The organism is Thiobacillus sp. SCN 63-57 (genome assembly GCF_001725555.1).
Lineage (GTDB): Bacteria > Pseudomonadota > Gammaproteobacteria > Burkholderiales > Thiobacillaceae > Thiobacillus.
Window position 1 is genome coordinate 1 of record NZ_MEGP01000003.1, and the last position, 84,495, is coordinate 84,495.

78 protein-coding genes and 2 pseudogenes are annotated in these 84,495 nt (G+C 63.7%); 38 read left to right on the top strand and 42 right to left on the bottom strand.

What is annotated here, in order from left to right:
- Together ABT23_RS01365 and ABT23_RS01370 are read left to right on the top strand one after the other, a co-directional pair.
- Window positions 1-240 (top strand): annotated as a pseudogene (locus ABT23_RS01365) (twitching motility protein PilT); the annotation flags it as partial.
- A gap of 10 nt (window positions 241-250) precedes the next feature.
- Complete coding sequence (locus tag ABT23_RS01370) at window positions 251-1,378, top strand: PilT/PilU family type 4a pilus ATPase (RefSeq protein WP_296630068.1); 1,128 nt, start codon at window positions 251-253, stop codon at window positions 1,376-1,378.
- Window positions 1,379-1,437: 59 nt separating this feature from the next.
- Here the strand turns inward: ABT23_RS01370 and ABT23_RS01375 are convergent, their stop codons facing one another.
- The 4 genes from ABT23_RS01375 to ABT23_RS01390 all read right to left on the bottom strand — a co-directional run bounded on the left by ABT23_RS01375 (window position 1,438) and on the right by ABT23_RS01390 (window position 15,187).
- Window positions 1,438-5,655: an OmpA family protein gene (locus ABT23_RS01375; RefSeq protein WP_296630071.1), complete on the bottom strand. Its 4,218-nt coding sequence runs from the start codon at window positions 5,653-5,655 to the stop codon at window positions 1,438-1,440.
- 2 nt (window positions 5,656-5,657) lie between these two features.
- On the bottom strand, window positions 5,658-13,301 hold the full coding sequence (locus ABT23_RS01380; RefSeq protein WP_296630074.1) for an SdrD B-like domain-containing protein: 7,644 nt from the start codon (window positions 13,299-13,301) through the stop codon (window positions 5,658-5,660).
- Between the two features lie 188 nt (window positions 13,302-13,489).
- Window positions 13,490-14,716, bottom strand: a complete 1,227-nt coding sequence (locus tag ABT23_RS01385; RefSeq protein WP_296630077.1) for a THUMP domain-containing protein — start codon at window positions 14,714-14,716, stop codon at window positions 13,490-13,492.
- 57 nt (window positions 14,717-14,773) lie between these two features.
- Entirely contained in the window at window positions 14,774-15,187 is a 414-nt protein-coding gene (locus ABT23_RS01390) for a CopD family protein (RefSeq protein WP_296630081.1), read from the bottom strand.
- On the opposite strand from ABT23_RS01390, the gene ABT23_RS01395 reads away from it, so the two are divergent.
- Window positions 15,186-15,731 carry a TlpA disulfide reductase family protein gene (locus ABT23_RS01395; protein ID WP_296630083.1) on the top strand — a complete coding sequence of 182 codons (546 nt, stop codon included), beginning with the start codon at window positions 15,186-15,188 and terminating at the stop codon, window positions 15,729-15,731. The two genes, ABT23_RS01390 and ABT23_RS01395, sit on opposite strands and share 2 nt — an antisense overlap.
- Window positions 15,728-15,931, top strand: coding sequence for a SlyX family protein (locus tag ABT23_RS01400; RefSeq protein ID WP_296630085.1), 204 nt, complete (start codon window positions 15,728-15,730; stop codon window positions 15,929-15,931). The genes ABT23_RS01395 and ABT23_RS01400 overlap by 4 nt, the downstream gene beginning before the upstream one ends.
- Window positions 15,932-15,933: 2 nt before the next feature.
- Here the strand turns inward: ABT23_RS01400 and ABT23_RS01405 are convergent, their stop codons facing one another.
- The 5 genes from ABT23_RS01405 to ABT23_RS01425 are packed head-to-tail and all read right to left on the bottom strand — an operon-like array spanning window position 15,934 to window position 19,409.
- Window positions 15,934-16,380, bottom strand: a complete 447-nt coding sequence (locus tag ABT23_RS01405; protein WP_296630088.1) for a YhcH/YjgK/YiaL family protein — start codon at window positions 16,378-16,380, stop codon at window positions 15,934-15,936.
- Window positions 16,381-16,387: 7 nt separating this feature from the next.
- Window positions 16,388-18,052, bottom strand: a complete 1,665-nt coding sequence (gene ettA, locus ABT23_RS01410) for an energy-dependent translational throttle protein EttA (RefSeq protein ID WP_296630093.1) — start codon at window positions 18,050-18,052, stop codon at window positions 16,388-16,390.
- Between the two features lie 18 nt (window positions 18,053-18,070).
- Window positions 18,071-18,328: a hypothetical protein gene (locus ABT23_RS01415; protein ID WP_296630096.1), complete on the bottom strand. Its 258-nt coding sequence runs from the start codon at window positions 18,326-18,328 to the stop codon at window positions 18,071-18,073.
- Window positions 18,328-18,822 carry a TlpA disulfide reductase family protein gene (locus tag ABT23_RS01420; RefSeq protein ID WP_296630100.1) on the bottom strand — a complete coding sequence of 165 codons (495 nt, stop codon included), beginning with the start codon at window positions 18,820-18,822 and terminating at the stop codon, window positions 18,328-18,330. The genes ABT23_RS01415 and ABT23_RS01420 overlap by 1 nt, the downstream gene beginning before the upstream one ends.
- Before the next feature lie 14 nt (window positions 18,823-18,836).
- Window positions 18,837-19,409, bottom strand: coding sequence for a gamma carbonic anhydrase family protein (locus ABT23_RS01425; protein WP_296630102.1), 573 nt, complete (start codon window positions 19,407-19,409; stop codon window positions 18,837-18,839).
- Between the two features lie 78 nt (window positions 19,410-19,487).
- Here ABT23_RS01425 and ABT23_RS01430 point away from each other — a divergent pair, with 78 nt between their 5' ends.
- The 8 genes from ABT23_RS01430 to ABT23_RS01465 all read left to right on the top strand — a co-directional run bounded on the left by ABT23_RS01430 (window position 19,488) and on the right by ABT23_RS01465 (window position 28,945).
- Window positions 19,488-21,548, top strand: coding sequence for a M3 family metallopeptidase (locus ABT23_RS01430; RefSeq protein ID WP_296630104.1), 2,061 nt, complete (start codon window positions 19,488-19,490; stop codon window positions 21,546-21,548).
- Window positions 21,549-21,679: 131 nt separating this feature from the next.
- On the top strand, window positions 21,680-22,225 hold the full coding sequence (locus ABT23_RS01435) for a glutaredoxin family protein (RefSeq protein ID WP_296630106.1): 546 nt from the start codon (window positions 21,680-21,682) through the stop codon (window positions 22,223-22,225).
- A gap of 177 nt (window positions 22,226-22,402) precedes the next feature.
- Entirely contained in the window at window positions 22,403-23,176 is a 774-nt protein-coding gene (gene xth, locus ABT23_RS01440; protein WP_296630108.1) for an exodeoxyribonuclease III, read from the top strand.
- A 100-nt stretch (window positions 23,177-23,276) separates the two neighbouring features.
- Window positions 23,277-24,500, top strand: a complete 1,224-nt coding sequence (locus tag ABT23_RS01445; protein ID WP_296630110.1) for an ABC transporter substrate-binding protein — start codon at window positions 23,277-23,279, stop codon at window positions 24,498-24,500.
- Between the two features lie 65 nt (window positions 24,501-24,565).
- Complete coding sequence (locus tag ABT23_RS01450) at window positions 24,566-25,444, top strand: branched-chain amino acid ABC transporter permease (RefSeq protein ID WP_296630114.1); 879 nt, start codon at window positions 24,566-24,568, stop codon at window positions 25,442-25,444.
- A 5-nt stretch (window positions 25,445-25,449) separates the two neighbouring features.
- On the top strand, window positions 25,450-27,405 hold the full coding sequence (locus tag ABT23_RS01455) for a branched-chain amino acid ABC transporter ATP-binding protein/permease (RefSeq protein WP_296630116.1): 1,956 nt from the start codon (window positions 25,450-25,452) through the stop codon (window positions 27,403-27,405).
- Window positions 27,406-27,421: 16 nt separating this feature from the next.
- On the top strand, window positions 27,422-28,138 hold the full coding sequence (locus ABT23_RS01460) for an ABC transporter ATP-binding protein (RefSeq protein ID WP_296630120.1): 717 nt from the start codon (window positions 27,422-27,424) through the stop codon (window positions 28,136-28,138).
- A 42-nt stretch (window positions 28,139-28,180) separates the two neighbouring features.
- Window positions 28,181-28,945 carry a sulfite exporter TauE/SafE family protein gene (locus ABT23_RS01465; protein WP_296630123.1) on the top strand — a complete coding sequence of 255 codons (765 nt, stop codon included), beginning with the start codon at window positions 28,181-28,183 and terminating at the stop codon, window positions 28,943-28,945.
- Between the two features lie 20 nt (window positions 28,946-28,965).
- On the opposite strand, the gene ABT23_RS01470 is transcribed toward ABT23_RS01465, so the two are convergent.
- The 10 genes from ABT23_RS01470 to leuS all read right to left on the bottom strand — a co-directional run bounded on the left by ABT23_RS01470 (window position 28,966) and on the right by leuS (window position 38,937).
- The gene (locus ABT23_RS01470; protein ID WP_296630125.1) at window positions 28,966-29,583 is read right to left on the bottom strand and encodes a DNA-3-methyladenine glycosylase; all 618 of its coding nucleotides are present in this window, start codon (window positions 29,581-29,583) and stop codon (window positions 28,966-28,968) included.
- Between the two features lie 8 nt (window positions 29,584-29,591).
- Complete coding sequence (gene rng / locus ABT23_RS01475) at window positions 29,592-31,043, bottom strand: ribonuclease G (RefSeq protein ID WP_296630128.1); 1,452 nt, start codon at window positions 31,041-31,043, stop codon at window positions 29,592-29,594.
- A gap of 117 nt (window positions 31,044-31,160) precedes the next feature.
- Window positions 31,161-31,772: a nucleoside triphosphate pyrophosphatase gene (locus ABT23_RS01480; protein ID WP_296630132.1), complete on the bottom strand. Its 612-nt coding sequence runs from the start codon at window positions 31,770-31,772 to the stop codon at window positions 31,161-31,163.
- Between the two features lie 284 nt (window positions 31,773-32,056).
- A complete protein-coding gene (rlmH, locus tag ABT23_RS01485) occupies window positions 32,057-32,527 on the bottom strand; it encodes a 23S rRNA (pseudouridine(1915)-N(3))-methyltransferase RlmH (RefSeq protein WP_296630134.1) in 471 nt (156 codons plus the stop codon).
- A 15-nt stretch (window positions 32,528-32,542) separates the two neighbouring features.
- On the bottom strand, window positions 32,543-32,902 hold the full coding sequence (rsfS, locus tag ABT23_RS01490) for a ribosome silencing factor (protein WP_296630137.1): 360 nt from the start codon (window positions 32,900-32,902) through the stop codon (window positions 32,543-32,545).
- Window positions 32,899-33,549: a nicotinate-nucleotide adenylyltransferase gene (gene nadD, locus ABT23_RS01495; protein WP_296630140.1), complete on the bottom strand. Its 651-nt coding sequence runs from the start codon at window positions 33,547-33,549 to the stop codon at window positions 32,899-32,901. The genes rsfS and nadD overlap by 4 nt, the downstream gene beginning before the upstream one ends.
- A 4-nt stretch (window positions 33,550-33,553) precedes the next feature.
- A complete protein-coding gene (locus ABT23_RS01500) occupies window positions 33,554-34,834 on the bottom strand; it encodes a glutamate-5-semialdehyde dehydrogenase (protein WP_296630145.1) in 1,281 nt (426 codons plus the stop codon).
- Window positions 34,831-35,871 (bottom strand): DNA polymerase III subunit delta, encoded by a 1,041-nt coding sequence (gene holA, locus ABT23_RS01505; protein ID WP_296630147.1) that lies wholly within the window; start codon window positions 35,869-35,871, stop codon window positions 34,831-34,833. Before holA ends, ABT23_RS01500 begins: the two co-directional genes overlap by 4 nt.
- Window positions 35,855-36,367 (bottom strand): LPS assembly lipoprotein LptE, encoded by a 513-nt coding sequence (lptE, locus tag ABT23_RS01510; RefSeq protein WP_296630150.1) that lies wholly within the window; start codon window positions 36,365-36,367, stop codon window positions 35,855-35,857. Before lptE ends, holA begins: the two co-directional genes overlap by 17 nt.
- The gene (leuS, locus tag ABT23_RS01515; protein WP_296630153.1) at window positions 36,364-38,937 is read right to left on the bottom strand and encodes a leucine--tRNA ligase; all 2,574 of its coding nucleotides are present in this window, start codon (window positions 38,935-38,937) and stop codon (window positions 36,364-36,366) included. The genes lptE and leuS overlap by 4 nt, the downstream gene beginning before the upstream one ends.
- A 110-nt stretch (window positions 38,938-39,047) precedes the next feature.
- On the opposite strand from leuS, the gene ABT23_RS01520 reads away from it, so the two are divergent.
- The 3 genes from ABT23_RS01520 (at window position 39,048) to ABT23_RS01530 (ending at window position 41,553) form a co-directional block, all read left to right on the top strand.
- The gene (locus tag ABT23_RS01520) at window positions 39,048-40,001 is read left to right on the top strand and encodes a TraB/GumN family protein (RefSeq protein WP_296630156.1); all 954 of its coding nucleotides are present in this window, start codon (window positions 39,048-39,050) and stop codon (window positions 39,999-40,001) included.
- A gap of 9 nt (window positions 40,002-40,010) precedes the next feature.
- Window positions 40,011-40,502: a heme-binding protein gene (locus ABT23_RS01525; RefSeq protein ID WP_296630161.1), complete on the top strand. Its 492-nt coding sequence runs from the start codon at window positions 40,011-40,013 to the stop codon at window positions 40,500-40,502.
- A 163-nt stretch (window positions 40,503-40,665) separates the two neighbouring features.
- Window positions 40,666-41,553 carry a phosphoribulokinase gene (locus ABT23_RS01530; RefSeq protein WP_296630164.1) on the top strand — a complete coding sequence of 296 codons (888 nt, stop codon included), beginning with the start codon at window positions 40,666-40,668 and terminating at the stop codon, window positions 41,551-41,553.
- A gap of 83 nt (window positions 41,554-41,636) precedes the next feature.
- Here ABT23_RS01530 and ABT23_RS01535 read toward each other — a convergent pair whose 3' ends face one another.
- Complete coding sequence (locus ABT23_RS01535; protein WP_296630166.1) at window positions 41,637-45,374, bottom strand: PAS domain S-box protein; 3,738 nt, start codon at window positions 45,372-45,374, stop codon at window positions 41,637-41,639.
- A 117-nt stretch (window positions 45,375-45,491) separates the two neighbouring features.
- Window positions 45,492-45,743 carry a MoaD/ThiS family protein gene (locus ABT23_RS01540; protein WP_296630169.1) on the bottom strand — a complete coding sequence of 84 codons (252 nt, stop codon included), beginning with the start codon at window positions 45,741-45,743 and terminating at the stop codon, window positions 45,492-45,494.
- A 47-nt stretch (window positions 45,744-45,790) separates the two neighbouring features.
- On the opposite strand from ABT23_RS01540, the gene ABT23_RS01545 reads away from it, so the two are divergent.
- On the top strand, window positions 45,791-47,980 hold the full coding sequence (locus ABT23_RS01545) for a UvrD-helicase domain-containing protein (RefSeq protein ID WP_296630172.1): 2,190 nt from the start codon (window positions 45,791-45,793) through the stop codon (window positions 47,978-47,980).
- Here ABT23_RS01545 and ABT23_RS01550 read toward each other — a convergent pair.
- The 3 genes from ABT23_RS01550 to ABT23_RS01560 are packed head-to-tail and all read right to left on the bottom strand — an operon-like array spanning window position 47,956 to window position 49,895.
- Window positions 47,956-48,735 carry a BPSS1780 family membrane protein gene (locus ABT23_RS01550; protein WP_296630176.1) on the bottom strand — a complete coding sequence of 260 codons (780 nt, stop codon included), beginning with the start codon at window positions 48,733-48,735 and terminating at the stop codon, window positions 47,956-47,958. The two genes, ABT23_RS01545 and ABT23_RS01550, sit on opposite strands and share 25 nt — an antisense overlap.
- A gap of 48 nt (window positions 48,736-48,783) precedes the next feature.
- Window positions 48,784-49,110 carry a DUF2782 domain-containing protein gene (locus tag ABT23_RS01555; protein ID WP_296630179.1) on the bottom strand — a complete coding sequence of 109 codons (327 nt, stop codon included), beginning with the start codon at window positions 49,108-49,110 and terminating at the stop codon, window positions 48,784-48,786.
- Between the two features lie 56 nt (window positions 49,111-49,166).
- Window positions 49,167-49,895 (bottom strand): TIGR00730 family Rossman fold protein, encoded by a 729-nt coding sequence (locus tag ABT23_RS01560; RefSeq protein WP_296630182.1) that lies wholly within the window; start codon window positions 49,893-49,895, stop codon window positions 49,167-49,169.
- Between the two features lie 13 nt (window positions 49,896-49,908).
- Between ABT23_RS01560 and polA the strand changes: the two genes are divergently transcribed.
- The 15 genes from polA to ABT23_RS01635 all read left to right on the top strand — a co-directional run bounded on the left by polA (window position 49,909) and on the right by ABT23_RS01635 (window position 62,023).
- Complete coding sequence (gene polA / locus ABT23_RS01565) at window positions 49,909-52,635, top strand: DNA polymerase I (protein ID WP_296630184.1); 2,727 nt, start codon at window positions 49,909-49,911, stop codon at window positions 52,633-52,635.
- A 154-nt stretch (window positions 52,636-52,789) separates the two neighbouring features.
- The gene (locus tag ABT23_RS01570) at window positions 52,790-53,584 is read left to right on the top strand and encodes a phosphate/phosphite/phosphonate ABC transporter substrate-binding protein (protein WP_296630187.1); all 795 of its coding nucleotides are present in this window, start codon (window positions 52,790-52,792) and stop codon (window positions 53,582-53,584) included.
- Window positions 53,581-55,041, top strand: a complete 1,461-nt coding sequence (locus ABT23_RS01575; RefSeq protein WP_296630190.1) for an ATP-binding protein — start codon at window positions 53,581-53,583, stop codon at window positions 55,039-55,041. The genes ABT23_RS01570 and ABT23_RS01575 overlap by 4 nt, the downstream gene beginning before the upstream one ends.
- A 2-nt stretch (window positions 55,042-55,043) precedes the next feature.
- Entirely contained in the window at window positions 55,044-56,402 is a 1,359-nt protein-coding gene (locus ABT23_RS01580) for a sigma-54 dependent transcriptional regulator (protein ID WP_296630192.1), read from the top strand.
- A gap of 151 nt (window positions 56,403-56,553) precedes the next feature.
- The gene (locus tag ABT23_RS01585; RefSeq protein ID WP_296630195.1) at window positions 56,554-57,045 is read left to right on the top strand and encodes a YeeE/YedE thiosulfate transporter family protein; all 492 of its coding nucleotides are present in this window, start codon (window positions 56,554-56,556) and stop codon (window positions 57,043-57,045) included.
- Window positions 57,046-57,049: 4 nt separating this feature from the next.
- A complete protein-coding gene (locus tag ABT23_RS01590) occupies window positions 57,050-57,736 on the top strand; it encodes a YeeE/YedE thiosulfate transporter family protein (protein WP_296630197.1) in 687 nt (228 codons plus the stop codon).
- A gap of 27 nt (window positions 57,737-57,763) precedes the next feature.
- The gene (locus ABT23_RS01595; RefSeq protein WP_296630201.1) at window positions 57,764-58,072 is read left to right on the top strand and encodes a sulfurtransferase TusA family protein; all 309 of its coding nucleotides are present in this window, start codon (window positions 57,764-57,766) and stop codon (window positions 58,070-58,072) included.
- An 11-nt stretch (window positions 58,073-58,083) separates the two neighbouring features.
- On the top strand, window positions 58,084-58,317 hold the full coding sequence (locus ABT23_RS01600) for a hypothetical protein (protein ID WP_296630204.1): 234 nt from the start codon (window positions 58,084-58,086) through the stop codon (window positions 58,315-58,317).
- 86 nt (window positions 58,318-58,403) lie between these two features.
- Window positions 58,404-58,676: a hypothetical protein gene (locus tag ABT23_RS01605; protein WP_296630206.1), complete on the top strand. Its 273-nt coding sequence runs from the start codon at window positions 58,404-58,406 to the stop codon at window positions 58,674-58,676.
- Between the two features lie 11 nt (window positions 58,677-58,687).
- Window positions 58,688-59,659 carry a rhodanese-like domain-containing protein gene (locus ABT23_RS01610; RefSeq protein WP_296630208.1) on the top strand — a complete coding sequence of 324 codons (972 nt, stop codon included), beginning with the start codon at window positions 58,688-58,690 and terminating at the stop codon, window positions 59,657-59,659.
- Entirely contained in the window at window positions 59,656-59,946 is a 291-nt protein-coding gene (locus ABT23_RS01615) for a hypothetical protein (RefSeq protein WP_296630211.1), read from the top strand. The genes ABT23_RS01610 and ABT23_RS01615 overlap by 4 nt, the downstream gene beginning before the upstream one ends.
- Window positions 59,947-59,954: 8 nt before the next feature.
- Window positions 59,955-60,233, top strand: coding sequence for a hypothetical protein (locus ABT23_RS01620; protein ID WP_296630214.1), 279 nt, complete (start codon window positions 59,955-59,957; stop codon window positions 60,231-60,233).
- 13 nt (window positions 60,234-60,246) lie between these two features.
- Entirely contained in the window at window positions 60,247-60,432 is a 186-nt protein-coding gene (locus tag ABT23_RS01625) for a hypothetical protein (RefSeq protein ID WP_296630217.1), read from the top strand.
- Between the two features lie 24 nt (window positions 60,433-60,456).
- A complete protein-coding gene (locus tag ABT23_RS01630; RefSeq protein ID WP_296630219.1) occupies window positions 60,457-61,392 on the top strand; it encodes a sulfurtransferase in 936 nt (311 codons plus the stop codon).
- A gap of 7 nt (window positions 61,393-61,399) precedes the next feature.
- A complete protein-coding gene (locus tag ABT23_RS01635) occupies window positions 61,400-62,023 on the top strand; it encodes a hypothetical protein (RefSeq protein ID WP_296630221.1) in 624 nt (207 codons plus the stop codon).
- 77 nt (window positions 62,024-62,100) lie between these two features.
- Here ABT23_RS01635 and ABT23_RS01640 read toward each other — a convergent pair whose 3' ends face one another.
- The gene (locus tag ABT23_RS01640) at window positions 62,101-63,333 is read right to left on the bottom strand and encodes an OmpA family protein (RefSeq protein ID WP_296630224.1); all 1,233 of its coding nucleotides are present in this window, start codon (window positions 63,331-63,333) and stop codon (window positions 62,101-62,103) included.
- A gap of 147 nt (window positions 63,334-63,480) precedes the next feature.
- A complete protein-coding gene (gene mscL / locus ABT23_RS01645) occupies window positions 63,481-63,909 on the bottom strand; it encodes a large conductance mechanosensitive channel protein MscL (RefSeq protein ID WP_296630225.1) in 429 nt (142 codons plus the stop codon).
- Between the two features lie 131 nt (window positions 63,910-64,040).
- On the opposite strand from mscL, the gene dusB reads away from it, so the two are divergent.
- From dusB to ABT23_RS01680, 7 genes are all read left to right on the top strand, one after another.
- Window positions 64,041-65,093 carry a tRNA dihydrouridine synthase DusB gene (gene dusB / locus ABT23_RS01650; RefSeq protein WP_296630283.1) on the top strand — a complete coding sequence of 351 codons (1,053 nt, stop codon included), beginning with the start codon at window positions 64,041-64,043 and terminating at the stop codon, window positions 65,091-65,093.
- 14 nt (window positions 65,094-65,107) lie between these two features.
- Window positions 65,108-65,347, top strand: coding sequence for a helix-turn-helix domain-containing protein (locus ABT23_RS01655; RefSeq protein WP_296630229.1), 240 nt, complete (start codon window positions 65,108-65,110; stop codon window positions 65,345-65,347).
- Window positions 65,348-65,354: 7 nt separating this feature from the next.
- Entirely contained in the window at window positions 65,355-66,914 is a 1,560-nt protein-coding gene (gene purH, locus ABT23_RS01660) for a bifunctional phosphoribosylaminoimidazolecarboxamide formyltransferase/IMP cyclohydrolase (RefSeq protein WP_296630231.1), read from the top strand.
- 90 nt (window positions 66,915-67,004) lie between these two features.
- Window positions 67,005-68,282, top strand: a complete 1,278-nt coding sequence (purD, locus tag ABT23_RS01665) for a phosphoribosylamine--glycine ligase (RefSeq protein ID WP_296630285.1) — start codon at window positions 67,005-67,007, stop codon at window positions 68,280-68,282.
- A gap of 18 nt (window positions 68,283-68,300) precedes the next feature.
- Window positions 68,301-68,849 (top strand): L-threonylcarbamoyladenylate synthase, encoded by a 549-nt coding sequence (locus ABT23_RS01670; protein ID WP_296630234.1) that lies wholly within the window; start codon window positions 68,301-68,303, stop codon window positions 68,847-68,849.
- Complete coding sequence (gene hemF / locus ABT23_RS01675; protein WP_296630236.1) at window positions 68,849-69,763, top strand: oxygen-dependent coproporphyrinogen oxidase; 915 nt, start codon at window positions 68,849-68,851, stop codon at window positions 69,761-69,763. Before ABT23_RS01670 ends, hemF begins: the two co-directional genes overlap by 1 nt.
- Window positions 69,756-72,986: a transglycosylase domain-containing protein gene (locus ABT23_RS01680; protein WP_296630239.1), complete on the top strand. Its 3,231-nt coding sequence runs from the start codon at window positions 69,756-69,758 to the stop codon at window positions 72,984-72,986. Before hemF ends, ABT23_RS01680 begins: the two co-directional genes overlap by 8 nt.
- 235 nt (window positions 72,987-73,221) lie before the next feature.
- On the opposite strand, the gene ABT23_RS01685 is transcribed toward ABT23_RS01680, so the two are convergent.
- From ABT23_RS01685 to ABT23_RS14785, 16 genes and pseudogenes are all read right to left on the bottom strand, one after another.
- On the bottom strand, window positions 73,222-74,397 hold the full coding sequence (locus ABT23_RS01685) for an MFS transporter (RefSeq protein ID WP_296630243.1): 1,176 nt from the start codon (window positions 74,395-74,397) through the stop codon (window positions 73,222-73,224).
- 41 nt (window positions 74,398-74,438) lie between these two features.
- Window positions 74,439-74,765 (bottom strand): YnfA family protein, encoded by a 327-nt coding sequence (locus ABT23_RS01690; RefSeq protein WP_296630287.1) that lies wholly within the window; start codon window positions 74,763-74,765, stop codon window positions 74,439-74,441.
- Window positions 74,753-75,724 (bottom strand): CDF family Co(II)/Ni(II) efflux transporter DmeF, encoded by a 972-nt coding sequence (gene dmeF / locus ABT23_RS01695; RefSeq protein ID WP_296630246.1) that lies wholly within the window; start codon window positions 75,722-75,724, stop codon window positions 74,753-74,755. Before dmeF ends, ABT23_RS01690 begins: the two co-directional genes overlap by 13 nt.
- A gap of 8 nt (window positions 75,725-75,732) precedes the next feature.
- Window positions 75,733-76,011 (bottom strand): metal/formaldehyde-sensitive transcriptional repressor, encoded by a 279-nt coding sequence (locus ABT23_RS01700; RefSeq protein WP_296630248.1) that lies wholly within the window; start codon window positions 76,009-76,011, stop codon window positions 75,733-75,735.
- Window positions 76,012-76,560: 549 nt separating this feature from the next.
- Window positions 76,561-76,980, bottom strand: a complete 420-nt coding sequence (locus ABT23_RS01705; RefSeq protein ID WP_296630251.1) for a hypothetical protein — start codon at window positions 76,978-76,980, stop codon at window positions 76,561-76,563.
- Between the two features lie 12 nt (window positions 76,981-76,992).
- Window positions 76,993-78,042, bottom strand: coding sequence for an FAD/NAD(P)-binding oxidoreductase (locus ABT23_RS01710; protein ID WP_296630254.1), 1,050 nt, complete (start codon window positions 78,040-78,042; stop codon window positions 76,993-76,995).
- Between the two features lie 76 nt (window positions 78,043-78,118).
- Window positions 78,119-78,349 (bottom strand): sulfurtransferase TusA family protein, encoded by a 231-nt coding sequence (locus tag ABT23_RS01715; RefSeq protein ID WP_296630258.1) that lies wholly within the window; start codon window positions 78,347-78,349, stop codon window positions 78,119-78,121.
- A gap of 41 nt (window positions 78,350-78,390) precedes the next feature.
- Window positions 78,391-78,783, bottom strand: a complete 393-nt coding sequence (locus ABT23_RS01720) for a DsrE/DsrF/DrsH-like family protein (protein WP_296630260.1) — start codon at window positions 78,781-78,783, stop codon at window positions 78,391-78,393.
- A 63-nt stretch (window positions 78,784-78,846) separates the two neighbouring features.
- Window positions 78,847-79,689 (bottom strand): ABC transporter permease, encoded by an 843-nt coding sequence (locus tag ABT23_RS01725; protein WP_296630262.1) that lies wholly within the window; start codon window positions 79,687-79,689, stop codon window positions 78,847-78,849.
- The gene (locus tag ABT23_RS01730; protein ID WP_296630264.1) at window positions 79,686-79,886 is read right to left on the bottom strand and encodes a hypothetical protein; all 201 of its coding nucleotides are present in this window, start codon (window positions 79,884-79,886) and stop codon (window positions 79,686-79,688) included. Before ABT23_RS01730 ends, ABT23_RS01725 begins: the two co-directional genes overlap by 4 nt.
- On the bottom strand, window positions 79,886-80,338 hold the full coding sequence (locus tag ABT23_RS01735; protein ID WP_296630267.1) for an ABC transporter permease subunit: 453 nt from the start codon (window positions 80,336-80,338) through the stop codon (window positions 79,886-79,888). Before ABT23_RS01735 ends, ABT23_RS01730 begins: the two co-directional genes overlap by 1 nt.
- A gap of 345 nt (window positions 80,339-80,683) precedes the next feature.
- Window positions 80,684-82,110: pseudogene (locus ABT23_RS14780) on the bottom strand (ABC transporter substrate-binding protein).
- Between the two features lie 88 nt (window positions 82,111-82,198).
- Window positions 82,199-82,990 (bottom strand): ABC transporter ATP-binding protein, encoded by a 792-nt coding sequence (locus ABT23_RS01750; RefSeq protein ID WP_296630275.1) that lies wholly within the window; start codon window positions 82,988-82,990, stop codon window positions 82,199-82,201.
- A 118-nt stretch (window positions 82,991-83,108) separates the two neighbouring features.
- Window positions 83,109-83,531 (bottom strand): hypothetical protein, encoded by a 423-nt coding sequence (locus ABT23_RS01755; protein ID WP_296630278.1) that lies wholly within the window; start codon window positions 83,529-83,531, stop codon window positions 83,109-83,111.
- A 27-nt stretch (window positions 83,532-83,558) separates the two neighbouring features.
- Window positions 83,559-84,284, bottom strand: coding sequence for a thiocyanate hydrolase subunit gamma (scnC, locus tag ABT23_RS01760; protein ID WP_296630280.1), 726 nt, complete (start codon window positions 84,282-84,284; stop codon window positions 83,559-83,561).
- 34 nt (window positions 84,285-84,318) lie between these two features.
- Window positions 84,319-84,492 (bottom strand): SH3-like domain-containing protein, encoded by a 174-nt coding sequence (locus tag ABT23_RS14785; protein WP_366366011.1) that lies wholly within the window; start codon window positions 84,490-84,492, stop codon window positions 84,319-84,321.
- Between the last annotated feature and the right edge of the window lie 3 nt (window positions 84,493-84,495).

Consider the following 84,495-nt stretch of genomic DNA (forward strand, 5'->3'; position numbering starts at 1 on the left):
TTGAAAACCAAGGACGGCAACGGCCGCGTCGCCGCGCACGAGATCATGATCGGCACCCCGGCGATCCGCAACCTGATCCGCGAGAACAAGGTCGCGCAGATGTATTCGTCGATCCAGACCGGCGGCAACCTCGGCATGCAGACGCTCGACCAGAACCTGCAGGATCTGGTCAAGCGCAATGTCATTTCCGCCGGCGTGGCGCGCAACGCGGCGCAGAACAAAGACGCATTTTTGGGTTGAGGGCTGAACGATGAACGCCGAAAAAACCGTCCACGACCTGCTGCGCCTGATGCTGACGAAGAATGCATCCGACCTCTTCATCACTGCCGGCTTTCCGCCCGCCATCAAGATCGACGGCAAGATCACCCCGGTGTCGAACCAAAGCCTGACCCCCGCGCACACCAGCGAACTGGCGCGCGCCATCATGAACGAGAAGCAGTGGAAGGATTTCGAGGCCACCAACGAATCCAACTTCGCCATCAGCCCGCCCGAGATCGGCCGTTTCCGCGTCAACGTCTTCGTGCAGCAGGGGCGCATCGGCGTCGTGATGCGGACCATCAACACCAGGATTCCGAAGATGGAGGACCTCAACCTGCCGCCGATCCTGCGCGACGTCGCGATGATCAAGCGCGGCCTGGTGATCTTCGTCGGCGGCACCGGCACCGGCAAATCGACCTCGCTGGCGGCGATGGTGGGCTACCGCAACGAGAACGCCGCCGACCACATCATCACGGTCGAAGACCCGATCGAATACGTGCACGAGCACCGGAAATCCATCATCACCCAGCGCGAAGTCGGCATCGACACCGACAACTGGTTCTCGGCGCTGAAGAACACCCTGCGGCAGGCGCCCGACGTCATCCTGATCGGCGAAATCCGCGACCGCGACACCATGGAGTACGCCATCGCCTTCGCCGAAACCGGCCACCTGTGCCTGTCGACCCTGCACGCCAACAGCGCCAACCAGGCGCTCGACCGCATCATCAACTTCTTCCCCGAGGAAAAGCGCGACCAGCTGCTGATGGATTTGTCGCTGAACCTCAAGTCCTTCATCTCGCAGCGCCTGATCCCCAGGAAGGGCAACACCGGCCGCGTCGCCGCGGTGGAAATCCTGCTGAACTCACCGCTGATCGCCGACCTGATCTTCAAGGGCCATGTCCACGAGATCAAGGAAATCATGGCGAAGTCGCGCGAACTGGGGATGCAGACCTTCGACCAGGCGCTGTTCGACCTCTACGAAGCGGGGATGATTTCCTACGAGGATGCGCTCAGGAACGCCGACAGCCTCAACGACCTGCGCCTGAAGATCAAACTGCACGGCCAGGAATCGAAGGGGCGGGACATGATGGCGGGGCTGGATCACCTGGATATTGTCTGACCGACACGCACCATGCAAAACGGGGTGCCTAGGCACCCCGTTTTTGTTTGACACACAGGCTATAGCTTGCCGAGCAGATTCACGAACCACCCCTGGCTGCGGTAATCCAGGTTGGTGAGATCGTCCGAAAAATCAGTGAAGTTGTAGCCCACGCCCACCTTGACGTGTTGATTGATGTGGCGATACACCCCGACCAATGCGCCGGAGCGGGCGTCGCCCGCCGCCTCGGCGTCGAGATAGCGCAGTTCGCCGATGGCGTCCCATTCGTGCACCACGTGCCAGTCGAGCCGCACGATGCCGAGCCAGGCGCGGCTGTCGAACCACGGGCTGCCGGCGACGCTGGTGTCGCGCAGTTCACCGAAGCGGTAGCCGAGTTTGCCGCCCACCGAGAGCTTGGGCACCAGATCGTAGATCGCGTCCACCGACAGCACATGGCTGCGCTGCTCGAAGGTGCTGGCACCGCCGGAGGCGGAGAGCTGGCCGGGGCTCGGCAGGTCGGCAAGGTAGGTGTACTTGAACAACGCATTTAACTTGTCGTTCAGCACCGGACGATAGCCCAGGCCCAGCACCACCTCGGTGAAATCGGCGTCGGTGGTGCTGCCTGTGCCGGCGTCGCTGACGGCGAAGTTGAACTTGCCCAGCACGCGCCAGTCGGGCGTGGTCTGGTAGCCCAGCGTGTTCTTCATCAGCCAGCTGTCGCGCTCGCCGGTGAGGTTGCCGTCTTCGGTGCGGTATTCGATTACGCCGGCGTACTTGATGCGCTCGAACTGATAGCCCGCCGAGAGCGACACCGCCGTGCGGTCGAGGTCGCCGGTCGCGGGATCGGAGGTGATGCCTTTTTCAAAGCGCGCGCCCCAGTTCCAGCGGTCGTTGGCGGCGAGATCCAGGCCGAAGGCGTGGATGAGGCCGGACGGGCCGTTGTCCGCCGTTTGATAGCGTTCTTCGGCGTACACCGAAAGGCTGTCGCTAACCCGCGATTTCATGCCGGCGGTGAGGTTGCCGACGCGGCCACGATAGCCGGTGTCGCTGCGGTCAGGGTCGAGCAGATAGTTGAGGTAGACGCTGTTGCGGTCACTCAGACGAACATCCGCACCCACTTTGCCGCCCACGCCGCCGTCGCCGTCGCTGACTTCACCGATGAGCTTGACGCGGTCGTTGATCTGCACGTGGCCGCCGACGCCGAGCCGGTCGTTGTCGCGGCGGGTGCCGTCGTGCTGCGCCGTGCCCTGCACCAGGCCATACACTTCCCAGCGGCCCGGGTCGCCTTGTTCGGTGACCGGATGCCAGGCCAGCTTGGCGGCGACGTCGGTGCGTGCGCCGGTTTCCGCCAGGATCGCGGACGCGCCCGCCGCCAGCGCGGTGTCGCGGTCGTCGTGACGCACGCCTACGCTGGCCGACAGGCTGGGCGTCAGCGCGTAAGTGGCGTCGATTTCCGCCGACTGCGACGCGCCCGACAGGCTGCCGTCCTTGAAGTCGGCGCGGGCCAGGAGTTCGAGCTTGTCGGTTGCCTGTACCTTCATCTGCACGCCGGTCTGATCGATGCCTTCATTGGTGAGCTGGCCCGGTGCCGAATAGCCGTCGTCGCGCTTCAACCAGTAGGCGCTGACGCTGCCCGGGCGCGTGGCACCGAGTTCGGCGAGATCGAGCACGCCTTCGACGCGATGCGCCTGCGCGTCGATGCCGGCGGTGGTGGTTTGCGCCACCGTGCCAAAATCAAAGCCGCCGTTTTGCGAGCTGAGCGCGCCGTTGCCGGGGCCGTCGGAACGGGCGGTTTCGAGTTTGAGCCAGGTGCCCGGCGCATAGCGCAGGGTGAGATCGCCGCCCAGGAGTTTCTGCTCGGTGCCGGTGCCGTCCTGTTTGTAGCCGGTAACACCCACTTTCACCTGATCGGTGATCCAGTGGCTGGCGCGGCCGCCCAGGGTGAGGTTGTCCGCCGCCGACACGCCGGGGGTGTATTCGTAGCCCGCCACCAGATAGACGGGGTGGCCGCTCAGGCTGCCGCTCATCACCAGCGTGCCGGCGCTTGCCGTGGCTGGCAGCGGCGTGCGCAAGACCACCCGGCCCTGAATGCTGTTGAGCTCGTAATCCTGCCCGGCGACCAGCGTGGTCGACTGGAGCACGATGCCGGAATCCTTGTCACGGATTTCCACCCGCAGGCGCTCGGAGCCCGCCAGGATGTCCTGATGACGCAGGTAGTAGAGCGAGCCGCCGGTGCCCCGGAATTCCTCGATCGACGCCAGCGTGCCGGGGTCGGCCGCGAACAGCTCGGCCTCGGTACGCCGCTCGCCGAAAGCGGTGGCCACCGGTGCCTGATAACGCGCCTGCGCGCCGTACAGGCCACGACTGTAGTTCACCAGATCGGTGCCGGTGAGTCTGGTCTGGAAGCTGCCCCACAGCACGTGCGAATCGCCGCGCTGCAACTTGACGTAAAACTTGCCCTGCGTGGGCGCGTCTTCCACCAGCGTCGAGTCGTCGCCGTATACCGGGTAGTAGGCGTTGGGGTCGAGCCGGCGCAAGAGATAACGCGGATCCTTGCTGTTGAAATGAGAAAACAGGTCTTCGAGGGGCTGCTCGCGCGTGTCGGCGCTGGCGGTCAAAAGCGTTTCGCCCTTGATCTTGCCCTTGAGGTAAAACGCCAGCCGGCCATCGACGTAGACCTCTTCGTCGTAGCGTTTGCTGTCGTCGCCGGTGACGAGTTTGGCCGGGCCCTTGACGTTGTTCTGCCCCAGGGTGAGGTCGGCCAGCGCAACGTAAAACCAGTCGTTGTGCGGAATATAGAGATGGCGGTTGAACTCGGCACGCTGGCCGGACGGCGCTTCGGTCGCCACCTCGACCACATGATTGCCTGCGGGCAGAATCTGCCGCACCGCAAATTTGCCGTGGGCGTCCACCGGCACGCTGCGACCCAGCACGGTGACATGGCTGCCGGGTGCGAGCTTCTCGCCGTTGACCGTGACCGCACCCCCTGAAACCGGGATGGTGTGCAAACCACGATGGTTTTCGCCGTAGCCGATCAGGTCTTCGCGCGCGGGTTTGTCCTCGTCGCCGAGCGGGCGTTTCGCGTCGAGTAGCTTGAGCAGTTTGGGATAGGTTTCATCAAACCGCCCCTGCGTGTCGTACACGCGAATCAGGTATTGCACGGCATCGCGATCTTTGGGCACCTGCCACTCGACCGGCGTATCGACGTGCGGGTCGAGCGCAATCACCGCCAGCGGCGTTTTCTGTGTCGAAGCGTCGGCGGCAAAAATACGCACCTCGGCTTTTTTGATGAACGCGGCATAGTTGCTGTAAGGCGTGAAGCGCACGGTTTCGCCGCGCACTGCGCCGTCGGGATGCACGGTGAGATTCAGCACCGGCGTGGTTTCCAGTCCGTCGAAACGCACCTGGATGTCCGCTTTTTCCAGCGCAATATCGGTGCAGCGCGTGGTGTCGGCGGTGTTGGGCACGTCGCCGGCGTCCAGCGGTTCGCCGTCGACCGAGATGCGGAACGGCAGGCCAGCGTCACCGCCCGACTGATCCTTGCACGGCAGCGCGGGCGCGGGCGTGGGGGCCGCCACGGGGACGGTTTCGGTTTTTGTGCCTGCCGGCTGGTCGTACCAGATTTCGATTTCGACGCGGCGGTTGGGCGCAAGGCAGGCCTTGTAGTCGGCCATGTCCTGCGTGTTGCCCGCGTAGGCGCGGCGGGGCTCGCACGACTTCACCGGCTGGGTATCGCCCCGGCCGCGCGTGTCCATGGAGACGCTCGCCATGCCGGCTTGCGTTTTGAGAAACGCGGCCACTTCGGCTGCACGCGCTTCGGACAGGCCCTGGTTGTTGCCGTAGCGCTGCTTTGCTTCCGGCGTCATGCGCTGCACGTCAGCGTGGCCGGTGAGGCGCATCCGCAGCCCGGGTTTGCCGGCCAGACGCTGCGCCAGGGTGACCAGAATCTGGCGTTCCGCGCCGCTCAGGAGATCGCGCCCGGAGGGAAACTGCGGCAGCGTGGTGGGCGCGTCTTCGGCACGGGTCTCGAATACCGTCACCTCGCGGGTTTCGGCTTTGGCTACCGGCGCGCTCAGCACCACCACTTCGTCTGGCCGGCGGTATTCGACGCTGGGCGGGGTGTGGCCTGCTTCCCGTGTGAAGACGAGGCTGTTTTGCCAGGTTTTGCCGGGTTGCGCCGGTGCCGGGCAACCCGATTCCGACTCGCAGCGTGTGCGGTCTTCCGCGCCGGCAGGCGTGCCGCACAGGGCGGCGATGAGGCTGGCCAGTACGGTATGTTTCACGGGCAGTTTATTCATGATTATTTGCCCTCCTTGTTGGCCTTGGCGGCAGGCAAGAAGAGTTCTTCCTCGATCAACAGCGTGTGGCAACAGGCCTTGTCTTTCCACGTGCGCTGGAGTTGCTGGCTGACGGCGGCGAGACGCTCGCGCGCAAGTGCCTCACCGTCGGCACCGGCCTTGTAGCCGAGGCGCAGGACTGACGGACGGGCTTTCAGCTTGTCCGGCAACGCAGCGAGTTGCTTCGTCCAGGCGGGTTTCAGCGTGGTTTTGCCCGCTTCGAACGCGGCATCGCTCATGTCCACCCGCACCACCTTGTGGATCGTCGCGCCGAAGTTCAGCTTGCTCAGCTTGCCGCGCGTGATCCGCACGTCACGCGGGTTTTCGGTGGTGACGCGATAGCCGGTCGGCAAGGTACGCTCGTCCAGCTTCATGATGAAATTGCTGCCGCGATCGGCATCGGGAATCGCCGCGCACGCCACGTGGAAGCGGCCTTCGGCGTCGGTGGTCACCAGCCAGCCGCGCGCGGTGGCAAGGCGCACGTTGGCAATGCCGGGCTCGCCGTCGTCCTGGTAGCCGTTGGCGTTCCGGTCGTCGAACACCTTCCCGATGAGGTCGGAACAGTCGAACACGGCATCCGGAATCACGCGTACGGTGGCGGTGGCCACGCTCGACACTGCGGCATTGGCCAGGTTGTTGAAGGCTTGCGCCGAGTTGACGTATTCGCCCGGCTGCACGCCCGCCCCCACCACCAGCAGGAGCTTGATGGTGCGCGTGGCGTTGGCCGCCAGCGTCTGGTTGGTCCAGGTGAGTTCGCGGCCATTGATCGCGGGCTCGGTCGGCACGCCGTTGATCGTTGCGCTACCCGGTTTGTACTTGAAGCCCGGCGGCACGGTGTCGCGGATGTCGATGTTGGTGAGAGTGGCCGCCAGCGTGTTGCGCGCGGTGATCGTGTACGGCACCAGCTGGCCGACGCTCACATTCACCAGCGGCGTGGTTTTGGTGAGCGCAATGGCCCCGCCCAGAATCGGGTCGAGCGGAATGTGGTTGTTGACCACGTTGCTCGAACTGGTGCCGGGCACGCCGGTGAGCGTCAGCGCAAAACTGGTGTAGTACACCGTGGGGTCGGCACCATTCGGCGCGCCGGGCTGGGCCTGGATTGCATCGGTGCCGCCGTTGCCCGGCACGTAGGGGCCGGCAGTCGGTGGAATGATCGTCGAGTCTGGCGGCAAGTAACCGCCCGGCTGCCCCACTTGCAGCGTGTAGGTACCGGTGCCGGGGCAGCCCGGGGGGGCGGGGTTCAGCAGCAGGAACTGGTACATGCCGGACGGGCCGGTCGTCTGCGTGTTCACGCCGCCGACCAGACACGATCCCGGCACCGCCGCGCCGCCACTTAACAGCGTGACCTGCGCGCCGGAAATCGGCGTGCGCGTGATCGAGTCGTACACCACGCCGGACGGATCGAGCGGCAGGTTCTGCGCCAGCGTCGTGACGCCCGGTGCCAGTTGCAGTCCGGTGATGATGCCGTTCTGGATGGTGCCGTTGCGCGCGGGTGTGGGGTCGCTCGACTGCGCGAGACCGTAGATGGCCCCGCTAACGGGTTCGCGGAAACGCAGGCTGTATTCGGTCGCCGCATTGCCCGGGGTGGAGGGGAAAAGCCCACCGAGGGTGTAGTTGCCGCTGGCGTCGGTCACCGCGCTGCCCACCACGGTGCCGGCGCTGTTCAGCACTTCGACGATAAAGCCCTGCACCTGGGTGGTGGCCAGCGGATCGTCGTTGACCCGGTTGTGGTTGGCATCCAGATACACAGTGCCACTCACCGACGACAGGCTGCCGGCGGCAAAGCTCACCGGCGTCGGGTCGTTTTCACCTGGCTCGCTGGCGTCGCCGTTGGCGTTGGGGTCGGGGTTGACGCCGTTGTCCGACAGATCCGTGGCGATCACCGTGCCGCCGGGCGTCTGCGCCGTGGTGGCCGTAGCCTGGTTGTTCTGCGTCGCGGCGGGCAGCGGATTGCTGCCAAAGTCGATCTGCACCGTGAACGTGAGCGTGCACTGCTCGCCGGGTTGCAGGTTCTGGTTGCCCGCGAGCAAAGTGTTGACGCCGCTGCCGGTAAACGCCGGATTGGCGTTGAGCACGGTGCCGGTACACGCGGACACGGCGACCGGGGGGGCGATCGTCCGCGTCACCGCCGTGGGGAAGGTGGCCACCACATCGTCCGTCACCTGCACATTGGTCGCCGTTACGCTGGCGCTGACGTTGCGCACGATGATCGTGTAGGGGACGCGATACTGCTTCGCGCCGGTCTGCACGATGCCGGATACCGACTTGGCCACGCCGATGGCCTGCGCTGCCAGACTCACCGGAGTGGGTGAGCTGTCGTCGTTGGGCGTGCCGTTGCCATTGGGGTCGGGGTTGCTGCCGTCCACACTGTCGTCCTGCACCGTGCCGCCGCCGGGCGGTGAGGCGGTGGACACCGCGCTGTTTTCAAACGGGCCGGGGGTGGTCGGGAAGAAACGCACGGTGAAGCTGATTTGCGCGCTGGACGCCGACGCGCCGAAGTTGGGCAGGCTGCTCGACGCGGGATTCAGCAGGTTCGTACCCGAACCGTTGCCGGTAAACACACCGGGGGCCACGGCGGCGAGCGACGCGCCGTTGGTTTGTGCGCCCACGGTGGGCCCGCTGGTGATCGTATAGTGTCCGGCGGCAGGAATCGCGCTGGCGGTGTAGGTGCCGAACTGCGGCAGGGCACCGGCCAGCGTGTCGCTGACCTGCACGCTGGCGAGCGGCGTCTGGCCGGCGTTGCGTACCGTCAGGGTAAACGGCACGGTGTAGGTGCCGTCGCCGTTATTGACCACCGCGCCGGCGGATTTGGCCAGACCGATGCGCGGCACCGGTACCGGTGTGGGATCGTTCTCGCCCGCCTCGCCCGCGTTGCCGTTGCTGTTGGGGTCGGGGCTTGTCCCGTCGTCCGACAGGTCGTTGACGGGTGAGCCGCTGTAGTCGCCGGTGCCGCTGGCCTGCGCCTGATTGGTGTAGGTGAGCGCCGCACCGGGGTTGAAGCGGTAGACGAAATCGAGGGTGCAGACGGCGGCGGGTGCCATGGCCGAGATCGTCGCCACGGCGAGATTGCCGCTGTGGCCGGTGAACCCGCCCACGGTGGCACCGTTGGCGCAGGCTCCCGAGAAGGCCGGCGCGGTTTGCACGGTGTACTGGCCGCTGGCGAGCACTGCTGCCGCGCCGCCGGGCACGAAACCGCCGAACTGGCCGCCCGCCGCCGTGGAGAGCGGATCGGTCACCGACACGGTATTGAGCGGTTCGTTGCCGACGTTGCTGACGACGAGGCGCACCGGCACCAGCAGACTACCGTCCGGCTGCACCGAAACTTGGGTGTTCACGCGCTTGGCAATGCCGATAGCCGCGTTGAATGCGGGCAGAACCGGTGTGGGGTCGTTTTCGCCGGCCTCGTTGGCCTGGTTGTCGTTATCGGGATCGGGGTTGCTGCCGTTGTCCGACAGATCCTGGAGTTGCGGGTTGGTCGCCGAGGTCTGGCCGGACAACGCGCCCGTGCCATTCACAACGGCCTGGTTATCGTAGCGGCCGCCCGACGGCAACAGCGGCGGCAGCGGATTGGTCGGCCGCACGCGCAGCGCCAGGTCCACCGTACACGTTCCCCCGGCGGCGAGGCTAAATCCGCTGGCGACTGTGGTGCTGGCACTGCCGTTGTACGTGGCATTGAGTCCGGAACACGACCCCGCCGGCGCAGCCAGCAGGGTGTATTCGCCCGGATTGAGCGCGTCAGCAGCCGGGTTGCCCAGCGTAACCTGCGTGCCAAAGCGCGGCGTGCCCCCCGCCAGCGTGTCGGTAATGACGATGCTGTTCAGCGCTTCCAGGCTGAAATTTTCGACCAGCAGGCGGAAGGTGACGTTGAAGCTGCCATCCGGATTGACCGTCGGCCCGGCGTTCACGGCCTTGGCGATACCGATGCGCGCCTGCGGCACCTCGGCGAAGGTGTAGCCGGTGGCGGCGGTGTTCGCCGGCAGGGCAATCGCGGAAATCACATCATTGACCGAAGCATTGCCGCCCACCGTGCCGGCGGTGTCGATGCCATCCACGAGATACGCTTCGCTGACCGCACCTTCGCTGAGGGTGTACGTACCTTCGGGCAAATTGGCAAAGCTGTAGTTGCCGCTGGCGTCGGTGGTGGCGGTCCGGCTGATGGCTGCGCCGTCAAAGCTCGTACCTGTGAGCGTCAGCGTGATGCCGGCGATGCCGGTATCCCCCGCCGTGACCAGACCATCGTTGTTGAAATCGCGGAACACGCGACCGGCCAGCGACGACGCATTGACCGACACGCTGCCGCTGTTGCTGTTGTTGCCGGCATTGATGTCCAGCGACGAAGTCGCCACCGAGGCCGTGTTGTTGAAATTCTGCGGGGTGCTGCTGACGGCGACGATCTGTACCGGCACCGTGATGTCCACCTCGCCACCGCTGCTCACCGTGCCCAGGGTACAGGTGAAGGCGACGCTGCCCGCGTTGCCGCTGCACGTGGTGGACGTGGTGGTGCCGGCAATGATGGCCACCGTAGGGGTGCCCGTCAGCTGCATGTTGGTGGGCAGCGTGTCGGAGACGACAACGTTGTCGGCCTCGGCAAGCCCTGCGCCCACGTTGTTGCGCACCTTGACGACAAAATTGAAATCGTCACGCAGGTTGACCGGGTTGGCCGACGCAATCTTGCTCACCACCTGCATGTCCGCCTTGGTGCGCACCGTGGTGGTTTCGTTGACGGTGTTGTTGGCCGCGTTGGTGTCGAACCCCAGGGCGGCTTCGTCAGAGGTGAGGCTCACCGAGTTGGTGTCCACGCCCTTGATTTCGCCGCGCAGGGTGACAGTGAAACTCGCCGTCTGTCCCGACGCCAGGCGCGGCACCTGGCACACCAGCGTGCCGCCGGTGCTGTTCACCGCCGGCACGGTGCCGCAACTGCCGCCCGCCGGCACGGTGTGGGACTGGTAGCTCAGGCGGGTGGGCGGCAGGCTCTCGGTGATCTGCACGTTTTCCGCCACCGACGGGCCCTGGTTGCGCGCGGTGACGGTGTAAACCGTGTTGTCGCCGGCGGCAACGGGATCAACGCTGTCAGTCTTGTTGATGAGGAGATCGAGCGCAGGATTCAGCACCGCAGTATTGACGCTGGCGCTGTTGTTGCCGGCGTCGGTTTCTGTCGTGCTGGTGGCCACGCTCACGTTGTTGGTCAGCGTGCTGCCCCGGGTGGCGGTGTTGGGTTGCACCACGATGGTGAGCGTGCGCTGCGCGCCGTTGTTGATCGTGCCGAAGTTACAGACGATCTGGTCGTTGCCCGGGCCAGTGGTACTGTTGGCCGTTGGTGTCGTGCTGCACGACCCCGCCGACGGCGTGGCGGACACGAACGTGACATTGGCCGGCAGGGTGTCGGTGACGGTGACGTTGCCCGCATCCGACAAGCCATTGGCGATATTTGTCGCCGTCACCACGTAGGTGACGTTCTGCCCGGCCGGTACCGAGGCGGGATTGGCGTTTTTGCTGACGGTGACGTCTGCACGCGGGGTCACGGTGCTGGTCACGCTCGCGGTGCGGTCGGCGGCGTCCGGATCGGCGGTGTTGGCCGACACCACGCTGACGGTGTTGGTGCGGCTGCCGCCGTTGCCGCCGGGGCGCACCTGCACCGTCACCACCGGGCAATCGACGCCGGCGGTACACACCGGCAGGCTGGCAAAGGCGCAATTCAGGTTGCGCGTGGTGCCGCCGCTGGCCGACGACGTGCAGCTTGCCCCCGTGGCCACCCCCGCGTTGAGGCTTTCGCCCACGTAACCCGCGCCGGTCGGCCCGGTGCTGCTGTTGATGAGGCTGGTGAGGCTGTCGGCCAGTGACACCGTGGTGGCAGCCTGCGGGCCCGCGTTGACGATTTCGAGCGTGTAGGTCAGCACGTCGCCAGCCGCCACAGTGCCGGGCGACACCGATTTCAGTACCGACAGATCGGCCGAATCGCCGGGCACGCTGCTGGTCACCGGCGCAGTCGTCGTGTCGTTGCCAGGGTTGTTGTCGGGCAGGTTCGCATCGGGCGAACTCACGCTCATGCTGTTCACAAGGCTGCCGGTACCCGATGCGGTGGCGTTGAGCGTAACGACAGGGGTAGTGGCGTTGGCCGCCAGCGGGGCACCCGCCGTGTATACGCGGGTGCAGGTAATGCTCGCCGGCCCGGCGACGGGTGCAGCAGGCAGGCAGCTCCAGCCGTTAAGCGTGTAGCTGTTGGCGGTGACACCGGCCGGCAGGCTGTCGGTCATCGTCAGCGTGCCGAAGAACGCAGCAGTACCAATATTGGTAGCGCTGATCGTGTAGTCGTACGGCACACCGGTCACCACCAGCGCGGGGCTGGGTGCAGACTTGTTGGCGCGCAAATCGACGGTGGCGGCCTGAATGGTGGCGGCCGTGTCGCTCGCGCTGTTGTTGGCCGGGTTGGGGTCAGACGGGCCCGCCGCGCTGATCGTGGCTGTGTTGACGACGCCTGCACCCGCGCCGCTTGCGGTGGCCGGAATAACGACGTTGCCTAGCGACACAGCGTTGCCCGCACCGCTGCCCGCAGGCTTGGTGCAGGTGACGGTCTGCCCCGACACACCGCAAGTCCAGCCGTTCTGCGGGCTGGCCACGGCACCCACCGTGTAGTTGGCGGGCAGGGTATCGGTGATCGTAAGCGTGTTGGGTGAATCGCCGCTGTAGCTCGGCGTGAGGGTGAAATTCACCGCCTGCCCGACGATGAGCGTGCCCGCAGGCGCACGCGATTTGGTCAGGCGCACGTCGCTGCCGGCCGTTACCGTGGTGTTGAACACCGCCGTGTTGTTGGTGCTGACCGGGTCGGCAGGCGTGCCCGCCGCCGCAATGCTGCCAGCCGGCGTGAGCGTGGAACCTGACGCCGCTGCAATCTGGCCGGTGAACACCCGCGTGGTCGAACCGCCGTTGGCCAGCGCCGCCACCGTGCAGGAATAGGTTGAACCCGCCAGTGTGCAACCACCGGGCGGCGTCACCCCGACGAGGCCGGTGGGCACGGGAAACGACAGGGTCTGGCCGGGCGAGGTGTCCGGGCCGTTGTTCAACACCGTGAAGGTGTACGACACCGTGCTGCCGGATTGCGCGCTGGCCGGGCCCGCCAGGCTCAAGGCAATGTCCGCGCCCGCGTTCACCGTGGTCGATTCGTTATCGACGTTATTGTTCACGTCGTCGTCGCCCGCTGCCGGTACGCTTGCCCCCAGGATCACCGAACCCGACACGCTGGTACGCAGGGTGACGTTCACCGTGGCGCTATCGCTGCCACCGCCGGCTTCGCTCAGTGCCGGTACCGTGCAAGTTACCGGGCCGCTGCCACTGCAACTCATGCCAGTGGCGCTGATAAAGCTCGTCGTCGCCGGAATCGACAAGATGAGGGAAGTCGATGCTGCGGCGCTGTTGCCGTTGTTGCTGACAGAGACCACGTAGACCACGTTGCCGCCGGCTATCACCGGGTCGAAACCTGTGTCGCTGTTGTTCACCACCCAGTCCACGCCGGCCCAGGCGGCAGGGGCCATCAACAGGCTGGCTGCGGCTACGAGGCGCACGCACCCGCTACGCACGGCACGAAGGCTCGGCAAAGTCATGAATCGCATACGGTAATCCCTTAGCAAGATCTTATTGTTGGGTGCTGCCGACCTGCCACGCGGGCACGTCGGCAGCCGCCCGCACCGGAGTATAAGGTCGCTGGGCGGCGCGCAGTTGATAAAGAATTGTTAAGTTTGGGGAATAACGGTAGTGGCGGGTGGCACTGTGGGGCCGCCGCAACACAGGAAGCGCAGGATCAGGCCGGGGCAGGCCGGGGCTTTGCCCGCATCGACCCCGCAATCAGCCTGTACTGCAAAAACCGCGTCTCGATCTGGCCGTTGAAGAGCGGAATGCGGCGGCTGGCCTTCAGGCCCATCAACTTGGGCAGTAGCGGATCGCCGGAGATGATCCACGCGTCCCAGCCGGCGAAGTTCTGTTTCAGCCAGTCACCCAGCAACGGGTACCAGTCGGCGAGATCGTCGGCGTCGCCGATGCGTTCGCCGTAGGGCGGGTTGGTGATGAGGGTGCCGACGGGGGTGGGCGGCTTGAGGTCGAGCGCGTCGGAGACCCTGAGCTCGATGGCGTCGGCGTAGCCGGCGGCCGCGAGGTTGTTGCGCGCCTTGTCGAGCACCCAGCGGTCCTGGTCGGCGCCGAAGAGCGGCAGGGATTTCAGCGGTTTTTCCTTCGCTTTTTCCTCGGCCCGGATGCGCTGCCACAGCGCGGCGTCAAAGTTGCGGTAGTGCTCGAAGGCAAAGTGACGGGCGCGACCGGGCGCGCGGTTGAGCGCCATGTCCGCCGCTTCGAGCAGGATGGTGCCGGCGCCGCACATCGGATCGAGCAGCGGCGTGCCGGGCTCCCAGCCGGACAGCAGCAGCAGTCCGGCGGCGAGGTTTTCCTTGATCGACGCCGCGCTCGCCTCGCGCTTGAAGCCGCGCTTGAAGAGGGGCTCGCCCGAGGTGTCGAGGTAGAAAGTGACCGCGTCCGGGGTGAAGAAGGCATACACCGGCACGTCGGGCGCTTCGGTGTCGACGCTCGGGCGTTCGCGGGTTTCCTCGCGGAAGCGGTCGCAGATGGCGTCCTTGATCTTCAGCGTGATGAAGTTGAGGCTTTTCAGCGGCGCGTTCTGCGCGCCGACCTTCACCGCGATGGTCTTCTTGACGTCGAACCAGGCGGGCCAGTCGAGGTCGAGCGCGGCGCGGTAGATGTGCTCTTCCTTGCGGTAGCGGGTGTAGCCGACCTTGCGCAGGATGCGGGTGGCGATGCGCGAAGTGAGGTTGGCGCGCATTTCGGCCGCCGCGTCGGCCATGAACAGCACGCCGGCGGGCACCTGGCGCACCACCTGCGCGCCGGCGGCCGCGAGTTCGGCTTCCAGCAGGGCCTCCAGCCCGCGCGGGCAGGTGGCGAAGTGGCTGGCTGGCGGCAGCGCCTCGCGTTCCGGACGGACGGGATGCGGCGTTTTGTTACGGCGGGATTCGGGCTTCAAAAAACACTTTCAGAAAATTTTATCCGCGCGCGACGGCGAATCTTCGCGGACAATGATTTAAAACGGCTTCAGCACCACCAGCAGCACCACGGCCAGCAGCGCAATCACCGGAATTTCATTGAACCAGCGGAACCAGGTGTGCGATTTCCGGTTCTGTCTGGCTTCAAACTGCCGCAGCAGGTTTTTGCATACATGGTGATAGCCGACCAGTCCGGCGACCAGCGCGAGCTTCGCCCACAGCCAGCCCATCGTCGGCAGCCAGTACGCCAGCCACAGCCAGATGCCGGTGGCGAGCGCGAGCCACATGATGGGGGTGACAAACCGATACAATTTGCGCGCCATCAGCAGCAGGCGGTCGTAGGCGGCGTCGTTGGATTCCATCGCCAGATTGACGAAGATGCGCGGCAGGTAGAACAACCCGGCGAACCAGCTCACCACCATCACGATATGAAACGACTTCAGCCACAGCATGGATAGACAAGCCTTTTTGAAGAAATGGACGCCAAGTCCGCTGACCCTGATTTTACTGGGTTTGATCGCGTACCTGTGGTTTCGCCCGCCGGCCGACGTCAGCGAGGAGAACCGCCCCGCCCCGCCCTGGCAGGTCACCCTGCCCGATGGCCGGGCGCTGGACAGCGATTCCCTCCGGGGCAAGGTCGTGCTGGTGAACTTCTGGGCGACCTGGTGCCCGTATTGCCGCAAGGAAAAGCCGGTGATCGACCGTTTCTGGCGGGACTACCGGGAAAGGGGCTTCGAGGTCGTCTCGATCAGCGTCGACGACCCGCCGGAAAAAATCGCCGTCTGGATGCGGGACAAGGAATACGCCTTCATGGCTGCGCCGACCAATGCCTCGGTCGCCCACGCATTCGGCAGCGTGAAAAGCGTGCCGACCTCGTTCATCGTCGACACCGAGGGCCGCATACGCCACAAGATTGCCGGACAGGTGCATTATCCTCGGCTGGAAAAACTGGTCACCCCGCTGCTGAACCCGGCCACGCAACCCGGAAACCGATGATGGACGCCCGCCTCAACGAACTTGAAGCCAAGCTTGCGTTTGCCGAAGACATGATCGAGACGCTCAACCAGACGGTGATTCGCCAGCAGGGGCAGCTCGATTTGCTGCAGCAACAGCTTCGCCTGCTGCACCAGCAATTGCAGGCTGCGCTGCCGGACGAGGCGCGCAACCTGCGCGACGAAATCCCGCCGCACTATTGAGGCTAAACCGCGATCTTCACCACCACCTTGCGGATCGAGCCCGTGCCGACCAGCGGCGCGTGGGCATCGTCGGGGAAAAACAGGCAGAACGCGCCCGGCGGCGTGGCAATCCAGCTGGCGGGCGCGTCGTTGAAAAAACGGATGTCGCGCCCGGCATCGTAATCCGTTGCCGGGTCCAGGCACTCGGCGACCGGCTTCCAGCCCATCTCGTCGACGCCTTCCAGCACCAGCTGGATATCGATGTAGCGGCGATGGCACTCCAGTTTCGCCTCCGCCCGCGTGCGACCGGCACACGCCTCGACGATGGCGAAAAGCTGTTCACCCTGTATGCCGTGCTTGCCGGGCGCGAGCGTTGCGAGATCGGTATTGCGCAGAAAATCAAAGGCGCGCGCAAACAGCGGATGCAAAGTGAGGTAGCGGTCAGCCTCGGCCAGATTTGCCAGAATCATTGCGTGCTCAGCGGCTGATCGGCTTGTAGCGGATGCGTTTCGGCTTGGCCCCTTCTTCGCCTAGCCGCTTCTTCTTGTCGGCCTCGTATTCCTGGTAGTTGCCGGGGAAGAACGTCACCTGCGAGTCGCCTTCGAAGGCGAGGATGTGGGTGGCGATGCGGTCGAGGAACCAGCGGTCATGCGAGATCACCAGCACGCAGCCGGCGAATTCGAGCAGCGCGTCTTCCAGCGCACGCAGGGTTTCCACGTCGAGGTCGTTCGAGGGTTCGTCGAGCAGCAGCACGTTGCCGCCGGCGATCAGCGTCTTGGCCAGGTGCAGGCGCCCGCGTTCACCGCCGGACAGATTGCCGACCCGCTTCTGCTGGTCGCCGCCCTTGAAGTTGAAGCGGCCGAGGTAGGCACGCGACGGCGTTTCGTAACGGCCGACTGTGAGGATGTCGCGGCCCTCGGCGACTTCGTCGAACACGGTCTTGTCGGCGGCGAGCGCGTCGCGGCTCTGGTCGACGTAGGCGAGCTTCACCGTCTGGCCGATCTCGACTTCGCCCGAGTCGGGTTTTTCCTGGCCGGTGATCATCTTGAAGAAGGTCGACTTGCCGGCGCCGTTGGGGCCGATGATGCCGACGATGGCGCCGGGCGGCACGCTGAACGACAGGTTGTCGATCAGCAGGCGGTCGCCGAAGGATTTCGACACGTTGTGGAAGTCGGTCACCTTGTCGCCCAGCCGCTCGCCGACCGGGATGAAGATTTCCTGCGTCTCGTTGCGCTTCTGGTATTCGACCGAGTTGAGTTCCTCGAAGCGCGCCAGGCGCGCCTTCGACTTGGCCTGGCGCGCCTTGGGGTTCTGCCGCACCCATTCGAGTTCCTGCTTCATGGTCTTGATGCGGCCGGCTTCCTGCCTGGATTCGGTCTCCAGCCGCGCCTCCTTCTGTTCGAGCCAGCTGGTGTAGTTGCCCTTCCACGGGATGCCGTGGCCGCGGTCGAGTTCGAGGATCCACTCGGCGGCATTGTCGAGGAAGTAGCGGTCGTGCGTCACCGCGACCACCGTTCCCGGATAGCGCACCAGGAACTGCTCCAGCCAGTCGACTGACTCGGCGTCGAGGTGGTTGGTCGGCTCGTCGAGCAGCAGCATGTCGGGGTTGGACAGCAACAGCTGGCACAGCGCGACGCGGCGCTTCTCGCCGCCGGAGAGCTTGCCGATCACCGCGTCCCACGGCGGCAGGCGCAGCGCATCGGCGGCGATTTCCATCTGCGTGTCGAGGTCGGCACCGGCGGTGGCGAGGATCGCTTCGCACTTCGCCTGCTCCTCGGCGAGCTTGTCGAAGTCGGCGTCGGGCTCGGCGTAGGCGGCGTAGATTTCATCCAGCCGGGCCTTGGCCGAGACGATCTCGCCCAGCCCCGCTTCCACGGCCTGCCGCACCGTGTGCGCGGGGTCGAGCTGCGGCTCCTGCGGCAGGTAGCCGATGCGGATGCCCGGCATCGGGACCGCCTCGCCTTCGATGTCCTTGTCGACGCCGGCCATGATGCGGATCAGCGAGGACTTGCCGGAACCGTTGAGGCCCAGGAGGCCGATTTTCGCGCCGGGGAAAAACGAGAGCGAAATGTCCTTCAGGATCTGTCGCTTGGGCGGCACGATCTTGCCGACCCGATTGAGGGAATACACGTATTGCGCCATGAATGAATCCAGAAAAAGTTAGTTGTTGTTTGCGCCCGGGCACGCGTCAAACGCGCAGCCGTTGTCCGGGTTGCGGCTGACATAACTGCCGTCGGCACACTGCTTGACGTCCGCGGCACAGGCACCGCCTTGGTCCGGCAGCGGCGGTGGCGGCGGCGCAGGCGGCAAAGGCTTGTCCGCAGCGGGCGGCGGTGCCGGCCTGGCTGCCGGGTCTGTGCCGGCCAGGCCACATCCGCTCAGCGTGAACAGCAGCACGGCAGCAGCGAGTGCCCTCATCAAGACAGCTCCCTGTCGAGCAAGGCCTTCAGCTTGACGAAATCGAGTTCGCCCAGCTTCTGTTCGAGGATGTGACCGTTCTTGCCGATGATGAAGCTGGTCGGGGTGAGTTGCACGTTGCCGAAGGCACGCGCGTGCTCGCCGTCGACGTCGAGCGCGACCGGAAACGGCAGTTGCCGCGTCTGGACGAAATTGGTGACGTAGTTGGGCGGATCGTAGCTCATCGCCACCGCGACGATCTCGAAGCCGCGGCCCTTGTACTGGTTGTAGGTCTCGATCATGCCCGGCATTTCCTTGATGCAGCCGGGGCAGGAGGTCGCCCAGAAATTGACCAGCACCACCTTGCCACGCAGTTCATCGAGCACGATGGACTTGCCCTCCAGCGTGGTAAAGGTGGCGGCCGGCGCGCTGGATTTGTCCATCAGGGCATAGACCAGTGCGCCAGCGATGGCGAGCACGACAACGGCGACGAGAAGCGGTTTGGTGTATTTCATGGGCTTTTACCTTGTTAACGGGCAACTTGATCCTGCACCCGGGATTGATACGACCGCGCCAGCGCGACATAGTGCTCGGCCGAATAGCTGAAGTAGGCGATTTCTTCCGTGGTCAGCGCGCGTACCAGCTTGGCCGGACGGCCCAGATACAGATGGCCGGATTCGAGCACCTTGCCTTCCGGTACCAGCGAACCGGCACCCAGCAGCACGTGTTTCTGTACCACCGCACGGTCGAGAATGATGCTGCCCATGCCGATCAGGCATTCGTCCGCTATGGTGCAGGCATGCAGGATGACTGTGTGCCCCACCGTCACGCGCGCGCCGATGACGAGCGGCCCGCCCGCCGGGTTGGCCGGCGTCCTGTGCGATACGTGCAGCACGCTGTTGTCCTGGATGTTGCTCGCCTCGCCGATGCTGATCGAGTTGACGTCGCCGCGGATCACCGCGCCCGGCCACACCGAAGCATCGGCCCCGAGGCTGACCTCACCGACCACCGTGGCGCGCGGATGTACCCAGGCGCCGGTGGCAAGCGCCGGGGCAACGCCGTGATGCGGCGCCAGCGGTTGAGCATAAACCTTGTCTGTCATGGGGTTGAAAATCCGTCTACGAGCCGAAAGTATAATTCCCTTCCCCCCTCACTGCTGGTTGCCGCCATGAATACCCCGATGGGCATAAACCCCCTGCTCGACTTTTCCGGTCTGCCCCGTTTCGCCGAATTCAAACCCGAATTCGTCACTCCCGCCATCGACCAGCTGCTGGGTGAGTGCCGCGCCGCGGTGGCACGTGCCGAGTCGCCCGACACGCCGGCCGAGTGGGACGCCTTCGTCGCCCCGCTCGACGACGCCAACGAGAAACTGGGCCGCGCCTGGGGCCAGGTGTCGCATTTGCATTCGGTGATGGACTCGCCCGAACTGCGCGAGGTCTACAACGCCAACCTGCCCAAGATCACCGTGTATTACGCCGAACTGGGGCAGAACGAGGCGCTGTTCGCCAAATTCAAGGCGCTCAAGGCCAGCCCCGGCTACGCCGCACTGTCGGCACCGCGCAAGAAGATCGTCGAGAATGAGCTGCGCGACTTCCGCCTCGGCGGCGCCGAGCTGCCCGCCGACAAGAAGGTCCGCTTCATGCAGGTCCAGGAAGAGCTGGCGCAGCTGTCGGCCAAGTTCGAGGAAAACCTGCTCGACGCCACCAACGACTACCACCTCGTCATCGACGAGGCGTCCGAACTCGCCGGCATCCCCGACGACGTGCTGGCGATGATGAAGGCGGCCGCCGAAGCGGACGGCGGCCAGCTTGACCAAAATCCCGGCTGGAAGATCACGCTGCACATGCCGTCCTACCTGCCGGTGATGCAGTACGCCGACAGCCGCGAACTGCGGCAGATCCTGTACCGCGCCTATGTCACCCGTGCCTCTGAATTCGGCAAGCCCGAGCTCGACAACACCGCGCTCATCGCCAGCATTCTCAGGCTGCGGCGCGAGGCCGCGGAACTGCTCGGCTTCGCGAGCTACGCGCAGGTGTCGCTGGCCGCCAAGATGGCCGACACCCCGGCCGACGTGCTGAAGTTCCTCGACGAACTGGCCGCCCGCGCCCGCCCCTATGCGGAAAAGGATTTCGACGAGCTGAAAGCCTTCGCACGCGACGAACTGGGATACGACACGCTCGAAGCCTGGGACACTTCCTATGTCTCGGAAAAACTGAGTGTGGCGCGCTATAGTTTTTCCGACCAGGAGGTGAAGCAGTACTTCCCCGAACCGCGCGTGCTGGCCGGCCTGTTCAAACTGGTCGAAACGCTCTATGGCCTGCATATCCGCGAAGACAGCGCACCCGTGTGGCACCCGGATGTGAAGTTCTATACGCTCACCGACCATGCCGGCCAGCGCGTCGGCCAGTTCTACCTCGACCTCTACGCGCGCGCCTCCAAGCGCGGCGGCGCCTGGATGGACGACGTCATCACCCGCCGCAAGACGGCGGACGGCATCCAGACGCCGGTGGCCTACCTCAACTGCAATTTTTCCGGACCGGTCGGCGGCAAGCCTGCACTGTTCACCCACGACGAAGTCATCACCCTGTTCCACGAGACCGGCCACGGCCTGCACCATCTGCTGACGCAGATCGAGGAACTCGGCGTCTCCGGCATCAACGGCGTCGAATGGGACGCGGTCGAACTGCCGAGCCAGTTCATGGAAAATTTCTGCTGGGAATGGGACGTGCTGAAGCACATGACGGCCCACGTCGACACCGGCGAACCGCTGCCGCGCGCCCTGTTCGACAGGATGCTGGCCGCGAAGAACTTCCAGTCCGGCCTGCAGACGCTGCGCCAGATCGAGTTCGCCAGCTTCGACATGAACCTGCACGATGACTTCGATCCCAACGGCAAGCGCACTGCCCAGGACCTGATCGACGACATCCGCAAGAAGGTCGCGGTCATCGTGCCCCCGGCCTACAACCGCTTCCCCAACAACTTCTCGCACATCTTCGCGGGCGGCTACGCGGCGGGCTACTACAGCTACAAATGGGCGGAGGTGCTGTCCGCCGACGCCTATGCGCTGTTCGAGGACGAGGCCGAGGGCTACGGCGGCGTACTGAATCCCGAGGTCGGCCATCGCTTCTGGAGCGAGATTCTCGCCCAGGGCGGTGCGCGCCCGGCGCTCGAATCGTTCAAGGCCTTCCGCGGCCGTGAACCGACCATCGACGCCCTGCTGCGCCATAACGGCATGGCGTGAACGGGGGGTGAAAGCCGTGCAAGCGGCCTTCGTTTCCCCGGCCGCCCTTGGATTCCCTTCTGGATGTACGGGTAAAGCTCGGCGCCCTGATGTCCGTTAAGTCGGTTGATTACGTCTTAAGGGAGCACGGCATGAAAGCAGGATCCATCTTGATGGCGATGTGGCTGGCGGCGGCAAGTTTGTCGGCGGGCGCCACCCAGCTTTATCAATGGAAAGACGCGCAGGGCCGCACGGTATATAGCGACCAGCCGCCTCCGCCCAGCATCAAAAACGCCCAGCAAAAGGCCTTCAAGGGCAACGTCATCGAGATCGGCGAGTCCTACGACGCCAAGACTGCACGCGAGAAATACCCCGTCACGCTGTATGCCAGCGCCTGCGGCATTCCCTGCGACCAGGCACGCCAACTGCTCACCCAGCGCGGTGTCCCGTTCAGCGGCAAGGATCCGCAAGCCAGCCCCGAAGCCCAGGCCGAACTGAAAAAGCTCACCGGCCGCCTGAGCGTGCCGGTGCTCGTCGTCGGCAGCGAGCGAATCGACGGTTTCGAAGCCGGGCAGTGGCAGGCCGCGCTCGATCGCGCGGGCTATCCCAAGGCGCCCTCGGGCGGCAAACCGGAGACCGCCGCCGCACCCGCACCCGCACCGACGCCACAGCCCGCACCTGCCGCACCCCATCCCTGAGCTGTCTTGCGTCCAGGGCGCCGCCGCCCTGGCGGCTGCCCTACAGGACGCCGATCCACTATGGGTTCTTGTGCCCTTTAGGGTAGAAGCCCATGTGGAATCGTATGCCCCACAAGGGGACTCCGACTTTCTATGGGCTAAAGCCCATGAAAGATCGTATGCGCTACACTCGGCGATATGAAAATAGCCGCCTGGAATGTCAACTCCCTCAAGGTCCGCCTGCCCCAGTTGCTGGACTTTCTCGCCACCCGCCAGCCCGACGCGGTGTGTCTGCAGGAAACCAAGCTCACCGACGATGCCTTCCCCGTCGCCGACCTCGCCGCGGCGGGCTATCGCGTCGTGTTTTCCGGACAAAAGACCTACAACGGCGTCGCCATTCTCAGCCGCACCGAACCGGTCGACATGCAGGCCGGCATCCCCGGGTTCGACGACGAACAAAAGCGCGTGATCGCAGCCACGGTCGACGGCGTCCGCCTGGTGTGCGTGTACTGCCCCAACGGCCAAAGCCTCGATTCCGACAAATACCCCTACAAACTCGCCTGGTTCGATGCGCTGGCCGCCTGGCTGAAGGATGAACTGGTGCGCCATCCCCGGCTCGCCGTGCTCGGCGACTACAATGTCGCCCCGGAAGACCGTGACGTGCACGACCCCGAAGTCTGGAAAGACTGCGTGCTGGTATCGGAACCCGAGCGTGCACGCTTCCGCGCCCTGCTGGAACTGGGTCTCAAGGACAGCTACCGCCTGTTCGAGCAGCCCGAAAAAAGTTTTTCCTGGTGGGACTACCGCATGATGGGCTTCCGCCGCAATCACGGCCTGCGCATCGACCACATCCTGCTCTCCGCCCCGCTCGCGTCCGCCTGCACGTCGAGCACCATCGACCGCGACATGCGCAAGCTGGAACGTCCGTCGGATCACGCGCCGGTACTGGCGGAGATCGGCCTGGATGCCTGAATCCCGGTTTTCCCTTTGCGTTCGACCTATAATTCCCACAGCCACGGCGCAGACCGGGGGGCCTGACAAGTATGTTCAACTTTCGACGGAGATTGTGATCATGAAAAAAACGATATTGGCTGTTCTCACGACGGGTTTGTTCAGCCTCCAGGCGTACGCTGCGGACACGGTCAAGATTGCCCTGACCGGCCCCTATACCGGTGGCTCGGCCCCGATGGGCGTGTCCATGCGGGACGGCGCCAAACTGGCGATCGAGGAAATCAACCGCGCCGGCGGCATCCAGGTAGGCGGCCAAAAGATGAAGATCGAAGTGGTCGAGCGGGACGACGAAGGCAAGAACGAGCGCGGCGCCCTGATTGCCCAGGAACTGTCTTCCATGGGCGACCTCGCGGGTGTCATCGGAACGGTGAATACCGGTGTCGTCCTCGCGGGCGACAAGTATTTCCAGGAAAAAGGTATCACCAAGATCATCACGCCGGCGGCAGGCTCCGCCTCCATGACCCAGTGGAGCAAGGCCGGTGTGAAGGACCTGTCCATCTTCCGCTTCTCCGCCGATGACGGCATCCAGGCCGCCATGGTGGTGGAGGAAGCCATCAACCGCAAGCTCACCAAGGTGGCGATCCTCCATGACTCGACCAACTACGGGGTATCCGGACGTGACGACCTGCTCGACCAGATCAAGAAGCAGGGCAACAAGCTGCAGGTGGTGGCCACCGAGAAATTCAACATCGGCGACAAGGACATGACCGCCCAGTTGCTGAAAGCCAAGTTCGGCGGCGCCCAGGGCATCCTGATCTGGGGCATCGGGCCGGAACTGGCAGCCGTGTCCAACGGCATGGCAAAGCTGCGGATGAAGCAGCCCCTGATCGGCGGCTGGACCCTGTCGATGTCCAACTACATCGACAACGCGGGCAAGAACGGCAATGGCACCCTGATGCCGCAGACCTTCATCGAGGATCCGATCACACCCAAGGTCAAGAGCTTCATTGACAGCTACCACAAGGCCTACGGCGTATCCCGCATTCCTTCGCCGATGTCCGCCGCCCAGGGCTATGACGCCGTCTATGTCTTCGCCGCCGCCGTCAAGCAGGCACAAAGCACCGATACCCACAAGATCAAGGATGCCCTGGAGGATCTTCGCGATCCGGTCAAAGGCGTGATCGCCACCTGGAAGCAGCCTTACGGCAAATGGGATCCGGCCAACGAGCAGACCCACGAGGCATTTCGCCGCGCTCAGGTGGTGATGGGGATGGTCCAGGATGGCCGGGTGGTGTTCGCCAACAAGGCCGATCGCCAGCGCCTGATCAAGGAAGCGGGCAAATAAGATAAACAAGAAGGGGAGGGGCATCATTCCCTCCCCGGCTGCCGACAGCCAATACGACACACGCTATGTATACCCTTTTGATCGTCCAGCTGGCCGTGAGTGGCGCGCTGATGGGCATGGTCTACGCGCTGATCGCCTACGGCTTCCAGTTGACCTTCGCCACCAGCAAGAGCATCAACTTCGGCCAGGGCGAACTGGTCATGCTGTCCGCCTTCTTCAGCCTGACCCTCATCGACAGCGGCCTGCCTTACTGGCTGGTGGTCCCGGGAGGCATGCTGTTCGGCGCGGTGCTGGGCCTGTTCGTCGAACGGGCGGCGGTACGCCTGTCGCTGGAGCAGAAGGGCGAGGGCTGGATCCTGCTCACCATCATCCTGGGCCTGCTGGGTTTCTCGGCAGCCGAAAACATCTGGGGCCGGGATGACCGGCCCTTCCCCACCCCGATTTCATCCGATCCCCTGCATTTCTTCGGCATCGACGTCACCCCGCTGGAACTGTCGGTAGCCATCGGCGTGCTGGCGGTCATGGGACTGGTGGAGTTGTTCAAGCGCAAGACCTTGCTGGGCAAGGCGTTCGAAGCGGTGTCGGCGGATCGTGATGCCGCCCAGTTGATGGGGATCTCGGCCACCCGCACGATCCAGCTCTCCTACGGCCTGTCGGGTCTGGTCGCGGCGCTGGCGGGCATCCTGGTGGCGCCGATCACCACGGTGGGACCGACCATGGCCTCGGTACTGATCCTCAAGGCCTTCTCGGTGGCCGTGGTGGCGGGGCTCGATTCCGGATTCGGGATCGTGCTGGTCGGCCTGTTCCTCGGCGCGCTGGAAAGCCTGACCAGTTTCTATCTCGGCAGCGGCTGGCGTGAGGCGCCCGGTCTGGTTCTGCTCATTCTTGCGCTGGCCGTGCGCCCCAACGGGGTGTTCGGCAAAGCCAGCATCCGGAAGGTGTAAGGGATATGTGGAAACGCCTGCTTCTGATCCGTGGCGCCGAACTGGCCGTCCTGGCGCTGCTTGCCGCGATTCCCCTGATGGTGGACAACAGCTATGTCCTGGGCTTGCTGACGCTGCTCGCCATCTACGGCATCCTGTTGATCGGTCTCGACGTCACGGTGGGCTATCTCGGCCAGGTGAACCTCGCCCAGGCCGCTTTTCTCGGCCTGGGCGCATATGCGGCCGGCCTCTGCGTGGCCAATTTCGACTTCGGCATGCTGGCGGCGCTGGCGGCGGCGCTCGTCGTGGGGCTCATCTTCGGCACCTTGCTGGCCTTCCCCGCGCTGCGCCTGGAAGGCCCGCAGTTCGCCCTGGCGACCCTGAGCTTCTCGGCACTTAGCGCGACCGTCTTGAATGAGTGGGAAGGCCTGACCTTGGGCGCTCAGGGCCTGCAGGTCAGCCGGCCGCCCTTCCTGGGGATGACGCTCGATGCGCCAGGCTTTTTCTGGCTGTGCCTGCTGCTGCTCGCCCTGGTCTGGATGGCGATGCGCAACCTGCTGTCTTCGCAATGGGGGCGCGCCTTCGAGGCCCTGCGCGACAGTCCCATCGCCACCGATGCCATGGGCGTCGGGACCTACCGCCACAAGGTCGCCGGCTTCGCCCTCGCGTCCGGGCTGGGCGGTCTGGCGGGCGGACTGTATGCCTTCAACTTCCAGTATCTGCAGCCGCAGAGTTTCGGTTGGGATCTGATGGTGATCCTGCTCCTCGGCGTGGTGCTGGGCGGGCGCAAGAGCCTGTGGGGCGCGCTGGTGGGCGCTTCCCTGATCGCCCTGCTGCCCAATCTGCTATCCAACCGGGGGCTGTTCCAGATATTTTCCGCGATCGGGCTGCTGATCGCCCTGGCGGCAGGCGGACAAGGCCTGCTGAAAAAGACCACCCGCCCGTTCCAAGCCCTTGCGCCTGTTGCGGCCATGGGCATTCTGATGGTGGGCAGCCTGATCGTGGAGAACACCGAGGACTGGCGCAAGGCGATTTTCGCGCTGATGCTGTTTTCCGTAGTGGTGGGTTTGCCGGAGGGCCTGATGGGTTTCGCCGCCCGTTTCCTGACCAAGCTGTTCCACATCGAGCCGCCTCGCCTGCCGGCGCCGGCCTCGCTGGATACCGTCCTGCCCAAACGGACCGCGAACGGCGGCGCGCTTCTGGAATTGCGCGGCCTGGAACGGTACTTCGGCGGTGTCAAGGCCGTGGACGGGGTGTCCATGACCGTACAGGCCGGAGAAATCCACGGCCTGATCGGCCCCAACGGTTCCGGCAAGAGCACTGCAGTGAACGTCATTTCCGGTCTCTACGTCCCGACCGGCGGCGACATGCTGCTGCGAGGCAAGCTCCTGCCCGTCGGCAGCCTGTTCAAGGTGGCGCGGACAGGCGTGGCACGCACTTTCCAGAACCTTCAGCTGTTCGGCGAACTCAGCGCCCTGGACAACGTCATGGTCGCGCTCAAGGACGTTTACCGCAGTCCGCTGCCGCTTGTCCTGTTGGGGCTGGCCCGGGCCGAAGAAAAACGCGCCAGTGCCGCCGCTCTGGCCTTGCTGGAGCTGGTGGGACTCGGAGACCAGGCCCGCAGCCTGGCCAAGGACCTTACCTACGGTGACCAGCGCTTCCTGGAAATCGCCCGCGCGCTGGCACGCAAACCTGAACTGCTGATCCTAGACGAGCCGGCGGCAGGGCTCGCCCATCCCGATGTGAACAAGCTGATGGACATCATCAAGCGCATTCATGAACGCGGCATCAGCATCATCCTGATCGAGCATCACATGGACGTGATCAGCGAATTGTGCGGGGTCGTGACGGTACTCGATGGCGGCAAGATCATCGCCGCCGGAACGGCGGAGCAGGTCAAACGCGATCCCAAGGTGATCGAGGCCTATCTGGGTGTAGTGGACGATCCGGCAGGCGCCGCCGTGCCCGCGCAGGCTGGATGAAGGGAAGGACGGAGCTGTGCTGACGGTCGAGAATCTGCATGCAGGATACGGGACGAGCGAAGTGCTCGTCGGCGTGTCGCTTGAAGTGAAAGCGGGCACGGTGGTGGCCCTAATCGGGGCGAACGGCGCGGGCAAGACCACCACCATGCGGGCGATATCCGGGATGATCCGGCCGAATCGCGGACGCGTGCTGCTGGACGGACGGCCGGTCCAGGATCAGGATGCCGCCCACATCGCCCGCCTCGGGTTGGCGCATTCGCCGGAAGGACGGAAGGTGTTCGGCCCCCTGACGGTGGAGGACAACCTGCTGCTGGGTGCCTATGGCCGCCTGCCCCGGTTCTTCGGCTTCCGCGCCCGAGCCGCCGCCGACCTGAAAAACATCTATGCACTGTTTCCGCGCCTCGAGGAACGGCGCTTGCAGACGGCCGGCACCTTGTCGGGCGGAGAACAGCAGATGCTCGCGATCGGCCGCGCCCTGATGTCCAAGCCCAAGGTCATGCTGCTGGACGAGCCCTCCATGGGGCTTGCCCCCATCATCGTGCAGGAGGTGTTCCACACCATCCGCCGTCTCAAGGAAACCGGCATCACCTTGTTGCTGGTGGAACAGTTCGCCAAGAGCGCCCTCGAAGTGGCGGACTACGCCTACGTGATGGACCGCGGTCACATCGCCATCGAAGGAACCCCCGCCCACCTGCGCGAGGACGAGCGCGTGCTCGCCGCCTACCTGGGCTGATCGTCTGGACGCCGCGCCCGATTCCCAGCGCGACCCGGCCTGATGGATATCTGGCAGGGTCTCCTGCTGGTCGGCGCGGGCGTGCTCGGTGGCGCGGCCAACGCCATTGCAGGAGGCGGAACCTTCTTTACCTTCCCGGCCTTGCTTGCGGTGGGCGTTCCTCCCGTAGCGGCCAATGCGTCCAACTCCTTCGCCATCTGGCCGGGCCATGCCCTGGCCTTGCTGAGCTATGGCAAGGAACTCGGGCAGCGGCGCAAGGAATTGCCTCGTCTGATGGCGGCGGCCGTGTGTGGTGGCGCGTTTGGCGGTTGGTTGATGGTTCACAGCACGGACCGCTATTTTATGCAGGCCGTCCCCTGGCTCCTCTTGTCTGCCACCCTCGCCTTCGCCTTCAAGGGGCCAATGCTGGCCTTCAGCCATCAGCTCTTTTCCACACACCACGGAGGAAAGGGTGCACTCGCCGCGTTTCTCACGTTCACACTCGGCGTCTACGGAGGCTATTTCAATGCCGGGCTCGGCATCATGCTGCTTGCCACCCTGACACTGTCCGGCATTGAGGATACGCACGAGCTGAACGGCGTGAAGAATCTGCTCGCCACGGGCATCACCACCGTATCCCTGGTTTTGCTGGTGGCCAGTAGCGTGATCGTCTGGATTCCCGCTTTGGTCACCCTGACGGGCGCGATAGTCGGAGGCGTGTTGGGAGGACGCCTGGCACGCCGCATTCCCCGGAGATGGCTGGAGGGCACTGTGATCGGACTGGGCAGCCTGCTCACCGCGGTCTATGGCTTCAAGGTTTACGCCTGAGTCCGACGAGCCAGGCAATCTCAGTACTGCACCACCGCCGGATCGAGACTTCGCCACAGATACCAGGTAGCGACGGTACGCCAGGGCGCGAAGCGCACGCCATGCTCACGCAAGGCCTGGGGCGTGGGACGCGCATCATCCAGATAATGCACCGCGACGGCTTTCTGCAGGCCGATGTCGTCGACCGGCCACACATCCGGGCGGCGCAGGCTGAAGATCAGGAACATCTCCGCCGTCCAGCGGCCGATGCCACGTACGTCGACGAGCTCGGCGATCACCGCCTCATCATCCATTTTTTTCCAGCGCGCTGGCTCGACGCGGCCATCGACGAAATGCCCGGCCAGGTCGCGCAGGTACTCGGCCTTGCGGCGCGACAGGCCGCACGCGGCCAGACCGTCCAATTCGAGCGTGGCGACATGCCCAGGCGTCACATGCCGGGCGAATTCGGCAAAACGCGCCCATACGCTGTCGGCAGCCTTGACCGAAATCTGCTGGCCGACGATGGCGCGCGCGAGCGTCTGGAAAGGGTCGCCGCGGTTGCCCAGCACCGCATCGGGATAACGCGCGATCAGCCCTGCCATCACCGGATCGCCTGCGCCGAGTTCGGTGCAGGCCTGGTGCCAGTAGGTCGGTTGCACCCGGGTTTTCACAGCAGGATGATGTCGTACTGCTCCTGCGGATAGGTCGTCTCGACCTGCAGCGACACCGGCTTGCCGATGAAGTCGATGAGTTGGGCGAGGCTGCCGGATTCCTCGTCGAGAAACAGGTCGATCACGCTTTGCGCGGCGACGATGCGGTATTCACGCGCACCGAACTGGCGCGCCTCGCGCAGGATTTCGCGCAGCACGTCGTAGCATACGGTCTGCGCGGTCTTGATTTCACCCCGTCCGGCGCAGGTGGGGCAGGGTTCGCACAGCACATGCGCCAGCGACTCCCGCGTCCGTTTGCGGGTCATCTCGACCAGACCCAGCGTGGAGAATCCGCTGACGGTAGTCCGGGTGGGATCGCGCGCCAGGGTTTTCTTCAGCTCGGTCAGCACCGCGTCCTGATGCTCCGCGTTGTCCATGTCGATGAAGTCGATGATGATGATGCCGCCGAGGTTGCGCAGACGCAGTTGGCGTGCGATGGCTTGCGCGGCCTCGAGATTGGTCTTGAAGATGGTGTCGTCGAAATTGCGCGCGCCGACGAAGCCGCCGGTGTTGACGTCGACCGTGGTCAACGCCTCGGTCTGGTCGATGATGAGATAGCCGCCCGACTTCAGGTCGACGCGCCGCCCCAGTGCCTTAGCAATTTCATCCTCGATGGCATACAGGTCGAACAGCGGCCGGTCGGCACCATAGTGCTGCAGCTTGTCGTGCACCGCATGCGTATAGTTTTTCGCGAACTCCGCCATGCGCTGATAGGTTTCGCGCGAGTCGATCAGGATGCGGCTGGTGTCGCGATTGACGAAATCGCGCAGCACGCGCAGCGACAGATCGAGATCCTGGTACAGCAGGCAGGGCACCGCGCAGTTGCCGCGAGACTGGATGCTGCTCCACAGCCGCCGCAGATAGTCGATGTCCGCCTGCATCTCGATGTCTTGCGCAGTTTCGGCCATGGTGCGCACGATGAAGCCACCGGTGGCGTCTTCCGGCATCAATTGATGCAGTTTCTGGCGCAGGTGCTCGCGCTCTTCCTCGCCTTCGATCTTCTGCGAGATGCCGATGTGGGTTTCCTGCGGCAGGTAGACCAGGTAACGGCCGGCGAAGCTGATCTGGGTGGACAGGCGCGCACCCTTGGTTCCGATCGGGTCCTTGATCACCTGCACCATCAGGCTCTGCCCTTCGTGCAGGATCTGCTCGATCGGGCGTTCCGCTTCGCCGTTGTGACGTTCTTCCCATATATCAGCCACGTGAAGAAAGGCGGCGCGCTCCAGCCCGATGTCGATGAAGGCCGACTGCATGCCCGGCAGCACGCGCACCACGCGTCCCATATAGATGTTGCTCACCAGGCCGCGACACTGGGCGCGTTCGATATGCAGTTCCTGTACCGCGCCCAGGTGCAGCACGGCAACACGGATTTCCTGCGGCGTGACGTTGACGAGGATTTCTTCGCTCATGGCAAATGCTGGATCCATTGCTAAATCAAAACCGACGCAAACATCCACGGCAACCGCGTGGCGCGCCCGGAAAGCGGGCCTCGGTTTTGATTTAGGAAAGGTTTGGTTAAATATCGCTCAGACAGCGAGACCGAAGGTCCTCAATAAAATGGCTGTGTCATATAACGGCAGGCCCATGATGCCGCTGTAGCTGCCGTCGATATGCTCGACGAACGCGCCGGCGCGCCCTTGGATGCCGTACGCGCCCGCCTTGCCGAGGTATTCACCGGTTTCCAGGTAGCGGCCGATGGCCGCCGCATCGAGCTCGGCCAGTCTGACCTGGCTGGAAGACAGGCGCATTTCCATCCGGTCTTCGTGCTGTACCGCCACAGCGGTGTGTACTTGATGCGTACGCCCCGACAAGCGCATCAGCATGGCTTCAGCGCCGGCGCGATCGGCCGGCTTGCCCAGAATGGCGCCGTCAAGCTCGACCACCGTGTCCGCACCCAGCACGGGAAAACGCAACAGACGGCGGGCGTCCACTGCGCGCCAGCCGCAGGCAGCCTTTTCGATTGCCATGCGCTGTGCGAAATCGGACGCCACCTCATTTGCGCGCGGAACCTCGACGACGTCCATGCGACCCGCCACCGCACGCAGCGCCAGCACGTCGAAGGCCACCCCGATCTGTTTCAGAAGCTCGCGCCGCCGCGGCGACTGGGACGCCAGATAGATTCGTTTGTCGACCAGCATGATTCTCGTTATTCCCCCTAGGGCGTGGTAACACTAATTTCGCACCCGCGTTGCCGCGAGAAAGCGATGGATGCAAGGCGCGTTGCGCTGGCAAGGGCCATCCCTTGCCAAGCGGCGCAACGCCGCAGACGCGCTTTCTCGCGGCAACCCGGAGGGACGGGCTGATTCGGGCGCATCCCTTTGTCGCGAGCCGCTTGCAGTAAATGACACTGCGGCCCGTCTCGCTTCGTGGGCTGCATCCCGAATCGGCCTCGTCGCGGGCGTGAAATTAGTGTTACCACGCCCTAATCCCGATGGTAGGGATGGCCCTTGATGATGCATACGGCACGATACAACTGCTCGGCCAGCAGCACCCGCGCCAGCGCATGCGGCAAGGTCAGTTTTGACAGGCCCAGCAGCTTGCCGGCACGCGTCTTCACGCTGGCGTCAAGACCGTCCGCCCCGCCGATGACAAATGCCGGCGACAGTCCCTCCGCCATCCAGCCTTGCAGCCATGCCGCGAGTTCGCGCGTGGTCGCCTGCGTGCCGCGCTCGTCGAGCACTACCGGCACACAGCCCGCAGGCAACCCGGCCAGGATACGCTCGGCCTCCAGCTGACGCGCACGTGACCCATCCTCTCCTGCCACCCGATGCCCGGGCTTGATCGCATTCAGGAGCAGCGGCATGTCCGGCGGCATACGCCGCGCGTAATCATCGTAGCCCGCATCGATCCAGCCAGGCATCTTGTGGCCGACGGCGATCACATGGAGTTTCATCGGGCCACGCCAATCCTAGTGGTCGGCTTGGATGTGCCGCGCGCGCGCTGCTTCGCCCGCGCCCCACAGTTCTTCCAGATTGTAATGGGCACGTGCGGCGGGCTGCATGACATGGACGATCACTTCGCCCAGGTCCAGCAGCACCCAGTCGCCCGTGTCCTCGCCTTCCGTGTTGCCCACGTATTCGCCCGCCTCTTTCATCTTGACGCGCACATTGTCGGCAAGCGCGCGTGTTTGACGGTTGGACGTGCCGCTGGCAATCACCATGCGTTCGAACAGCGAGGTGAGCTTGCTGGTATCGAGCACGGCGACGTCCTGGCCCTTGATGTCTTCAAGGGCGGCGACGATCAGTTTAACTTTCTCTTCAATATTCATGTGCATGCGTAAAGTTGGTATTCGTGAATGTAATCCAGCACGGCGTCGGGAAGCAGGTAACGCGCACTGTCGTGTCGGGCGAGCATGCCGCGGATCGCGGTAGCCGAAATGTCCAGCAGCGGGGTTGCGCGCAGCAGTATCGCACCGGCCGGCTGGGCGGCCGGATTGCGGCTGGCGACCTGACGTTGCGTCACTTCGCTTTTCAAGGGCTCCATTATGGCGCCCGGCTGCAGCAACTGTGCACCGGGCCGGGTCGCCACGGCAATATTCGCCAGTTCGAATAGCCCCCGCCAGTCGTGCCAGCCGGGCAGGCCGAGAAACGCATCCGCCCCCAGCAGCAGCCAGAGCGGCTGCTGCTGGCCCAGCTCGGCACGCAAGGCCATGAGTGTGTCGACCGTGTAGCTTGGCTGTGGGCGCTGCACCTCGCGCGCATCTGCCACAAAGCGCGGATTGCCATCGATCGCGCGACGCACCATTTCCAGCCGATGGCCGGCCGCCGTACGCGGCGCATCGCGGTGCGGCGGCTGCCCGGCAGGGATGAACAGGACGCGCTCAAGGGCCAGGGCATCGGCCATGTCCTCCGCCAGGCGCAGGTGGCCGAAATGGATGGGGTCGAAGGTGCCGCCCATCACGCCGATGGGCGACATGGCCTTATCCGCGGACGTGCCCATCTCCCAATACCACCCACTTCTGGCTGGTCAGGCCTTCCAGGCCGACCGGGCCGCGTGCGTGGATCTTGTCGGTGGAAATGCCGATCTCCGCGCCCAGGCCGTATTCGAAGCCGTCGGCAAAACGGGTGGAGGCGTTGACCACCACGCTGGCCGAATCGACCTCGCGCAGGAAACGCCGCGCCCGGCCATAGTCCTCGGTGACAATGGCATCGGTATGGTGCGAACCGTGGGTGTTGATGTGGGTCATCGCAGCGTCGACATCGTCAACCATTTTCACTGCAATGATGGGGCCGAGATATTCCTCGTCCCAGTCGGTGTCCACCGCAGCCTTCAGCTTGTCCGCCGCGACACCTGCACCCATCAGGATGCCCAGCGCCTCGGGACAGCAGCGCATTTCCACCCCTTTGCCCGTCAGCATTTTCCCGATCTCGGGCAGCACCGTCGCGGCGACTCCGCGCGCCACCAGCAATGATTCCGCGGTGTTGCAGGTGCCGTAGCGCTGCGTCTTGGCGTTCTCGACGATTTTCACGGCTTTCGCCAGATCGGCGCGGTCGTCGACGTACACATGGCAGTTACCGTGCAGATGCTTGATCACCGGCACCCGCGCTTCGCCGGTGATGCGCTCGATCAGGCCCTTGCCGCCGCGCGGCACGATGACGTCGACGTAATCCTTCATGGTGATGAGTTCGCCCACCGCGGCGCGGTCGGTGGTCTCGATCACCTGTACCACGGTCGCGGGCAACCCGGCGGCTTCCAGCCCTTCGCGCACGCAGGCGGCGATCGCCTGGTTGGAGTGCAGTGCTTCGGAACCGCCGCGCAGGATCGCCGCGTTGCCGGATTTGAGGCACAGCCCGGCGGCGTCCGCCGTCACGTTGGGGCGCGCTTCGTAGATGATGCCGATGACACCGAGCGGCACCCGCATCTTGCCAACCTGGATGCCGGAAGGGCGGTACTTGAGGCCGTCGATCTCGCCGATCGGGTCGGGCAGTGCGGCAATCTGTTCCAGGCCATCGGCCATGCCCGCTATGGTCCTGTCGGTCAGCTGCAGACGGTCGAGCAGCGCCGTATCGTAGCCCGAACTGCGTGCATGCTCCATGTCGCGCATATTGGCCTCGAGCAATTTTGCGGCATCGCGCCGGATCGCCATCGCCATGGCCTGCAGGGCACGGTTCTTCTGGTTGGTGTCGGCACGGGCAATCATGCGCGAAGCTTCGCGCGCCTGTTTGCCCACCGTCTGCATATAGCTTTTCACATCCATCATCTTGTCCTGTTCCCTGGCTGCCCGGAATCAGGTCCAGCCAGTGTCATACCCACGCGCAGCAGCGTATCCCAGGGGTCGCCCACGCGTTCCAGTCCCTTCGCCTGGCGGTCGATCAGCGCCAGATCGGCCAGTGCGGTTTCGACCTGCGCCAGGCTCAGGCGTTTCAGCGCCCGCTCGATCTGCGGTGCACGCTGCTTGTCGCGCCCCCAGAGCGTGCGCATCAAACCGGACAGGCTGTCGCCCTGTGCCAGCGCCAATTTTAGCCTGAGGAGCAACTGCACTGCCGATGACACCTGCCACAGGATGGCCGGTACCGCTTCGCCAGCATCCCTGAGATCGATGACCACCTGCGCAAATCGTACGCCGTCACCCGCATACAGCGCATCCTGCAGCGCATCGGCTTCGAGCCGGCTGACATCGACCACCGCATGTTCGACATCGGCCAGCGTCACCGTTCCTGGCGGCAGCAACAGCGCGAGTTTGTCGATTTCCTGCTGGGCGGCCAACAGATTACCCTCGACCTGGTCGGCCAGAAAATCCAGCGCAGCGCGTTCGGCGCGCAGGCCCTGCCGGGCCAACCGCCGATCGATCCAGTTAGGCAAGGCGGCGCGATCGACGGGTCGCGCCTCGACGACCACACCGCTTTTGGCGAGCGCCGCGAACCAGCGGCTTTGCATGGTCTTCCAGTCCAGTCCCGGCAGGCTGATGAGCGTAAGCGTATCGGCCGGCAGGCGGCCGGCGTAGGTCTCCAATGCCTTGGCGCCGTCGACGCCGGGCTTGCCGGAGGGAATGCGGATTTCGGTCAGGCGGCGTTCGCCGAACAACGAGAAATTATCGCCGCTGGCAAAAATGCCCTGCCAGTTGGTGCGCCCCTGCGCCGTAAACACGTTGCGTTCGCTGTGTCCCGCTGCGCGGGCCGCCGCACGAATGGCGTCGCCCGCCTCCTGTGCCGCCAGGGGCTCGTCGCCCACCACCACGTAAAGCGCGGCCAAGCCGCGCGCAAGCTGCTCGGGCAGGCGTTCAGCCGGGATGTTCATCGGCTGCTGGACTGGGCTTGATCGCCTGCAGACGGCGCACGATCCGCTGGGCGGCGTTGTCGTCCATATCGCGATACAGCAACTGCTCTTCCGCGCCCTTGGCCAGCACCTTGGTGTCGTCGTAAGTGATATCGCGCGTGAGTTCGAGAACCTCGGGCGCCGCCAGACGTTTCCCCGCCTTGTCGTTGACTGAATACGTCAGCCGCAGACCCAGGCGATATTCGGTAACGCGTCCCGCCCCGGACAAGGAAAGAATGATCTTGGTGCGTTCTTCCTGGCTGATCTTGAGCACCGCCTCGGCTTCGCCCGCACTCGCCGCCAGCCGGGTTTTCTTGTTCGAGGTCAGGCTGTTCCGGATGCGCTGCGCGACCAGGCTGCCGGCCGGCGCGTCGACATACAGGGTGGCAAACGGGATACCGTCATAGCGGCGCAGCTGGAAGCCGCACCCGGTCGCGAGGAGCGCCGGCACGGCCGCAAGGAAGAGTCGTCGGTTCATAGCACGATATTAACCAAACGCCCGGGCACCACCACCACTTTTTTCGGCGGCTGGCCTTCCAGGTATTTCTGGGCCGCGTCGCTCGCCAGCGCGGCGGCCTCGATCGCCGTCTTGTCGGCCGCCGCCGCCACGCGGATCTGCCCGCGCAGCTTACCGTTGACCTGCAGCATCAGTTCGATTTCGTCCTGTACGAGTGCAGATTCGTCGAACGCCGGCCACGCCAGCACGGCGCCCGGCTTGAGTTCGGCATAGAGGGATTCAGCGATATGCGGCACGATCGGCGCCAGCAGGGCAACAGCGGCTTCGAGCACTTCCTGGCGCACGCTGCGGGTGACGGCGTCGTCGCCCTCCAGCTTCGCCAGCGCATTCATCAATTCCATCACCGCGGCGATCGCCGTGTTGAACTGCTTGCGGCGTTCAATATCGTCGCTGACTTTCTGGATGGTCTGGTGCAGTTGGCGACGCAGGGTTTTGGCTGCGTCGGACAGCTCACCGCCGGCGAATGCCGCGACCACACCACCCTGCACGTGCTCGTAGGCCATCTTCCACAGGCGCTTGAGGAAGCGGTGCGCGCCCTCTACGCCTGCATCCGACCATTCCAGGCTCTGTTCCGGTGGCGCCGCGAACATGGTGAACAGGCGCGCGGTGTCGGCGCCATACTGGTCGATCAGCGCCTGCGGGTCGACGCCGTTGTTCTTCGACTTCGACATCTTCTCGGTGCCGCCGACGACCACCGGCTGGCCGTCGGATTTCAGGATCGCCACGCCATCCTTCGTTTCGACGTCGGCCGGGTTGAACCAGGTCTTCTTGCCGTCGGCCGCCTCGCGGTAATAGGTGTCGGCGACGACCATGCCCTGCGTCAAGAGATTGGCGAACGGCTCGTCGCTCGCCACCAGCCCCTCGTCGCGCATCAGCTTGTGGAAGAAGCGCGCGTACAGCAGGTGCAGGATCGCGTGCTCGATGCCGCCGATGTACTGATCGACCGGCAGCCACTGGTTGGCCCGCGCATCGAGCATGCCGCCGGCGAAATCAGGGCAGGCATAGCGCGCGTAGTACCACGACGACTCGACGAAGGTATCCATGGTGTCGGTCTCGCGCCGCGCCGCGCCGCCGCACTTCGGGCATGTGCAATTAACAAAGTCGGCGCGCTTGTTGAGCGGGTTGCCGGAACCGTCGGGCACCACGTCCTCGGGCAGCACCACCGGCAGCTGCTCGGCCGGCACCGGCACGTCGCCGCAGGCGTCGCAGTGGATGATGGGGATGGGGCAGCCCCAGTAGCGCTGGCGCGAAATACCCCAGTCGCGCAGGCGGAACTGGGTTTTCTTCTCGCCGAGGTTCAGCGCGGCGAGGTCGGCGGCGATGGCGTCGACCGCGGCCTCGTAGCCGAGGCCGTCGTATTTAGCGGAATTGACACAGCGACCGCGCGCCTTGTCGCCATACCATTCCTGCCAGGCGTCGAGCGAGAAGGTTTCGCCTTCGACCCCAACCACCTGCTTGATCGGCAAGCCGTATTTCTGCGCGAAGCCAAAATCGCGCTCGTCGTGCGCCGGCACGGCCATCACCGCGCCTTCGCCGTAGCTCATCAGCACGTAGTTGCCGACCCAGACGGGCACCTGTTCGCCGGTGAGCGGATGCGTCACCTTAAGGCCGGTGTCCATGCCCTTCTTTTCCATCGTCGCCATGTCGGCCTCGGCGACGCTGCCCTGCTTGCACTCATTGATGAACGCAGCGAGCGCGGGGTTGTCGGCAGCGGCGCGAGTGGCGAGCGGATGCTCGGCGGCGACGGCGCAGAAGGTCACGCCCATGATGGTGTCGGCGCGGGTGGTGAACACCCACAGCTGCTCGTCCTTGCCGTCCATCTGATAGGGGAAGGCGAAGCGCACGCCGACGCTCTTGCCGATCCAGTTGGCCTGCATGGTCTTGACGCGCTCGGGCCAGCCCGGCAGATGGTCCAGACCGCTCAGCAGCTCGTCGGCATATTGGGTAATCCGGAAGAAATACATCGGGATGTCGCGCTTCTCGACCAGCGCGCCAGAGCGCCAGCCTCGGCCCTCGATCACCTGCTCGTTGGCCAGCACGGTCTGGTCGACCGGGTCCCAGTTGACGGTGGCCATCTTCTTGTAGATCACGCCCTTCTCGAACAGGCGGGTGAACAGCCACTGCTCCCAGCGGTAGTAGTCGGGCTTGCAGGTGGCCAGTTCGCGCGACCAGTCGATCGCGAAGCCCAGCGCCTGCAGCTGCGTGCGCATGTGGTCGATGTTGGCGTAGGTCCAGGCGGCGGGCGGCACGTTGTTGGCGATGGCGGCGTTCTCCGCCGGCAGGCCGAAGGCGTCCCAGCCCATCGGTTGCATCACGTTGAAACCGCGCAGGGCGTGGTAGCGCGCCAGCACGTCGCCGATGGTGTAGTTGCGCACGTGGCCCATGTGCAGCTTGCCCGACGGATAGGGGAACATCGACAGGCAATAGTATTTGGGGCGATCGGACGCGTCGCGGGCGCGGTAGACCTGGTTGGCCGCCCATTGCGCTTGCGCGGCGCGCTCGATTTCCGAGGGAAGGTATTTTTCTTGCATCAAAACCGCTCAAAATAGTGAAAATGCTGGTGGGCGATTATACCTATCGCCTTCATGCGGCCGCCGCATGGCAGGATGACGCTATTTTCGGTGCACCCGGGAGAAACCGCATGCCCTGTCGAACGCTTCGCCTGATTCTGCTGTGGCTGCTGGCCGGGTGGCAATTCGCCTGGGCGGATCCGCCGCCGGCAGAAGCCCCGGCCGCTTCAACCGATGTCCTGCAGCAGCTCAAGTCTGCGCCCAGCCGGGGACTGCTTTACGAAGTCAGCCGGGACGGGAAGACCGCCTATCTTTTCGGCACGATACACGTCGGCAGGCCGAATTTCTTTCCGCTCGACCTCGTCGTCACCCAGGCCCTGGCGCAATCCAGCGAACTGGTGGTCGAACTCGACGCCACCCAGGGCGACAAGATGCAAGCCGCCGTGCAGCGTCATGCCGTCCTGCCCGATTCCCAACGTCTCGATTCCCTGCTGTCCCCCTCCCTCCGGAAACGGCTGCAAACCCAGCTCGACACCCTGGGGATCCCTCGCGACTCGCTTCAGGCATACAAACCCTGGATGGCCGCGTTATCGATCATGATGGGCGCCATGCAGGCATCGGGCTTCGAGCCGGCCTATGCCACCGATCTGTACCTGATCGCACTGGCGAAGGGGCTCAACAAGCCGATCGATGAACTGGAAAGCATCGACTATCAGCTCGAGCTTTTCGACAGCACCACGCGCCAGGAACAACTCGCCTTTCTCGATGAAACACTCCGAATGCTGGAGCAGGGCCGGCTACGTGGCGACACCCAGGCACTCGTCGATGCCTGGCTCGATAGCGATGCGCAGGCCCTGCAGCAGCAATCGCTGGCATCGATGCGCGAGAACCCGCGTTCGGCACGCTGGATGCAGCAAAAACTGTTTACCGAACGCAACCGTCACATGGCGGCGAGCATCGACCGCATGCTCGCCGCAGGCCGCCAGCCCTTTGTCGCCATCGGCGCCCTGCACCTGACCGGCGCGGACGGCGTGCCTGCGTTGCTGGCAATGCGCGGTTATCGCATCAAGAACCTTTACCCCTGAGGAGGCCCCATGAAAAACCTGCTTTTGCCCACGTTGATCGCTCTCGCCTTCCCGGCTGCCGCCGCCCAGCCCGACGTCCTGCCGGTCAAGCAGATCAGTCTCGAACTCGCGCGCGACATCGCCATGGGCGCTGTCGAAGCCTGCCGGGGGCAGGGATATAACGTATCCGCCGTCGTACTCGATCGCGCCGGCAACGTTCAGGCCGCACTGCGCGACACACTGGCGGCGCGCCACACCCTCGAAATCGCCGAACGCAAGGCCGGCATGAGCATCATGTCCGGCATCGATTCCGGCGAATTCCGCGCCGCTCGCGGCGACATCCGTCCTGAACTCAACCATATCGACGGCCTCATCGTGATGGAAGGCGGCCTGCCGATCCGGGCTGCCGGCAGCCTGATCGGCGCGGTCGGGGTGTCGGGCGCACCCGGCGGCGACAAGGACGCCGCCTGCGCCGCCGCCGCCCTGCAGAAAGTCGAGGAACGCCTGGAATTCGCCTCGTAGCGCATTACGGCGAGACGCCCGCGCTGGCTGCGCGTTTGTTGCCACCCACGACTCCTTAACGCGCCCGCGAGCGCATGCGCCGTCGCTACTACCACGGCCTACGCCTTGCGGTTAAAATGGCGCGTTTCGCTTTCATTCTCATACCTCTTCAGGGAGTCCCAGCATGTCCAAGAAGCATCCCGTCATTGCGGTCACGGGTTCATCCGGCGCCGGCACCACCACCGTCAAGCGCGCGTTCGAGCACATCTTCTTCCGCGAAAAAATCAATGCCGCCGTCATCGAAGGCGACAGCTTCCACGCCCTGTCGCGGGTGGAATTCAAGGAAGCCGTGAAAAAAGCCGAAGCCGAAGGCAACATGTCGTTCAGCCACTTCGGCCCGGAGGCCAACCACTTCGCCAAGCTGGCCGAACTGTTCGAAACCTACGGCAAGACCGGCGGCGGCAAGAAGCGCTACTACATTCACAGCGACGAAGAAGCCGCCGAGCACAACAAGCGCCTCAACACCAGTCTCAACCCGGGCGAGTTCACCCCGTGGGAAGACGTGCCCGCCGGCTCCGACGTGCTGTTCTATGAAGGCCTGCACGGCCTGGTGAAGACCGACGACGTCGACGTTGCCAGGCACGTCGACCTCGGCATCGGCGTGGTACCCATCGTCAACCTCGAGTGGATCCAGAAGATCCATCGCGACGGCGCCGAGCGCGGCTATTCGGCCGACGTCATCGTCGACACCATACTGCGCCGCATGCCGGACTACGTGAACTACATCACGCCGCAGTTCTCGCGCACCGACATCAACTTCCAGCGTGTCTCCACCGTCGACACCTCCAACCCTTTCATCACACGCGACATCCCGACGCCGGACGAGAGCTTCATCGTGATCCGCTTCCGCGAACCGAAGGGCGTCGATTTCCCCTACCTGCTGAACATGATCCCGAACTCCTTCATGTCGCGCCGCAACACCATCGTGGTGCCGGGCGCCAAAATGGGCTTCGCCATGGAACTGATCCTGGCGCCGCTGATCCAGGACATGATCGCGAACAAGAACAAGTAAACACAGTGGGGCCGGTTGTGACCGGTCTCGCCCCAAACGAAAACGGAGCCAGGCGGCTCCGTTTTCATTTGGCATCGAGAAATTCATCCTTGCCAAGCCGTAGGATACGCTGTGCGCGCAAACGCTTCGAACCGGCTAGCCTCAAGCGGTTTGCTGAAGTAATACCCCTGCACCTCGCGGCATCCCTGTTCGTGCAGGAAAGTCAACTGACCGTCCGTCTCGACGCCTTCTGCGATGGTGAGCAATCCCAGGCTGTCTGCCAGACGGATGATGGCGCTGACGATGGCACGATCTTCCGGGTCCTCGGCGATCCCCCTGACGAAGGACTGGTCGATCTTAAGGCGATGGACCTTGAAACGTTTCAGATAGCTCAGGGAGGAATACCCGGTTCCGAAGTCGTCGATCGACATGCGAATACCGCGTTCATACAGGTTGTCCATGATCGCGATGGCTGCCGGCGCGTCATCCATCGCCACGCTTTCGGTCAGCTCCAGTTCCAGGTACTGCGGCGGCAGCCCGACTTCTTCAAGGATCTGGCTGACCCGTTCAGGCAGATGGGGATGGCGGAACTGCACGGCCGACAGATTGACCGCCATGGCCATGGGCGCCAGCCCCCCATCCACCCAGGCTTTCATCTGCTGCACGGCACTGCGCATGGCCCATTCGCCGATCGGCAGAATCTGTCCGCTTTCTTCCGCAATCGGGATGAACTCGGCTGGCGCGATCGTGCCGATCTCGGGATGCTCCCAGCGTAGCAGTGCCTCCACGCCGATGAGCCCTCCGTCATGCAATGAAAACTGGGGCTGGTAGTGCAGGCTCAGCTGGTTGCGTTCCAGTGCGCGGCGCAAGGCGTTTTCCATCTGCAGATTGCGTGCCGAGCGCGCCTGCATTTCCGCAGTGAAAAAACGGTAGGTATTGCGCCCGTCGTGCTTGGCGCGATACATGGCGGCATCGGCACATTTGGAGAGCGCCTCGAAGTCCTCGCCATCACTGGGATACATGGCAATGCCGATGGACAGCGTCACGCCCAGTTCAAACCCCTCGATCTGGTAAGGCTGTGCCACGGCTTCCAGCAGTTTTTCGGCCACATGTGCCGCGCCGCCGCTATCGGTGGTGGGCAGGATCAGGATGAATTCGTCGCCACCCTGGCGTGAAACCGTGTCCACGTCGCGTATGGCGTCTTTCAGGCGGCCGGCGACGGTGATCAGCAATTCGTCGCCAATGCGGTGGCCCAACGTGTCGTTGACATTCTTGAAGTGGTCGAGATCGGCGAACAGGATGGCAACCTGCGTGCCATTACGCTGGGCTGCACTGAGTTCATGGCTGATGCGGTCGCCAAGCAGTGCGCGGTTCGGTAGCCCGGTAAGGGGGTCGAAATGCGCAAGACGCTGGATGTGCGCCTGTGCCGCCTTGCGCTGGGTGATATCGCTTGCAATACCGATGTAGTGGCTTACTTCGCCCTTCTCGTCGCGCACCTGGATGATCGAGAGCAGCTCCGGGTACAGGCTGCCGTCCTTGCGGCGATTCCAGACCTCGCCCTGCCAGCGGCCGTGTGCGGCGATGTCGGCCCACATCGCCGCGTAGAACGCCTTGTCGTGACGTCCCGAGGACAGCATGCGCGGATTTCGCCCCAGCACGTCGGCCTCGCTATAGCCGCTGATCGCAGTGAATGCCTGGTTGACCATCACGAGGTTGTGCTGGGCGTCGGTGATCATGATGCCCTCGCCGCTTTGCTCGTATACCTTGGCCGCGAGACTGACTTGCGCCTCGGCCTGCTTGCGTTTGCTGATGTCGACGAACGTCGCGATCGCACCTACCGTCACACCGTCGACGACGATGGGATTGGACCAGTATTCGACCGGAATCGGCGTGCCATCCTTGCGCCAGAACACCTCGTCGGACACATTGACCGCCTGGTTGGACAGGTAGGCGCGATGCATCTTGCATTCGCTTTCCGGATAAGCGCGCCCATCATGATAGGAATGATGAATCAGGTCGTGGGTGGACTTGCCCAGCACTTCCCGCTCATCCTGGTAGCCCAGTATGTGCAGGAAAGCGCGGTTGGCAAACGTACACTTTCCCTCGAAATCCACACCGTAGGCGGCCTCCGCCATCGAATCGAGCAGCAGTTGAAGACGCTCCCGCGAGTCGCGCAACGCCTGTTCCGCCCGCTTGCGCTCGGTAATATCCTCCCCGGAAGAAAGCACGCTCTTCACTCTGCCCGCTGCGTCCCGCAGGACCGCGTTATGCCAGGCCACGATGCGCTCCTCTCCGCCCTGGGCCAGGATCGCATTCTCCGTGTATTCGACCGGTGTGACATTCCCTTCCAGCATCTGGGCGAACCTGGCCCTGACCTCGTTTCGTATGCGTTCAGGCAGGAAATGCTCAAACCAGTCCTTGCCGAGAATGTCCGTCTCCGGCACGCCCAGCATTTCACAGCCCTTGCGATTGACGAGCTCGACGCACCCCGCGATGTTCAGCGCAACCAGCATCACGCCGGCGACATTCAGGTATTGCTGGGTGCGCTCCTGCGAATCGCGCAGGGCCCGTTCCGCCTCGACCCGGGCGGTGATGTCTCGGGCGATGCCCAGCACGCCGACCAGCCGCCCCGCCGTATCGAACATGGGCGTCTTGACCGTCTCGAACAATCCGCCACCACCGTCGGCGAAGTTCAGCCATTCCTCGTTGACGCTCGGCTTTCCGGCCTCCATGGCCGTGCGATCGTGCGCGCGAAAAAAATCCGCCTGTTCCTTGTCGACGAAATCGTAGTCGGTCTTGCCGACGATATCAGCTTCGCTGGCGCCGACGAAGTGCGCGAACATCGGATTGCAATCCAGAAAGACCCCTTCCGAATCCTTCAGCCAGACCAGGTCGGGAATGGCATCGAGCGTGGCCCGCAGCTTGCGCTGCGTCATCAGGATTTCGGCGGTGCGCTGCTCGACACGCGCCTCGAGCAGTTGTTTGTGCGCTTTCAACACAAACAGAAGCCAGACCAGGTAGCCCAGCATCAGACTGAACACCAGCGCCAGCACGGTCATGCCCGAGAGCCTGAACGGCTGCGCCCATCCTGCGGCCGGTGCCACGCTCAGCATCCAGGTGGCATTGGGGACCTGTACAGCCTGCACGACAGGATTGACGAGCGACATGCTCGAGGAACGAAGGATGACCTGCTTTTTCCCGCTGCCCGGCTGGACGCGCCACAGTTCATAGGCCAGGCCCTCGTCGTCGAGATGGCTCAGATGGGCCTGATCGAGCGCCCCCGGCAGGCGCATCACGACCATGGTGAATCCCCAGAATAACGGATGTCCCGTCCTGTCTTCAAGGAACACCGGCAAACGTCCTACGATCCCCGTTCCGCCGATCGCCAGTTCAAGCGGCCCGGCGAGGGTCAGCTTGCCGCTGTCGCGGGCGCGCAAGGCGTCGTCGCGAAGCGCCGGGGCATTCAGCAGATCCAGGCCGATGCCGGCCCGGTTGCCGGGCGCCATGTCCCGGACAATTCCGTCAGGCGCCAGTGCCAGCGCGGATACGCCGGGATATAACGGCAGGATCGTCGCAGCCAGGGACGCGAAATCGGGGACGCGCCCCTGTCCCTGGCGCACCAGGGCCGCCAGGGTCTGGCTGGCAGACAGCGCGTGCTCGATGGCGTATTCGATCGAATGCACATGGTCGGCGGCAAGACGGGCCACGCGCGCACGTTCGGATTCCCGGGAATTCTGTTCAAACTGCCAGACGAGCGCACCCGACACGATGGCGGAGAGGAGAAAAACAATCACGCCCACAAGCAGCGGACGGTTGAGATGGTGCGTGTCTGGAACCGCCATTGCGCTCGACCCCATCGTCATGAACAAGGATCCTCGGTAATCGTGGTGTAACGCCATCCAACTGCCACATCATAGTCGGTCTTTCCGCACAGGCGACGGCAAACCGGGGCCGCGCATTCAGATCATCGCGAACCCGACCAGGGCGACCTCGTCTCCGTCCTTGACGGGCGACGATTTTTCAACGAACTGCTTGTTGATCGTGACGTTCAGCTTGGGATTGCCGAGCAGCATTTTTTTCCATATTTCGCCGCGCTGGGACAACACGAACAACAGGCGCTCGACGTCGGTCACGTCGGGCGGCAGGGCGATCTCGTCTGACACCATGCCAAGCGTGTCCACGAGATCGCCAAAAAACAAAATTTTCACCATCTGTAGACCTTTATAATCTGCGATTGACTGTCTGATTTTACCCCCGTATGTCCGCCTCCCCTGAAGGGCACAAGCATCTGCTGGAAAGCCTCAATCCCGAACAGCGCGCTGCGGTGACACTGCCGCACGAATCTGCGCTGATTCTGGCAGGCGCCGGCTCGGGCAAGACGCGGGTGTTGACCACACGCATCGTGTGGCTGATCCAGACCGGCCAGGTGTCGCCGCACGGCATCCTCGCGGTGACCTTCACCAACAAGGCGGCGAAGGAAATGCTCACCCGCATCTCGGCCATGCTGCCGATCAATACACGCGGCATGTGGGTCGGCACCTTCCACGGGCTGGCCAACCGGCTGCTGCGCACGCACTGGCGCGAGGCGGGGCTGCCGCAGTCGTTCCAGATCCTGGACAGTTCGGACCAGCTGTCGGCGATCAAGCGATTGATGAAGGCGATGAACGTCGACACCGAGAAATACGAGCCGAAAAAAGTGCAGTGGTTCATCAACAGCCACAAGGAAGCCGGCCGGCGCGCACGCGACGCCGAGGCCTTCGACGAATACTCGATACGGATGGCCGAGCTGTTCGAGGCCTACGACGCGCAATGCCAGCGCGAGGGCGTGGCGGATTTTCCCGAGCTGCTGCTGCGTTCCTATGAGCTCCTGTACCGCAACGAGCCGCTGCGCCAGCATTACCGCGACCGTTTCAAGCACATCCTGATCGACGAATTCCAGGACACCAACACGCTGCAGTACCGCTGGCTGAAGCTGTTCGCCGGCCCGCACACCGCCTTGTTCGCGGTCGGTGACGACGACCAGTCGATCTACGCCTTTCGCGGCGCCAACACCGCCAACATGGCCGAGTTCGAGCGTGAGTTCGCGCACGGCAACGTCATCAAGCTGGAGCAGAACTACCGCAGCCACGGCCACATCCTCACCGCCGCCAACACACTGATCTCGCAGAACGCCCACCGCCTCGGCAAGAACCTGTGGACCGCGGAAGGCGAGGGTGAGCCGATTCGCATCTTCGAGGCTTACTCCGACCAGGACGAGGCGAGTTTCGTGGTCGACGAGGTGAAGGCGCTCAATCGCGAGGGGGTGGCGCTGTCAGACATGGCGCTGCTGTATCGTTCCAACGCGCAGTCACGGGTACTGGAACACGCGCTGTTTTCCGCCCACGTGCCGTATCGCGTGTACGGCGGCCTGCGCTTTTTCGAGCGCCAGGAAATCAAGCACGCGCTGGCCTACCTGCGTCTCCTGACCAACCCGGAAGACGACGGCGCCTTCCTGCGCGTGGTCAACTTTCCCGCACGCGGCATCGGCGCACGCACGCTGGAACAGCTCGCCGACCACGCCGCGCGTTCGGGCAGCAGCCTGTGGCAGGCTGCGTGCACCAGCAGCGGCAAGGTCGCCGGCTTCGCCAAGCTGATCGAGGAGATCAAGCAGGCCACCGCCGATCTGCCGCTGGCCGAGGTGATCGACCATGTCATCGAGGCCAGCGGCCTGGCGGATTACTACCGTGCCGACAAGGACGGCGCCGATCGCCTGGAAAACCTCAACGAACTGATCAACGCCGCTGCATTGTTTTCGGAAGAAGGCGGGCTTTCGGATGTGCCCGAAGCAACACCGGACGGTTCTGTTCCAACCGAGGCGCCGTCCGAACTGGATCGTTTTCTCGCCCACGCCGCGCTGGAAGCCGGAGAACACCAGGCCGGCGCCGGGCACGACGCGCTGCAGCTGATGACGGTCCATGCCGCCAAGGGACTGGAATTCCACGCGGTGTTCATCACCGGGCTGGAGGAAAGCCTGTTTCCGCACGAGCAGAGCGCCCATGAGGAGAACGGCCTGGAAGAGGAACGGCGGCTGATGTACGTAGCGATCACCCGCGCGCGGCGGCGTCTGTACCTGTCGCACGCGCAGTCGCGCATGCTGCATGGGCAGATCCGCTACAGCCTGCCGTCGCGTTTTCTCGACGAACTGCCGGAACAGGTCTTGCTCAACCTCAACCGCCGCGATTCCGCCTATCCGTCAGGCGTCCAGCAGACCACCGGTCGCTATGGCACGCCAGCCCCGGGCAACGACACCGGCTACAAGGTGGGGCAAAGCGTCGCCCACGCCAAATTCGGTACCGGCATCATCATCGATTTCGAAGGGCGCGGCGCGGACGCACGGGTACAGGTGAAATTTCGCGACGCCGGGACGAAGTGGCTCGCGTTGGCCTACGCCAAACTGTCGCCTGCCTGAACCGGTGCGGTATCGTCTGCCCATACCGCGAAAATCGCCTGGTACGAGGCATACAGCGAACCGAACAGCACCGGCATTGCAACCAGCAGGCCGAGCAGCAGCGGCACCAGCGCGGCGATGAACAGCAGCAGGCCGAGCGCGATGCTGTTGGTCAGCATCGCCAGCCAGTTGCGGGCAACGGCCTTGAGGCTCACGCCCAGCGCGGTGGCCGGGCGGGCGCCACCGAACAGGATCAGCGCGGGAGCGAACCAGGTGGCCATGATCAGCGGGACAAACAGCGCCATGCCGACCAGCACGGCAGGCAGCGCCTGATTCATCATGGCCTGCATCTCGGCCGGCGAGGCCTTGCCGCCTTTGGCGGTGTCCATCACGGTCTGCGGGTCGAAGCCCATGGCAAGCATGATCTGGCCGATCACCAGCGCACCCAGCAGCTGCACTGCACCAACCGTCATCAGCGGAATCACCGGTCCGCGCACCCCCGCCAGGAAATGCGGCAACTCGAGTTCCTTGCTCCGATCGAGTGCGCGATACGCCGCCATGAAGCCTGCCACCATCAAGGGCGAGGCCAGATCCGACAGCGAACCGCCCACCAGCGGGATGAGGCCGAGCCCCATGATCGCGCCGAACATCAAGCCGAACGCGGCCGACAACAACAGGGGGTTTTTTCGGTACAGGCGGAAGCCCGCGACCACCCACTGGAAACCCTGGCTGGCCGCGACCTTGCGCGGGACGTCTTGATCGGAAGCAGTATTCATGCGGCCGATTTTAACCGACGCCGCATGCAAAGATTCAGAACGCCGTGATCACCATTCCTTGATCACCCACATCGGCGGCCGCATCCCGGAATCGAGGCTGTCCTGGCGAGCAAACTGGCCGTCGCCCTTTTCATCGATGAGGTAATACGGCTTGCCGACCTTGGGAATGACTTTCAGCATATAAAGCTTGCCGTGGGCGCGATATTCGATCACGCGCCCACCCTGGCTGCTCGGCTTGATGGTCACGGGTGGCGCATCGCCGGGGCCCGGTGGGCCGTCGGGGACGGGCGTGAGCCCGGGCGGCCGGTCGGACGGGCCGGCGGCGACGGCCAGGCCGCTCAACAGCAGGGTCAACAACAAAACGGAATAACGCATGGCAGGCTCCGGAATCAAGGCAAACAGAATGGATTTAAAACGAACGGGCACATCAATTACAGATTGAACTGGATATCGCGCTCGGCCAACGACGGGATGAAGCCGCGTTTTTCATAGTGGCCGAAAATGGCGTCGACCACCTGTTCGGGGTCGTCGATGACATGCATCAGGTCGACATCCTCCGGGGAAATCATGCCTTCTTCCACCAGCCGGCCTTTCACCCAGTCGACCAGCCCCGCCCAGAACTTCGAACCCACCAGGATGATGGGAATGCGCGCGATCTTGCCGGTCTGCACCAGCGTGAGCGCCTCGCTCAGTTCATCCAGCGTGCCATAACCACCCGGCATGACGACATAGGCGGCGGCGAACTTGACGAACATGACCTTGCGCGCGAAAAAATGCTGAAAGGTCTGGCTGATGTCCTGGTAGGTGTTCGCACTCTGTTCGTGCGGCAGCTGGATATTGAGGCCGACGCTGGGCGACTTGCCGAAGTAGGCTCCCTTGTTGGCGGCTTCCATGATGCCGGGGCCGCCACCGGAAATGACCGAGAAGCCGGCGTCGGACAGCTTGCGCGCGATGACTTCGGTCAACATGTAATACGCGTGGTCGGGCGGCGTGCGGGCGCTGCCGAAAATCGACACGGCCGGGCGGATGAACGCCAGCCGTTCGGTCGCCTCGACGAACTCTGCCATAATTCCCAGCATCCGCCATGACTCGCGTGCCGAGTAGTCGATCTCGGCGGTGCGCCCCGGGTCAGCGGCGGCGGGCAATTTTTCCAAGTGCATTTTCGAGCGCCTCGTGAACGATTCTAATGTAAGCCAGCCAAGAAAAATCCTGCTGTTGGTGGACGGCTCGTCCTACCTGTATCGCGCATTCCACGCGCTGCCCGACCTGCGCAACTCGGCAGGCGAGCCGACCAATGCGATCAAGGGCGTGCTCTCCATGCTGCACAAGCTGCGGAAGGACCATGCGGCCGATTATATCGCCTGCGTGTTCGACGCGAAGGGCAAGACCTTCCGCGACGAGCTGTATCCGGCCTACAAGGAGCATCGCCCGCCCATGCCGGACGACCTGCGCAGCCAGATCGAACCGCTGCACGAAGCGATCCGCGCCGAAGGCTGGCCGCTTGTCGTCATCGACGGCGTCGAGGCCGACGACGTGATCGGCACGCTGGTGCATCACGCCGAGCGGAAGGGGATCCACAGCATCGTTTCCACCGGCGACAAGGACATGGCCCAGCTGGTCGACGACCATGTGACGCTGGTCAACACCATGAGCGCCGAGACGCTCGACGAGGCCGGTGTCGCCGCCAAGTTCGGCGTGCCGCCCGAGCGCATCATCGATTACCTCACGCTGGTCGGCGACGCGGTCGACAACGTGCCCGGCGTCGCCAAATGTGGCCCCAAGACCGCGGTGAAATGGCTGACCGAATACGGCACGCTCGACAACCTGATGGCGCACGCCGACGAGATCAAGGGCGTAGTCGGCGACAACCTGCGCGCCGCCCGCGACTGGCTGCCGCAGGCACGCGTGCTGATCACGATCAAGACCGACGTCGACCTGCCTTTCGATTTCGACGATCTCGTCCTGAAACCGCGCGATACCGGCGTGCTGCGGCCGCTGTTCGAGCGCTACGAGTTCCGGACCTGGTTGCGCGAACTCGACGCCGCTGCGACGGCGAACCCCGATATCCCCGAACAGGACAGCAGCGGCAACCACCGCGCCCACTACGAAACCCTCCTCACAGACGCTCAACTCGACGCCTGGATCGCCAAGCTGAGTTCGGCGCCGACGTTTGCGCTCGACACCGAGACCACCAGCCTCGATGCCATGCAGGCCGAACTGGTCGGCATCTCGTTCGCCACGGCACATGGCGAGGCGGCCTACCTGCCGCTGGCACACCACTACGCCGGCGCGCCCGCGCAACTGAATCGCGACGCCGTCCTGGCCAAGCTGAAACCCTTGCTGGAAAACCGTGAACCGAAAATCATCGGCCAGCATCTCAAGTACGACCGTCACGTGTTTGCCAACGTCGGCATCGTGCTCGGCGGCGTGATCGACGATACGCTGCTGCAGTCCTATGTGATCGAAGCCCATCAGTCGCACGAGCTCGGCAACCTGGCGTCACGTCACCTCGGACTGGAAACGATCAGCTATGACGACGTCACCGGCAAGGGTGCGGCGCGCATCGGCTTCGAACAAGTGGCCATCGAACGTGCCAGCGAATACGCCGCAGAGGATGCCGACGTCACGCTGCGCGTGCGCGATGCATTGGCGCCGCAGATCGAGGCGTCCGACAAGCTGGAATTCGTCTACCGTCACATCGAGTTGCCGGTGGCGGAAATCCTGTTCCGCATGGAGCGCACCGGCGTGCTGATCGACCGCACCCTGCTCGCCGCCCAGAGCGGCGAACTCGGCCGCAAGATGCTGGAGCTGGAGCAGCGCGCCTACCAGGAGGCCGGCCAGCCGTTCAACCTCGGTTCGCCCAAGCAGATCGGTGACATCCTGTTCACGCAAAAAGGCCTGCCGGTCGTTAAGAAAACGCCCAGCGGCGCGCCCTCCACCGACGAGGAAACCCTGGAGCAGCTCGCGCTCGACCACCCCATCGCACGCGCGATCCTCGACTATCGGGGCATGGCCAAGCTGAAGTCGACCTACACCGACAAACTGCCGCAGATGATCGATGCACGCACCGGACGCGTGCATACCAGCTATTCGCAGGCCACTGCGGTGACCGGCCGGCTGGCGAGTTCCGACCCCAACCTGCAGAACATTCCCGCGCGCACCGCCGAGGGCCGCCGCATCCGCGAGGCCTTCATCGCGCCGCCCGGACACGTGCTGGTGTCCGCCGACTATTCGCAGATCGAGTTGCGCATCATGGCGCACCTCTCCGGCGACGCCGGCCTGCTGACCGCCTTCGCCGAGGACCGCGACATCCACACCGCCACCGCCGCCGAAGTCTTCGGCGTACCGCTCGACGACGTCAGTGCCGACCAGCGGCGCATGGCCAAGGTCATCAACTTCGGGCTCATCTATGGCATGTCGGCATTCGGTCTGGCCAGCCAGCTCAACCTCGAGCGTGCCGCCGCCCAGACCTACATCGACCGCTACTTCGCGCGCTACCCCGGGGTGGCCGATTACATGCAGCGCACGCGCGAGACCGCGCGCAGCCAGGGCTACGTCGAGACCGTGTTCGGACGTCGGCTGTACCTGCCGGAGATCAACGCGAAGAACCCGGCGCGCCGCCAGGGCGCCGAACGCGCCGCCATCAACGCACCGATGCAGGGCACCGCCGCCGACCTCATCAAGCTGGCGATGATCGCGGTACAGAATCACCTCGACAGACAGGGCATGCAAACCAAGCTGATCATGCAAGTGCATGATGAACTGATTCTCGAAGTGCCGGAGGCGGAACGCAACGCGATCTGCGAAGTGCTCCCAGCGCTCATGTGCGGCGTTGCCCAGCTCAAGGTCGTGCTCGATGCCAAGCTGGGCGTCGGTCCCAACTGGGAACGCGCCCATTGACGCGGATGCCTTTCGCGGATGGCTCGATCCTTGTGGCCTCCGGGCGCATTAACCTGTCGATGCCACTCGGATACCATTGATCGCCATGGGTAAATGCAGCCCTCTCCTTTTTGTCTCCCACGGGCGAGCCGGTGCGACAGTCCGCAGCGCGCTCGTGGCCCTGTTCATGGCGTTCGGCACGCCGTCGTCGAGCGCCGATCAGGGCGTCTACCGCCTGGGGGTGCTGCCCCTGCAGAGCCCGAACAAGCTGGCCGTCATGTTCCTGCCTTTGGCGGAAGCCCTGAGCGAGCGCCTGGGACGACCGGTGCAATTCGTCACCGCCCCCAGTTTTTCCGCCTTCATGACCCGGGTCTCGGAAAAAAACTACGACATTCTCTATCTGAATCCTCTGCTGTGTTCGCGCGCCTTGGCGCATGGCTACCATGTGGTTGCCAAGGTAGGCGGGGAGCCCTTCACCGGCATTCTCGTCGTGCGCCGGGACAGCCCGCTCAAGGAGCTGGACCCGGCCCAGTTGCCGCCCCGACTCCGCATCGGCTTTCCCGACCCCGGCGCCTACGCGGCCACGGTCATGACCCGACGCTATCTGTCCCGACTGGGAATCGACGTGGATCGAAGGTTCCAGGTCAAATACTTCGGCTCCCAGGATTCCGCCCTGATGGCGCTGTACTCGGGCCTGGTGGATATGGCCGGCACCTGGAAGCCTTCCCTGCGTTCCATGCCCAAGGACGTGCGCAACGATTTGCGGGTGATCGCTGAAACGCCCCCGGAACCGCAGATGCCCATCGCGGTGCGCAACGACATGCCGCCGGCCGATACCGAAGCCATCGTGGCGGTGCTGACCGAACTGGATCAAACGCCTCGCGGTCAGGCCATCCTGGGCGGCATGGCGCTGCCCCAGGGATTCGTGGCCGCCAACGACCGGGAATATGAAAAGGTCGGCGAAGAATGAGTGCCGTGGCGCCCCCCGGTCTTGCCGCGCCGCTCGCGGGCAGCGCGCCATTACGCACGGCCTTGTTCCAGACGCTCCGCTTTCGCCTGATCCTGTCGGTGGCGCTGGTGCACGTGGTCCTGATGGGCATCTTCGCCGCCGCCGCGGTCCATGAGCAGTCTGACCGCATCGAGCTTGAACTCCTGAACCGGAGCCGCGCCCTGATCTCCATGACCGCCGTGGCCTCCACCAATACCGTGCTGACCGAAGACCTGGGCGCCCTGGCGGAAATCATCCAGAAGGTGGAACGCCAGCCCGATGTGGCGTATTGCGAAATCGCCGATTCGCGCGGCTATATCCTCGGCACCACGTTGCCGGACCGGTTGGGCAAACGCCTCCCGCCGCGGATCGACCAGTCCGACAGTTTTCCCCTGGCGCCCGGCGACCACACGCTCGACCTGCGGGAAGCCATCCAGATCGAAGGCCAGACGGTCGGCACCGTAACGCTCGGCTTGTCCACGGCCCGCATGGATTCGGCCATGCGCAAGACCTGGCTGGACGGATCCCTGTTCATCCTGCTGGCGCTGGTCGTGGGCAGCTTCGCCGCCTGGCTCCTGTCCCTGGCCACCACCCGGAAGCTGCATGACATGGTCGAGGCCACCGCCCGGATCGGCAAGGGCGACCTGGATGTCCAACTGCCCATCACGTCGCGCGACGAGGTGGGCATGCTCGCCATTGCCTTCAACCACATGGTGGCCTCCCTCAAGCAGGCGTCGGAAGATGCGCTGCGGGAACACCGGCAGCGTACCCAGGCGGAGCGCCTCGCCTGCGTGGGGGAGATGTCCGCCAGCATCGCCCACGAAATCCGCAATCCCCTGTCGGCTGTGATCAATTCAGTCAACCTGCTGAGCGGCGACACGCTACAGGGCGAAGACCGGTCGCAGGTGATCGGCATTCTGAACAACGAGTCCCATCGCCTGAACCGCATCCTCAGCGACTTTCTCGATTTCGCCAAGATCCGCGAATCCCAGCCGGCGCAAGGCAATCTGGCGGCGTTGATCGAGGAGATTGCGAGCATGCTGCGCCAGGACCTGCCGCCCGGAAAAAACATCCGGGTAGCCGTGACATGCCCACCCGACGCCTGCCTGGCCGTGTTCGACCACGACCAGATTCGCCAGGTTGTATGGAACCTGGCCTTGAATGCCGTCCAGGCGATGGGGGACGATGGTCTGCTGTCCTTCCGGACCGTCCGGCGGGGCGGCAAGATCGTTGTGACCGTGGCCGACACCGGCTGCGGCATCCAACCGGATTTCATCAAGGACATGACCAAGCCCTTCGTCACCGGGCGCCGGGACGGTACCGGCCTGGGCCTGGCCATCGTCCAGCGCATCCTGGTCCAGCACCGTTCCCAGCTTTCGGTTTCCAGCGAACTGGGCGTTGGCAGCGAGATCAGTTTTGAATTGGACAGCGGCGGATAACCATGGCGACCATCCTCATCGTCGACGACGAATTCTCCATACGCAAAACCCTGGGGCTGCTGCTCAAAGGCGACGGCCACGTCGCCCTTGAAGCCGCCAATCTCGCAGAGGCTCGGGCCCAGTTGGACCGCCATATCGTGGACCTGGTCATCACCGACATGCGGATCGGGCCGGAAGACGGCCTGTCCCTGCTGGCATATCTCAAGGAGATCGCCTATCCGGCGGAAAGCATCATGATGACCGCCTACGCTTCCATCGAATCCGCGGTGGAGGCCATGCGCCTGGGCGCCTACGACTACCTGACCAAGCCGATCAACCCGGACGAGCTGCGGCTGCGCATCCGCAAGGTGCTGGAACGCAGTTCGCTGCGCGAGGAAGTCACCCGGCTGCGGGGCGAGTTGCTGGGCCGCGACCGGCTCGGCCACATCGTTGCCCGCAGTGCGCGCATGGCCAGCATCCTGGAGATCGTGGAACGCATCCGGGACCGGGAGCTGCCGGTGCTCATCACCGGGGAAACCGGCACCGGCAAGGAAGTCCTGGCGGGCGCCCTCCACAGCATCAGCAACCGCAGCAAAGGCCCTTTCGTGGCCATCAACTGCTGCACCCTGCCCGAGGACCTGCTGGACTCGGAGCTGTTCGGCCATATCAAGGGCTCGTTCACCAGCGCCACCAGCAACCGCAAGGGCCTGTTCCAGCAGGCCCACGGCGGCACCCTGTTCCTGGACGAGATCGGCGACATCAGCCCGCGCCTGCAGGCCAAGCTGTTGCGCGTCCTGCAGGAAGGCGAGGTGCGGCCGGTGGGCGGCGAAACCTCGGTCAAGGTGGATGTCCGCATCATCGCCGCCACCAACCGGGACCTCGAACACATGGCGGCGGAGAATACCTTCCGCAGCGATCTGCTGTTCCGCCTCGACGTACTGCGCATCGACATTCCGCCGCTGCGGGAACGGCAGGAGGACATCCTGCCGCTGGCGGAACATTTCCTGGATATGGAGCGGCAGCGTCTCAAGCATGCCGAGCTGGGCCTGAGCCCGGCGGCGAAGCAAAAGCTGCTCGCCTATGACTGGCCGGGCAATGTGCGGGAATTGAAGAACGTCATCGAACGAAGCTTCGCCCTGTACTCGGGGCCCGTGCTGGGCGCGGACGAGGTTGCCATCACCATGCATGCGCCGAAGCCCGTCGCCGACAAGCGGAAGACCCTGGCCGAGATCGAGGCGGACTACATCCGGGAGACCCTGGATGCCTGCCAGGGCAACCAGGTGGCCGCCGCCCGCCGCCTGGACATCAGCCGCTCGACCCTGCGCCGCAAATTGCAGGACATGGGCGTGCTGGCCGTGGCCGATTCCGATCCAGCCCTGTAGCGTAATGATTCACGGCAATGGCCGGCGCGGTTGCCGGTTTTTTGCCAAGCCCTTGAAACGGCGTCGATAAAGCAGCCTGGCACAGCCGTTGCTCAACGTAGTGGCAAACACCTTCGCACGGTGTTTCCAAAAACCACTACGGAGCAACAGGATGGAGCTATTCAAGAAGACCCTCAGTCCGGTGGCCGCCATGGCCATCATCGCAGTACTGAACATTTTCCTCTTCCAGATCGTGGGCGCTTGGACCGTGGGCGGCGGCGAAACCATGATGACCGGTCTCATCGCCCAGATGGTCATGGGTGATTCCCTCTCCCGCATCCCGTTCTGGAATGTCGCCTTTCCGCCCGACCCGGGCTACTGGAAGATCTACATCAGCCTGGGCATGTTGTTCGGCGCGGTGGTCGGCGCCGTCCTCAGCAAGGAATTCAACTGGCACATGCCGCACCGCCTGTCCGAGTGGGTGATGATCACCATCGGCGGGCTGCTCATGGGCATCGGCATCCGCCTGGCCTTCGTCTGCAACGTGAGCACCTTCTATGGCCTCACCCCGGAAATGAATCTGGGGGGGTATCTGGCCATCAGCGGGATCCTGGCCGGAGCCTGGGTAGGCACCTGGATCTACAAGAAAAGCCTGGAGGGATGACACGATGAACAACGTCATTGCCCAATGCCTCACTGCGTTCGTCTTCGGCTCCGTCGTCGGGCTGCTGGTGCAGCGCTCGCGTTACTGCAACGTGGCGGCCCTGCGGGACGCCATGCTGTTCAAGACCTATCGCAATACCAAAGCACTGCTGGTCGCCATGATGATCCTCACCATGGGATTCACCGCCTTCATCACCGTGGGTGCGGGCAAACCCCTGCACTTCGACGTCGGCCTGAACACCTTCGTCGGATTGTTCCTGTTCGGAATCGGCATGGTGCTGGCCGGCGCATGCACGGTCTCCACCTGGGTCAAGGCCGGAGAGGGCAACGTCGGGGCCATCTGGGCCCTGCTGTTCACCTTCATCGGCATGTTCCTGTTCTCTCTGTTGTGGTCCTTCACCTACTGGCCGCCGGCGCCAAGCACCATGACCGGGAATTTCAACCTGGCAGGCCTCCAGCTCGGCTTCGCCAACGCCGCGACCCTGCAGGAAAAGACCAAGATCCCGGCAGTCGTCTTCGGCGCCATTCAAACGCTGGTTCTGTACGGTCTCTACCGGGCGATCCTGCGCCGGGAGCGCGCCGGTGCCGGCGCCCAAGCCCACAGCGAATCCGCCGCCTGCAACGCCTGGGCCGACAACGACAAGGCCGTGCCGCAAGGCGCCGCCCGGGTGACGGCCGAACAATCCACCTAAGCACATTCAGATCAGGAGACACCCACGATGGGACTTTTCAGCAAGAAGAACGACTCGACCGCCCACGCCGCCCCGACGGCAACCGTCACGCTGCCGGATGGAACGTCGGTCACCGTCGCGCAGCAAATCAACTGCCTCGGGGATTCCTGTCCGCGTCCGCAGCTCATGACCAAGAAGGCCCTGACAGGCGCGGCGTCAGGCGACGTGGTCGAGGTCATGATCGACAACCCGACCTCCATGGAGGCCATCCCACCCATGATGAAGGACCTGGCCAGCACGCACCTCGCCACGGTCCGTGCCGATCGCTACTGGCGCGTGCTTGTCCGCAAGAACTGAAGGAGCGCGCCATGTCATTCGGAAAGATACAGATGGCGCTATTCGCCGCCGTCGCGGCAGCCGTCACGGTAGGCAGCTTTGCCTACATTTTCATCGCCCGTCCCGCCTATCTGCATGCCACGCGGGACGGCGTGCCCTATCTCACGCCCCCCGTCATCAACCCGGTCGACGGCACGCCCCTGGATGTGGGCATGCTGGTACGCCATTTCACTGGAAAGGACGGCAGCCATGACGCTGGATCTTGAAACCATCGCGCAGATCGTCATGTTTTTCGTGGCTTTCTATCTCATCTACTTGTGCCTGACCCAGGACGTATTCTGAGGAGATACCCGTGAAAAAAGACATCCTGGTGTTCTGGACCGCCGCCCTGGGAACCACCCTGGGGCTGTGCGCAATCCTGTTCCCCTACGCCGCGGTGCCCGCCGCAACCCTGTCCAAGGCGCAGACGCCCCAGCCCATGGAAAACATGGCGGACCTCGACCTCGGCAAGGACTACGGCACCGTCTCGGTTACCGATCTCGTGGGCTACTACCTCGAGAATCCCCCTGCCCCCAAATCCGCGGCAGCCCAGGCTGAAGCGCCCCATCGTTTCGGGGGCTGTTGAAGGCGCGGCGCATGAAACGCTTCGACAGGTTGCTGCTGGCCGCCACGCTGGGCATCGTCGCCCAAGGATCGGCGCATGGCGAAAATTTCGCCTACACCGCCGACGCCCGCGAACTGATCGGTCACGCCACGGTCGTGGATGCGCGTTCGCTGGCGGCGTGCCTGCACCGTAGCGTGGCGAACGCCAGGTGCCTGCCTGCATCGGATTTCCTCGGACCGCATGGCCGTCTGGCCGCCTTCACCGACATCTATTGGCTGCTGGGCACGGCCGGGATCGCCGCCAAGGATGCGGTGCTAGTGGTCGGCGACAACCCCTGGGAACGCGATTTCGTCGCCGGCATGCTGTATCTGTCCGGGCAGGCCGCGGTCACGGTGCTGAACCGGCCGATCTCGGATGGTGCCGGCCTTCCTGTCTCCCGTCTGGGTCCGGGGACGGCCCGCGGCATGCTCCGCCAGCCCATCTACGAAGGAACGGTCAGGGCCGACGCCATGGTATTGCGTAGCGAGCTGGCAGCTGAACTGCAGCGTGGTCATTCCCCGACCTTGGTGGACGGCAGGCCCGAATCGGCGTACTGGGGCGAAACCATCCGCGCATCCAGGGGCGGGCATCTGCCTGGCGCGCAATCCCTGCCCATGGCGGAACTCCGGACGGAAGTCGGACGGGGCCAAACGCGACTGCCGCCCGGACCATTCGTGGTGTACGGGCACGACCCTTTCGAGTCCGTCGCCTATTTCACCCTGGCCCGGGCCGGCGCACGCGCCCAGGCCAAAGTCCTGCCGGGCGGCTGGGTCGAATGGGCCAACCATCCGGCGCTGCCGATGGACGCGGAGACCTATCCGGATAGCGTGGCGGCACCGACCGCAGCGCCCCCGACGCCTGCTGCCCAGCCTGCGCAACCTGCAGGAGCGGCTGTGGCGGCGGTTGCGGGACTGTTGATCCTGATTACAAGCGCTTGGTATCTACGGAGAAAAAACAAAGCATGAAATTGCTGATCGTGGTTTCCACCGACCAGGGGGGGCCGCTGCTGGCGCCCCTGGCCTCGGCGTGCCTGAGAAACAACATCCAGTGGGGATGCTTCTTCACCAATGACGGCGTGAAGCTCCTGGGCGACCCGACCCTGGCGACTTCGGTTGGCCAGGCCGACCAACAGGTGGCGTGCGAGCACTCCTGGTTCCGCTTCATGGGACAGCAGGCATGCCCGGTGGAACTGGGCAGCCAAACCAATCACAGCGCCATGGTCGGCGTTGCGGACAACATCCTGACCTTGTGAGGCGAGCCATGGCAGACACCATCAAATCCATATTGCTGCTGGCCCGCCGGGACCACGCCGAGGCCATGCGGGTGGCCGCGGGCCTGACCATCTTTGGTCACCAGGTGCGGCTCGTATTCATGGATCGGCCTGTAGCCGACACGCCGGAAAACGCCGAGCAGGCCGAGCTTCTGGAACTGGCCGAGATCGCTCCGGAGACCACGGTACAGGCGGAGGATCTGCCTCAACTGGACCGGTCCCGGCTGGCCGAGGCGCTCATGTCGACTGACGTGGTGATGAGCTTCTGATGGAGGAACGCTAATGGAATTCGTCGTGCTTGAAACAGGGATTTTTCCGGACCGGTCCACCTTGGCCGAGGCCCTGGCGGCCTTGCCTGCGTGCCACACGGTCCGGCGGCCCGTCATGCCCTCATCTCAAGACGACGAGGAGGGGTGGGACCGGCTACTGCAAGCCTTGCTGGCAGCAGACCGGATCGTTGTTGTTTAAATCAATATCACGGAGGTAGAACAGATGAAAAACGTAAGCGTATTGACCGCACTGACCGCAGCCTGGATTCTGGGCAGCGGGGCGGCCTGGGCCGATGCCACGCCCCTGGTCAACACCCAGTGGATCAAAGGGAATGCCTGCCAGCCGGGCGTCGTCATCCTGGACATCCGCAACCAGCTGGACGGCCACAGCAAGATTGACTACCTGCGGGGTCACATTCCCTGCGCCGTGTACAGCGACTACATGAAAGACGGCTGGCGCACCAAGGTCAACAACATCCCGGGCATGCTGCCGCCCGCGAAGGACCTGGAGAAGCTCATCGGCAGCCTGGGGATCAGCAACAACGACCACGTGGTGATCTACTCCGCCGGCCTCAACGGTCTCGACATGGGCAGCGCCACCCGCGTCTACTGGACGTTCAAGGTGCTGGGGCATGACAACGTCTCCATCCTCGACGGAGGCTACGCAGCCTATGCGGACGAGAAGGGCAACAAGATCGAGACCGGCGCGAACACACCCAAGCCAGCAAGCTTCACCGCCCAGCTGCGCAAGGACATGATCCCGGGCGAAGCGGACGTGGCCCAGGCCCTGAAGGAAGGCGTGGTCATGGTGGACAACCGGCCGAACGACCAGTTTCTGGGGGTCAACCGGAGCGTACCGGCCGTGAAACGCAATGGCACCCTGCCCGGTGCCAAGAACTTGCCGGAAAGCTGGCTCACCGACAACAACACAGGCAGCTTCCGTTCGCCGGCCGAGCTGAAAGCCCTGTACAAGGAAGCCGGCGTGCCGGTCACGGGCAAGGAAATCAACTTCTGCAACACCGGGCATTGGGCTTCCCTCGGCTGGTTCGTCTCCAGCGAACTGCTCGGCAACAAGTCGGCCAAAGTCTACGATGGCTCGATGAGCCAATGGTCGGCCAATGCCAGCCTGCCGATGATGCAGAAGGTCAAGGCCGAATAAAGGCCGCATGCGCCGTAGCCTGGCAGTCCTCGCACTCCTGACGGCTGGCGCGCCCGCGCTGGCCGCCGGGGAGTACGACCGGGCGCTGCGGGTCGACGTGGCCGTGCTCCAGGGCGATGCCCGGCTGCTGGCCGACCCGGCCACCTCCGCGATCCGCCGCACCGGACTGCAGGCCCGGATCGCCAGCATCCTGGGTACTTTGGACATGACCGCCCGCGAGCGGAACAACCACAGCCCCTCGGCGCAGATCCCGCTTCCTGCCGTGGCCGCCCTGCGGGCCGATTTCCGCCAGGGCAGATCGGAACGGTTCCTGCGCAGTGCGACGTCCCTCGCAACGACGCTGCCCCTGGACACCACGTATTTCATTCCGCTCATCCAGACGCCCCTGCGGGCCAAGACCGGGGGAGATCTTTACCGGACGCTGTGCATCGGTTGTCATCAATACAGCGATCCGCATGCCGCCAACCCTGCCCCGAACCTGTTCGACATGGCGCGCTCGACCCCCTCCACGGAATTCGTCGCGCGCATGCTGGGCGGGGTTCACGGGGTCCCCCGTACCACCCTGAAGAACCCGTTTTCCGACGAGGAAATCGCCAGCCTGATGGTTTATTTCGCCGCCGGCCATCCATAACCGCCTTCCACCGACGCTCCTCCGCCCGGACGAAAAAACGGGCGCCAGTGCGCCCGTTCCGCTTGCCTCCTGTCCGTTTACTGTAGTGGAACCAGTTCCACACGGCGGTTCTTCGCACGGCCCGCAGCGGTCTTGTTGTCGGCCACCGGCTGGGCTTCGCCATATCCCCGTGCAGTCAGGCGTTCGGCGGCAATTCCGCGCGTGATGAGATAGGCGCGTACGGTCTCGGCCCGGCGCTGCGACAGTGTGAGGTTGTACGCAATGGAACTGGCCGCATCGGTGTAGCCCGCCACTTCCACCTTGACCTCGCCCCACTCCTTCAGCGTGGCGGCGGCATTGTCCAGAATAGCGAGCGATTCGGGACGCAGGCTGGCGCTGTCGTTGTCGAAGTTCACGCCATCCAGCATCAGCCTCCGGGGCGCCGCGGGGACGACGGCAGGTGCCGGCTGCGGCTCGGCTGCAGGCGCCGGCGGTGGCGGCTTGACGGCCGGGGGCAGACAGCCATCGGCGGTACCCGGTGCGGGCACCGCCGGGCACGCGTCCCGGTGATCCGGAATCCCGTCGCCGTCGGAATCCAGCGGGCAGCCCCCGGCGTCGACCTTCACGCCGGCCGGCGTATCGGGACAGCGGTCGAGGCCATCGAACACGCCGTCGTTGTCGGCGTCCAGCGGGCATCCGTGCACGTCGACCTGGGCGCCGCGCGGGGTATGCGGGCACACGTCCCGGCGGTTGGCCACGCCGTCGCCGTCGGAATCGGGCGGCGCGCCCAGGCCCCAGGAATAGCCCAGCAACGCCTGGACATTGGTCAGCCCGGCATTCGGCAGCGTGCTGTTGCCGAATGATTGATCGGCACGCAGCTCCCAGCGGAACGCATCGTTCGTCCCCACGGCCCACTCCTGGCCGATACCCAACGACGCCATGGGGCGGGTGAAGTCGACATGGCCGTCGGTGTTGACGTTCATCAGGCCCAGGCCGCCCGACAGGAACCAGTTGTAGCGCGGCTGTCGGGAAAACAGCCATTCGAGCCCGCCCCGCAGCGTGAGGACATCGGCATCGCCCACGCCGGCGCGATTGCCGTCATAGGCGCCGTACACCAGATCGCCGAAGAGATTGAAGTCATCATTGAGCTGCTGGCCGTAACGCAGGCCGAACAGCGGCCTGACGCCATCCTTGCCGCCGACCAGATCCTTGTCTGCCCGGCCACCGCCCAGCAGCAGCCCCAATTCGTGCTCGGGCATGTCCGCGGCATGGGCCGCGCCGCCCAATGCCGCCATGCCGGCCAACAGCCAGACTGCGCAGGATTGTTTCATGGTGATCCCGTATGCAAATAAACCGAACCCGCAGCCGCCCTCCGTGCTCGGGCGAATCGGGTCTTTCAGACGGACAGCGCGCCCGGCAATCCGGTTGCCGATTGATGGCTCGGTTACCGGATCGGACTCACGCAAGGACGATAAAACCTATTTTTTGAGGCTGTCCCGGATCTCGCGCAGCAGCACGATATCTTCCGGCGGTGCAGCGGGTGCGGCGGGCGCAGGCGGGGTGGCCTTCTTCAGCCGGTTGATCTGCTTGACGAGGATGAAGACGATGAAGGCGAGGATGATGAAATTCAGCAGGATGGTCAGGAAACTGCCGTAGGCGAATACCGGTACCCCAGCTTTCTTTACTTCCACCAGCGTCATCGCCACGCCTTCCGGCACAGTCTTCAACGGCAGGAACAGGTTGGAAAAATCGAAGCCGCCAAATATCGCGCCCACGATCGGCATGATCAGATCGTTGACGATCGAGTCGACGATCTTGCCGAACGCCGCGCCGATGATGACGCCCACCGCCAGATCCATGGCATTGCCCTTGACCGCGAACTCCTTGAATTCAGTCATGAAACTCATATTTATCCTCCTGATTGTTAACCCTATGCTGCCGCATTGATGGTAGCTGCTCGCGCGCCGATGCACCACCACAAAAGCGGAAATTTTCACGCTTGGTCGAGACCCGCGAGGAGGGTAAAATGCCACTCCTTATGCGTATCGGCCGCCACCATCTCAAGAACCGCCTGATCGTCGCCCCCATGGCCGGGGTGACGGACCGGCCTTTCCGCCAGCTTTGCAAGAAGCTGGGGGCGGGCATGGCCGTGTCCGAGATGGTGACATCGAACTCGTTGCTGTACGGCTCGGCCAAGACCGCGCGACGCGCCAACCACGAAGGCGAGGTCGATCCGATCAGCGTGCAGATTGCCGGCGCCGATCCCGGGATGATGGCGGAAGCCGCGCGCCACAACGTCGACCGTGGCGCGCAGATCATCGACATCAACATGGGCTGCCCGGCCAAGAAGGTGTGCAACGTGATGGCGGGCTCGGCGCTGCTGCAGGACGAGTCGCTGGTCGGCCGCATTCTCGATGCGGTGGTCAAGGCCGTGCCCGAGGTTCCGGTCACGCTGAAGATCCGCACCGGATGGGATCGCGAACACCGCAATGCGCTCAACATCCTGAAGATCGCCGAGAACGCCGGGGTGCAGGCGCTGGCGATGCACGGCCGCACCCGCGCCTGCGCCTACACCGGCGAGGCCGAGTACGACACCATCCGCGCAGTGAAGGCGGAGGCCCGCATCCCCGTCATCGCAAACGGCGACATCACCACGCCGGAAAAAGCGCAATACGTCCTCGAATACACCGGCGCCGACGCCGTGATGATCGGACGTGCCGCGCAGGGGCGCCCGTGGATCTTCCGCGAAATCGAGCATTTCCTGGTCACCGGCACGCACCTGCCGCAGCCGGAAGTCTCGGAAATCCACGCCGTGCTGCTCGAACACATTCACGATCTGTATGCGTTCTACGGCGACGTCACCGGCGTGCGCGTGGCGCGCAAGCACATTTCCTGGTACACCCGTGGACTCGTTGGCAGCAGCGCCTTCCGCCACACCATGAACCAGCTCGACTCGGTGGCCGAACAGCTCGCCGTCGTGAACGAATACTTTGCCCAGGCAGCACGCGCAGACGACCGTCTGCGCTATGAAACCGGTCACGACAACAATAACGCGGAAGACATGCCGACGGTCTCAAGGCTCGCGGCATAAAGGGGAACTTCAACATGATAGAAGAAAACGAAATCGCCGCATGCATGCGGCGGTCGCTCAACCGCTATTTCAAGGACCTCGACGGCGAAACGCCGAGCGAGATCTACAACATGGTGGTGAGCGCGGTGGAAAAGCCCCTGCTGGCCTACATCCTCGATCGTGCCGAAGGCAACCAGACCCGCGCCGCCGACATGCTCGGCATCAACCGCAACACCCTGCGCAAGAAAATGCGCGAACACGGCCTTTCCGACTGAATCCATCATGACCATCAAACGTGCACTTCTTTCCGTGTCGGATAAAACCGGCCTCGTCGACTTCGCCCGCGCGCTCGCCACCGCCGGTGTCGAACTGCTGTCCACCGGCGGCACCGCCAAGGCGCTGCGCGACGCCGGCCTCGCAGTGATCGATGTCAGCGAGTACACCGGTTTCCCCGAGATGCTCGATGGCCGCGTCAAGACGCTGCACCCCAAGGTTCACGGCGGCATCCTTGCACGACGCGACCTACCGGAGCACGTCGCGACCATGCAGGCGCACGACATGGGTTACGTCGACCTGGTGTGCGTCAACCTCTACCCCTTCGTCGCCACGGTGGCCAAGCCGCACACGCTGGACGACGCCATCGAGAACATCGACATCGGCGGCCCGGCGATGGTGCGCTCGTCGGCCAAGAACTACCGCCATGTCGCCATCGTCACCGACCCGGCCGACTACCCGGCGCTGGTCACGGAAATGCAGGCCAACAGCGGCGTCCTGACCGATGCCACCCGCTTCACGCTGGCGAAGAAAGCCTTCAGCCACACTGCCGAATACGATGGCGCGATCAGCAACTATCTGACCGCGCTCAACGAACGCAACGAACGCGAGACTTTCGGCGAAAAGCTGAACCTGCAGTTCACCCGCGCGCAGACCTGCCGCTACGGCGAGAACCCGCACCAGGCCGGCGCGTTCTACGTCGAGACCCATGCGCCTGCGGGCACCATCGCCACGGCGCGCCAGATCCAGGGCAAGGAACTGTCGTACAACAACATCGCCGACACCGACGCCGCGCTCGAATGCGTGAAGCTGTTCGATGCCGCCCCTGCGTGCGTCATCGTCAAGCACGCCAACCCCTGCGGCGTGGCCTACGGCGCGAGCCTGCTGGACGCCTACAACCGCGCCTACCAGACCGACCCCGAATCGGCCTTCGGCGGCATCATCGCCTTCAACGGCCGCCTGGACGGCGAGACCGCGCAGGCCATCGTCGAGCGCCAGTTCGTCGAGGTCATCATCGCACCCGAGGTCAGCCCGGAAGCGTCCGCCGCCGTCGCCGCAAAGAAGAACGTACGCCTGCTCGAATGCGGAAAATGGAGCGGTGCCGTTGCCCAGCTCGACATGAAGCGCGTGGCCGGCGGCCTGCTTGTGCAGGATGCCGACGTGCTGCTGCACGGCGAACTGAAAGTCGTCACTCAACGCGCACCCACCGACAAGGAAATGGACGACCTGCTGTTCGCCTGGCGCGTCGCCAAGTTCGTCAAGTCCAACGCGATCGTGTACGCGAAGGACCGTATGACTATCGGCGTCGGCGCCGGCCAGATGAGCCGCGTCAACTCCGCCCGCATCGCCGCGATCAAGGCTGAGCACGCCGGCCTCGCAGTGCCCGGCTCGGTGATGGCATCCGACGCCTTCTTTCCCTTCCGCGACGGCATCGACCAAGCCGGTGCCGCCGGCATCAAGGCCGTGATCCAGCCCGGCGGCTCGATGCGCGACGACGAAGTCATCGCCGCCGCCAACGAGCATGGCATTGCCATGGTGTTCACCGGGACGCGACATTTCCGACATTGATCAGCGGGTGAGTGGTAAGTGGTGAGTGGAAAAGACATGACTCCCCACCACTCACTACTCACCACTCACTACTCACTACTCACCCCCAACATGAAAATCCTAGTCATCGGCTCTGGCGGACGCGAACACGCACTGGCGTGGAAGCTCGCGCAATCCCCGCGTGTCTCGCAAGTGTTCGTCGCACCCGGCAACGGCGGCACGGCAACCGAAGATGGGCTCGTCAACGTGCCGTTGACGGAAATCCCCTCGCTGGTCGAGTTTGTTCGCCGCGACGAGGACATCGCATTCACCGTGGTGGGCCCCGAAGCGCCGCTGGCGGCAGGCGTGGTCGACGCCTTTCGTGCCGCCGGCCTGAAGATATTCGGCCCCACGCAGGCCGCCGCTCAGCTCGAAAGCTCCAAGGATTTCGCCAAGCAGTTCATGGCACGCCATGGCATTCCCACCGCCGCTTTCGGCACCTTTACCGACGCCACCGCCGCGCACGCCTACATCGACCAGCACGGCGCGCCCATCGTGGTGAAGGCCGACGGACTCGCCGCCGGCAAGGGCGTGGTCGTCGCGACGACAGCCGAGGAAGCGCACGCCGCGGTCGACGCCATGCTCGCCGGCAACAGCATGGGCGAGGCCGGCCACCGCGTGGTGATCGAGGAATGCCTGCTCGGCGAGGAAGCCAGCTTCATCGTCATGGTCGACGGCGAGCACGTGCTGGCGCTGGCGTCCAGCCAGGACCACAAACGCCTGCAGGACGGCGACCAGGGTCCCAATACCGGCGGCATGGGCGCGTATTCGCCGGCGCCGGTGGTCACCCCCGAACTGCACGCACGCATCATGCGCGAGGTGATCCACCCCACCGTCGAAGGCATGGCCGCCGACGGCATCCGGTTCACCGGTTTCCTCTATGCCGGCATCATGGTCGGCGCCGACGGCGCGCCCAGGGTGCTCGAATTCAACTGCCGCATGGGCGACCCGGAAACCCAACCCATCATGATGCGGCTGAAGTCCGATCTGGTCGCCCTGCTGGAAGCCGCCGTCAACGGCAAGCTCGACCAGATCGAAGCCGAATGGGACCGCCGCACCGCGCTCGCTGTGGTGCTCGCCGCCGAAGGCTACCCCGATGCGCCGAAGAAGGGTGCCGTCATCGGTGCCTTGCCCGCCGCCGCCGACGACCTGCATATCTTCCATGCCGGCACCGCCGCGCAAGACGATCGTACCGTGGTGAGCGGCGGCCGCGTACTGGCCGTGACCGTACTCGGCGACAGCGTGCGCATGGCGCAGAAACGCGTCTACGAAACGATCGCCAGCATTCATTTCGACGGCATGCAATACCGGCGCGACATCGGCTGGCGCGCGCTTGACCGGAAAAAATGAGACGGCAAGCGGTGAGCAGTGAACGGTGAGACCGACACGCTACGCGCGCATGTGCGGCGCGGCGGCCTGATCGCCTACCCGACCGAATCCTGTTATGGCCTCGGCTGCGACCCGCGCAATCCGCACGCCCTGAAACGGCTGCTCCGCCTGAAGGGCCGCGACGCCGCCAAGGGCATGCTGCTGATCGCCGACCGGCTCAAGCCCCTGCGGCCCTTCATCCAGCCCTTGAATGCAGCCGACCGGGCACGGATGCTGCGCGTCTGGCCGGGTCCCGTCACCTGGGTCGTTCCCGCCTCCGCGCACTGCCCGCCCGAACTGACCGGCGGCCGCGCCACGGTCGCGATCCGCGTGACCGCCCATCCCGCCGCCGCGCGCCTGTGCCGCCGCCTCGGCATGGCGCTGGTTTCCACCAGCGCCAACAAAAGTGGCCGGAAACCCGCCAAAACCGCTGCGGAATGCCGCAGAATATTCGGCACACGGGTACGCGTGGTCGCCGGCCGCATCGGCCGCCGCCGCCGTCCTTCCACCCTGATCGACCTTGCCACCGGAACGATACTTCGCCCCTGATGTCCGCCACCGCCCCCGATACCGCTGCCGTCAAAACCTATCTGCTCGACCTGCAGGCGTGCATCGTCGCCGCACTGGAAGCGGCCGACGGCCTGCCCTTCCGCACCGATGCCTGGGAACGGCCCGAAGGCGGCGGCGGCATCTCGCGGCTGATCGAGGAAGGCCGGGTATTCGAACGCGGCGGGGTGAATTTCTCGCATGTGCTCGGCAGCCAGCTGCCGCCCTCGGCCAGCGCGCATCGCCCGGAACTCGCCGGTCGCCGCTGGGAGGCGATGGGCGTGTCGCTGGTGCTGCATCCGCGCAATCCCTATGCGCCGACGGTGCACATGAACGTGCGCTGCTTCGTCGCGCTGAAGGACGGCGAGGCGCCGGTGTGGTGGTTCGGCGGCGGCATGGACCTCACGCCCTACTATGGCTTCGCGGAGGACGCACGACATTTCCATGTCACGTGCAAGCAGGCGCTCGACCCGTTCGGTGCCGACCTGCATCCGCGCTTCAAGGACTGGTGCGACCACTACTTCTTCCTCAAGCACCGCAACGAGCCGCGCGGCATCGGCGGCGTGTTCTTCGACGACTTTTCCGAAGGCGGCTTCGACCGTGCGTTTGCGATGACGAAGCGCGTGGGCGACGCCTTTCTCACCGCCTATCTGCCCATCCTCGAACGCCGCAAGGAACTCGCCTACGGCGAGCGCGAGCGCGACTTCCAGGCTTACCGTCGCGGTCGCTACGTCGAGTTCAACCTGGTGTACGACCGCGGCACCCTGTTCGGCCTGCAGTCGGGCGGCCGCACCGAATCCATCCTGATGTCGCTGCCGCCCATCGTGAAATGGCGCTACGACTGGCACCCCGAGCCGGGCACCCCGGAGGCCTCGCTGTATGCCGATTTCCTGACCGCGCGCGACTGGCATGCATAAAATCCCGCGCCGCATCCTGATCGGCCTCGGCGGCCTGTTGCTGCTCATCGGCCTGGCCGGGCTCATCGCCTACGAATTGCTGTCGTCGGCGCTGGAAGCAAAATACCTCGCGCGGGCGGCGCAAAAGATGACCTGGCAGATCCGTCCCGGGCCATCCGACCGCATCCGTTACCCGGGCCAGGGCCCGTACGACGTACGGCTCGGCTATAGCAAGCTGCCGCATTACCTGGCGCAGTTGGACAAGGCCGGCTGGAAGATCGACCAGCAGGCCCGGATCAGCATCCAGATGGCGCGCGCCAGCGACCTCGGCCTGTTCCTGCCCTATCACGAAAAAGATCAGGCCGGCCTCAGCCTGCTCGACAGCGACGGCAAGCAGTTGTATCAGGCGCTGCATCCGCCCCGGGTGTACCACCGCTTCGAAGACATCCCCAAGGTCCTGGTCGATTCGCTGCTCTACATCGAAAACCGCGAACTGCTGACCGAGCAGTTTCCCACCCGCAATCCGGCCGTGGAATGGGATCGTCTCGCCCAGGCGCTGATGGAAAAAGGCATCAGCCTCATCGACACCCACCGCAACGTGCCCGGCGGCAGCACTCTGCCGACGCAGATCGAGAAGTACCGCCATTCCCCCGAGGGGCTGACCAGCGACATGAGCGAGAAGCTGCGCCAGATGGCCACGGCCAGCCTGCGTGCCTATCTCGACGGACCCCATACGCTGCCGATGCGCAAGAAGACGGTGATGGCTTACCTGAATACCGTACCGCTCGCGGCCGCGCCGCGCTTCGGCGAGGTCAACGGCATCGCCGACGGACTGCGGGCCTGGTACGGGCTGGATTTCGGCGAGATCAACGCGATCCTGGAGAAAAAGACACGCGTCGGCGAAACCGCCTATGCAAGCGCGCTGAAGCATGTGCTGTCGCTGATCATCGCCGAGCGCCGCCCGTCCTATTATCTGGCCGCCAACCGCAAGGCACTCGACGCCCTGACCGACGACCATCTCGACCTGCTGGCCAACGCCCACGTGATTTCGCGTGAACTCGCCGATCGCGCCAAACGGGTCAAGCTGCGCAGCACGCAGGAGCGCGTCGACCCGCCGGCGCCTCGCTTCATCGACCAGAAAGCCACCAACGCCCAACGCATCCGTGTCGCGCAGATGCTGGGCGAGCCTCGCCTGTACGACCTCGACCGGCTGGATCTGCAGGTCGACACCACCATCAACCAGCCGGCACAAAAAATCGTCAGCCGCTATCTGCAAAACCTGGTTCATCCGGAAGCCGCCGCAGCCTCGGGACTGATCGGATTTCGATTGCTGAAACCCGACAACGCATTCGACCAGGTGATCTACAGCTTCACGCTGTATGAAAAAACGCCATTGGGCAATGTGCTGCGCGTTCAGGCCGACAACCTCAACCAGCCCTTCGACATCAACAGCCAGGCGCGGCTGGATCTCGGCTCCACCGCCAAGCTGCGTACCCTGGTCACCTACCTGCAGATCATTTCGCAAACGTACGACAACTACCGCACGCTCGACGCCAAGACACTCAAGCAAAAAGCGCAGCCGCAGCGCGACGTGCTGGCACAGTGGGTGGCCGCCACGCTGCTGAGTCAGCCGGACATCAAGCGGGACGCCCTGCTCGAGGCGGCGATGGGTCGCCAGTATTCGGCGGCGCGGGAAATGTTCTTCACCGGCGGCGGCCTGCACGATTTCGTCAACTTCGACGCCAAGGACAATAGCCGCGTGATGGACGTGTGGGAGGCCACGAAGAACTCGGTCAACCTCGTCTACATCCGCATCATGCGCGACATCGTGCGGCATTACGTCAGAGCCGCGCCAGGCGCAGCCGCCCGCATACTCGACGACGCCAGCAACCCGATGCGCCAGACCTACCTGATGCGCTTCGTCGACCAGGAAGGTCGTCTGTTCATCCGCCGCTTTTACCAAAACCACAAGAGCCAGACGCCTGTACAAATGGCGGAGGATGTCTATGCGCGCGTCCGCGCAACCCCGCGACGCTTCACCTCGGCCTACCGGTATCTCGAACCGCAGGCCGGATTCGACGCCTATGTCGCCGCCTTGCACGCCAGCGTGCCGGCCAGTGCCAGCCTGAGCCCGAAGACACTTAAATCGCTCTACGAGACCCACGCGCCTGATGCCTACAACCTGGCCGACCGCGGCTACGTAACACAGATCCATCCGCTGGAGTTGTGGGTGGTGAAAGCGCTGCGCGCCGCGCCGGAGACCAGTCTCAAAACCCTCGACGACCAGGGCGCCGACGCTCGCCGCGAGGTCTACAACTGGCTGTTCAAGACCAGCCGCAAGAACGCGCAGGATATCCGCATCCAGTCGCTGCTCGAGGTCGAGGCCTTCGACGGTCTGCTGCGCGACTGGAAACGGCTGGGCTATCCGTTCGACAACATCACGCCCTCGTACGCCACGGCCATCGGTGCGTCGGGCGACCGGCCGGCCGCGCTCGCCGAACTGATGGGCATCCTGGTCAACGACGGTGTACGTGCACAGACGACGAGCCTCACCGGCATGCATTTCGCGGCCCATACGCCCTACGACACCCGCCTGTCACGCAAATCGGCCCAGGGCGAACGCCTGCTGCCGGCCGAAGTGGCGCAAACCGTACGGCGTGCGCTGGCCAGGGTCGTCGAAGGCGGCACCGCCGGACGGCTGGCCGGTGCCCTCAAGGATCCGGCCGGCCAGCCCATCACCATGGGCGGCAAGACCGGCACCGGCGACCACCGTTTCGAGACCTATGGCAAAGGCGGTCAGCTCATCGATTCGCGCGTCGTCAGCCGCTCCGCCACGTTCGTGTTCTACATGGGCGATCGCTACTTCGGTACGTTGACCGCCGTGGTGGAAGGCGAGCAGGCCGGGCGGTTCGGTTTCACCAGTTCACTCACCGCGCAAATGCTGAAAACCCTGCTGCCGCAACTGCAGCCGCATCTGTACCCGGAGCCGCCCACCCCGCCGTCTGCGTCCATGAAACCCACACCCGAACCGGCTGCGGCTCCGGTTCCCGTTCCTGCGCCGACTCCTTCTCGTCCGCGCGCACCGGTGAAGGAGACACCAGACGGCTCCACCAGCCAAGCCGACCCGACAGTCAAGCAGCCGGTCAACCGGGGCGGTTTCCCCGAGGATCTCGAACCCAATGTGGTGCTGCCGGTTCCGGTCGCGCCAACGCCGGGCTCGGCACCTGCCGCTCCGTCACCCTGACGCGGGGTGTGCAGACCAGTTCGGCGCATACAGATAGGTGAAAATGCGCGGCCTGTCCTGGCCGGGCAGCGTTTGGTTGGCCTTTGCTGCCGGCGAGTCGATTCAGTTGAATGATCGGTGTCGGAATGGTTCCTGACCTCGGGCTGTTACTCGGCTCGAATGCCAATTTTTCTCACCAGTAAAAGACGGCCCTCGTCCAACTGCAGATGTCCGAATTCAAACTGATAGGCGCTTTTCAGAATCTTCTGAGCAAGCCCAGCAACGCAATAATGCAGAATACGGCACCCGTATAGAAGGTGAACGACGCCCCCAACTGATCCCACAGAAGACCGGCCACCACACTGGCGATTAGCATCGCAATGCCGCTCACGAGATTGAAGAAACCGAAAGCTGTGCCCCGCAGATCAGTGGGCGCCGTATCAGCCACCATCGTGGCGAGCAAGCCCTGCGTCATGCCCATGTGGACACCCCACAGCGTGACCCCGACTAGGACGGTTGCCCAGTGATCGTCGGTTGCCAGGACCAGATCTGCAGCAATCAGCACAGCCAAACCAAGCGCCAGAAGCATTTTGTGACTCATCCGATCGGACAGCTTGCCAAACGGATAGGCAGACGCCGCGTAGACCAGATTCATCGCCACCATCACCAGTGGCACCAGAGCAACGGGAATGCCGCCCTGCTGCGCCCTGAGCACCAAGAATGCTTCGCTGAAACGGGCCAGCGTGAATACCGCGCCGACGCCAACCACCCACCAGTAGGCGCTACTCAAACGCTGGAGATTTTCTCGACGGATCGGATTGGACCGCTTATCGCCGACATGTCGCTCTGGCTCGCGCACGCCAATGAGCAGCAGCGCGACCGCCAGCATCCCGGGAATGACGGCGACCCAGAAGACCGCCCGGAAGTCATTGGCCCACAACAGCATCAGACCAACTGCCAGCAGCGGGCCAAGAAACGCGCCGACAGTGTCCAGCGACTGACGCAACCCAAAAGCCGCGCCGCGAACCGTAGCCGGCGCGATATCGGCGACCAAGGCATCGCGCGGCGCTCCACGCACGCCCTTGCCGACCCGGTCCAGCAGGCGCGCTGCCAGCACGAAACCGATGGTAGGCGCGATGGCGAACAACGGCTTGCTCAATGCACCGAGCGCGTAGCCGAAGACGGCCAACCCTTTTCGCTTGCCAAGATAGTCGCTAAGCGTGCCGGAGAACACTTTGACGATCAGTGCTATCGACTCACCCAGTCCTTCAACGACACCAACAACGAAAGCGGTCGCACCAAGGGTGCCAACCATGAACAGCGGCAATAAGCTGTGGATCATCTCCGAGGAGATATCCATCAACATGCTGACAAAGCCGAGAACCCAGATACCGGCAGGAATTTTGATTAATTTGCTTGAGGATTTTTCCATAACTATGATGAGTAGGATGGCAAATCGCTGGCCGTGTTTTTTTACCGTGGCTGAAATGCAATGATGCTCATGCCAGCCAAAGCCACCGCAACGCCCGCCATATCCCAAGCTGAAGGGCGTATGCCATCCACCGCCCATAACCAGATAATAGCGACGCCGATATACACCCCGCCGTAGGCTGCGTACACGCGGCCGGATGCAGCCTCGTGCAATGTCAGAAGCCATGCAAACGCGGCCAGGCTTGCTGCTGCAGGCAGCAGCAGCCACGCTGGCGCGCCTTGCCGTAGCCAAAGCCACGGCAAATAGCATCCGACGATCTCAGCAATCGCCGTGACGAGGTAGAGAAAGAACGTCTTCATGCCTCCGATCCGGCAGCCACAGGTGATACATCGGGGCAACGTTGAATCTCGATGGTCGAATGGACAATCTCCTCACGAACCTCCAGACGCGCACGGACAAAGTCTGGCGTCAGCGTTGCGTCGTGGGTCACAACCGTCATCGCACACGAATAGGCCTGTTTGCCCACGCGCCAGACGTGCAGGTCGGTGATTCGTGTGTTGCCAGCATCCGCACCCGTTTCCACCACCTCACGAATCTGATCGACCACTGGATCATCCATCTCGCGGTCGAGCAGCACTTTACCGGTGTCAGCGACGAGTCCTTTGGCCCAAACAGCCACCAGCACGGCACCGACGATGCCCATGACCGGGTCCAGCCATGACCAGCCGTAAATCCAACCACCAAACAGGGCCCCGATGGCGAGGACCGAAGTAGCGGCATCGGCGATGACATGCAGGTAGGCCGATTTCAGGTTGAGATCGTGGTGGTCATGGCTGTGACTGTGTCCATGCGAATGACCCTGATCGTGATGGTGCGCCTTGCCGAGAATCAGTGCGCAGACGACATTCACACCCAACCCGAGAATGGCGATCACAATCGCCTCCTGGTACTGGATCGTTTGCGGAGAGACGATCCGCTCTAGCGAACCCACCAGCATCATCACGGCCACGCCAAGCAGGAAGATGGCGCTGGCAAAACCGCCCAGAATCTCGATCTTCCAGGTGCCGAACGCAAAGCGCAAGTCTTTGGCATAGCGTCGCGCCGTGGCGTAGGACATCGCGGAAAGACCAATCGCGACGGCGTGAGAACTCATATGCCAGCCGTCGGCCAGCAGGGCCATTGAGTTGTACCACCAGCCCGCGGCGATCTCGACCACCATCATGACGGCCGTGATCCACATTACCACTCGCGTGCTGCGCTCGGCGGCGTCGTTACCGGTGTCAAAGACGTGGTCGTGTGACCAATGGGATGGATTCTCGGTATGCATGACGGCTCTCACTTCAGATAGCTGCGCAAAACGGCGATCAACTCATTCGCCCCCTGCGTTCGCTCGGCATCGCTACTGATCGCGGGGTCAACGATGTGGGTGCGTACGTGCTCTTCGAGCACTTCCACCATCAGCCCGTTGATAGCCCCGCGCACCGCTGCGATCTGGTGCAGGATTACAGCGCAACCTTTCTCGGCATCAAGTGCGCGCTCCAGCGCCTCGACCTGACCGCGGATGCGCCGTACTCGGCTCAGTAACTTGGACTTTTCACGGATGGTGTGGCTCATACTTGGGCCGTTCAAGATAGCATAGGTGGGTAGGGTATCAGAGGCGGCAAGAAACCGCCATCGGATGAGTCGCTACTCATCTGGTGGCGCAATTCTGGTGGTTGTAGATACCGAACTTGGATTCAGCCCCGCTCAGGGGTGCGAGCACGCACTCGAAAAGACAGAAGCTACCGTTCGGGACGCCGAGTATCAATTGTCCGGTCTTGGATGCACATCGGCCGAGGATAGGGTGGTCGACGTGACCAGACCCAACCCCACGAAACCTTCCATTGCAAAATGGAAGCACCACTGGAATTGATTGCTGGTGCGGGTTTTCGAGTGTTGGTTCGACTGGAATGGCAGCGAAGCCTGGACGCCCAGGTTGCATGGTGCAACGCTTTTAGAGGTCCAAGACCCAGGCTCATGCCGGAAGGCGAATTACCCTGATCGATGTTCTTGCCGCGCAAGCGCGGCAAGCGTCACGCCGTATCAAACGCTACGTCCAGAGAGCGGGATCCTGGGTCCCGCGCGTCAGGCCTTGCGCCTGACTCTCTGGACGCCCGGTGGTCCTTAGCCGTGCCGGTGCTGCTCGCGCATGCTGTGGCTCAGGTGTTTGCCGATCACCGACAGGAGGCGCAATCCTTCCTGCGTTCCAGGGTCACGGACCACCCGCATCAGGCATCCCAGGCCGCCCGTTGCCGGCGGATTGGCCGGGATTTCCTGGCTCGCCTCATGGATCGCGTCGGACAGGGCGATCAACAGATATTGCGTGTCCTGGCGATCGAGGACCTTGAGCAGATGCATCAGGCCTTCGTTGCGCGTCAGACGGTCGAGCAAGGTCAGGCCCTCGCTCATCGCCCATGACAGCCGCGTGACGATCTCGTCCGACATGGCGTCCCGGGCCGCGGTGACGAGCTGCGCGACTTCGACGAGCCGCTGCAGATCTTCGGTGCCCATTGCGGGGATAGACGTTTCAGTTTGTGTTGTCATGGTTTGGCTTTCTCAGAGCAGTCCGCGTACGCTTGTCCAGTACATCTGGTTGTAAGACATCTTGAACCAGTGCATGGGTTTCGACGGCGGCTTCAGATCGGGTGGGTTCTGATAGTTGAACATCGCGTAGGTCGCGCTGTCGTGGCCTGTTTCAATGAAACAGTAGACCTTGCCGTCATAGTCGCGGACCGGCGTGCCGATCTTGATCATCGAGGCGATGTTTTCGGCGACCACCTCTGCCTGGAAATGCGCCGCGGAGCCTGTTTTGCTGACGGGCAGATTGGTCGTATCGCCCAGCACAAAGACGTTGTCGTGGCCATTCATCGTGAGTTTGAAACGGTCGGTCGGGATCCATCCGCCCTCGCCCAGGTTGTTCTGCTCGACCACTTCCATGCCGCGGTGCGGCGGGATGGCGATGAGCAGGTCGTATTGGGTCTCGGTGCCCTCCTCGCTGCGCACCACCTTGTTTTCCACGTCCACTTCGCTGACGTTGAAGAGCGTCTCGTACTCGATGCCCATGCGGTCGAATTCCGGCTTGGCCCAGATGGCGACTTCCTTGATGGTGTGAATGCGGCCGATCGGATAGTGGTATTTGATCTTGATCTTGTCGCGGATGCCGCGCGCCTTGAAATAAATCTCGCGCAGGCGCTTGAACAGCTTGACCGCGGTATCTTCGGTGTAGAACGTCTCCGCGCCCTCCACCAGGCCGGGAATCTGCTCGGGAACGATGCGCGAACCGGTGGCCATCACGAGGATGTCGTATTCGTGCACCTTGCCGCTCTTGGTGACGACCCTGTTCTGGTCGAGTTGGAATTTTTCGACCGGGTCCACGTGAAAATCGATGGCGCCTTCGAGCAGGCTCGCCTGATCGCGATACAGTTGGTCCGGGGTCATTTGCCCGAACGCAACATACAGCAGGCCGGGCTGGTACATATGCTTGTCGGATGCCGAAAGCATCGTAATCCGGACTCTGCGGGAACGAATCTCAGCAGACAGCCGCCGTGCCAGGTTGTTGGCCACAATGGTACCGCCTGTGCCACCACCGACGACTAAGATTCTCATTGCATTCTCCTATCCAAAATTAATTACCAGGATGTCCTGGTACCTGGGCGCGACAACGTGCCCAGCCCGTAGCGCATTACTTGGCCTTGCGGATCTTGATGTGCCAGACCCCGTCGATCTTTTCGTTGCTGAGGATCTCGTGGCCGACCTTGTTGACCCATTCCGGCACATCGGCGCCGGAGCCTTCGTCGGTCGACAGCAGTTCGAGGGTATCTCCCACGCTGCTCTGCTTCATGTGGGTGATGAGTTCCATCAGCGGCCCGGGGCAGAAGGTATCGCGTGCGTCGACAATCTTGGTATCACTCATTGCAGTTCTCCAGAAAACATGTGGTTCAATTCGCCGTCCGCTCAGAACGTCAGCATCTGACCGCCTTCGGCGTCGCTCAGGAAGCGTGTCAGCCCAGTGGCTGGGCCGATTTCGGCGTCGAAGTCATCGTGCGTGACTTTCATGATGTCCATCGCCATCGAGCACGGCAGCAACTTGGCATCGCCCAATTCGACCGCCTGCTGGAACAGCACCTTGAAGGACGGCACGCCTTTTTCCTTTGCCATCAGCGCGCCAAGTTCACCTTCAACTGGCGCATCCTCCGTGTGGCCCTTCACGAAATACGGAATGGCATTCATGGACAGGAAGACCGAAACCTCGTCTCCCGTCGCTGCGGCAACCGACGCGATCATTGCTGCCATCTGTAGTTTTTCGCGCGTACCCGTGACACAGATGATGTTGATTTTTTGAGACATTTGCTTCTACCTTACTTTGTGAGAATTCATGTTCGGATCGATGTCTGGCGACGGTTCGGCCGATCAACCGCGATGCCAGCTGAAACGCTTGATGAGCAGCACGCAGATGCTGTCCAGCACGAAGCCGACGACGCCGATCACCAGCACCAGCCCCATGAGGTGCGCGTATTCCAGACCTTCGCGCGCATCTTCGATGGCATAACCGAAACCGGAGGTCACCCCGAGAAACTCCGCCGGGATGATCACGATCCATGCGACGCCCAGTGCCAGACGGATACCGGTCAGGATGTCGAATGTGATCGCCGGCATGATGATCCGCGTCACCATTTGCCAGGGCTTGGCACCGAGGTTGCGCGCTACCTTGAACCAGGCGGGATCGACCTTGGCGAGGCCGGAGGCGGTGGCGAACGCAACCGGCCAGACGGACGCGATCGCAATCAGGAAGATGATCGCCTGCTCCCAACCCGCGAATACGACAACTGCGATCGGCTCCCAGGACAGCGGGCTGATCATGCGCAGGAACTGGAACGGCACGTTGGTCAGCCGCTGGAACCACCGGATGCGGCCCATGAGGATGCCGAGCGGGATGCCGATGGCAATCGCCAGACCCAGTCCCGCGCCCAGCCGGTAGCCGGTGCTCGACAACGCTTTGGGAATGATCCCGTTTTCCCACATCTCGGGCAGCGACTTGAGGGCCGGGAGGGGCCCGAAATCGATAAACTGCGACATCGCGGGGTTGAGCGTGACGATGTAGATGCCGACGCCCCAGAGCGAGAAGAGGACCGCCAGACCCACGAAAAAGTGCAGCGACTGGTCTGCCGTGTTCTTGATCGCCCGGGAAAGGCAGTTTCCACTGACGCCGGCACTGACTACGCCGCCGCCCACTGTTGCGGTTTGGCTGCTCATTGTTCATTCCCCCCCGCCCATGCAACCGGCGCGGAAAACACCTGGCCGTGGGGCACTCTTTCGATCAAATGCGTGTCATTCATATCGTGTAACTTCTTGTCAACGTTCATATGTATGTCCAGATGGAGCGTGGCCATCAGCTGGCAGTCCGGCGTATCCCGGAACTGCCCTGCCGAGGCGTAGGATTCCTTGTCCATCAGCCTCCCCGATGCCAGCTGTAGCGTTTGATGAGCGCCACCAGGATGCTGTCGAGGAAATAGCCGACGATACCGATCGTGACCACCATCGCAGTGAGGTGGTTGTACGAAAGCGTCTCGCGTGCATCTTCGATGGCGTAGCCCAGGCCGGACGTCACGCCGAGATATTCGGCCGGGACGAGCACGATCCACGCAACCCCCAGCGCGAGGCGGATGCCGGACAACACGTCGAACGTGATCGCCGGCATGATCACCTTGGTCAGGATGTGCAAGGGCTTGGCGCCAAGATTGCGCGCCACCTTGAACCAGTTCGGGTCGACCTTGGCCAGCCCGGCTGCAGTTGCGAACATCACCGGCCAGACCGCTGCGATCGCGATCAGGAAGATGATCGACCCGTTCCACGTTGCGAACACCAGCACCGCAAGCGGCATCCAGGAGAGCGGACTGATCATCCGCACGAACTGGAACGGCGAGTTGGTGAAGTCCCATGAGGATGCCGATCGGCACGCCAACGGCGATGGCGATCAGAAGACCGGAGCCCAAGCGGAAGCCGCTGGCAGCCAGCGCATTCTGGATCTTGCCCGCCCCCCACAACTCGGGGAACGCCTCGAGCGTAGGAAGCAATCCGAACTTGACGAAGGTCTTCGTCGTCGGGTTATTGGCGATAAAGTACCCTCCGATCAACCAGAGTATGGCCAGGATCGCGATACCGCCCGCAGCCCAGCCAAGACTCTGCACCGCCCGATGCTTCATCAGGCGGCAAAAGCCGCCCTCCCCGGCGGATGTGACTGCATAATTCATAGTTCAATCACCTCGGTACGCACAAAGGGATCGCCTTTTTGCGGCACGCTCGGATCCGCCTTCCATGTCGGGTTGGCATTGAGCGCCTTCTTGACATAGGTGTAGTTGACGAGATCCTTGGCCACGAAATCGGCGGTGAGGTTGTTCAGGAAACCCAGGTCGCCGCCGACCAGTGTTTTCTTGAGCTCTTCGGTAACGTACTTGGTGGCACTCGGGTACGGCCAGCCCTGGAAATTGATGCGGCTCTGGCCCCACTCCGGATGCTTGATGGCGGGTGGCGTCGCATAATCGGCCGGGCTGTAGAACAGCATCGCGCGCTCGACGACCTCGGAGGGGAACGGCAGGTATTTCTTGCCATCCTTGGACAGCATCTGCGCCATCGCCTTCTTGTTGTTGGACAGATAGATCTGCGCCTCGACGATGGCGTTATGGACGCCCTGCGCCCAGGCCGCGCGGGCGGGATCCATGGCATCGTCTTCGTGCATGATGACTACGCAGCAAGGATGGCCTTTCCAGACGTCGCCGGTGAAGCGCAGCATCTGGCCACCCGCCTTGAGCTCCCCGAGCGCATTGAACGGTTCGGCGACGCAATAGCCGCGATCTGTCTCGCTGCCAGGGCCGGCGGCATGTCGGGCGGGTTCAGCACGAGGAAGTTGCACTCGTTGGGTGCGAGCTTCGCGTTTTGCGGCCGGACCACGGGCGTAATGCCGGCTTCCCGCAGGATTTTCTGCGAGATGATGTTGTGGATCGAGTACCAGTACGGCACGGCGAACTGCTTGCCGCCGAAGTCCTTGGGCGAGGAAATGCCACTGCTCTTGTGGACGATGATGCCGGAGCCGTTGGTGTGGTTCCAGGCCGTGATCTTCACCGGGAACTTGTTGTTGTAACGCATCCAGATCGGCACCGGAATGAGCATGTGCGTGAGGTTGAAACGCTGGGACGAGAAGGCCTCGACCAGCGGCGACCAGCCGCGAATCAGTGTCGGCGGCTCCGACTCGATACCCTGCTTCTTGAAGAAGCCCATTTCGTGCGCGACCAGGAGCGCGGCCGCATCGGTAATCGGGATGTAGCCGATCTTGACCACGGGGTCGAACGGCTTGGAGAATTTCTTCTTGTCGGCAGCGAAGGCCGACGAGGACAGCATGCCGCCCATCCCGGCCATGCCGCCCAGTGCGGAGAGACCGGCCATCTTGAGCATGTCGCGCCGGCTGACGCCCGTGCCGAGGACGGAGCTGAACAGCGGGTCATAGGCTAGGTCGAGATTCGGATCTTCCATGCCGTCGCCGATGTCCGGATTGTCGGGCATCATCCTCTGCATGCGCGGGTCGATCGGACGGGCCTTGCCACATGTACCGCATGAACATCCATCAACGTGCACCAGCGGACGCGGCTGGCTATGCTCTTCGTATAGATATTTCTTCATTCTCGGTCTCCTAAGGTGAGGGTCGGTATCCCGACCGGTGTTTGCTCATCCTGCCTCTTCACTTTGAGCAATTCGGGTAAGTCGCAGATCATGCAGCCAGCGTGGCCGACTCCGGTTTCTTGTAGTTCGCCGCTTCCTGGAACGTCGCCATCAGGCGAGTACGCAAAGCCTGAACCGCCGCGTCGTGGCGATCGCGCGGATCGGGAAGGTCGATATCCAGTTCGTGAACGATGTTTCCGGGCGAGCCTGCCATGATCACGGCACGGTCGCCCATGATCACGGCCTCGTCGATATCGTGCGTCACGAAGACGATGTTGAAGCCCTTGCGCTTGGCGATGTTGCGCACATCCTTTTGCAGGGATGAACGCGTGAACGCGTCAAGCGCGGAGAACGGTTCGTCCAGCAGCAGGAGTTCCGGCTCCATCACCAGCGAGCGGGCCAATGCCACACGCTGTTGCTGGCCACCCGAGAGATCTTGCACATTGGCCATGGCGAAATCCTGCAGCTCGACCAGCTTGATCGCCTCCGTCACGCGCTCTTCGGTTTCTTCCTTGGACCAGCGCCCGAAGCTCAAGCCGACGCCGACGTTCTGGGAAACCGTCATCCAGGGAAACAGGTGCGGCGCCTGGAACATCATGACCCAGCGGGGCGACGGTGCAGTAATCGCTGTCCCATTGAGCAGGACCTTGCCTTCGGTAGGTTTCAGAATGCCGGCCAGAATATGGAGCAGCGTGGATTTGCCACAACCCGAACGGCCGATAATTGCCAGCGCCTCACCGGGCGGCGACACCAGATCAACCCGATTGAAGGTCACCCCGGTCCGCGAACTGTAACGGTGGGTCAGGCCCTGGATCTTGATTTCTGTTCCACGTATTGCCATCTACATATTCCTCTGTCTATTTTCATCGCCCGGTCACAAGGACTCACGGCAGAATTCTGTTAGGTTCCCCGGGCTACTCGCCTACGGCCAGCCCAGCGTCTCGCCGGGCTGGCGCCGATCAAGCACTGTTGAAGCGCTGCCCTACTACTTCCATCCGACTGGCCAGCTCAGCCTCATCCAGCAAGCCACGCGCGATCATGGAATGCGCCAGCGCAAGAAGCTGCCGCTCAGGAAACGGCACATCCTCGTAAAGCGTTGCAGACAACTCATCCTCCTCCGCGCGTCGCTCGAGTGAGGGCAAGGCGCAGGAGCCGGGCTCGACCTGGTCGTAGGGCTTGACACAGGAGTCACCCGCGAGAAGGTCGCACGTGGCTTCCAGCGTGATTTTCCAGGGCGGATCCGGGTTGGTTACCCCGTATTGCGCAGCCAAGTCTTCCCACACCCTGCCATGAGCCTGAATGCTCCGAAGCAAGGGGATAGGCGTTGCATCAATCAGCATCTCGCCGTTTTCAGCGTTTGCGTCATTGCTCGAAGCACTCATGGCCCTCTCCTTAAAATTACATTTGCATCAATGGTCGTGATGGACTGGATGGATCGCCTTGCGCACTGGGAGCTTGACGTTTGTCGTAATTCCAGGCTTGGGCACAGCCACGCCGATCAGACAATCGCGCGTCACGATCTCGGTCAGCTGATCCTCGGTCCAGCCTTCCGTGCCCTCGGGCCGCACCGGCATCACGATGTAACGGGTCTTCTGGTTGGAGTCGGCAACCCGGATCGTCACTTCCGAAGGCAACTGCAAGCCAAACTCAGTAAGCACCTGGCGCGGCCAACGAACCAGACGACGACGATAGTTAGGGGTCCGATACCATTCGGGCGACTGACCGAGAATCGGGCGGGGATAGCACGAACACAGTGAACACACCACGACATGCTTGACCGTCGGGGTGTCCACGAGGACACGCAAGTTACAGTAGTCGCTCGGCGTGCCGAACTGGGTGGGCGGGCTGGTCACCCAGTTGACACCCACGGCCTTACTGGCCTCGACGCCATCGGCTTCGCACAGCTTCTTGTATTCAGGATCCAACCAAGCCTTGGCAACCAGACGCGCCGCCGGGGTTGGGCCGAGCGTGTGGACATATTCCACCCAAGTCCGGTGATCCTCGGCAGTAAACAGTCCTTTTTCAATTGCGAGTTCGCGGACTGCCATTTCGAGAATTTCGAAATGACTGACTTCATCGACCATCGGTGCCGGCTTATGGCCGTGGTCGTGGTCATGGTCATGATGATCTGACATTTGTATTTCCTCTTAAAATTGTCTGCGAGCCAGATTACGCCCGCTCAAGATAACGCTCTGGAAACTCGGTCTCCAATGTGTCGTTTGCATACGTATCGCTATACTCGGGCCAAAGGTCCTTCTGCATGAAAACCACGCTGTAGAACCACTCCGGATGATCCTCGTTGCCGAAGGCTTCATCTTCCGCAGCCGGGCTCTCATAGACCAGCTT

Bases quoted from the DNA above. Each gene is read 5' to 3' on its own strand.
- ABT23_RS01525 (WP_296630161.1), top strand. From the start codon at position 40,011: ATGAAAAACCTGCTTTTGCCCACGTTGATCGCTCTCGCCTTCCCGGCT.
- ABT23_RS01755 (WP_296630278.1), bottom strand. From the start codon at position 83,531: ATGAGTGCTTCGAGCAATGACGCAAACGCTGAAAACGGCGAGATGCTG.
- hemF (WP_296630236.1), top strand. From the start codon at position 68,849: ATGTCCGCCACCGCCCCCGATACCGCTGCCGTCAAAACCTATCTGCTC.
- ABT23_RS01720 (WP_296630260.1), bottom strand. From the start codon at position 78,783: ATGTCTCAAAAAATCAACATCATCTGTGTCACGGGTACGCGCGAAAAA.
- ABT23_RS01450 (WP_296630114.1), top strand. From the start codon at position 24,566: ATGTATACCCTTTTGATCGTCCAGCTGGCCGTGAGTGGCGCGCTGATG.
- ABT23_RS01535 (WP_296630166.1), bottom strand. From the start codon at position 45,374: ATGGCGGTTCCAGACACGCACCATCTCAACCGTCCGCTGCTTGTGGGC.
- ABT23_RS01415 (WP_296630096.1), bottom strand. From the start codon at position 18,328: ATGAGGGCACTCGCTGCTGCCGTGCTGCTGTTCACGCTGAGCGGATGT.
- scnC (WP_296630280.1), bottom strand. From the start codon at position 84,284: ATGTCAGATCATCATGACCATGACCACGACCACGGCCATAAGCCGGCA.
- ABT23_RS01400 (WP_296630085.1), top strand. From the start codon at position 15,728: ATGATGGACGCCCGCCTCAACGAACTTGAAGCCAAGCTTGCGTTTGCC.
- nadD (WP_296630140.1), bottom strand. From the start codon at position 33,549: ATGTCGCCCATCGGCGTGATGGGCGGCACCTTCGACCCCATCCATTTC.
- ABT23_RS01715 (WP_296630258.1), bottom strand. From the start codon at position 78,349: ATGAGTGATACCAAGATTGTCGACGCACGCGATACCTTCTGCCCCGGG.
- ABT23_RS01625 (WP_296630217.1), top strand. From the start codon at position 60,247: ATGGAATTCGTCGTGCTTGAAACAGGGATTTTTCCGGACCGGTCCACC.
- ABT23_RS01445 (WP_296630110.1), top strand. From the start codon at position 23,277: ATGAAAAAAACGATATTGGCTGTTCTCACGACGGGTTTGTTCAGCCTC.
- ABT23_RS01590 (WP_296630197.1), top strand. From the start codon at position 57,050: ATGAACAACGTCATTGCCCAATGCCTCACTGCGTTCGTCTTCGGCTCC.
- ABT23_RS01620 (WP_296630214.1), top strand. From the start codon at position 59,955: ATGGCAGACACCATCAAATCCATATTGCTGCTGGCCCGCCGGGACCAC.
- ABT23_RS01735 (WP_296630267.1), bottom strand. From the start codon at position 80,338: ATGATCAGTCCGCTCTCCTGGATGCCGCTTGCGGTGCTGGTGTTCGCA.
- ABT23_RS01395 (WP_296630083.1), top strand. From the start codon at position 15,186: ATGGATAGACAAGCCTTTTTGAAGAAATGGACGCCAAGTCCGCTGACC.
- rsfS (WP_296630137.1), bottom strand. From the start codon at position 32,902: ATGAATATTGAAGAGAAAGTTAAACTGATCGTCGCCGCCCTTGAAGAC.
- ABT23_RS01750 (WP_296630275.1), bottom strand. From the start codon at position 82,990: ATGGCAATACGTGGAACAGAAATCAAGATCCAGGGCCTGACCCACCGT.
- rng (WP_296630128.1), bottom strand. From the start codon at position 31,043: ATGAGCGAAGAAATCCTCGTCAACGTCACGCCGCAGGAAATCCGTGTT.
- ABT23_RS01680 (WP_296630239.1), top strand. From the start codon at position 69,756: ATGCATAAAATCCCGCGCCGCATCCTGATCGGCCTCGGCGGCCTGTTG.
- ABT23_RS01600 (WP_296630204.1), top strand. From the start codon at position 58,084: ATGTCATTCGGAAAGATACAGATGGCGCTATTCGCCGCCGTCGCGGCA.
- holA (WP_296630147.1), bottom strand. From the start codon at position 35,871: ATGAACATCCCGGCTGAACGCCTGCCCGAGCAGCTTGCGCGCGGCTTG.
- ABT23_RS01380 (WP_296630074.1), bottom strand. From the start codon at position 13,301: ATGCGATTCATGACTTTGCCGAGCCTTCGTGCCGTGCGTAGCGGGTGC.
- ABT23_RS01550 (WP_296630176.1), bottom strand. From the start codon at position 48,735: ATGAATACTGCTTCCGATCAAGACGTCCCGCGCAAGGTCGCGGCCAGC.
- leuS (WP_296630153.1), bottom strand. From the start codon at position 38,937: ATGCAAGAAAAATACCTTCCCTCGGAAATCGAGCGCGCCGCGCAAGCG.
- lptE (WP_296630150.1), bottom strand. From the start codon at position 36,367: ATGAACCGACGACTCTTCCTTGCGGCCGTGCCGGCGCTCCTCGCGACC.
- ABT23_RS01435 (WP_296630106.1), top strand. From the start codon at position 21,680: ATGAAAGCAGGATCCATCTTGATGGCGATGTGGCTGGCGGCGGCAAGT.
- ABT23_RS01375 (WP_296630071.1), bottom strand. From the start codon at position 5,655: ATGAATAAACTGCCCGTGAAACATACCGTACTGGCCAGCCTCATCGCC.
- ABT23_RS01700 (WP_296630248.1), bottom strand. From the start codon at position 76,011: ATGAGCCACACCATCCGTGAAAAGTCCAAGTTACTGAGCCGAGTACGG.
- ABT23_RS01455 (WP_296630116.1), top strand. From the start codon at position 25,450: ATGTGGAAACGCCTGCTTCTGATCCGTGGCGCCGAACTGGCCGTCCTG.
- purD (WP_296630285.1), top strand. From the start codon at position 67,005: ATGAAAATCCTAGTCATCGGCTCTGGCGGACGCGAACACGCACTGGCG.
- ABT23_RS01425 (WP_296630102.1), bottom strand. From the start codon at position 19,409: ATGACAGACAAGGTTTATGCTCAACCGCTGGCGCCGCATCACGGCGTT.
- ABT23_RS01710 (WP_296630254.1), bottom strand. From the start codon at position 78,042: ATGAGAATCTTAGTCGTCGGTGGTGGCACAGGCGGTACCATTGTGGCC.
- ABT23_RS01585 (WP_296630195.1), top strand. From the start codon at position 56,554: ATGGAGCTATTCAAGAAGACCCTCAGTCCGGTGGCCGCCATGGCCATC.
- ABT23_RS01430 (WP_296630104.1), top strand. From the start codon at position 19,488: ATGGGCATAAACCCCCTGCTCGACTTTTCCGGTCTGCCCCGTTTCGCC.
- purH (WP_296630231.1), top strand. From the start codon at position 65,355: ATGACCATCAAACGTGCACTTCTTTCCGTGTCGGATAAAACCGGCCTC.
- ABT23_RS01595 (WP_296630201.1), top strand. From the start codon at position 57,764: ATGGGACTTTTCAGCAAGAAGAACGACTCGACCGCCCACGCCGCCCCG.
- ettA (WP_296630093.1), bottom strand. From the start codon at position 18,052: ATGGCGCAATACGTGTATTCCCTCAATCGGGTCGGCAAGATCGTGCCG.
- ABT23_RS01420 (WP_296630100.1), bottom strand. From the start codon at position 18,822: ATGAAATACACCAAACCGCTTCTCGTCGCCGTTGTCGTGCTCGCCATC.
- ABT23_RS01555 (WP_296630179.1), bottom strand. From the start codon at position 49,110: ATGCGTTATTCCGTTTTGTTGTTGACCCTGCTGTTGAGCGGCCTGGCC.
- ABT23_RS01725 (WP_296630262.1), bottom strand. From the start codon at position 79,689: ATGAGCAGCCAAACCGCAACAGTGGGCGGCGGCGTAGTCAGTGCCGGC.
- ABT23_RS01575 (WP_296630190.1), top strand. From the start codon at position 53,581: ATGAGTGCCGTGGCGCCCCCCGGTCTTGCCGCGCCGCTCGCGGGCAGC.
- dmeF (WP_296630246.1), bottom strand. From the start codon at position 75,724: ATGCATACCGAGAATCCATCCCATTGGTCACACGACCACGTCTTTGAC.
- ABT23_RS01730 (WP_296630264.1), bottom strand. From the start codon at position 79,886: ATGGACAAGGAATCCTACGCCTCGGCAGGGCAGTTCCGGGATACGCCG.
- ABT23_RS01465 (WP_296630123.1), top strand. From the start codon at position 28,181: ATGGATATCTGGCAGGGTCTCCTGCTGGTCGGCGCGGGCGTGCTCGGT.
- ABT23_RS01630 (WP_296630219.1), top strand. From the start codon at position 60,457: ATGAAAAACGTAAGCGTATTGACCGCACTGACCGCAGCCTGGATTCTG.
- ABT23_RS01370 (WP_296630068.1), top strand. From the start codon at position 251: ATGAACGCCGAAAAAACCGTCCACGACCTGCTGCGCCTGATGCTGACG.
- ABT23_RS01560 (WP_296630182.1), bottom strand. From the start codon at position 49,895: ATGCACTTGGAAAAATTGCCCGCCGCCGCTGACCCGGGGCGCACCGCC.
- ABT23_RS01540 (WP_296630169.1), bottom strand. From the start codon at position 45,743: ATGGTGAAAATTTTGTTTTTTGGCGATCTCGTGGACACGCTTGGCATG.
- ABT23_RS01580 (WP_296630192.1), top strand. From the start codon at position 55,044: ATGGCGACCATCCTCATCGTCGACGACGAATTCTCCATACGCAAAACC.
- ABT23_RS01390 (WP_296630081.1), bottom strand. From the start codon at position 15,187: ATGCTGTGGCTGAAGTCGTTTCATATCGTGATGGTGGTGAGCTGGTTC.
- ABT23_RS01500 (WP_296630145.1), bottom strand. From the start codon at position 34,834: ATGATGGATGTGAAAAGCTATATGCAGACGGTGGGCAAACAGGCGCGC.
- ABT23_RS01480 (WP_296630132.1), bottom strand. From the start codon at position 31,772: ATGCTGGTCGACAAACGAATCTATCTGGCGTCCCAGTCGCCGCGGCGG.
- ABT23_RS01655 (WP_296630229.1), top strand. From the start codon at position 65,108: ATGATAGAAGAAAACGAAATCGCCGCATGCATGCGGCGGTCGCTCAAC.
- ABT23_RS01705 (WP_296630251.1), bottom strand. From the start codon at position 76,980: ATGACAACACAAACTGAAACGTCTATCCCCGCAATGGGCACCGAAGAT.
- dusB (WP_296630283.1), top strand. From the start codon at position 64,041: ATGCGTATCGGCCGCCACCATCTCAAGAACCGCCTGATCGTCGCCCCC.
- rlmH (WP_296630134.1), bottom strand. From the start codon at position 32,527: ATGAAACTCCATGTGATCGCCGTCGGCCACAAGATGCCTGGCTGGATC.
- ABT23_RS01615 (WP_296630211.1), top strand. From the start codon at position 59,656: ATGAAATTGCTGATCGTGGTTTCCACCGACCAGGGGGGGCCGCTGCTG.
- ABT23_RS01640 (WP_296630224.1), bottom strand. From the start codon at position 63,333: ATGAAACAATCCTGCGCAGTCTGGCTGTTGGCCGGCATGGCGGCATTG.
- mscL (WP_296630225.1), bottom strand. From the start codon at position 63,909: ATGAGTTTCATGACTGAATTCAAGGAGTTCGCGGTCAAGGGCAATGCC.
- ABT23_RS01545 (WP_296630172.1), top strand. From the start codon at position 45,791: ATGTCCGCCTCCCCTGAAGGGCACAAGCATCTGCTGGAAAGCCTCAAT.
- ABT23_RS01520 (WP_296630156.1), top strand. From the start codon at position 39,048: ATGCCCTGTCGAACGCTTCGCCTGATTCTGCTGTGGCTGCTGGCCGGG.
- ABT23_RS01405 (WP_296630088.1), bottom strand. From the start codon at position 16,380: ATGATTCTGGCAAATCTGGCCGAGGCTGACCGCTACCTCACTTTGCAT.
- ABT23_RS01530 (WP_296630164.1), top strand. From the start codon at position 40,666: ATGTCCAAGAAGCATCCCGTCATTGCGGTCACGGGTTCATCCGGCGCC.
- xth (WP_296630108.1), top strand. From the start codon at position 22,403: ATGAAAATAGCCGCCTGGAATGTCAACTCCCTCAAGGTCCGCCTGCCC.
- ABT23_RS01610 (WP_296630208.1), top strand. From the start codon at position 58,688: ATGAAACGCTTCGACAGGTTGCTGCTGGCCGCCACGCTGGGCATCGTC.
- ABT23_RS01685 (WP_296630243.1), bottom strand. From the start codon at position 74,397: ATGGAAAAATCCTCAAGCAAATTAATCAAAATTCCTGCCGGTATCTGG.
- ABT23_RS01635 (WP_296630221.1), top strand. From the start codon at position 61,400: ATGCGCCGTAGCCTGGCAGTCCTCGCACTCCTGACGGCTGGCGCGCCC.